The following is a 115,343-nucleotide window of genomic DNA, read 5'->3' on the forward strand; positions in this document are numbered from 1 at the left end:
CGGCGCGGGCAGCGCGGCCATCACCTTGCGCAGCGCGGAGCCGAGCGCGTCGTCCAGCCCGAGCGCGTGGTGCGCCCCCTCGGCGGCCAGCACGAACAGCGCCCGCGCCTCGTCGGTGGTCAGCCCGGTCACGTCCGTACGGAATCCCGGCAGCAGCGCGATGCCGCCGTGCCGCCCCCGCTCCGCGTACACGGGCACGCCGGCCGCCGACAGGGACTCGACGTCGCGGTAGATCGTCCGTACGGACACCTCCAGCCGCGTCGCGAGCTCGGTGGCCGGGACCCGGCCGCGGGTCTGGAGGAGCAGGAGGATCGAGAGGAGGCGGTCGGATTTCACGCGGTTCAGTCTTCCGGAGGAGGGGAGGGTGAGCGTGGCGGGTGAGCTGGCGGGGGCCTGGTGGAAAACCTGACGGCCGGTGTCAGGTTATGGCGGGACCGTGGCGGTATGAAGACCACGCACAGCGATGCCGCATCCGCCTCTGTATCCGCCTCCGTCTCCGCGTCCGCCTCCTCTGGCGTGCCCGCTCCGTACACGCTCTCCGAGCTGGCCGACCGCGTCACCGGCGTCGTCCTCGTCCCCGGTGACGACGGGTACGCAGCGGAACGGGCCGGGTTCCAGACCGGGCATGTCCACCGTCCTTCGGTGATCGTCGGGGCGGACACGGCGGCGGACGTCGTGGCGGCGGTGCGGTACGCCGGGGCCAACGGGCTGCCGGTGTCCGTGCAGTCGACCGGGCACGGGCTGTCGGCGGCCTCCGACGGGGGTGTGCTGGTCAGCATGCGCCGGATGGACGAGGTGCGGGTCGACGCCGAGGCGCGCACCGTGTGGGCCGGGGCGGGCGCGCTCTGGGCCGATGTCATCGAGGAGGCCGCGCCGCACGGGCTGGCGCCGGTGAACGGGTCGTCGCCCGGCGTGGGGGTGGTGGGCTACACGCTCGGGGGCGGGCTCGGCATCCTGGGCCGGGAGTTCGGTTACGCGTCGGACCGGGTGCGGCTGGTGGAAGTGGTCACCGCGGACGGCGTACTGCGCTGGGTCACGCCGGAGCGCGACGCCGGACTGTTCCGGGCGCTGCTCGGCGGCGGGCGCGGGCTGGGGGTGGTGACCGGCCTGGAGTTCGGGCTGGTGCCGGTGGAGCGGGTGTACGGCGGCCAACTGGTCTTCGGCGCCGACCTGATGGACGAGGCGCTGGCCGCGTACCTGGCCTGGACCGAGGACCTGCCCGACGCGCTGACCTCGTCGGTCGGCCTGATCGCGTACCCGGACGTCCCGGCGGTGCCCGGCCATCTGCGCGGCCGCCACCTCGCGCAGATCCGGATCGCTTGCACGGGACCGGAGGCCGAGGGCGAGCGGCTGGTCGCGCCGCTGTGCGCGGTCGGGCCGCGGGTGGCCGACACGCTGCGCGACATGCCGTACGCCGAGTCGCACACCATCCACCAGGACCCGGAGACGCCGCACGCCTACGACGGCGACAGCATTCTGCTCAGCGGGCTGGACGCGGCGGAACTGCGCGAGGTGACCGCGCTGACCGGGCCGGACGCCCCGATGATGACCGTGGTGCAGCTCAACCACCTCGGTGGCGCGCTCGCCACCGGCGGCGGCTCGGTCGGCCACCGGGACGCGCGGTACCTGCTGCGCCTGCTGTCGCCGCTGGACGGCACGGACGTCGCGGCCGTACGGGCCCTGCACGCGCGGGTGCGGGCGGTGCTGGCGCCCAGGGCGGTCGGCCGCAGCGTCAACTTCCTGTTCGGTGATCACGGTGACGCGGTGGCCGACGCGTACGAGGAGGACGTGTACCGGCGGCTGACCGCCGCCAAGGCGGCGTACGACCCGGAGAACCTGTTCCGCGCGTAACCGGGCGGCACCCGGACACAGGACGGGAAAACGGAAGGGCGCGCCCCCGGCGGAGTGGGCAGGCTGGGGGCATGGCTGATCTTACGAAGACACCCGGGACACCGGACGGTACGCGGGAACTGGCCCGGGAGTTGGCGGACGCCGTACGCGGCGAGGTCTCGTTCGCCGCCGGGGACCGGGCGCTGATGACGATGGACGCCTCCAACTACCGCCGGGTGCCGCGGGCGGTGGTCGCGCCACGGGACGCGGAGGACGTCGCCGCCGCCCTGCGGGTGTGCCGGGAGCACGGCGTGCCGGTGGTGCCGCGCGGCGGCGGGACGAGCATCGCCGGGCAGGCCACCGGCGTCGGCGTGGTGCTGGACTTCACCCGGCACCTGCGGCGCATCGTGTCGCTGGACGCCGAGGCGGCTACGGCGGTCGTCCAGCCGGGCGTGGTCCTGGACGACCTGCGGGCGGCGGCCGGCGCGCACGGCCTGACCTTCGGGCCCGACCCGTCCACCCACAGCCGCTGCACCCTCGGCGGCATGATCGGCAACAACTCCTGCGGCTCGCACTCGGTGGCGTGGGGCACCACCGCCGACAGCGTGCGCGAGCTGGAGGTGCTGACGTACGGGGGCGAGCGGCTGCGTGCCGGGCGGGGCGCGGCGGCACTTGACGCGCTCCCGCAGCGGCTGCGGGACGGCGTACGGTCCCTGGTCAACGGCGATCTCGCGCTGCTGCGCACCGGCTACCCCGAACTCCCGCGCCGCATCTCCGGTTACGCGCTGGACGCCCTGCTGCCCGAGAAGGGCAGCGACCTGGCACGGGCGCTCACCGGCAGCGAGGGCACGCTCGGAGTCCTGACCGAGGCCACCGTCAGCCTGGTCAGGCCGCCCGCCGCCAAGGCACTGGCGGTCCTCGGATACGCGGACGAGAGCGACGCCGCCGAGGCGGCGCACACGCTGCTCCCATGGGGGTCCCCCCGGTCGAGCGAAGCCGAGAGTGGGGGAGGCCCCTTGACCGTCGAGGGCATGGCGGCCGACCTGGTGGGGGACGCGACCGGCCTGCCCAAGGGCGGGGCCTGGCTGTTCGTCGAGATGGGCGGCGCGACGCCCGCCGAGGCGCTCGCCCGCGCCGAGGAACTGTGCCGGAGCGCGGGCGCGGCCACCACCGATCACACGGTGGTGACCGACCCGGCACGGCAGCGCGCCCTGTGGCGGGTGCGCGAGGACGCGGCCGGGACCGCGACCCGCATGCCGGACGGCTCCGAGGCGTGGCCCGGCTGGGAGGACTGCGCGGTGCCGCCCGCGCGGCTCGGTGCCTACCTGCGGGACTTCCGGGCCCTGCTGGCCCAGCACGGCCTGCGCGGCACGCCGTACGGGCACTTCGGGGACGGCTGCATCCACGTCCGTATCGATTTCGACCTGCTCAGCGCGCCCGGGATCCGCCGGTTCCGCGAGTTCTCCTGCGACCTGGGCGACCTGGTCGTGGCGCACGGCGGCTCGCTCTCCGGCGAGCACGGCGACGGGCAGGCGCGCGCCGAACTGCTGCCCAAGATGTACGGCGGCGAACTGGTCGGCCTCTTCGAACGCTTCAAGGACCTGTGGGACCCGGCGGGCGGCCTCAACCCCGGCATGCTGGTCCGGCCGGACCGGATGGACGAGAACCTGCGCTTCGCGCCACTGCCGCGGAAGCCGGTGGACGTCGAGTTCGGCTACCCGCACGACAGCGGGGACTTCTCGGCGGCCGTCCGGCGCTGCGTCGGCGTTGCCAAGTGCCGTAACAGCGTCCCCGGCGGATCGGCCGTCATGTGCCCGTCGTACCGCGCCACCGGCGAGGAACAGCACTCCACCCGGGGCCGCGCCCGGCTGCTGCACGAGATGCTCGCGGGCGAGGTGATCACCGACGGCTGGCGCTCCGAGGAGGTACGGGACGCGCTGGACCTGTGCCTGTCCTGCAAGGGCTGCCGCAGCGACTGCCCGGTGGGCGTGGACATGGCCACGTACAAGGCCGAGTTCCTGCACCACCACTACGCGGGACGGCTGCGGCCCGCCGCGCACTACTCGATGGGCCGCCTGCCGCGCTGGCTGCGCGCGGCGGCTCCCGTCGCGCCGCTGCTCAACGCGCTGGCCAGGACACCGCTGGCCGGAGCGGGCAAACGCCTCGGCGGGATCGCACCGCAGCGGGCGATCCCGGAACTGGCCGGTGAGCCGTTCGTACGGTGGTGGTCGAAGCGGAGGGCCCCGGAGGGGCCGGTGGGCGTGGGCATGGCCCCGGAACGGCCGGCGCTCCTGTTGTGGCCGGACACCTTCACCAACTACCTCGTCCCCGAGGTGGGCCGCGCCGCCGTCCACGTCCTGGAGGCCGCCGGACTCGACGTCCGCCTGCCCGCGGCGGGCCGCCGCCGGGCGTCGCTGTGCTGCGGCCTCACGTACGTCTCCACCGGGCAGCTCGATCAGGCGCGCGCGGTCATGCGCCGGACGGTGGACGCCCTCGACCCGCTGCTGGCGGACGGCACCCCGCTGACCGTCCTCGAACCGAGCTGTGCGGCCGCGCTCCGCACCGACCTGCCCGAACTCCTCTCCGACGACCCGCGGGCCGCGCGGGTGGCCGCGTCCGTACGGACCTTCGCGCAGACCCTGGAGGAACAGGCACCCGCCTGGGAGCCGCCGCGCGTGGACCGCCCGGCCGTCGGCCAGACCCACTGCCACCAGCACGCCGTACTCGGCGAGGCGGCCGAACAGCGCTTGCGCGCCCGTGCCGGGCTGGACGGCGGGCTGAGCGGCGGCTGCTGCGGACTGGCCGGGAACTTCGGCTTCGAGCGCGGCCACTACGACGTGTCCGTGGCCTGCGCGGAAGAACAGCTCCTGCCGTCCGTACGGGAAGCGGAACCGGGGGCGGAGGTGCTCGCGGACGGCTTCTCCTGCCGCACCCAGATCGGCCAGCTCACCGGGCGGCGTGCGCGGCACCTGGCGGAGGTGCTGGCGGAGGGGCTGGCCGGCGAGCCGGCGGAGGAGCCGCCGTCGCGGCCCTGACGGTACGGAACGTCATGGTCCGAGGTGACTGCCCGCCCGGTACATCGGCAGGTGGACATCACATTTCACGGCGCGGGAGACGGGCCTTAGCGTGTGCGTGTGAACGAGTCGCGCCACGAGTCCAGCAGCCTCCCGCCCATACCTCCGGTCCCGGAGCCGGTGCCGGTCACGGTCCCGGCCTCCGAGGCGGTCCCGGCCTCCGCCGAGGTCCGGGCCGCCGAGCAGGACGCGGCGGCGGGCGGGCGCCTGACGTCCGTGGCGCTGGTCATCGGCGGCATCATCTCGCTCCAGTTCGGCGCCTCGGTCGCGGTCCTGCTCTTCCCGCGGGCCGGCGCGCTCGGCGTGGTCACCCTCCGGCTGGTCGTCGCCGCGCTCGTCCTGTTGATCGCCTGCCGCCCGCGGCTGCGCGGTTACTCGCGGGGCGACTGGGCCACGGTCCTCGCCTTCGGCGTCGCGCTGGTCGGCATGAACTCCCTCTTCTACGAGGCGATCGACCGCATCCCGCTGGGCGCCGCCGTCACCCTGGAGTTCATGGGCCCCCTGATCCTGTCGGTGGTCACCTCGCGCCGGGCGCTGAGCCTGGTGTGGGCAGCGCTCGCGCTGGGCGGAGTGGTCCTGCTCGGCCGGGAGGGCTTCGACGGACTCGACCCGCTCGGCGCCGGACTGGCCCTCACGGCCGGTGCCCTGTGGGCCGCGTACATCCTGCTGTCCTCCCGTACCGGACAGCGCTTCCCGCAGGCGGACGGGCTGGCCCTGGCGATGACGGTGGCGGCGCTGCTGAGCCTGCCGCTCGGCATCTACACCGCCGGTACGGCCCTGCTGGACCCGGCCACGATCGGCCTGGGCGCCGCCGTCGCCCTGCTCTCCTCGGTCACGCCGTACACCCTCGAACTGCTCGCCCTGCGCAAACTCCCGGCCTCCGGCTTCGCGGTGATGATGAGCTTGGAACCGGCCGCCGGTGCGCTCGCGGGGTTCCTGGTGCTGCACCAGTCGCTGGGCTGGGCTGAGGTGGTGGCTATCGGGCTGGTGGTGCTGGCGAGTGTGGGGGCTGTGCGGAGTGCGGGTGGGGCGGGGGAGGGGTGAGGTTTTCGCGCTTCGCGCGGGGGTTGCGCCGACGCGCGGCTTGCACGGGTTTCGTCGGGCGGCGGCCAGGGGAGCTGCCACATCGGAGTGCGTGGGCGCGTGATGCCGATGCTGTACAGGTCTCCGTCTCTGGACGCCGATGATCACCGTGTCCTCGCGGGCGAACACCAGCGTGGACACAGAACGGGACATGCGTCCGTTACCGTCCTTCCACGGGTGGATGTTGACCAAGTTCAAGTGGGCCATCGAGGCACGCACGTGCACCGGGGCGTCGAGGTCACCGTGGTTGAGCCAGTCGCGTCGTCCACGGTCGCGGCGTAGCCCTCGATGGTGTTCGATCCGGCGATCGCCCGCGCGGTCAGGTTCCGCCGCAGCTGTCCCGACCAGGGAGGCGAGCGGTCCGGGCTGGACGAGCGCATGGTCTTCGCGCTGCTGTCGGCGTTCTGGGGATCGAAGGTGCGCCGCACCGTCTACCAGCGGGACGCCGCTCTCCGATCAGCAGGCCATTCGCGACATCCGTGAACTGGTCCGCTTGGGGTGGCTGGTGCCGTATGGCAAGGCCCGGGCCTGTTTCTATGGTTCCGGGCCTCGGATGGACGTCGCCCAGCGGGAGATTCGCCAGTCTGTGGCCCCCCACGCGGAGCCGTATGGGGGCGGTAGGGGTGTCTGGCGCGTCCCGGTGTCGGGGGGCTTACGCGCTGCGCGCTGCGCGCGCGGGTTTGTGGTTGACGTTTGGCTCGCATGGGTTCGTTGTGGTGGCGGGGGCGCGCAGGGGGCCAACTCCTCGGCACCGTGTACGTCGCCCAGGGTGTGTTGGTGAACGAGGGCTCCCGGCTGCCTGCGGGGATGGCCCCCTACACGCCCCCTCCGGCCGGATTGGCGAGCCGGGGTCGGTGGGGGGAGTTCTTCGATCACCCTGGTGTCCGCCCTCCTGGTGGAGAGGCGCACGGGGTGGATGGCGGTAAGGCGGCTGTGCTGGCCTGGCCGTATGCCATGGGCTCGGGATTGGCCTGGCCTGGCTTGGTTGGTGATGTACCCGGCCCGATCGCGCGGGATCGTCGCCCTCCGGCCAGGGCTCGGGGTCACGTAGGGGGCTCCCCGCAGGCAGCCGGGAGCCCCCGGTTCACCGAGAGATCCTGGGTGACGTACACGGTGCCGTGGGGGCACCCCCGGCCGGAGGCTGGGGGAGAGTGACCCCTGCGGGGCCCCGAGCCCCCACCCACCGGCCCTACCGCGCACGACGCGAGCCCCCACCAACCCCCAAGCTCAGAAAATCATGCAGGCGTGCTTGATTGTTTCTGGCCGCACTGTCACGCTCGGACCCGCAACGCGTACCGCATGAGTCAACGTGCCCTGCCCGCACGGCAGATGGCCGACGAGGGGAGTGCCGCGTGTCCGACGCCGAGGCCGTACTGGCCGATCTGAGGGACGAAGGGGACGCGCTCGACGCGTTGGTCGGCGGGCTCGCGCCGGAGCGGTGGGCGGTGCCGACCCCGGCCGAGGGGTGGACCGTCGCCCACCAGATCGGGCATCTGGCCTGGACCGATCGGCAGGCGCTGTTGTCCGCGACGGATCCTGCGGCCTTTCAGGACGCCGTTCAGCGGGCCCTGGCCGCTCCCGCGACCTTTGTCGACGAGGGGGCGGCGGAGGAAGCGCAGGCGCCGCCCGATCGCCTGCTGGCCCGTTGGCGGGCGGGGCGGGGTGAGTTGCGAGAGGTGCTTGCCGCGCGGCCCCCGGGGGAGAAACTTCCCTGGTACGGGCCGCCCATGAGCGTCGCTTCGGTGGCCACCGGGCGGCTGATGGAGACCTGGGCGCACGGCCAGGACGTCGCCGACGCACTCGGGGTGACGCGTGAACCCACGGCGCGGCTGCGGCACGTGGCCCGCATCGGAGTGCGGGCGCGGAACTTCGCGTACGCGGCGCATGGGCTGACCGCTCCGGAGGAGGAGTTCCGGGTCGAGTTGCGTGCGCCCGGGGGTGGTGTCTGGGCGTACGGGCCGGAGGACGCGGCTCAGCGGGTGAGTGGGGACGCGCTCGGGTTCTGTTTGCTGGTGACTCAGCGCGCCCACCGTGACGATGTGGACGTACGGGCGGACGGGGCGGATGCCGACCGCTGGCTGGGTATCGCCCAGGCGTTCGCCGGTCCGCCGGGTAAGGGGCGGGAGCCGGGCGGCAGGGGGAGTGGGCGGTGAACGCCGGTGGGGAGGTGTTGCGGGTCGGCAATGCCTCCGGCTTCTACGGGGATCGCTTCGACGCCGTACGGGAGATGCTCACCGGCGGGCCGTTGGATGTGCTGACCGGCGACTACCTCGCTGAGCTGACCATGCTGATCCTGGGCCGCGACCGGCTCAAGGACCCCGCGCGCGGCTATGCGAGGACGTTCCTGCGGCAGTTGGAGGAGAGCCTGGGGCTGGCTGTCGAGCGTGGGGTGCGGATCGTCACCAATGCCGGAGGGCTCAATCCTGCCGGGCTGGCCGATGGTGTCCGGGAGTTGGCGGACCGGCTGGGTGTGACGGTCCGGGTGGCTCATGTGGAGGGTGACGATCTCATGGCCCGGTACGCCGGGCGTGCGGGTGTGGTCACGGCCCATGCCTATCTGGGCGGCGAGGGCATCGCCGCGTGTCTGCGGGCCGGTGCCGATGTGGTCGTGACCGGCCGGGTCACGGATGCCGCGCTGGTCAGCGGGGTGGCAGCGGCGCATTTCGGCTGGGCGCCCACTGATCACGACCGGTTGGCCGGCGCGGTCGTGGCGGGGCATGTGCTGGAGTGCGGTACCCAGGCCACCGGCGGCAACTACGCGTTCTTCGCCGCCCACGACCTTCGCCGGCCCGGCTTTCCGGTCGCCGAGATCGCCGCCGACGGGTCCTCGGTGATCACCAAGCATGCCGGTACGGGCGGGGCGGTGACCGTCGGCACCGTTACTGCGCAGTTGCTCTATGAGACGGCCGGCGCGCGCTACGCGGGGCCGGATGTGACGGCGCGACTGGACACGGTGTGTCTGACGGAGGTCGGGCCGGACCGGGTGCGGATCGACGGGGTGCGGGGTGAGGCGCCGCCGCCGACGGTGAAGGTGGGGCTGACCCGGCTCGGTGGGTGGCGCAACGCGGTCACGTTCGTGCTGACGGGCTTGGCCATCGAGGCCAAGGCCGCCTTGGTCAAGGGGCAGATGGAAGCGGCTTTCGCAGCTGCTGGGCACCGTCCGGCTTCCGTGGAGTGGACGTTGGCCCGGACCGATCATGTGGATGCCGCCGTTCAGGAGGAGGCGAGCGCGCTGCTGCGGCTGGTGGTGCGGGACGCCGATCAGGGCGCCGTGGGGCGGGTGGTCAGCGGGGCGGCGATCGAGCTGGCGCTCGGCAGCATTCCTGGGTTCCATGTGACGGCGCCGCCGGGCAAGGGGGAGCCGTACGGTGTGTTCGAGGCGGAGTACGTGGACGCGGCTGGTGTGCCGCATGTCGCCGTGCTGCCTGATGGTGGTCGTGTCGAGGTGCCGCCGCCTGCGCAGACGTGTGGGCTGGTGCCGCTGCCCGGCCCCGCTCTGCCCGAGCCCCTCGTCCACGGCGGCCGGACGCGCCGGGCGCCGCTCGGTCTGGTGGCCGGTGCTCGCAGTGGGGACAAGGGCGGTTCGGCGAACGTCGGGGTGTGGGTCCGTACGGACGCGGCGTGGCGTTGGCTGGTGCATGAGCTGACCGTTGAGCGGCTCCGGGAACTGCTGCCGGAGACGGCCGGCTTGCCGGTCACGCGTCACGTGTTGGCCAACTTGCTCTCGCTCAATTTCGTGATCGACGGCCTGCTCGGCGCGGGCGTCGCCGCGCAGGCCCGCTTCGACCCGCAGGCCAAGGCCGTGGGGGAGTGGCTGCGCGCCCGCCACCTGGACATACCGGAGGTGTTGTGGTGACCGTGCTCGGCAGCCGGCTGGACCCGTCAGGGCCGGAGTACGTGGCGAACCGGGAGGCGATGCTCGACAAACTGAGGGGAGTCGAGGCCGAGCATGCCAAGGCCATCGGCGGGGGTGGCGCGAAGTACGTCGAGCGGCATCGCAAGCGCGGCAAGCTGCTCGCCCGTGAGCGTATCGAGCTGCTGCTCGACCCGGACACGCCGTTTCTGGAGCTGTCGCCGCTGGCCGCCTGGGGCAGCGACTATCCGGTGGGCGCGTCGCTGGTCACCGGCATCGGGGTGATCGAGGGGGTGGAGTGCCTGGTCACGGCCAACGATCCGACCGTACGGGGCGGGGCCAGCAACCCCTGGACGCTGAAGAAGGCGCTGCGCGCCAACGAGATCGCGTTCGCCAACCGGCTGCCCGTCGTGTCGCTGGTGGAGTCCGGGGGTGCGGATCTGCCCAGTCAGAAGGAGATCTTCATTCCGGGGGGTGCGCTGTTCAAGGACATCACCCGGTTGTCCGCGGCCGGTGTCCCGACCGTGGCCGTGGTGTTCGGCAATTCGACGGCGGGCGGCGCGTACATCCCGGGCATGTCCGACCACGTGATCATGGTCAAGGAGCGGGCGAAGGTCTTCCTCGGCGGGCCGCCGCTGGTCAAGATGGCCACCGGTGAGGAGAGCGACGACGAGTCGCTGGGCGGCGCCGAGATGCACGCCCGTACCTCCGGGCTCGCGGACTACTTCGCCGTGGACGAGCCGGACGCGCTGCGCCAGGCGCGTCGCGTCGTCGCCCGGTTGAACTGGCGGAAGGCGCATGCCGATCCGGGGGTCGTCGAGCCGCCCAAGTACGACGAGGAGGAACTGCTGGGCATCGTGCCCGGTGACCTCAAGGCGCCCTTCGATCCCCGCGAGGTCGTCGCCCGTGTGGTGGACGGGTCGGACTTCGACGAGTTCAAGCCGCTGTACGGGCCGAGCCTGGTCACCGGCTGGGCCGAGCTGCACGGCTACCCGGTCGGCGTCCTCGCCAACGCGCAGGGCGTGCTGTTCAGCGAAGAGTCGCAGAAGGCCGCGCAGTTCATCCAGCTCGCCAACCAGCGTGACATCCCGCTGGTCTTCCTGCACAACACCACCGGCTACATGGTCGGCAAGGAGTACGAGCAGGGCGGCATCATCAAGCACGGCGCGATGATGATCAACGCGGTCAGCAACTCGCGGGTGCCGCATCTGTCCGTGCTCATGGGGGCGAGCTACGGCGCCGGGCACTACGGCATGTGCGGCCGCGCCTACGACCCGCGCTTCCTGTTCGCCTGGCCCAGCGCCAAGTCCGCCGTGATGGGGCCGCAGCAGCTGGCCGGGGTGCTGTCGATCGTGGCGCGTGCTTCCGCCGCCGCCAAGGGGCAGCCGTACGACGACGAGGCGGACGCCGGGCTGCGCGCCATGGTGGAGCAGCAGATCGAGTCCGAGTCGCTGCCGATGTTCCTGTCCGGGCGGCTGTACGACGACGGCGTCATCGACCCGCGCGACACCCGCACCGTCCTCGGCCTGTGCCTGTCCGCCCTGCACACCGCCCCTGTCGAGGGCGCGCGCGGCGGCTTCGGCGTCTTCCGGATGTGAGGAACCAGTGATCTCTTCCCTCCTCGTCGCCAACCGTGGCGAGATCGCCCGCCGCATCTTCCGCACCTGCCGGGAGCTGGGCATCGCGACGGTGGCCGTCTACTCCGACGCGGACGCCGACGCGCCGCACGTCCGCGAGGCCGACACCGCCGTACGCCTCCCGGGCAGCGCCCCGGCCGACACGTACCTGCGCGGCGACCTGATCGTGAAGGCCGCGCTCGCCGCCGGTGCCGACGCCGTCCATCCCGGTTACGGCTTCCTCTCCGAGAGCGCCGGGTTCGCCGCGGACGTCGCCGACGCGGGCCTGGTCTGGGTCGGTCCGCCGCCCGCCGCCATCGAGGCCATGGCCTCGAAGACGCGCGCCAAGGAACTGATGGCGGCGGCCGGGGTGCCGCTGCTCGCTCCCGTCGATCCGGAGCGGGCGACCGCTGCCGACTTGCCGTTGCTGGTCAAGGCGGCGGCTGGTGGCGGTGGGCGCGGTATGCGGGTCGTACGGGAACTGGCCGAGCTGCCGGGAGCGATGGCGGCGGCGCGGGCCGAGGCCGCGTCGGCGTTCGGGGACGGTGAGGTGTTCGCCGAGCCGTACGTCGTCGGCGGGCGGCACGTCGAGGTGCAGGTCCTTGCGGATGCCTACGGGGTCGTCTGGACGCTCGGTACGCGGGACTGTTCTCTTCAGCGTCGGCATCAGAAAGTCGTCGAGGAGGCCCCCGCTCCCGGCCTCTCCGACGAGCTGCGCGCCACCCTGCACGCGGCGGCCGCCGATGCCGCCAGGACCATCGGCTACCGGGGCGCGGGCACGGTCGAATTCCTCGTTTCCGGTACTGGCCACGCTCACTTTCTGGAGATGAACACCCGCCTCCAGGTGGAGCATCCGGTCACCGAGGCCGTGTACGGCGTCGATCTGGTCGCCCTGCAAGTACGGGTGGCCGAGGGGGAGGCGCTGCCGGAGGCGCCGCCCGCGCCGCGCGGGCACGCCGTCGAGGCCCGGCTGTACGCCGAGGACCCGGCGGCGGACTGGCAGCCGCAGACCGGCACGCTGCACCACTTGTCCGTGCCCGGCGGCGTGCGGCTCGACTCGGGCGTGGCCGACGGCTGCGTCATCGGCGTCCATTACGATCCGATGCTCGCCAAGGTCATCGCCTGGGCGCCGAGCCGCGCCGAGGCCGTACGGAAGCTGGCGGGCGCGCTGGAACGGGCCCGTGTGCACGGCCCGGTCACCAACCGCGACCTGCTCGTACGGTCCCTGCGGCACCCCGAGTTCGCCACCGCGACCGGCCTGGACACCGGGTTCTACGACCGCAACCTGGGCGGGCTGACGGAGGCCCCGGACGCCACGGTCACCGGCCTGTGCGCGCTGGCCGCCGCCCTCGCCGACGCGCACGGCCGGTCCCGCTTCGGCGGCTTCCGCAACGTACCGTCGCAGCCGCAGACCAGGACGTACGCCTGCGGCGGCAGCGAGCACGAAATCCGCTATGCGGTGGAGCGTGACGGGCTGCACGCCGAGGACTTCCCTGGCGTACGGCTGCTGTCGGCTGCGCCCGGGCGGGTCGTGCTGGAAGTGGGCGGCGTGCGTCGCGAGTTCACGGTCGGCCGTTACGGCGACCAGGTCTTCGTGGACTCCGCCGCGGGCTCCCGCGCCCTCACCGCCCGGCCCCGCTTCCCCGACCCCACCGCCCGTACGGAACCGGGGTCGCTGCTCGCCCCGATGCCCGGCACGGTCGTCCGGGTGGCCGACGGCCTGGCCGAGGGCGACCGCGTCGAAGCCGGGGCGCCGCTGCTCTGGCTGGAGGCGATGAAGATGGAACACAAGATCACCGCGCCCGTCTCCGGCACGCTGACCGCCCTGCACGTCAAGGCCGGCCAGCAGGTCGAGGTCGGCACGCCGCTGGCCGTCGTCACCGAGTGAGAGCCGCGGTCCGCGATCTGAGATCCGGGCGCCGAAGTCCCCGCGTGACGTCCTCCTCCCCCTCCGAAGGAGTCCCCGTGAGCAACCCCGTGATCGAGACCGAGGAACACCGCGCCCTCCGCGCGTCCGTCGCCGCGCTCGGCAGGCGCTACGGACGTGAGTACTTCGCGCGCGTCGTCGCCGAGGGCAAGCACACCGACGAGCTGTGGACCGAGGCCGCGAAGCTCGGCTACCTGGGCGTGAACCTGCCCGAGGAGTACGGCGGCGGGGGCGGCGGCATCGCCGAACTCTCCATCGTGCTGGAGGAGCTGGGCGCGGCCGGCTGCCCGCTGCTCATGCTCGTCGTCTCACCCGCCATCTGCGGCACGGTCATCGCCCGCTTCGGCACCGAGGAACAGCAGCGGGCCTGGCTGCCCGGCCTCGCCGACGGCTCCCGCAAGATGGCCTTCGGCATCACCGAACCGGACGCCGGCTCCAACTCGCACCGCATCACCACCACCGCCCGCCGGGACCCGGACACCGGGGAGTGGGTCCTCAACGGGCGCAAGGTCTTCATATCGGGGGTGGACATCGCCGACGCCACCCTGATCGTCGGCCGCACCGAGGACGCCCGTACCGGCAAGCTCAAGGCGTGCCTGTTCATCGTCCCGCGCGACGCCCCCGGGTTCGGGCGCAGCCGGATCGCGATGGAACTGGCTGCTCCGGAGAAGCAGTTCGAGCTGACGCTGGACGACGTACGGCTGCCTGCGGACGCCCTGGTGGGCGACGAGGACGCCGGGCTGCTCCAGCTCTTCGCCGGGCTCAACCCGGAGCGCATCATGACCGCCGCGTTCGCGCTCGGCATGGGCCGGTACGCGGTCGAGCGGGCCGTGGACTACGCCCGTACCCGGCAGGTCTGGAAGGAGCCCATCGGTGCCCACCAGGCCGTCGCCCACCCCCTCGCCCAGGTCCACATCGAACTGGAACTGGCCAGGCTGATGATGCAGAAGGCCGCCCACCTGTACGACGCGGGCGACGACATCGGCGCGGGCGAGGCCGCCAACATGGCCAAGTACGCGGCGGCGGAGGCGGCCGTGCGGGCCGTGGACCAGGCCGTGCACACCCTCGGCGGCAACGGCCTCACCCACGAGTACGGCCTCGCCACACTGATCACCGCGGCCCGGGTGGCGCGGATCGCGCCGGTCAGCCGGGAGATGATCCTCAATTACGTCTCCCACCAGAGCCTCGGACTGCCGAAGTCCTACTGACCGGGCCGGGCGCGGCATCGCGGTCGCCGTACTGACAACCGCACCGGCAACCGCGATGCTGCACGCACACGGACAGGCGCCCGCCCGCGACCCGTACCGGCCCGGACGCGCGCCGCTGCTGAGGGGATGGCCATGGTCTTTCACAGTGAGTACGCCGATGTCGCGCCCGTGGACCTGCCGATCCACGAAGCCGTACTGGGGCGGTCGGCCGCCGAGCACGCCGCGCTGCCCGCCCTGATCGACGGCCAGGACGGCACCACGGTCAGCTACGCCGAACTCGACGGCGCCACGCGACGGATCGCCGCCGCCCTGGCCGACGCCGGAGTACGCGCCGGTGACGTGCTCGCCCTGCACAGCCCCAACACGATCGCCTACCCGGCCGTCTTCTACGCCGCCTCACGCTGCGGCGCGGCCGTCACCACCGTCCACCCCCTGGCCACCTCCGGCGAGTTCGCCCAGCAGCTGCGCGACTCCGGCGCCAACTGGATCGTCACCGTGTCCCCGCTGCTGGAGACGGCCCGCAGCGCCGCCGAACAGGCGGGCGGCATCACCGAGGTGTTCGTCTGCGACGGCGCCGTGGGGCACCGCTCCGTACGCGACATGCTCGCCTCCACCGCCCCCGAACCCGCCGTGCCCATCGACCCGGCGCGCGACGTGGCCGTCCTGCCGTACTCCTCCGGCACCACCGGAACGCCCAAAGGCGTCATGCTCACCCACCGCTCCATCGCCACCAACCTCGCCCAGCTCGACCGGCTGGTCAGCAGCGGCCCGGGTGAGCGTGTGCTGGCGGTGTTGCCGTTCTTTCACATCTACGGTTTGACGTCCCTGATGAACGCCCCGCTGCGCAACGGCTCCACCGTCGTCGTGCTGCCCCGCTTCGACCTCGAACACTTCCTGCGCACGATCGAGAAGTACCGGGTCAACGCGGTGTACGTGGCTCCGCCCATCGTCCTGGCCCTGGCCAAGCACCCGTCCGTCGTCCAGTACGACCTGTCCTCGCTCGACTACGTCGTCAGCGCGGCCGCCCCGCTGGACGCCCGGCTGGCCGAGGCCTGCGCCCGCCGCCTGGGTATCCCGCCCGTCATGCAGGCGTACGGGATGACCGAGCTGTCGCCCGGTACTCATGTCGTGCCGCTCGGTGCCGTGGACGTGCCGCCCGGCACGGTCGGCAAGCTGCTGCCGGGCACCGAGATGCGCATCCGCTGCCTGGACGCCGACAAGGATCTCGGCACCGGTGAGAGCGGCGAGATCCTCATCCGTGGCCCGCAGGTCATGAAGGGCTACCTCGGGCGTCCGGCGGAGACCGACGCGCTGATCGACGCGGACGGCTGGCTGCACACCGGCGACATCGGGCAGGTGGACGCGGACGGCTGGCTGTACGTCGTCGACCGCGTCAAAGAGCTGATCAAGTACAAGGGCTACCAGGTCGCCCCGGCCGACCTCGAAGCGGTGCTGCTCGCCCACGAGGGCATCGCGGACGCCGCGGTGATCGGCGTCACCGACGCGGACGGCAACGAGATCCCCAAGGCGTACGTCGTACGGCGGCACGGTGAGCCGGGGGCCCGGCTCACCGAGGACGACGTCATCACGTACGTTGCCGGGCAGGTCGCCCCGTACAAGAAAGTACGGCGGGTGGAGTTCACGGACACCGTGCCCCGCGCCGCCACCGGCAAGATCCTGCGGCGCGAACTGCGCGCCAGGGAAAGGAGTTCCACGGCCTCATGACCGACGCCACACCGGACGCCTCACCGGACGCCCCGCCCGTTGCCGCACCGCTGGTACGGCGCACCCACGAGCGGGGCGTCACCACCCTCACCCTCGACTCCCCGCACAACCGCAACGCGCTCTCCCGGCGCCTGGTGGCCGAACTCCACGCGGCGCTGGCGGCCGCGGCGGCCAGTGACGACATCCGGGCCGTGCTGCTCACGCACACCGGGACGACGTTCTGCGCGGGCGCCGACCTCTCGGAGGCGACGGAGGAGGCGGCCACCGGCACCGACGCGACCGCCTCCGGGCCCCTCGGCCTCGTCCGTCTCCTGCGTACCGTCATCGAACTCCCCAAGCCCGTCGTCGCCAAGGTCACCGGCCACGTACGGGCCGGCGGCCTCGGCCTTCTGGGCGCCTGCGACCTGTCCGTGGCGGGCCCCGGCGCCACCTTCGCCTTCACCGAGGCCCGCCTCGGCCTCGCACCGGCCGTCATCTCCATGCCGCTGCTGCCCCGTATGGACCCGCGGGCCGCCGCCCGCTACTACCTCACCGGCGAGCGGTTCGACGCCGCCGAGGCGGCCCGTACCGGCCTGGTGACGCTGGCCGCCGACGATCCGGAGGCCGCGCTGGAACCGGTCCTGGCCGGGTTGCGCAAGGGCTCCCCGCAGGGCCTGGCGGAGTCCAAAGCCCTGGTCACGGCCGAGGTGCTGCGCGTCTTCGACCGTGACACCGCGGCCCTCGCGGACACCTCGGCCCGTCTCTTCGCCTCCGACGAGGCCCGGGAGGGCATGACCGCCTTCCTCCAGCGCAGGGAACCGTCATGGGCACGGTGACCCGCGCGCGCGACCCCAAGGAACCGCAGCAGGAACGCAGCCGCGCCACCCGCCGCGCGCTTCTGGAGGCGGCCGTCTCCTGCCTCGCCGAACGGGGCTGGAGCGGCAGCACGGTCTCCGTCGTCGCGGAACGGGCGGGCGTCTCGCGGGGGGCCGCCCAGCATCACTTCCGTACGCGGGAAGACCTGTTCACGGCGGCCGTCGAACACGTCGCGGAGAAGCGCCAGGGCGCGCTCAAGGCCGTCGCGCACGACCTGCCGCCCGCCGGGTCCGCCGCCCGTACACGCATCGTCGTCGAGGAGATCGTCAATCTCTACACGGGCCCTCTCTTCCGCGCCGCCCTGCACCTGTGGGTGGCCGCCTCCGACGAGGAGCCGCTACGGGACCGGGTCACCGCCCTGGAGGCCCGCGTCGGCCGGGAGGCGCACCGTACGGCGGTCGGGCTCCTGGGCGCGGACGAGTCGGTCTCCGGCGTCCGTGAGACCGTGCAGGGACTTCTCGACATGTCCCGGGGGCTCGGTCTGGCCACGCTCCTCACGGACGACAAGGCGCGCCGGGACCGTGTGGTGACGCAGTGGGCGCGCATTCTGGACACGGTGTTGAACGGGGGCGGTCAGCCGCCGTCGTAGGGCTGCCCGTCGGGGGCGGGGTCGGCATCGGCGTACGCGGTGAGGCGGCGGGCCAGCGCGCGTACGAGATCCCGCAGCTCATCGGGGCGCTCGATGACGAACGGGCGGTCCAGCGCGGCCAGTACGGGCGGGAGCCAGTCCAGCCGCTCGGCCCGGACACGGACGCGCACCCAACCGGTTCCGTCCTCGGACAGTGCGGCGATCCCGGCCGGGAGCCGGTCGCGAAGGTGCTCGACGCCGGCGCGGACGCGCACCGACACGTCATGGGTCCAGGGCGTGCGGGCGAGATGGTCGAGAACGGTCGCCGCCGGGTCGAAACCGTCCGGGACATCGAACGAACCGGACAGCGGGCGGACCCAGGCGATCCGGTCCAGCCGGAAGATCCGCATCTCCCCGCCGTCCCGGCCGGCCCCGGTCAGGTACCACCGCCCGGAGTGCGCCACGAGCCCGTACGGCAGGACCGTACGGGCGCTGTCGCCGCCCTTGCGGTCGGTGTACGCGAACGCCACCGGCCGCCGCCCGCGTACGGCCTCGGCGAGTTCGAGCAGCACCGCCGCCTGCGGAGGGGTGGCGGGACGGGGCCGGTCGGTGAAGTCCGCCGTCTCCAGCAGCGCCTCCAGCCGCTGTCGCAGCGCCACGGGCAGCACCCGCCGCACCTTCGCCGCGGCGCTCTCGCCGGCCGCCGCGGAGGCCCCCGGGACGGCCCCCGGCCCGCCGCGCCGCCCCGAGAGCAGGCCGAGCAGGACGGCCAGGGCCTCCTCGTCGGTGAGCATCAGCGGGGGCATGCGGTAGCCGGGGGCGAGCCGGTAGCCGCCGTAGCGGCCGCGCACCGCGTCGACGGGGATGTCGAGATTCAGCAGATGGGCGACGTAGCGGCGGACGGTGCGCTCGTCGACGCCGAGGCGGGCGGCGAGGTCGGGGACGGTACGGGTGCCGCCGCCCTGAAGGATCTCCAGCAGGGCGAGCACCCGGGCGGTGGTCGAAGTGGTCACACCCGAAAGTCTGGCGCCTATACCGGGCGGAACCTGTCCGGTATTGCTCCTAGCGTGGGCGATGCCCGGCGACACCCGTCGATCCGGGCCCCTCTCCCGCCCAGCCAGGAAGCCGCACCATGAACTTCGTCTCCCTCCGCGTGATCACCGACGACGTCGCCCGCCTCGTCGCCTTCTACGAGCGCGTCACCGGCACCCCGGCGGCCTGGTCGGCCCCCGAGTTCGCCGAACTCCGTACGGAGTCGGGCACGCTGGCGATCGCCGGCAGCCGCACGGTGGCCCTGTTCGGCGAGGGCACCGCGCGGGCCGCCGCCAACCACTCGGTGATCACCGAGTTCCGCGTCGGCGACGTCGACGCGGAACACCGGCGACTGGCGGCCCACGGCTGCACGTTCGTCCAGGAGCCGACGACCATGCCGTGGGGCAACCGCTCCCTGCTCCTCCGGGACCCCGACGGCAACCTGGTCAACCTCTTCACCCCGGTCACCGAGGACGCCGTACGGCGCCAGGAGCGCCCGGCCCCTCAGGCGGGCAGCGTGTAGCCCTCCACGGCCTCCGGCCCGCGCGGCCCGGGGCCCACGTACTTGGCCGACGGCCGGACCAGGCGGCCCGTGCGCTTCTGCTCCAGGATGTGCGCGCTCCAGCCCGCCGTGCGGGCGCACGTGAACATCGACGTGAACATGTGCGCCGGGACCTCCGCGAAGTCCAGCACGATCGCGGCCCAGAACTCCACGTTCGTCGCCAGGACCCGGTCCGGACGCCGGTTGTGCAGCTCCTCCAGGGCGGCCTTCTCCAGCGCCTCCGCCACCTCGAAGCGCGGCGCGCCCAGCTCACGGGCGGTGCGCCGCAGCACTCGGGCGCGCGGGTCCTCGGCCCGGTACACCCGGTGGCCGAAGCCCATCAGCCGCTCGCCGCGGTCCAGCGCCTGCTTCACGTACGCCGTCGCGTCCCCGGTCCGCTCGATCTCCTCGATCATGCCGAGGACCCGGGACGGCGCGCCGCCGTGCAGCGGCCCGGACATCGCGCCGACCGCGCCGGACAGCGCGGCCGCCACGTCGGCGCCGGTCGAGGCGATGACGCGGGCCGTGAAGGTGGACGCGTTCATGCCGTGCTCGGCCGCCGACGTCCAGTACGCGTCGACCGCCGCGACGTGCTTGGGGTCCGGCTCGCCGCGCCAGCGCTTCATGAAGCGCTCGACGATCGTGCCGGCCTTGTCGATCTCCTTCTGCGGCACCATCGGCAGGCCCTGCCCGCGCGCCGACTGCGCGACGTACGACAGCGCCATGACCGCGGCCCGCGCCAGCTCGTCGCGGGCGGTCTCCACGTCCGTGTCCAGCAGCGGTTTCAGGCCCCAGACGGGCGCGAGCATGGCCAGCGCGGACTGGACGTCCACCCGGATGTCACCCGAGTGGACCGGGATCGGGAACGGCTCGGCCGGGGGCAGTCCCGGGTTGAACGACCCGTCGACCAGCAGTCCCCACACGTTCCCGAAGGAGACCTTGCCGACCAGGTCCTCGATGTCGACGCCCCGGTAGCGCAGCGCGCCGCCTTCCTTGTCCGGTTCGGCGATCTCCGTCTCGAACGCGACGACTCCTTCGAGTCCGGGTACGAAGTCGGACATCAGGCGGCTCCTCAAGATGTGGACGACATGCGGCTCATGACCAAGATGCCGTGCGGGCGAGAACTGTCAGGTCAGGCTGGTCGGGTCGGGCGTTTCGGGCGGGTCGGGCCGGCGGTGCGGTGGACGCCGTCCGGAAGTCCGCCGCGGTGGCCGGCCGGCGGACGGCGCCGGTGGGATCACCGGTTCCGCGGGCCGCTCCGGGCGTCGGACGACGGGTCCGGGCGCCGGTCCGGTTACGCGGCCGTCCCTGCGGCTCGCGGTCCGTACCGGTCACTCCCGTCATGCCCCGCGCGGGCGTTGGTCACCCGACCGGCACCCGTGGCTTCCCGCCCGGAGCACGTCACTTCGATCACTTCAGGGCGGACACGATATCCCGCGCCGCCCGTGCGCCACAGTGGTGCGCGGCACGATTTTGGCCGGTCCGGTACGTACCGGGAAGGGTGAGATCCGGCACACCGGACGATTCGCTGAAGGAAGGGTTACGGCACGGCGGCCAAGGGCAGACTTCCCTGCCACCCGGCTGCCCCAACAGGCCCGCATGCTGCAAGATGTGGCCGTGCACTCCGCCGACACGCCCACCCCGGACCCGCTCGATCCCTCCGCCATGCGGGCGCAGTACCGCGCCGAGGGACTCACCGAGACAGAACTCGCCCCCAGCCCCTACGACCAGTTCGCGCGCTGGTTCAAGGAGGCGGCCACCAGCGGACTGCACGAGCCGAACGCGATGGTCGTCTCGACCGCCGACGCCGCGGGCCGCCCCAGCTCAAGGACCGTGCTGCTCAAGCGGTTCGACGAGCGCGGCTTTGTCTTCTTCACCAACTACGGCAGCCGCAAGGGCCGCGACCTGGCGGAGAACCCGTACGTCGCGCTGCTCTTCCCCTGGCACCCGCTGGCCCGGCAGGTCATCGTGACCGGGACGGCCGCCCGGATCGGCCGCGACGAGACCGCCGCGTACTTCCGTACCCGCCCGCACGGCTCCCAGCTCGGCGCCTGGGCCAGCGACCAGTCCACACCGGTCGCCTCCCGCGCCGAACTGGGACGCGCCTACGACGACCTGGCGGCCCGCTACCCCGAAGGCGAGCAGGTACCGGCGCCGCCGCACTGGGGCGGCGTACGGGTCGCCGCGGAGACCGTCGAGTTCTGGCAGGGCCGGGAGAACCGCCTGCACGACCGGCTGCGGTACGAGCGGGAGGGCGCGGGGGAGGGCTGGTCCGTCGTACGGCTCGCGCCCTGAGGAGCCGTACGGCTCGCGCCTGAGGAGCGGCGGGTACGGGGGCGCGTCCGTGCCCGCGCCCTGAGGAGCGGCGGGAACGGGCCCGCGCGTCCGTGCCCGGAGACGCAGACGACCCGCGGGCTGCTTCCCCCGCGCCTGGGGCGCGAAGGGGCCGGTCGGACGAACCGGCAGCCCGCGGGTCGGGTGACTGCTGGGAATTGGCCGGCTGCACAGCTGGTTCCTGTGCTGGTCCGGCGCTGCACACTGAGTGCGACGACGGGCCGCTAGCCCGCAGTCACCTCACGCGTCCGGTGCGAAATCATCTGCCGAACCACCTCCCTTCTCGTGTGCCTCACACCCTAGGAACCGGTCCGGCGGCCGCACAACCGAATTTCGGCGGCAGGGATTTGAGGGATTTCCCCGAATGGGGTGTGGTCCGCGTCACGTTCCAGTTGAATGATCCGGCGTGCAGCACGTACGGCCGCGTTCGTAGGGGGTGCCAGTGGCTGCTTCGTCTTCGTCGTCCTCCTCCTCGTCCTCATCGTCGTCATCGTCTTCGTCGTCGTCCTCGTCGCGCGGCTTCGAGCCCGTACCGCCCGGCGGGCCGGGCGGGGGAGCGGACCGGGGCGGCCCGCCGCCGGACGGCGGGTGCGCGGACGGGTGCTCCGACGCGGACCAGGACCCGCAGCCGGACAGTGACGACTCCGGCCTGCTCGCCGCCCTGCTCGACGGGATGGACGCCGCGCTGTGCGCCTTCGGCGCGGACGGCTCGGTCACGCACTGGAACCGCGAGGCGGAACGCATCCTCGGCTGGACGGCGGACGAGGCGGTCGGCCGCCCGGGACTGGCCGGCTGGGCGGTCCGCAAGGAGGACGCCGACGAGGTGGAGGCCCGCCTGCTGGCGGCGTCCCGCTCGCCCGGGCGCCAGGTCCACGAGTTCGCGCTGCTGACCAAGGACGGGCGCCGCGTCCTGGTCCGCACCCAGTCCTCCGCGGTGCTCGGGCCCGACGGCCGGGCGGCCGGCGTGTACTGCGCGTTCAGCGAGGTGCACACCCAGATCGACCTGGAACGCTCCATCGCGCTGAGCGAGGCGCTCTTCGTGGACGCCTCCTGGGCCGTGGTGCTGGTCGACGCCGACCTGCGGCCCGCGGTCGTCAACGCGCACGCCGCACGCGCCCTGGGCATGGGCCGTACGGCCGTGCTCGGGCGCCCGCTGGGCGATCTGCTGACCCAGGGCGTGGAGGAGCTGGAGAGCGCCCTGACGCACGTCCTCGCCGAAGGCACCCCGCCTGCCGCCGCCGAACTGTGGGTGACCCTCCGGTCCGACGAGGCCGAAGCGACCCGCCGGTGCTGGCGCAGCGGCTTCGTACGGCTGGCCTCGCCCCTGGCGGAGGAGCCCGTACCGCTCGGCGTGGGCTGGCTCTTCCAGGACGTCACCGACGCCAAGCGCACGGAACAGGAGAGCGCCCTGCTGCGCTTCCGCGCCCAGCAGCTGCACCGGGCGGGCCGGGCCGCGGGCGAGTGCGAGGACGCGGCGGAGGCGGCGGCGGTCCACCTGGACTTCGCCCTGGCGGGGTTCGCCGATCACGGGCTGGTCGACGTGGTGCGGGGCGGGACCGGCGAGGACGGCGGAGCCGGGGAGGGGAGCGGGCTCGGCGCCCCTCCGGACAGCGCGACCGCCCTCGTACGGGCCATCGCCTCACCCGCCGGCGCGCCCGGCCCCTCCGAGGCGGTCCCGCCGACCGGCATCCCGGTGGCCTACGGGGCGGGCCACCCGGCCGCGCAGGCGCTGGAACGGTGCGGCTCGGTACGGGCCGGCGCGGGCCCGGCGGTCGCGGAGGGCTGGGCCGCGGCCCGCAAGTGGCCGGACGGCACCGTGAACGGCCTGTGCGTGGTGCTGCGCAGCCGGGGGCGGACGCTGGGCGTGGTGACGTTCCTGCGCGGGCCCTCACGGCGCCCCTTCGACCGCGCGGACGCGGCGTACGCGGAGGACGTCGCCTCCCGGATCGCCGCGGCGCTGGATCTGGCGGGCGGGGTGGCCGGGCGCTGACGCGGGCGGAGGGGCCGGCGGGACTGGGGGCTGGCGGTCTTGGGGGGCCTGGCGGCCTCGGGGGGGCCTGGCGGGGCCTGAGGGACTGGTGGGGGCCGGTGGCGACCGCCGCGCCCGTGCCCCGTCCCCGCCTCCGCAGCCCGCCCCCTACTGCCGGTAGTAGATCCGGTCCGCGTACTCCCGCATCACCCGGCCGTTCCAGTCGTGGCCGCCGTCCACGTTCCCGGAGCGCAGCAGCGGCGGGTCGATGCCGCGGTCGGCCAGTACACCCGCGGCCGTCGCGACGACGGCCTGCATGACCGCGCTGGTGACGACCGTCGAGGCCGGGGCGAACGGCGCCTCGATGCCCGGCAGCGTCAACTCCGCGTCGCCCACCCGGATCTTGCTGTCCAGGACGATGTCGCAGTGGTCCCGCAGGTAGGTGCCGGAGACGTGCCGCGACCTGGTCTCCTCCGCGTACGCCACCGAGGTCAGCCCGATGACCTTGAGGCCCAGCGCCCGCGCGTTCACGGCCATCTCGACCGGCAGCGAGTTGCGCCCGGAGAGCGAGATGACGATCAGTACGTCGCCGGCCTCCAGGGGGCTGGTGTCCAGGACCGCCCCGGCCAGCCCGTCCACCCGCTCCAGCGCGCTGCCGAGCGTCGCGGGCCGTACGTCGACGCCGACGACGCCCGGGACGGTCAGCAGGTTCATGAGGGCGAGGCCGCCGGCCCGGTAGACGGTGTCCTGCGCGGGCAGGGAGGAGTGCCCGGCGCCGAAGACGAAGATCCGGCCGCCGGCCTCGACGGTGTCGGCGATCAGCGTCCCGGCGGCGCCGATCCGCTCGTCCTCCTCGTCGCGCACCCGGCGCAGCAGGTCGATCGCGGCGTCGAAGTACTGCCCGGCCAACCGGTTGCTCTCGCCCATCGCCGCGGGGCCCCTCTCGTCGGTACTCATCGGTCTTGTACGTTGGTCCTCGTACGTTTGTCCTACGTTCTGACGCATCCGGCAGTACGAGCCGGCCGGGGTGCCGCGTGCCTGCCCCTGGCGGGACGGCCGTGGCGCGGATCACGTTGCGGTCTGGACCAGTGCCCTGTCAATACGGTGTGCGCCACCGCTCGCGACCGGACGGACACCTTCCGGCCGCCCGGGCGTCGCCCGGTTGCCGTCCCGCCGCAGGACGGGCGCCGCCGTACCGGGGTCTCGGGAGGGTCCGGCCGGAGCGGACGCGGATCCGTTGTCAGTGGGATGCGTCAGAATTGAGTTCAGGGCCACCGCACGACACATCAAGGGGCACGCATGTCCGGACTGATCGACACCACGGAGATGTATCTCCGCACCATCCTTGAGCTGGAAGAGGAAGGTGTGGTCCCGATGCGCGCCCGGATCGCCGAGCGGCTCGAACAGAGCGGTCCGACGGTCAGCCAGACCGTGGCGCGCATGGAGCGGGACGGCCTGCTCACGGTCGCGGGCGACCGCCATCTGGAGCTGACCGAGGAGGGCCGCCGGCTGGCGACCCGCGTCATGCGCAAGCACCGGCTCGCCGAGTGTCTGCTCGTCGACGTCATCGGGCTGGAGTGGGAGCAGGTGCACGCCGAGGCGTGCCGCTGGGAGCACGTGATGAGCGAGGCGGTCGAGCGCCGCGTCGTGGAACTGCTGCGGCATCCGACGGAGTCGCCGTACGGCAACCCGATCCCGGGCCTGGAGGAGCTGGGCGAGAAGGCCGAGGCCGACCCGTTCCTGGACGCCGGGCTGGTGAGCCTGATGGACCTGGAGGCCGGCACGGACGGCAAGACGGTCGTGGTGCGCCGGATCGGCGAGCCCATCCAGGCGGACGCCCAGCTCATGTACACGCTGCGGCGGGCCGGTGTGCAGCCGGGCGCGGTGGTCAGCGTGACCGAGTCCTCCACGGGCGTCCTGGTCGGCAGCAGCGGCGAGGCGGCGGAGCTGGAGTCCGAGATCGCCGCGCACGTCTTCGTCGCCAAGCGCTGACCTCCGTCCGCCCCGCTCCGCCTGCCTGACCTGGCCCGACGTCCGCTCCGTAGGGGCGCTCAACCGCTGTACGACCGGACGGAGTTGGCGGAACGCGAGCGGAGCGGCCGGTGGCGTGTCACGCTGACGCTGAGCGTGAGCGCGGGGGCTTGCCGAGGGCCGCGCGGCGATGCCGTACGGGCCCCGGCAGGCGTGCGCGCACGCGACGACAGCGGGCTCAGGACACGACAGCGGGCTCATGACGTGTGGCGCCGGAGACCCGGAACGAGGCGGCCGAACGACGGACGGCACGACCGCACCTGCCGCCGCGGGCCCGGGTCGGGGAGGGGGCTCGGGTGAGGAGCAGTCCGCCGCGACCCCCGGCCCGGTTGCGGGGGCAGTCGTCCCCGGCCTCGGAGCGGTGGACCCCGAAGCGTTCGGTCCCGCAGCGCTTGGTCACGGGGCGCCCGGTTTTGGGACGCCCAGTCTCGAAGCGCCCGGTCTCGGGGCGCCCGGTCTCGGGGCGCCCGGTCTCGAAGCGCCCGGTCTCGAAGCGCCCGGTTTTGGGGTGCCCGGCCTCGGGGCGCCCGGTCTCGGGGTGCCCGGCCTTGAAGTGTCTCGTCCGGGAGTGCCGGGCGTCGGGGTGCCGGGTCTCGGGGTGCCGGGTCTCGGAGTGCCGGATCCCGGATTGCCGGGCGCCGGAGTGTTCGGTCGCCGAGTGCGCGAAAAGATCGATGAGCGGGGCGACTTCGGGAAGTCGCGGGTGCGGAATGGGCGCTTCCGGGCGCCGTGAGCCGGCCCGGAGGCGGTCCGGTGGTGACCGGCGGCCCGTCCGGCGACGCCGCGGCGGCCGTGGCCCGGTGCACGACCAGGGCCCCGGCGCTGCGAGCAGCCGGGGCCCCGCCTCCCCACGTCCCCCCGCCAAGACCCGGAGCCCCGAGCTCTCAGGGTCTTTCCCCGTGGGCCCCCTTCCCGGTGGGGCCCGCCTCCCGCTACGTGTCTCCCCTCGGCGAGGACCGGCAATCCTTGGGTGTGGTCACCCGAACGAGGGTTATTGGGCGCAGAAACAGCTTATTCGAATAGGGGTTCGATAGTGTGGGGCTGCTCAAGGACCGAATGGGGGTGCCAGGGCCCATGGTGCGGCGTATCGACGTGACGGGGACCGGCGGTGTCCGGCTCGCCGCCTGGGAGTTCACCGACCCGCCGAAGGCCGGCCGGGGCGGCGAGGAGGGGCAGCGCGGCCCCGGTGTGCTGCTCCTGCACGGCCTCATGGGCCGGGCGTCGCACTGGGCCGAGACCGCCCGCTGGCTCGGCTCCCGCTGCCGCCCCGTCGGCCTGGACCAGCGCGGTCACGGCCGCAGCGAGAAGCCCCAGGACGGTCCGTACGACCGCGAGACCTACATCGCCGACGCCATCGCCGCCATCGAGCAGCTCGGCCTGGCCCCCGCCGTCCTGATCGGCCACTCCATGGGCGCCCTGACGGCCTGGCAGGTGGCCGCCCGCCGGCCCGACCTCGTCCGCGCGCTGGTCGTCTGCGACATGCGGGCCTCCGCCCTGGGCGCGGCCTCGCAGCAGGAGTGGGCGGACTGGTTCCGCTCCTGGCCGGTCCCGTTCGCCACCCTCGCGGACGTACGCAAGTGGTTCGGCGAGGACGACCCCACCCTGGAGCGGTCCAAGCCGGCCCGCGGCGAGTTCTTCGCCGAGATCATGGCCGAGCGCGCGGACGGCTGGCGCCCGGTCTTCTCCCGCCACCAGATGCTCACCGCACGCGAGACCTGGGTCCACGACGCCCATTGGGAGGACCTGGCGCTGGTGCGGTGTCCCACGCTCGTGGTCCGCGGTCTGGACGGCGAACTGGGCCGCGCCGAGGCCCAGGAGATGGTCCGCGTCCTCCCGCACGGCGTCTACGCCGAGATACCGGACGCCGGGCACTGGCTCCCCTGGGAAGCCCCCGAGGAGTGGCGCGGCGTCCTGGGCCCTTTCCTGGAATCCGTCCTCCCGGCCTGACCCCCCACCGCCACCCGCCCCACTCCCGCACCCGCACCCGCATCACATCCACACCCGCCTCCGCACCCACCTCCACTCCCCCTCCCTCACCCACTTCCTCCCCTGCCGTCACTCCCGCCCCGTAACCCGTGCCGAGCCTGCCCCTGCCTGGGTAGTCTCGGCGACCATGCGCCTTCTCGTTCTTGGTGGAACGTCCTTCGTGGGCCGCGCGATCGTCGAGGACGCCCTGCGCACCGGTGCCGAGGTGACCCTCTTCGGCCGGGGCCGCACCAACCCGGAGCTGTTCCCCGGACTGCCCCGGCTCATCGGCGACCGCGACACCGGCGACTACAGCGCGCTGCGCGGCGGCGGTTGGGACACGGTCGTCGACGTCAGCGGCTACGTACCGCGGCACGTCGGACAGGCGATGGACACCCTGGGCGACCGCGTCGGCCGGTACCTGTTCATCTCCAGCCACGCGGTGTACGAACGTACGGGCGTGGCCCCGGGCAGCGACGAGGACACCCCGCGCCGCCCGCCCGTCCGCGACACCGAAGAGCTGAGCGAAGCCACGTACGGCCCGCTCAAAGTGGCCTGCGAGGACGATGTGATCGCCCGGTACGGCACGCGGTCGACGATCGTACGGCCGGGCACGGTGGCCGGACCGCACGACTCGATGAACACCTTCACGTACTGGGTACGCCGCGCCGCGCGAGGCGGCCGGGTGGCGCTGCCGGGCGACCCCGCGCAGCCGGTGCAGGTCGTCGATTCGCGCGACCTGGCGCGCCTGGTGGTGCAGTTGTGCACCGACGACCGCCCCGGCGTCTTCCACGCGGTGGGCCCGGCCGAGCCGACGACACTCGGTCAACTGATCCAGACCTGCGCGCGAGCGGCGGGCACGCGTGTCGACGTCGTGCCGGTACCTCCCGAAGGCGCGCCGATGATGTTCCCGCTGGTTCGCGCGAGTTGGACGACCCAGCAGCGCAGCGCGGCGCGCGCCCGGCAGGCAGGCTTGCCCGCGACACCGCTGGAGGTGACGGCGGCCGACGTCCTGGCCTGGGACCGCGCCCGGGGCGCGCCCCCGCTCCCCCTCGGCTACACCCCCGAAGAGGAACAGGCCGCCCTCGCTGCCCTGTCTCCGGCCCCGCCCCCACCCACCCCAGCCTGAACGAACGCTCGCTCGCCTCTCATGCACCGGTCAGCCGGCGGTTCTTCGATTTCACCAGCCCTCAGGGGGTACCCGCACCGGCATGGTGACCCTCGCCCGTTCGTCATCCCGGTGGGCGTGCCCCTCGCCCTCGGAGCAGTCGCTGCTCACGTCCAGCACGATGGAGCCCCCTCCGGCGCCACCACCGCGATCTGTGGACCCAGATGTCAGGTAGGCACCCGGCTCGATCCGTCAGTGCATCTCTCCGGCCGGCCGCCCGGCGTCTGCCGTCGCCCCCGGGCCCCAGCCACGCGGCTCCCACGGCCGCCCCCACCAACAGCACAACACAGAACCCCCAGCACACGGCCCGGCTCAGCCGGTACCGAACCGGGCCGTCCGCTCCCGTTACGTCGCCCCCTCCCGTTCCGCCGATCGCGCGGTGCCATCGGCGACCATCACGCCGCACACCAGCCAGGCGCCTGCGCGGCGCAGGCCCCTTGGGTGAAAGCGGTCGCGTACGTGGCGGCGACCCACCGTGCCCACACCGGCAGTGCGGCCCAGCGGTGTCTGAGCCGGGGACGAGTCATCGTGAGGGGTCGAGTTCGCGTTGGACGTGGGTGGCCAGCGAGGTGCCGGTCAGCAGGGAGCCGTAGCCGGTGGCTGACCACAGGCTGTGGCCGGGTGGGACGTCGAAGTACGGGACGGGGCGGCCGTCCTGCTGGTCGGTGAGGGTGTCCGGCTTCCGGTGAGCCCGGAGGGCCCGTATGCAGGTCGCGCAGGCGCTGACCTGGAAGCGCTCGCCGTCCTCGGACCGGCGCCAGGGTATGCGCCGGGCCGCGGGGCCGTGCAGCGGGTGGAAGAAGCACAGGGGGAGCGGCGCCTTCGACCGGTCGAGGGCGGCGCAGCCCTCGTGGAGGAGGGCGAACACGCCGGCCAGGTCGGGGACTCCGCGCGCTCGCTGCAAGAGGGTTTCGGCCGTGGCCCAGGCCTCGCGGGCTCGCCCCGCGGCCGCCGGGGCAGCTCCGGCGTTCTGCGCGTGTCCGGCCAGGCGGACGGCCTCCTCAGCGGCACGCTCCCGCAGATCGGCCTCGTCGGCGCGGCGCGCGGCGGCGAAGACCGCCCGGGGTATCGCCAACGGCTGCGCGAAGTCGCGCAGTCGGGAGCGGCGCCGGAGCAAGAGGCCGGCCGCCGCGACGAGCAGGAGCGGCCCTGCGGCGAGGAAGAGAAAACGGAGAGGGGAAGGATCGGTGGCGGTGGCTGCGGAGGGGGAGGACAGGGCTGTGTGGAGGGCTGCTGTCGTGGTCGCGGTCGTTCCGCCGGTCAGCCACATGCTTCCCCACCCCCGTTCACCGGCTGCGCCGGTGGCTGCGTTGACGGCTGCGCCGACGGCCGTGGCGATGTCCGTGCCGACGCGTGTGTCGTCGCGGCGATCATCTCGTCGCCGCGTTCCACGAAGGTACCGGCCCGGCGAGTGCCGTGGGGGAGCCTGTGGATAACTCCGTTCGCGGCGGGGGCCCGTAGCCCCCGCCGCGACCGTCACCCCTTGCTGACCGCGCTCAGGATCTCCGGCAGCCGGCGCGCCACCAGCGGTGCCGCCACCCGCATGCCCAGAACCGCGATGCCGACCCCGTACGCCGCTCCCACCGGCAGCAGCAGCCACAGCAGGCCGTGCAGGTCGGCCACGTGCAGCCAGATCAGCAGCCCGGCCATCGGTGCGGCCAGGACGCCGCTCACCAGCATGCCGCCGAACAGGCTGAACCAGGCGATGGCGCCCTGTCCGGCGGCGATGTTCTTGTTGCTCTCGGCGGGGATCGAGTACGGGAACAGCGCCGAGGCCATCGCGCCCGTCGCCACCAGGCAGCCGAGCAGGGCCAGGGCCAGTCCGTAGACGTCGAAGAAGGCGGACCACGGCCCGAGGAAGGCGGCCGAGCCGATCACGACCAGCGTCACGAACGGCACGCCGACCAGGGCCAGTCCCAGCCCGCGGGCGCGCAGTTCCAGATAGGCGTCGCGGGGCGAGGAGATCGTCGAGGCGACCATCCAGAACGCCGAGGTGTCCTGCCCGAACTGGTTGTACATCTGCATGCCCAGCAGGGCCGGCGCCGAGAACGCCGTGTAGATGCTGCCGCCACCCTGGAGGGCGGAGATGACCGGGACGAGCAGGCCCACGGCGAACGCCATCGCCCACGACATCTTGGACTTCGGGTCGCGCCACGCGTAGCGCATCATCCGCAGGATGACGGTGCCCGTACGGCTCTCGGGCAGCAGCCGTTGCAGGCCGCCGCCGGAGGAGCGCTGCTTGCGCGCGCTGTCCTTCTCGACGGCCTGGAGGGTCGAGGAGTCGGGCGAGGTCATCAGCGTGGTCAGGGTGCGCTGCCACCACCACAGCAGCAGGCCGAGCGCCACGGCGGCCAGCGCCAGGCCCAGGACGGCACGCCCGTACGAGCCTTCGCTCGCCGCGCGGACCGCGTCCACGGCCGAGGCGGGCGGCACCCAGCGCAGAATGTCGGAGATGGGCTCCAGGGCGGACAGCCCCGCACCCGAACCGAACAGTTTCTGCGCGCCGATGTTCACGCCTTGCGCTCCGATGGCGACGAACAGGCCGCTCAGTACGGCGAGATCACGGCCCCGGCGGCTGGTCAGCAGCCGTACGTTGGCGGTGGCCACGGCTCGCGCCAGCGCCACGCACACCAGGACGACCAGGACGACGGCGAGGACGCCGACGACCGCGGCGCCCGCGGTGTGCGCCAGCATGATCGCCGAGCCGACGGCCAGCGCCAGGGTGAAGACCGGGCCGATGCCGACCAGCGACGTGATCAGCAGCGAGACGATCAGCGGCCGGGGCCGCAGCGGCAGCATGACCAGCCGGGTCGGGTCGAGGGTCTCGTCGCCCGAGGGGAAGAACAGCGGCATCGCCGCCCAGCCCAGCGTCAGTACGGCGGCGAGCAGGACGCCGAGCGAGCCCGCGTGGTCGACGCCGCGCAGGGCGATCAGGCCGAGCAGTACGGCTGCCGCGAACAGCAGGGACAGGACCAGCGACGCCACATAGGCGATCGTCCGTCCGGACGACTGGCGCAGCCCGTTGCGCAACAGGGACAGCTTGAGGCGTACGAAGACCGGCGTCAGCGACGTCGCCGGGGCCGCCTGCGGAGCGCCGGACGGCGCCCCGGCGGACGCCGTGGAGGTGGCGGAGGCGCTCATCGGGCGGCCCCGCCGCCCAGCCAGTCCAGGTCCTGCCCGGCCGCGCGGCCGTTGGCGCCGACCAGTTCGAGGAAGGCGTCCTGAAGGGACGGCGCGTCGCCGCGCACCTCGGCGGTCGGGCCGTCCGCCCGGATACGCCCGCCGGCCATCACCGCCACCCAGTCGCACAGCGACTCCACCAGCTCCATGACATGGCTGGAGAAGACGACGGTGGCCCCGGACGAGGTGTAGCGCTCCAGTACGCCGCGGATGGTCTGCGCGGACACCGGGTCGACGCCCTCGAACGGCTCGTCCAGGAAGAGGACCTCCGGGTTGTGCAGCAGCGCGGCCGCCAGCCCGATCTTCTTGCGCATACCGGTCGAGTAGTCGACGACGAGCTTGTTCTGCGCGCCGGCCAGGTCCAGGACCTGAAGCAGCTGGTCGGCGCGCTTGTCGACCTCCGCACCGGGCAGCCCCCGCAGCCGCCCGATGTAGGCCAGGAGTTCGCGGCCGGACAGCCGCTCGAACAGGCGCAGCCCTTCGGGCAGTACGCCGATACGGGACTTCACCGCGACCGGGTCGTGCCACACGTCGTGGCCGCCGATCTCCACCTGCCCGGCGTCCGGGCGCAGCAGGCCGGTCACCATCGAGAGGGTGGTGGTCTTCCCCGCGCCGTTCGGGCCGACCAGGCCGATGAACCGGCCCGCCGGCAGCGTGAGGTCGATCCCCGCCACGGCGATCTGTTCGCCGTACTTCTTCCACAGCCCCTGGATGCGCACGGCGGGCGGAACCGTGCCGTCTGCCCGGGCGGACGGACCGTCCGGTGGAGTGAGCGTTCTTGCCGTCTGGTCGATGTTTTCCGGTTCGTTGGCCACCGGGCCTGCCCTTCAACGTCCCCGCGGGGGCTGGTCCTGCCCCCGTCCGTTCATCACACGATACGTGCGGGTGTGTGACGGGACGGGCAGGTCCGACAGCTGCGGGTGCAGTAGGGAGGGCGGGGCGCACGGACCTGTGAAGGGGCGTGCGCGGCGCGGCGAGCGCCCGGCGCACACGCGCGGGGCACGGGGGCGGGACGACGGAGCGGCGGGGGCGGCAGGTGCGCCCCGTACGGCCCCGCCGCCCCGTCCTCACCGTTCGCGTGCCGCCGCGGCCTCCCGCCCGCAGGCGTACGCCAAAGGGCTGATCAGTTCGTCCGCGTCCGGCAGCCACCGGTTGGCGGCGGTGGGCTCGCGCACCCACTGCACCGCACCGTGCGCCCCCACGCGCGTCGGGGGCGCGGCGACGTAGTCGCCCTCGCCCCGCGCGACCAGGTCCAGCGACGCGGGCGGCCAGCCCAGGTGCCGTACCAGGTCGGGCACCTTGACCGCGGCGCCGGGCAGGACGAAGAAGAGCATCCGGCGGCCCGGGGTGCGGGTCACCGGCCCGAGCGGCAGGTCCATCCGCTCCATCCGGGCCAGGGCCAGGCAGCCGGCCGTCTCGGGCACGTCGAGCGCCTCGAACGTGCGGCCCGTCGGCAGCAGGATCGAGGCGCGCGGATTCCTGCTCCACAGGCGGCGGGCGGCCGTCGCGCTGCCCGTGGCGTGGCCGGTCCAGCCCGGGACGGCGGGGTGCGCGCCGGGCGCGGCGCAGTCGGCCGCGCCGCACGAGCAGCGCGGCACCTCGCCCTCGTCCTCCAGCCATGCGCCGGGCAAGACGTCCCAATGCCGTTCTTCCGCGTAACGCACCGCAGTTTCGATCAACAGCTCGCCACGCTGCGCGGGGACCTGAGAGGCTCCTGTGACTCCGATGGTGTCTTCCACGTGGTGGACAACTTTCCCCGTCACCAAGGGTTACGGCCGACACGTGCACCACCCCGGCGCATCGTTCCCGCACGTGGGGCGCATGGATGCATGGTCGGGGGCGCGTGCGGGGCAGCGCCGGGAGAACGGGTAGCCACCTGCGTGACGGGCGGAGAGGCCGCCCGGCGGCAGGCCGCGGCACAGCCGGCACGGCCCCGGAGCGAACGCCGGGTCCGTACGGCGCGGCGGCACCGCGAGCAGGACGCGGGTACCGCACGGCGTACCCCGGTTCGGCCGATTCCCCGGCACACCGTTTTCCACCGAAGACCGGCACACCGTTCCACCGAAGACCGGCGCAGCAGGAGCCGAGCCCGTACGGCAGGGCCCGGGAGCACAGCGGCAGGAGCTGCCGGAACACCGCGATCCGGCGGAGCGATCCGCCGGCCGGCCGGTCCGACCGCCACTACTCGGGAATGTCAAGGCTTCGGCGGACATGACGCACATCCGAGATATCCCGGATATCCGGCATATGCGTGGGGAATTGGTCCACGGGTACGGCGTTCGCTGGTGAACGCGCAGCAGTAATCAGGGGGTGCAGCATGGCCGCCAGGCCACTCGTCGCGCGGCAGCCGAACGAACGGCTGCAGGCGCTCATCCAGGAAGCCGCCTGTTCCAACGCCGGACTCGCCCGCCGCGTCAACATGTGCGGCGCCGAACACGGCCTCGACCTGCGCTACGACAAGACCTCCGTCGCCCGCTGGCTGCGCGGCCAGCAGCCGCGCGGCCGGGCCCCCGCCATCATCGCGGAGGCGCTGGGCCGCAAACTCGGGCGGACGGTCACCATCGACGAGATCGGAATGGCCGACGGCAAGAACCTCGCGTCCGGTGTGGGACTGCAGTTCTCACCCACCGTCCTCGGCGCCATCGAACAGGTTTGCGAGCTGTGGCGCAGCGACGTCGGCCGGCGCGACTTCCTCAGCGGCTCCACCGTGGCCGCCTCCGCGCTGGTCGAACCGAGCCGGGACTGGCTCATCACCAGCGCCGACCCGCAGGTCGCGCGGAACGCCGGGGCGCGGGTGGGCATCTCGGACGTCGAAGCCGTACGGGCCATGACCACGGCCCTGGGCGAGCTGGACCACCGCTACGGCAGCGGCCACGTCCGGCCGGTCGTCGTCCACTACCTCAACAGCGTCGTCTCCGGGCTGCTGGCCGGCTCGTACCGCGAATCGGTCGGGCGCGAACTGTTCGCCTCGGTCGCCCGGCTGACGGAACTGGGTGGTTACATGGCCGTCGACACCGGCCAGCCGGGCCTGGCGCAGCGCTACTACATCCAGGCGCTGCGGCTGGCGCAGGCGGCCGGCGACCGCGGTTACGGCGGGTACGTGCTCGCCGCCAGCATGAGCCATCTCGCCGCCTCGCTCGGCAACCCACGGGAGATCGCGCAGCTCGCGAAGGCCGCGCAGGAAGGAGCGCGGGGGCACGTCACGCCGCGCGCGGAGGCGATGTTCTTCGCGGCGGAGGCGCGCGGGCACGCGCTGATGGGCGACGCGCGCGCCTTCCAGGTCGTGGCGGGCCGGGCGGTGGGCGCCATGGAGCGTGCCGCCGGCTCGTCCGGTACCGGCGACGACCCGGTGTGGATCTCGCACTTCGACGAGGCGTACCTGGCCGACGAACTCGCACACTGCCATCGCGACTTGGGGCAGGCGGGCGCGGCGCGCCAGCGCGCGCAGGAAGCGGTGGACGGGCACCCCGAAGGGCGGGCGCGGCGCCGTGCCATCGGGCTGGTGCTGCTGGCCAGCGCGCAGGTGCAGCAGCGCGAGATCGAGCAGGCCTGCCACACGGGCACCCAGGCCATGGAGTTGCTGAGCGGGCTGCGGTCGAACCGCGGCGCCGAGTATCTGGAGGACTTCCAGCTGAGGCTGGAGCCGTACCGGGACGAGCCGGTGGTGCGGGAGTTCGGTGCCCGGCTGGAATTGCGGGCAGCCGCGTAGCGGATTCGCGGCCCGTGGCAGCCGGGGGAGGGCTGGTCGGCGCCCGGGCCGCCTCGTCCTTGTCCGCCGGGCGGGCCGCGCAGGGCCCGCCCGGCGGGACCTTCCGCGCGCCCACAAGGGTCCCAGAAGGGCCTGGAAGGCCCTTGTGGGGCGTTGCGGGTGGGTGGTGACCAGGGGACATGGTCGAACGTGACGGCGACCCGGTAGCGTGAGCCGACGCTTCCGTAAGTCAGCAGATCGTAGGAGTCCCGGTGACGCAGAGCGGACAGGGCAACGACCCGCACTATCCTGCGGGCGAGCCCGCGCGAGAGGGCGTTGTGCTGCCCGCTCACGGCGATCCGTGGGTCCCCGGCCAGCAGGCCGCACCGCCCGCGGGCCAGCCCTGGGGACAGCCTTGGGGGCCGGGGCAGCAGCAGGCACCGGGCGGGCAGCCGGTCCAAGGGCAGCCGCTTCCAGGCCAGCAGGCCCAGGGGCAGCAGGTACAGGGTCAACAGGTGCAGGGGCAGCAGGTGCAGGGCCAGCCGGTGCAGGGACAGTCGATTCCGGGACAGCCTGCCCAGGGGCAGCCGGTTCCCGGGCAGCCGGTCCCGGGGCAAGCGGGGCAGGGGCAGTCGTACGGCGGCCAGCAGATGCCCGGTCAGATGCCCGGTCAGGTGCCCGGACAGCCGCACGGCCAACAGCCGCTGCCTTACGGTCAGCAGCCGCACGCCCAGCAGCAACCGCACGCCCCTCAGCAGCCACCGCACGCCCAGCAGCAGCCGTACGGCCAGGAGTCCTTCGCCCAGTACCCCCCTGCCCAGCCGATGCCCCAGGCGCCCCAGACTCCTCCCGGCATGCCGCCGACGCCGCCCGCGCAGCCGCCGCAGCAGCCGCCGTTCCAGCAGCACCAGCCCCCGGCCCCCATGCCTCCGCAGGCGCAGCCCCCGCAGAACCCCGGGCAGCAGCCCGGCCAGGGCCCTGCCCCGGACATGGAAGCGACCGCGCTGATATCTCCGATACCCCCGTCCGACCCGCAGCCCGGTGGCCAGCAGGGCCAGCCCGGTGGCCAGCAGGGCCAGCCCAGCCAGCCCCCTCACCCCGGCCACCCGAGCCGGCCCGGCCAACTCGTCCCCGCGACGCCGCAGACCGGTGCGCCGATGCCGCCCGCCGCCGGCGACCCGGAGTCGACCGCACTGCTCCGCCCCATCGGCGCCCAGCAGAACCAGCAGAACCAGCAGAACCAGCGGTCCCAGACGCCTGGCGGCACACAGGGCGGCCGGCCCGGCCCCATGCCCGGCGCCGCGCCGATGCCCCCGGAGGCCGGCGGGCCCGCGGGCGGCGGCCCCGCGGAGGTACGTCCCGAGACACCCGGCGAATCCACCCGTACCCTGCGCGCGATCAAGCCGAACGGCCCGCAGCACGGCTCGCCGAACGGCCCCCGGCCCGACACCTCCCGCCCCGCGCAGCCCGGCGCCGACTCCGAGGCCACCCAGTTCATACCGCCGATCGGCGCAGGCACCCCCGCGCCGCCCGGTGCGCCCTTCGGTGTGCCGCCCGGCGCGCCCGGCGACCGCGCGACACCGGCCGAGTTCGAAGGCCTGTTCCGTTCCGGCCCTGCCGGGGCCGCACCGGTGGGGTCGCAGGGCGGTGTCCCCGACGCCACCGCCCAGCTGCCCCGCTTCGACGAGCCGGGGCAGCAGCCGCAGGGCCCGTACGGCCAGCCGCCCCATGGGCACCAGCAGCCCTACGGGCACCAGCGGTACGACCAGTACGCACCGGACCACGAGCCGGACGGCGGCGGCCGGCGCCGTCGCTTCGCGCCCGCCGTGATCATCGGCGTGGCGGTGGTGGCCCTGGCGGGCGCCGGGCTCGGCGTCGGCTGGGCGCTCAGCGGGGGCGGTGACGACGGTTCCGCGAAGAAGAAGCAGGAGTCCGGCGGGACGTCCGGCGCCGCGAAGGACGACACGGACGGCAAGGACGCCAAGCAGCCGTCCCCGTCCGCCGACCCGGTGGCGGCGCAGGCGAAGGGTCTCGACGCGCTCCTGAAGGACAGCAACAACAGCCGGGCCGCCGTGATCGGCGCGGTCAAGAGCATCAAGTCGTGCGACAACCTGGACGCGGCGGCCAAGGACCTCCGGGACGCCGCGAAGCAGCGCAACGACCTGGTGAGCCGGCTGGCCGGGCTCCCGGTCGACAAGCTGCCCGGCAGCGGCGAGCTGACCGCGTCGCTCAACGAGGCGTGGAAGTCCTCCGCCTCCGCCGACAACCACTACGCGGCATGGGCGGACCAGGTCAAGGACAAGAAGGGCTGCCCCAAGGGCAAGGCCCGCGGTGGCAAGGAGCCCGCCCAGGGCAACGCGGACAGCGGCCGCGCCACGAAGGCCAAGCAGCAGGCGGCGAAGCTGTGGAACCCGATCGCGCAGAAGTACGGCCTGACCGAACGCCGTCCGGAGCAGCTCTGAACGGCGTACGGCTCCGAACCGCTCGGCCCCCGGCCGCTCAAGCCCGCCCGCCGCGGAACACCTCCGACACGAGCCTGTCCTGCGCCTTGAGGAACGCTCCGGTCAGGGACAGCGCGGCGTCGTCCACGTAGTTCAGCGCGGCGGTCAGGGTCGTGCCGCCGTCGAGCGTGCTGTACATCAACGCCGCGTGGCCGCCCGCGCCGCCGTTGTGGAAGAGGACGGTGCCGCCGTCGGGGCCCGTGTCCTGCACGCGCAGGCCCAGGCCGAAGCCGCTCTTGGGGTGCGGCTTGCGCATCTCGGCCAGCAGCGGGGCCGGCAGGAGTTCGCCGCGCGCGAGGGCGGAGATGAACGTGTGGAGGTCCTGGGGGGTGGAGATCATGTCGCCCCCGGCGGAGATCCAGGAGGGGTTGAGGCGGGTGACGTCGGCCGTCTCCTGCCGGCCGGCGTCCTCGTACCGGTAGTAGGCGTGGGCGTGCGGTGCGGGGATCTCCGGTGAGGTGCCCGGCACCACGGTGTCCGTCAGGCCGAGCGGCTCCAGGATCCGTGCGTGCGTCTCCTCGGCGCACGAGCGGCCGGTGACCTCCTCGACCAGCAGTCTGGCCAGTACGTAATTGGTGTTGGAGTAGCTCCAGTCCGTCCCCGGCTCGAACCGGGCCGGCCTGGACAGCGCGAGCCGTACCAGGTCCTCGGGCCGGTAGGACGTGAACTGGTTGTCCACCCACTCCTTGCCCGTGATGTTGCAGGGAATGCCCGGTACGACCGTTCCGTCCTCGTAGTACTCGCCGGTGAAGTTGAAGACCCCGCTGGTGTGCTGGAGCAGCGTCCGTACCGTGATCCGCGGGTCCAGTCCGAACCCGGGCAGGCAGGCGTCGGCCGGGGTGTCGAGTCCGATCTTTCCTTCGGCCACCAGTTGCAGCACCAGGGTCGCGGTGAAGGTCTTGGTGTTGCTGCCGATCCGGACGTGCCCGTTCACCGGCGGAGCGACGGTTCCGCCCAGCTCGGCCAGCCCGGCGCTGCCGGACCACTGGCCCCGCTCGTCGTGGACGCGCAGCGACAGTCCGGTGATCCCGGAGTCGACGATCTCCTGGATGGCCTTCCGCAGTTCCGGGCGGTCCGGCCCGGCGGCGGTGGTGTTCGTGGTGCGGAGGGTCTCACCCATGGTCGTTCCTCATTCCGTGGAAGCAGATGCCCGGCACAACTCGGATGCGCGGTGGTGACCGTGGTGGTCACCGGTCCCTCCGAGGCGGCGATGTGCCGAGCGTGCACCCTGACCCAAGGTCAAGGTCAACCTTCGCCGTACGGGCGCGAGATGACCGGAGGCGACCGCGAGTGCCCGGGCCCTGAACAGGCGTTGGCCGCGGCCCGGCTCCGGAGGAATGGCGGACGCGCGCTACCCTCGCCCCTGTGATCGCCCGCACGCCGTACCCCGGAGTGAGCGCGCGGTCCGCCGGCGGACCGGCCGCCCACGACGCGGAGGTGTGCTGAACCGATGGCGGGCGGACTCACGATCGGTCAGGCGGCGGCGTTCGTCGGCGTCACGGTCAAGACCGTGCGGCACTACCACCGGCTCGGCCTGGTCGCCGAGCCGGAGCGGGACGGTTCCGGCTACCGGCGCTACGGGTCGGCCGACCTGCTCCGGCTGATCCAGGTGCGGACCCTGGCCGGGGCCGGCGTGCCGCTGGCGGAGATCGGTGACCTGCTCGACGCCGGGCCCGAGCGGTTCTCCGCCGCCCTGGACGACGTCCGTCACCGGCTCACCGAACAGATCGACGACCTGACCGCGCGCCGCGACACCCTGCACCGGCTCACCCATGGTGACCGCGCCCTCTTGCCCGACCGGGCCTGCGCCGTCCTGGAGCGGCTCGCCGGTCTCGGTTTCCGTCCCGATTACGTGGCCGCCCAGCGGGAGGCCCTGGTGCTGACCCGGGCGCTGGTCCCGGAGATCCTCGACAGCTTCCTGACCCGTCTCGAACTTCTCATGGACGATCCCGAGCACGTCGAGCTGACCCAGCGCGGCTGGGCGGCGCGCTCCTGGGACCCGGACGACCCGCGGATCGCGGAACTGGCGTCCGCCCTGGCCGGCAAGCTGCTGGCCGACCGTGCGACGCTGACGATGCCGGACGGCTTCCGGAACCGGTCCGACGCCGCCTCCCGCTACGGGATGGTCAACCACCACCGGGAGGCCGGGGGACCGGCCGTCGCCCGGCTGAACACGCTGGTCGAGGCGGAGCTGCGTGCGGCCGGCATCGACGTCCCGCGGCAGTGAGGAACCGTTTCCTGCGGGGGACATGGCCGCTCACAGCTTGCCCGACCTCCGCTCCAGGAACAGCAGCCACGCCAGGTACACGCCGCCGCCCACGCCAGTGATCACGCCGACCGGCAGGATGCCCGTACCGGACACGCGCTGCGCCGACCAGTCGGCGAGGGTGACCAGGACGGCGCCCATCCAGGCGGCGGGCAGGACGTTGGGGCCGGGGGAGCGGGTGAGGCGGCGGGCCAGCTGGGGCGCGGCGAGCGCGACGAAGGGGATCGGTCCGGCGGCGGCGACGGCGAGCGCCGTCAGGCCGGTGCCGGTGGCGAGGAGGGCCAGGCGGCTGCGTTCGGGGGCGACGCCGAGGGCGGCCGCCGTGTCGTCGCCCATCTCCAGCAGGGACAGCCGCCGGGCCAGCGCCAGGACGGCGGGTGCCAGGGCGACGACCCCGAGTGCGGCCACGCTCACGTCGGGCCAGCCGCGGCCGTTGAGGCTGCCGATCATCCAGGTGGCGGCTTCGGCGGCCTTGCCGATGTCGGCCCGTACGTACAGGTAGCTGGTGAGCGAGCCGAGGACCGCCGAGCCGCCGATGCCGACGAGCACCAGGCGGTAGCCGTGCACACCGCGCCGCCAGGCCAGCAGGTAGACGGCGGCGGCGGTGGCCAGACCGCCGGCCACCGCGCCGAGGGCGATCTGCGCGGTCCCGGCCTCCAGCAGGATGACGGAGACGAGCGCGCCGGCCGAAGCGCCGCTGCCGAAGCCGATGACGTCGGGGCTGCCGAGCGGGTTGCGGGCCAGCGACTGGAAGACCGCGCCGCTCATGCCCATCGCGAAGCCGGCCAGCAGCCCGTCCAGCACCCGGGGCAGCCGCAGGTCGACCACGACGAAGTCCGCGCCGGGCGGCCCGTCCCCGAAGAGGGTGGCGACGACTTCGGCGGGGCTGAGGCGGTAGCTGCCCATGCCGAGCGACAGGACGGCCACCAGGATGCCGGTCAGCGCCAGTGCCGCGCAGACCAGCAGGGCGCGCCGGCCCAGCCGCAGGGACAGTCCGCCGCGGGTGCGCAGGACGGTGGGGCGGGGCGCCGTGCGGCGCGCGGGGGAGGTGCGTACGGCGGTCACAGCTGGGCCACCTTCCGGCGGCGGACGAGGTGGATGAAGAGCAGGCCGCCGAAGAACGCGGTGACGACCCCGACCTCGATCTCGGACGGCGGTACCAGCACCCGGCCGATGATGTCCGACCCCAGGAGCAGGACCGGCGCGAAGACGGCGCAGTACGGGAACAGCCACCGGTTGTCGGGGCCGCAGAACGCCCGTACGGCGTGCGGGATCATCAGCCCGATGAAGCCGATCGGCCCGCACACGGCGGTCGCGGCGCCGGACAGCAGGGTGATGGCGACGATGGACAGCACCCGGGTGCGGCCCAGCCGGGCGCCGAGGGAGCGGGCGGTGTCCTCGCCCAGGGCGACCGCGTTCAGCGGGCGGGCCACCGCCATGGCGAGGACGGCGCCGGCCAGCAGGAACGGCAGCGCGGTCAGCAGCAGGTCGCCGCGGCGGCCGGTGAGGGTGCCGATCGACCAGTGCCGCATGGTCTCCAGGGCGCCCAGGTCCGTCAGTTGCAGGCCGTTGACGTAGCCGAAGAGGGCGGCGTTGACGGCGGTGCCCGCCAGGGCCAGCCGTACGGGGGTGGCCGCCCGGCTGCCGCCGAGGGCGTTGACCAGGACGGCCGCCACCCCGGCGCCGGCCAGCGCGAACCACAGGTAGCCGGTGAAGGAGGTGATGCCCAGCACGCTGATCGCGGTGACCACGGCGGCCGAGGCGCCCGCGTTGACGCCGAGGAGGCCGGGGTCGGCCAGCGGGTTGCGGGTGAGGGACTGCATCACGGCACCGGCCAGGCCGAGGGCGGCGCCCGCCGCGACACCCAGTGCGGTACGGGGCAGCCGCAGCTCGCGCACGATCCGGTCGTCGGCGGTGCCGGTCGACCCGAACAGACCGTGCCACACCTGGTCGAGGGGGATGGCCTTGGCGCCCACGGCGATGCTCACCAGGACGACGACGGCCAGCAGCGCCAAACCCAGCAGCAGCCCGCCGGCCCGCATCACGCGGCGCCCGGCGGGCGGTGCGGGCTTGGCTTCCGGGGCGGGTGCGACGGCGGTCGCCGTAGTCGTCACGCCGCGCTGCCTTCCCGAGCGGCGGCGCGGTCAGCGGTCCGGTCAGTGGCCCGATCAACGGCCCGCTCAGCAGTCCGCTCGATACCCCCAGCAGCGCCCCGATCGGCGCCCCGGACAGCCGCCCGATGCCGTACGCACTCCTCGTACGACGGCAGCAGCCCCCGCCGCTCGGCCTCCTCCAGGGTGGGCGCGGCGGCGTCCTTGGCGGACAGCAGCGGGGTGACCCCGGCGGGCCAGTCGATGCCCAGGGCCGGGTCCAGCGGGTGGACGCCGTGTTCGCGCCGCGGCTGGTAGCCGGTGGAGCAGAGGTAGACCACGGTGGCGTCGTCGGACAGGGCCATGAAGGCGTGGCCGAGCCCTTCGGAGAGGTAGACCGCGCTCAGCCCGTCCTCGTCCAGCGGTACGGCCTCCCACGCGCGGTAGGTGGGGGAGCCGGTCCGCAGGTCCACCACCACGTCCAGGACGGCACCGCGTACACAGGTGACGTACTTGGCCTGGCCGGGCGGCACCTCGCTGAAGTGCACGCCGCGCAGCACGCCGCGGCGGGAGACGGAGCAGTTGGCCTGCGCCAGTATCGGGGCGCGCCCGGTGGCGCCGGTGAACTCCGGCTGGGTGAACCATTCGTGGAAGGAACCCCGGTCGTCCCGGTGGACGAGCGGTTCGCGTACCCAGGCTCCTTCGATGCTCAGCGGGCGCATGAGACGGCTCCTTCCAGTGCGGCGGTCACCCGGGTGTACTCGGCGGCGAGTGCGTCGCGCCAGTGCCGGGGTGCGGGCAGCCCGGCGGCGGCCCAGCGGTCGTGGCCCAGCACGCTCCAGGCGGGGCGGCGGGCGGGCCGGTCCAGGGTGGTGCTGTCGGTGGGCCGGACGTGGTCCGGGTCGGCGCCGGCCAGCCGGAAGACTTCGCGGGCCAGTCCGTACCAGGTGGTCGTGCCGCGGGTGGTGGCGTGGAAGACGCCGGGGCGGGCGGGCCCGCGCCCGAGGGCGAGCAGCTGGCCGGCGACGTCGCGGGCCGGAGTGGGCTGGCCGGTCTGGTCGTCGACGACGTCCACGGTGGCGCCACGCGTGGCGCGTTCGGCCATGGTGCGCACGAAGTTGCGGCCGTGGGCGCCGTAGAGCCAGGCGGTGCGGACGACGGTGCCGGTGTGCGGCAGTTCGGCCAGGACGGCCTGTTCACCGGCGAGCTTGCTGCGGCCGTAGGCGGTACGGGGCCCGGTCGGCGCGCCTTCGGTGTACGGGGTGGTGGCGTCACCCGAGAAGACGTAGTCGGTGGACACGTGCAGCAGCCGGGCGCCGGTTCCGGCGCAGGCGCGGGCCAGGCCGCGCACCGCGTCGGCGTTGACGCGGTGCGCCTGCTCCTCGTCGGACTCGGCGCCGTCCACGTCCGTGTAAGCGGCGCAGTTGACGACCACGGCCGGGCGGACGCGGCGCAGCGCGGACTCCACGGCGCGGGGGTCGGTGAGGTCCAGGGTCCGGCGGTCCAGGGGGAGCGCGCAGACGCCCTCGGCGGCCAGCAGACGGGACACCTCGCGGCCGAGCATCCCGCTCGCGCCGGTGATCAGCCAGCGGTTCACCGGGCGGCACCCCCGAGGGCCGGTGCGGCGCCGTCGGCGGCCGGGGTGCCGGTGGCCGGTGCGGCGGTACGGCCGTCGGCCGGGGGCGCCCACCGTCCGGGTCGGTCGCGGTACCAGGCGACGGTCTCGGCGAGCCCGTCGTCGAAGGAGTGCCGCGGTACGTAGCCGAGTTCGGTACGGATCTTCGTCCAGTCCACGGAGTAGCGCCGGTCGTGGCCCTTGCGGTCGGTGACGTGGTCGACCCGGTCCCAGTCGGCGCCGCAGGCGGCGAGGAGGCGTTCGGTGAGGTCCTTGTTGGTGAGTTCGGTGCCGCCGCCGATGTTGTAGACCTCGCCGGGCCGGCCGCCCTCCAGGACCAGGCGCAGGGCCCGGCAGTGGTCGTCGACGTGCAGCCAGTCGCGGACGTTGAGCCCGTCGCCGTACAGCGGGACGCGTCCGCCGGACAGCAGGCGGCTGACGAACAGCGGGACGACCTTCTCGGGGTGCTGGTACGGCCCGTAGTTGTTGGAGCAGCGGGTCACCGACACGTCCAGGCCGTGGGTGCGGTGGTGGGCCAGGGCGAGCAGGTCGGAGCCGGCCTTGCTGGCGGAGTAGGGCGAGTTGGGCGCCAGGGGCTCGTCCTCGGTCCAGGAGCCTTCCGCGATCGAGCCGTACACCTCGTCGGTGGAGACGTGCACGAAGCGGGCGATGCGGTGGCGTACCGCGGACTCCAGGAGGACCTGGGTGCCCAGGACGTTGGTGGACGCGAAGTCGGTGCCGCCCGCGATGGAGCGGTCCACGTGCGACTCGGCGGCGAAGTGCACCACCGCGTCGTGGTCGGCCAGCAGGTCGTCCACCAGCGGCTGGTCGCGGATGTCGCCGTGCACGAAGGTGTACCGGGGGTCGCTCGCGACGGGCCGGAGGTTGGCGCGGTCCCCCGCGTAGGTCAGGGCGTCCAGCACGGTGACGACGTGCGGCCCGGTGCTCTCGCCGGGGCCTTCGGGGGTGAGCAGGGTACGGACGAAGTGGGAGCCGATGAAGCCGGCTCCGCCGGTGACGAGGATTCTCAAGGCGTCAGTCCAGGGAGGAAGGGGTGCGGTCGGGCGAAGGACGCGGTCAGGGCGCTATCTGCACCTGGCTGTGGTCGCCGAGGACCAGGCGGTGCGCGCGGGGCGCGCGGGCGGCGCCGCTCATACGGACCATGCGCCCGATGAGCGAGCCCTCGATCCGTCCGGCGTTCTCGATGCGGGAGTCGCCCAGCACGATGGAGAACTCCACCTCGCTGCCGCTGATCAGGCAGCCGTCGGCGACGGAGGTGGAGGGGCCGATGTAGGAGTCGCGGACGACGCTGCCCGCGCCGATGACGGCCGGTCCCACGATCCGGGACCGTACGACGCTGGCCCCGGCCTCGATACGGACCCGGCCCACCAGTTCGCTGGCGTCGTCCACGTCGCCGAGGACGGCGGGCGGCAGGCCCTCCAGCACGGTGCGGTTGACCTCCAGCATGTCGGTGGCGTTGCCGGTGTCCTTCCAGTAGCCGGAGATGACGGTGGACTGGACGGTGCGTCCGGCGTCGACCAGCCACTGGAGCGCGTCGGTGATCTCCAGTTCGCCGCGCGCGGAGGGCTCGATGGCCCGTACGGCGTCGTGCACGCCCGGCGTGAAGAGGTAGACGCCGACCAGCGCGAGGTCGCTGCGCGGGTCGCTCGGCTTCTCCTCCAGGCGCACGACGCGCCCTTCGGGGCTGAGTTCGGCGACACCGAAGGAGCTGGGGTCGGGGACCTTGGTGAGCAGGATGCGGGCGTCGGGGCGGGTCTCCCGGAACTCGTCGACGAGTTCGGCGATGCCGCCGACGACGAAATTGTCGCCCAGGTACATCACGAAGTCGTCGTCGCCGAGCCATTCGCGGGCGATCAGGACGGCGTGCGCCAGGCCGAGGGGCTGTTCCTGGGGGAGGTAGGTGACACGGGCGCCGAAGCGCGAGCCGTCGCCCACGGCCGTACGGATCTCCGCGGCGGTGTCCCCGACGATGATGCCGATGTCGGTGACGCCCGCCGCGACCAGGGATTCGATGCCGTAGAAGAGCACCGGCTTGTTGGCGACGGGGACGAGCTGCTTGGCGGCGGTGTGGGTGATGGGCCGCAGCCTGCTGCCGGTGCCTCCGGAGAGGACAAGTGCCTTCATGAGCGGGTCATCCTTGGGTGAGGGGGGCGGGTTCGGCGGCGGTCGGGGTGTGGTGGTGCCACAGCCGGGCGTACGGGCCGTCGGCGTCGAGGAGCTGCTGGTGGGAGCCCTGCTCGGCGATCCGCCCGGCGTCCAGGACGACGATTCGGTCGGCCCGCGCGGCGGTGGCCAGGCGGTGCGCGACCAGGACGGTGGTGCGGCCGTCGGCCAGCCGGTCCCCGGCGTCCAGCACGGTGCGTTCGGTGGCCGGGTCGAGGGCGGCGGTGGCCTCGTCCAGAAGCAGCAGGCCGGGGTCGACGAGGTGGGCGCGGGCCAGGGCGACGAGCTGGCGCTGGCCCGCGGACAGGCGCTGGCCGCGTTCGCCGACGGGCTGGCGGAATCCGTACGGCTGGGCGGCGACCGCGGGCAGCGCGCCGACGGCGCGCACGGCCGCCTCGACCTCCTGGTCGGTGGCGTCGGGCCGTCCGTAGCGGACGTTGTCGGCGATGTCGCCGGTGAACAGGTGGGCTTCCTGGGGGACGACGCCCAGCAGCCGCCGGTACCCGGGCGGGTCGTAGGCGCGCACGTCCACGCCGTCCACCAGCACCTTTCCCTCGGTCGCGTCGTGGAAGCGGGCGAGCAGCTTGACGACGGTGGACTTGCCGGCGCCGGTCGTGCCGACGAGCGCGACCGTCTCGCCGGGCTCGATGCGCAGGCTGACCCGGTCCAGCGACGGCTGCTCGGTGCCTGGGTAGCGGAGGGTGACGTCGCGCAGTTCGATCGGGCCGCGCAGCCGGTCCGGTACGGGCGCGGGGTCGGCGGCGGGCCGTACGGACGGCTCGACGCGCAGCAGCTGCATCGTGCGGCGCAGGCCGACGGACGCCTGCTGGTAGCTGTCGAAGGCGAGCGAGAGCTGCTGGATCGGCGAGAAGAACATGCCGAGGAAGAGGGTGAAGGCGACCAGCACGCCGGGGCTGAGGCCGCCGTCCGCGACCCGGTAGGCGCCGGACAGCAGGACGGTGGCCTTGGCGAGTTCGGCGGTGAGGTTGACGCACGGGAAGTACACGGCGGCGTAGCGCTGGGCGCGCAGCCGGGCGGCGCGGTAACTCTCCGAGAGCTTGCCGAACGCCTCGGCGGTCGTACCCTCGCGGCTCTGGGACTGGGCGACGCGCAGGCCCGAAACGTTCTCCTGGAGACTGGAGTTGACCTCGCCGACCCGCTTGCGCGCATCGGTGTACGCGGCGGAGGACAGCCGCCAGAAGACGGCGGTGGCGACGGCGATCAGAGGCACGAGGGCGAGCGCGGTCAGGGCCAGCGGCAGATCGACGGCGAGCATCGCGATCACGGCGCCGCACAGCGTGGCCAGCGCGGCGACCGAGGTCAGCAGGTGTGTCTGGAGGAAGGCGGAGAGCGCGTCGATGTCGTTGACCATGGCGGTCATGATCTGGCCGCCGCGTTCGCGTTCGTAGAAGTCCAGGCCGAGCCGCTGGAGGTGGGCGAAGGTTTTCACCCGTAGCCCGTACAGCACCCGTTCCCCGGCGCGCCGGGTGATGCGTGCCTGGAGGGTGAGCACGCCCCAGGCGAGGACGACGACGAGCAGGGCGGTCAGGACGGTCCTGGCGAGCGCGCCGCCGTCGCCCGCGCCGACCCCGGCGTCCAGACCGTGCCGGACGAGGAGGGGCAGCGCGAGGGAGGCGAGGGAGTCGGCGGCGACGAGCAGCAGGCCGAGCAGCAGGGCGGCGCGTACGGGGGCGAGCAGCCGCCGGAAGCGCGCGTCGGGGTCGGGGGCGCGCAGCCGGGCTTCGTCCAGGCGCGGGTCCTCGGCGGTCTCCTCGGCCGTGCTCCGGTCCGCTTCGGCGGGGGGCTCGGGCCAGAGGTCGGGGGTGACGCCCCGGTCGGTGGTGTGCGGGTCGGCGGTGACGCGTACGTCGAGGGAGTCGCCGGGCCCGGCCAGGAGTTCGCGGAACAGCGCGCAGCGCTCGGTCAGTTCCTCCTGGGTGCCGGTGTCCACCACCCGGCCCTCGTCGAGGACGGCGATGCGGTCGGCGAGCTGGAGGGTGGAGCGGCGGTGCGCGATCAGCAGGGTCGTACGGTCTCCGGTGACGGCGCTCAGCGTGCGGTGGATGGCCGCTTCGGTGGCCGCGTCCACGGCGGAGGTCGCGTCGTCCAGGACGAGCACGCGCGGGTCGGCCAGCAAGGCGCGGGCCAGCACCACGCGCTGCCGCTGCCCGCCGGAGAGCGTCAGTCCGCGTTCGCCGACCTCGGTGGCGTAGCCGTCCGGCAGCGCGGCGATGAACCCGTGCGCCTCGGCGGCCTCGGCGGCGGCCCTGACCTGCTCGTCCGTGGCGTCCGGACGCCCGTAGGCGATGTTGTCACGGACCGAGCAGGAGAACAGGAAGGGTTCTTCGAAGACCACGCCGATGGTGGCGCGGAGGTCGGCGAGCGACATGTCGCGGACGTCGGGGGCCGCACCGGGCGGGCCGACGTGCACGGAGCCGGCCTGCGGGTCGTAGAAGCGGGGGAGCAGCAGCGCGACGGTGGACTTCCCGGAGCCCGACGGGCCGACCAGGGCGACCGTCTCGCCGGGCCGTACGGTCAGGGACGCGCCGTCGAGCACCGGGTCGCTGGGCGCGTACCCGAAGCGGACGTCGCGCAGTTCCAGGCCGACCGGACCGGCGGGCAGGGCCACCGGATCGGCCGGGTCGGTGATCTCGGGCCGGGCGTCGATGAGTTCGTTGACGCGTTCGGCGGCGGCGCGCGCCTGCTGGGCGGTGACCAGGAAGCTGGCGAACAGCCTGGCGGGTCCGGCCAGCAGCGCCATGTAGGCGGCGAAGGCGAGGAAGGTGCCTAGCCCGATGGTGCCGCGCAGCGCCAGCCAGCCGCCGAGGGCGAGTACGCCGACCTGGCCGAGCGCGGGCAGCGCCGCGAGGGTGGCGGTGGCGCCCGCCTGGATGCGTGCCACGCGCATGCGCCGTCCGAACAGGCCGCGGGCGGCGCGCGCCAGCCGGTCGGTCTCGCGGTCCTCCTGGCCGAAGCCCTTGACCACCCGTACGCCGGTGACGGCCTCCTCGACCTGCTCGGCGACCTGGGCGGCGCCTGCCTGGGCCGCGCGGGTGGCGGGGACGAGCCGGGCGCGGCTGCGGGCGGCGGCCCACGCGGTGAGGGGCACCACGGTCAGCGCGACCAGGGCGAGCGGGGCGCACAGCCACAGCATCGCGCCGACGGCGACGAGGAAGAGGGCCGAGGTGCCGAGCGGGATCGGCAGCATCCCGAGCATGATCTGCACCTGGGTCAGGTCGCTGTTGGCGCGGGAGACCACCTGGCCGGTGCGGAGCGCGTCCTGTTTGACGCCGTCCAGGCGTTGCAGGGAGTCGAACACCTGGGTGCGCAGCCGGTGCTGGACGCCGAGGGCGAGTTTTCCGGCGGCGTAGCGGCGGGTGAACTCGGCGCCGAACTGGACGAGCGCGAGGCCCGCCAGCGCGGCGGCGAGCCAGCCGATGCGGCCGGTGTGACCTGCGACGGCGTCGTCGACGCCGAGCCGGGCCAGCAGCGGCCCGACCGCTTCAAGTCCCGTGCCGAACACGGAACTCACGGCGACCGCGAGGAGGAGTCGGGGATGGTGCCGGCACGCGGCACCGAGCCTGCGTATCCAGCCGGGGGACGTTGTTGACCTGCTGAGCACGTGGTTAGCTTAGGCTTGCCTAAGTGCCTGGTCGTCACTCGGGGTGTGTGACCTGGCACACATGTACGCATGTCCCACCCGTTTCAGCCGTCCCGCCGTACCACCCGTGACCCGAAAGCGTCTTGACGGACCGTCGGGAAAGAAAGCAGGTAGTTCGATGCGTGTCCTGTTCGCCGGGCCTCCCTTCTTCGGGCTGCTCTACCCGATGGTCCCGCTGGCCCAGGCGTTCCGCGCCGCGGGCCACGACGTCCTCGTCGCCACCTGCGGACGGGCCGTCGGCCACACCGTCTCCGCCGGACTGCCGGCCGTCGACTGCGCGCCCGGCATCGACCCCGACGCCCTTTACACGGCCATGGAGAAGGGCCGCCAGGGCAAGCCTCCGGCCCCGGGCGAGCAGCGCACCGCACCCAAGGGCAAGGGCTTCTCCTTCTTCAGCGAGGAGATGGCGGACACCATGGTCGACGTCGCCCGCCACTGGCGGCCCGACCTCGTCGTGCACACCCCCAACGGCGTCGTCGGCCAGCTCGTGGCCGCCGCGCTCGGCATTCCCTCGGTCGTGCACGCGGTCGGATTCGGCCACACCGGACGGCACGTCGCGATGATGAACGACGCCCTCGCCGACGGGTACGCCCGCCACGGCCTCACCGGCCCAGGACCGGTCGCCGCCTGGCTCGACGTCACCCCGCCCGCCATGAGCGTCACCGCCGAACCGCACCGCCGCTACCTGCGCCACGTCCCGTACAACGGCGGCGGCGCGCTCCCGCACTGGCTCTTCGAGGACCGCAAGCGCCCCCGGATCGCGGTCACTCTGGGCACGGTCCGGCCGGTCGTGGACGGTGTCTCGCCCGTCGAGTGGGTCGTGGACGCCGCCCGCGTCACCGACGCCGAGTTCGTCCTCGCCCTCGGCGGCGCCGACCTGTCCGCGCTCGGCACGCTCCCCGACAACGTCCGCCCCGTGGAGTGGACGCCCCTGGGCGCGCTGCTCGCGGGCAGCGACGCCACCATCCACCACGGCGGCGCGGGCACCACCCTGACCGCCCTGGACGCCGGCCTGCCGCAGCTCGTCCTCGGCGAGGGTGCCGACCGTCCGGCCAACGCGGCGGCGGTCCGGAGGCGCGGCTGCGGGCTGGTGCCGGAGGACCCGGCCGCCCTCGCGGGACCCGACCGCCCCGGGCGCGAACTGGTCCGCCGGCTCCTGGAGGACGAAGCGCTGGCCACCGCCGCCCGCGAGACGGCCGAGGAGATGGCCGTCATGCCCAGCCCCGCCGACGCCGTGCCCCGGCTCGTCGAACTGGCCCTCTCCCAAGGAGTGAACAGATGACCCACGCGGACGGCACCACAGCGGTCGGCGCCCGCACCGCCACCGCCCTGGCAGCTCCCGTCGGGCCGCCCCGCACCCCCCGGCCCCACCCGGCCGAGACCACGGACAGCCCGCGGGTGCGGCGCCTGGCCGCCGAACGGGCCGCGGCCGGCTCGGCGGAGGCGCGCGCCGCGGTGCTGGACCGGTTCTGGGACGAGGTGAAGGCCTGCGGCACGCCGCTGGTCGAACCGCTCGACGCCGACCCCGACCACCGAGGCGTCACTTTCCTGTGGCGCGGCGACACCGCGACCCGCCAGGTGCTGCTGATGGTCAACCGGCTGATGGACCGCTCCGACCTGCCCGCCGGCCTGATGCGCCACCTGCCCGGTACGGACGTGTGGCACCTGACCTACCGCCTGCGAGGCGATCACCGCGGTTCGTACCGCATCGCCCCCGACACGGAGGGCCGGGCGCCGGACGACCTCGGCGCGCTGGCCGCCACCGGTGTAGGCGACCCTCTCAACCCCCGCACGATCGCCACCCGCTGGCACGGCCCGCCCGGCTCCGTCTTCGAACTCCCGCACGCCCCGGCCCACCCGTGGACCCACCCCACGGGACCCGGCGCCCCGCGCGGCACGGTACGGCGCCACCAGGTGGCCAGCGCCGCGCTCGGCGCGGAACGCGAGGTGTGGGTGTACGAGCCGCCGGTGCCCGCCACGGGCCCCGGCGGGCGCACCGACACCCTCGTCCTGCTCGACGGCGACATGTGGTTCGGCCAGCTGCACCTGGAGGACGCGCTCGACGGCCTCGTCGCCGACGGCGCGATCCCGCCGCTGACCGTGCTCGCGCCGCACGCCGTCGACAACGCCACCCGCGCCAGGGAACTCGGCGGCCACCCCGAGTACGCCGCCTTCCTCGCCGAGGAGCTGCTGCCCTGGGCCGCCGGCCGGCTGCCGGCCGGCACGGACCCGGCGCGTACGGTCGTCGCCGGGCAGAGCCTGGGCGGACTCACCGCCCTGTACGCGGGCCACACAGCGCCGCATCGTTTCGGCAACGTCCTGGCCCAGTCCCCCTCCATGTGGTGGCGGCCCCCGGGCGAACCGGCCGAGGAGACCGCCTGGATCACCCGCCGTTACGCCGAAGGCGCACCGCGCGGCTTGCGGCTGCACCTGGATGTCGGGCTGCACGAGTGGGGCATGCTCGAACAGACCCGTGACCTGCGCCGGACGCTCCGCGCCGGCGGCCACACCGTCACCGGCACCGACTTCAACGGCGGTCACGACTACGCCTGTTGGTCCGTCGGCCTGGCCCAGGGCCTGATCACCCTGCTCGGCCCCGGCACGCCACCCGGCCAACGGGACACCACCGCGCCCCCGGCCACCGGCACCCGCTGACCTTCCCCGTACCTTTCCGCACCCCCGAGGAGCACCTCCGATGCGTTACCGCCGACCCGCCGCCCTGCTCACCGTCGCCCTGGCCGGCGCCCTGACCCTCACCGGCTGCGGGGACGGCGACTCCGGCGGCAAGGACGGCGCCGATGCCAAGGCGGCCGGTTCCGGCACCCGTACCGTCACCGACGCCAACGGCAAGAAGGTGGACGTACCCGCCGCCCCGAAGAAGGTGGTCACGCTCAGCGAGCCCACCCTCGACGCCGCCCTCGCCCTCGGTGCCCACCCTGTCGGTGCCACCAGCGGCCGCGGCCAGAACGGCGTGGCCGGCTATCTCGCGCCGAAGGCGAAGGACGCGCAGATCGTCGCCAACGTCGCCGAGCCCGACCTGGACAAGCTCGCCGCCCTGCGCCCCGACCTGATCCTGCTCGACGAGACGGTGGGCGCCAAGCGCGTCCAGGACAAGCTCGGCCGGATCGCGCCCACCGTGCTCACCGCCAAGCTCAACGCCCCCTGGCGGGACGCCTTCACCGCGACCGCCGACGCCCTCGGCAAGAAGGCCGACGGCCAGAAGTGGCTGGACACCTTCGACGCGCGCCTGAAGACCGTGAAGAACGAGCTGGGGGACAACGCCGGGGCCGTCACCAGCGTCATCCGCTGGCAGAACGGCGCGCCCTCGGTCGTCGGCAAGGGCAAGGGCCACGTCGGCGACACCCTCACCGCGCTCGGCCTGAAGCGGCCCCAGGGCCAGCAGGGCGAGAGCTCGGGACACAGCGAGCCGGTGAGCCTGGAGCGTCTGGAGACCATCGACGGCGACTGGCTGTTCCTCGGCGCGCTCGGTGACAAGGCCGCGGGGGAGAAGGGGCTGAAGGAGGCCACGGCCGTACCGAACTTCGGCAAGCTCAAGGCCGTCGAGAAGCGCCATGTCGTGGTGATCGACGGTTCGGCGTGGAACAGCTCGGGCGGTCCGCTCGCCGCGGAGGCGGTCCTGACGGACGTCGAGAAGGCCCTCGCCAAGAAGAGCTGAGGGGACGGCCGTACGGGCGGGCGGCGGGGACGCGACGGGGACGCGACGGGCGGTACCCCTTAGCGGGGCGCGACGGGTATCCCTAAAGGGACGGCTACGGACGTCCTTGAGGGACGGGCTACGGGCGTCCCCTCAGGGCGCGGCTACGGACGCTCCTCAGCTGTCCGCCCGCGGCCTCTCCAGTGTCCCCGCGACGTTCACGAAGCCCTCCTTCGCCGCCACGAGCTGCCCTTCCCGTACGGCCTGGTAGGTCACCAGCGCGTTCACCGTGCGCGGGAAGTCCTGCACCGCGAGCATGTCCTCGGAGCGCCAGCGCAGCTTCGGCGTCAGGCCGCCGGTGTCCACGGCCTCTTCGCCGCGGTCCAGCGCCTGCTGCACGGTGTGGGCCGTGATGTCCTGGACACCCTGCTTCCCCAGCCGCTCGACGACCGCGCGCAGCACCGTGTAGGCGATCCACGTCGTCTGGACGCCAGGGTCGGCCGGGTCAATGCGGTTGTCGCCGAAAGCGTGGTCGTTGATGACCTTGCGCATCGGGTTCCAGCGCGGATCGCTCGCGACCGGGTACCAGCCCGTGAGGTACGCCCCCTCCAGCGGCCCGGCCCGGCCACCCGTACGGTCCACCAGCGCCTGGCCGGCGCTGCCCAGCACCGAGGCGATCCGCACCTTGGAACCGTCGGGCTGGAGCCGGCGGAAGGAGTCGAAGAACGTGTCGGTGCGCTCGCCGAGCGTGGCCGTCACACAGCCGCTGGCCCCCTTGGTGCCGCCCGCCGGGCCCGTTCCGCCCGAGGCGGCGTCCACGCCGTCCAGGGCGCGCCGCGCCGCGTCGGCGTAGTCGGTGCCGTCCTCGGGCGCGCGGACGTCCTTCGCGGCGGCGCGGCTGCCGTCGGCCAGGCCCGCGCTGAGCAGGGCCGGCATCTGGTCGCCCTGGATGGTGTCCGGGCGCACCAGCGAGACCCGGTCGCAGACGCTCGCCAGCTGGCGCCCGTTGCCCGCCAGGAGGGCCGCCTGGCCGCCGTTGACCGGATACGACAGCGGACTGGCGAACTCCTCGTCGGAGACGCCGTAGCCGCCGAGGTAGGGGATGCCGTTCCGCTCCAGGGGCGAGATGAACGAGCGGCCGAACTGGCTGTACGAGCCGACGACCGCGACCGCCTTGACGTCGACCGCGCGCTGCGCGCAGCGCGCGGCGGCGACCGAGTCGTTGTGCTCGTTGCAGGTGACGACCTTCAGCGGGTGGCCGTCGAGGCCGCCCCGGGAGTTGACCCAGCGGGCGTACGCCTCGGCCATGGCGGGCATGCCCGGCATGTTGGTCGCCTTGGTGTCCACCGGCGCCCAGGTCATGACCGTGAGCGGCTCCTTCTCCCCGGAGCCTTCCGGGGCGCCGGGGAGGGAGCCGCAGGCCGAGAGCAGTGACGCCAGGACCGCCGTGCAGGCCGTCGCGGCGGTGGCTGCCGCGAGGACGCGGGGGAAGGGGCGGGGGGAGGAGGGGCGTCGCCGTCCGGTCATGTGCACGGAGCATTCCGCTTCGCCCGGAACGCGTGAGTGACGCCGGTGCAACGAGCGGTGACAGCGGGGTGAACTCCGGGGGGCCGCCGGTGATCATCGGCGGAGAACGTACGATCGAATACTGTGCAAGGTTCGGAGAAGTCTTCCCGTCGCGGCCGTCGCTCGACCACCATGGGCGCCATGCCGCTGACCGACATGCCGTGGTGGCGCTGGCGCAGCAATGTGCGCTCCGCGCTGCACATGCTTTCCGACCCCGTCTTCCAGCGGGAGACCTGGCTGGCCGGTCTCCCGGGCTACGGGGACGTCACCGACGCCGTCTACCGGCTCGTCGAGGACACCTGGCTGGACAACTGGTCCGCCGAGAAGTACGTCGGCACGATCTTCCGCGACTCCCAGGAGGCGTCCCTGGTCGACGTCGCCGTCCTGCGGGTGCTGCGCATCATGCACCAGGTCGGCCCGGACGCCCCGGTGACCGCCTACCTGGAGCACCACGGCTGGCCGGAGGCGGTACGGGCCGCGCGCGACGCACACGTACGGATGGCGACGGCGGACGGCGAGGACCCGGACGTGGCGCCGCACTCGCTCGAAGTCCTGGCGATCATGACGCGGGGCCAGGGCGCCGGCGTCTGAGGTCGCCGGTCCCGGTCCGGGCGCGCGGGCGCGGGACGGACCACGGCCGGGAATGTGCGACCCTATGAGGTCATGAGCGACTCGCAGCCCAGTAGCCCCGACCAGTACGTCCTCACCCTCTCCTGCCCGGACAAGCAGGGCATCGTGCACGCGGTGTCCAGCTACCTGTTCATGACCGGTTGCAACATCGAGGACAGTCAGCAGTTCGGGGATCACGACACCGGGCTCTTCTTCATGCGGGTCCACTTCAGCGCGGACGCCACGGTCAGCGTGGAGAAGCTGCGCGCCAGCTTCGCCGCGGTCGGCGACTCCTTCCAGATGGACTGGCAGATCCACCGCGCCGACGAGAAGATGCGCATCGTGCTGATGGTGTCCAAGTTCGGGCACTGCCTCAACGACCTGCTCTTCCGCTCCCGGATCGGCGCGCTGCCGGTCGAGATCGCGGCCGTGGTCTCCAACCACACCGACTTCGCCGAGCTGGCCGGCTCCTACGGCATCCCCTTCCACCACATCCCGGTGACGAAGGACACCAAGGCGGCCGCCGAGGCGCGGCTGCTGGAGCTGGTGCGCGAGGAGAACGTCGAGCTGGTCGTACTGGCCCGCTACATGCAGGTGCTCTCCGACGACCTCTGCAAGGCGCTGTCCGGGCGGATCATCAACATCCACCACTCCTTCCTGCCGAGCTTCAAGGGCGCCAAGCCCTACCACCAGGCGCACGCGCGCGGTGTGAAGCTCATCGGGGCCACCGCGCACTACGTGACGGCGGACCTCGACGAGGGCCCGATCATCGAGCAGGAGGTCGAGCGCGTCGGCCACGGCGTCACCCCGGACCAGCTCGTGGCGGTCGGCCGGGACGTGGAGTGCCGGGCCCTGGCGCGCGCCGTGCAGTGGCACAGCGAGCGCCGCGTCCTGCTCAACGGCTCGCGCACGGTCGTCTTCGCGTAACGAGCGGCCGCTGCCCGTGCCCCCGGCGGGGCACGGGCACGCTCACGCTCAGAGCCGGGAGAGCGACGCCGTGGCGAACAGGACGTCGCGGATCGCCTCCGGCTCGCCGTGCTGTCCGGCGGCCGTCTCCTCCGGAGGGACGTGCCCGGCCGCGAGCTGGCAGAACTCCATGCTGTCCAGCGCGATGTGCGCGACCGTACGGTCCGGTGTGCCGACCGCTCCCGGCGAGTCCAGGGGTATGTACCAGTGCCCGCCGCCGCAGCCCTCGACCTCCAGGTGCAGCGTACGGCCGGGCGCGCCCGCCTCGACCAGGTGCTGCGGCGGCGGTGCCAGCCCGGCCCGGCGCCGGGAGGCCAGCGCGCGGGGCAGCAGCCGGGCCGCCAGATCGACCATGAGGTGCAGATGCCCGGCGGCCGGGGCCTCGTACGGATAGTCCACCGCCTCGGCGATGTCGCCCGCGTGCACCCAGAACTCGAAGGCGCGGTCCAGGAAGGCGTCGCGCAGCGGCAGCCGGGCGCCGCCCCCGTACGGCACGGCCAGTTCGGTGACGCCGTGGCCGGCGAAGGAGACCGTCCGGATCAGGGTGTGGCTCTGGTCGCGCCACGGCATGCGGGTGGCGTGCGGGGCGCGGCCGTCCGCGATCGCCTGCCAGCAGGCCTCCGTACGGTCGTCGGGCCCGGCCGGTCCGTGCGGGGCGGCGGCGCCCAGCGGGTCGCCGAGGCCGAGCGCGGTGGCGACCAGGCCGTCCACCGCCATCAGATGCCCGATGACCCCGGCCACGGTGGTGCGCCGCTCGGCGGCCCGCTCGTCCTCGAACCAGCGCAGCCGCACCGGAGCCTGCCACTCCGCCTCGCCCATGTCGCTGAGCAGCGCGTCCAGCTTGGCCGTCTCGGCGTCGTACGGAGCCGCCCACTCCGGAACCGGGATACGGGCCGGACGCCGCCCCAGGCAGCCCTCCAGTACCCGCGAGCGCAGCAGTGGGTCGAGGTCCAGCGGGTCGGCCGGATGCAGCAGGCCGACCGCGTCCCGCAGGCGAAGCGCCTCGTCCGCGCAGGGCGCGCAGTCCGTGAGGTGGTCCTCCACGGCGGCCGTCTCCTCGGCGGAACAGGCGGCCAGGGCCCAGGCGCCCAGCAGGGACTTCAGGACCCGGTGGGGAGGCGGCGCGGGCGCGGGGGCGGGGGTGCTCCCGGCGTTCGCGGGGGCGGTCGCCGGTTCCGGTGCCGACGGTTCCGGTTTCGCTTCCGGTTCCGACGGTTCCGGTTCCGGTTCCGATTCCGGCGTCGGCGGTTCCGAGGGGGACGGTTCCGCCGCGGGCGGGGTCGCGTCGGGCAGCGGTCCGTCGTCCTCGGCCGCGGTGCGCGGGGACGGTATACGGGGCGGGCCGCCGGAGCGGGACGCGCCGCCGGTGCCCGGCCCGTGCGGCACACCGGGGTCGTGCGGGTCCTTCGGGGCGCGCCGGGCGGCCGGGTCGTGCGGATCGTCCGCGTCGCGCCGGTCGTTCGGGGCGGCCGGGTCGTGCGGATCGTCCGGGTCGCGCCGGTCCCACTCCTCCGGGCCGTTCACGGCTGCCGTCCGGGTCCGGGGCCGCTCGGCGGGGACTCCGCCGGCCGCGCGGGCGGCAGGGCCTGGTGGTTGTGCGCGGTGGACAGCAGCTGCAGGCCCAGCCGCAGCCGCCGCCGGGCCTCGTCCTCGGTGACGCCGAGGTCGGCGGCGGTCTGGCGGTAGTCACGGCGCTGGAAGTAGGCCAGCTCCAGGGCGGCGCGCAGCGGGGCGGGCATGGACGTGACGATGTAGTCGGCGCGGGCGGCGGTGGAGGCGGCGCGGATCTGGCGTTCCAGCTCGGCGGGCTCGGGGGCGTCCTCGCCGCGGTCCCGGGCCGAGGCGGCCCCGGCCTGCCGGAGCCGGTGCACGGACTGGCGGTGGGCGAGCTGGGCCACCCAGGAGCGCAGCGACCCCTGCTTGGGGTCGTAGGAGTCGGGGTTCTCCCAGATGTAGCCGAAGACCTCACGGGTGATGCGGTCGGCGGCGGTCTCGCTGCCGAGGACCCGGCGGGCAAGGCTGTGCACAAGCGAAGCGAACCGGTCGTACAGCTCGCCGAGCGCGGCCGCCTCGCCGCGCGCCAGCCGCTGCTGCATCCGCCTGTCCCAGCGCGGTGGTGCGTCATGTCCCATCCGGCCCCCATCCCTCGCCGCCGCCGTGCCCCGCGGTCCCGCACTCCACCGTGCCATCGAATGTAGTGGTCCGGTCCGACATTGTTGCCCCTTTGCGGCAAACCCGCCCTGCCGGTGGTCCACGGATGGTATGGAGACGGTCACTTTTGGTGGTATTGCCCGCTCACAGTGGATCGAAGCGCAACCGTTCACGTCCGTATCTGCCGATGTGTTACCCGTGTGTGACCGGTTCCGGGGGAAAGTTCCCCGCTCACTGGGCATAGCCTTGGAGAGGAACGGCCCGTTGCGCACAGAATTCTGAAGAGTTTCAGGGGAGAACGGCCGGGCAGTCGAGGCGGGAAGGGCGCATTCCGGTGGGTATCGGGAAGTGTCCCGTCCGCAAGCGAGCGAAAGGCTTCGAGCGCGTGTCGTTGAAGGTGGCAGAAGGCGAGCAGGGCCGCTGGGCCGTGTTGCAGGTCTCCGGCGAGATGGACCTGGTCACGTCGCCGGCGGTGCGCCAGCACGTGCACGACGCGGTCGCGGAGGGCCGTCGCAGCGTGGTGCTCGACCTCTCGGAGGTCCAGTTCTGCGACTCCAGCGGCGTGGGTGTACTGATCGCCGCCCGCCGGTTGATGCGGTCCTGCCAGGGGCGGCTGCGGCTGATCCTGCCCGCGCAGGGCGCGGTGGACGGCTCGCACGTCAACCGGGTGCTCGCGGCGCTCGGCGTGCGCCGTCTCTTCGAGGTCTACCCGGACCTGGACACGGCGGTCGACGAGGCGGCGGCCCCGCTGTCCGCGTAACTCCGCGAGGCCCGCCGGGGGCGGGGCGCCTGACGGCGGGACCCGCCGATCGCCCATGGCGCAGAGTTACGCATGAATTACCCAGCGTGATGAAAAGTGGATCGGGAACCGCCTTTCCTCCTCCTGATCAATTCAACTCGCCATAAACATGGTGAAATCCTCACCCCGCATCCTCACCCCGCATCCTCTCCCCACGCCTCTTCCCGAGCCCTCACCCCTCACCCCGCATCCCGGGGGAATTCCGCCCGCACGAGAAATCCCCCGTCCGCCGTGTGCCCGGCCTCCAGCAGCCCGCCCAGGCTCTGGGCGCGCTCGCGCAGGCCGACCAGGCCGTGGCCCCCGCCCGGCAGCGCCGGGGCCGGCGCGGAGGCGTCCGGCGGCCCGTTGCGCACCTCCACCCGCAGTCCTTGCGGGGTCACCGGCTCCCCGTCGCGGGCGTCCGGCTCCGCCCCCACCGCCGCGACCCGCACCCGTACCCGCGCGCCCGGCGCGTGCTTGCGTACGTTGGTCAGCGCCTCCTGGACGGTACGGAAGGCCGCCCGTTCCACGGCCTTGGCCCCGGCCGCCCCGTCCGGCACCTCGTGCTCGTACACGACGTCCAGGGCGCTCATCTCGATCAGCCGCGGCAGTTCGGCCAGATCCGGCTGCGGTGCCGGTTCCCGCGCGTCCGCGCTGCCGCCGCCGGCCGCCCGCAGGATGCCGACCATGTGCCGCAGCTCCTCCAGGGTCCGTACGGACAGCTCGCGGATCGTCCGGGCCGACTCCCGTACGGCGTCCTCCCCGGCGCTCACCTGCACTGCCCCGGCCTGGAGGCTGATCAGGCTCACCTGGTGCGCGACCACGTCGTGCATCTCGCGGGCCAGCCGCGCCCGCTCGGTGGCCAGCACCCGGTCCGCGTTCAGCCGGTCCTCGCGGCGCAGGCTGCGGGTCAGGTCGTCCACTCGGGCGGCGAGTTCGCGGCGGGTGCGCACCAGCAGGCCCAGCGCGATGGGCGCGGCCGAGGTCACCGTCGCGTCGATCAGCACCTGGATGTTCTCGCGGTACGCGCCCGGGTCCAGGTCGGAGAGCGGGTACGGGAGGCAGTGCGCGGCGATCAGCAGCGCGGCGCAGACGCCGAGCCGGGCGCGGCCGGGGCGCAGCGCGGCGAGGGTGTAGAGGGCGATCATCGGCGCGAACCAGATGTAGCCGATGTAGAGGCCGGGGAGGGTGCCGAGGAAGACGGCGAGCGGCAGCCGGCGCCGCAGCAGCAGCGCGGCGGCGGCGACCAGGGAGACGCCCAACTCCAGGCCCAGGTCCAGACCGTTGACGAGGAACGCGTCCACCATGGACAGCAGCATCGGCACGGCCAGGGGCACGACCGCGGGTACGGCCCGGCGTATGCCGCCGGAGAGGCCGCCGCCCGCGGTCACCGGGGGCCGCCCGCGACGAGGCCCGCGCGGTCCGCGAGGATCGCCGCCTGGACCCGGTTGAGTCCGCCCAGCTTGCCGAGCAGCGCCCGCACATGGTCCTTGACGGTGCTCGGCGCCAGGCCCATCCGCTCCGCGATCTGCGCGTTGCCCAGGCCCTCGCCGAGCAGCGCCAGCACCTCGGACTCCCGCGGCGTCAGCGCCCCTACGGCGCGGACCGCCGCGGCCTGGTCCTCGGCGGTGAGGAAGCCGCCGATCACGGCCCGGGTGACGCCCGGGTCGAGCACGCTGCCGCCCTCGGCCAGGGTCCGCACGGCCCGCACGAGTTGTCCGGGGTCGGAGTCCTTGAGCAGGAAACCGGCCGCGCCTTCGCGCAGCGCCGCGGTCAGGTACTCCTGTGCGTCGAAGGTCGTCAGCATGGCCACGGCGGGCGGTTCGGGGGCGGCGCGCAGACCGCGCAGGACGGTCAGCCCGTCCACGTCCGGCATCCGGATGTCGAGCAGTACGACGTCCGCCGCGCTCTCCAGCACGGTGTCCACGGCCTCGCCGCCGCCGCAGTCCGCGACCGTCTCGATGTCCGGGGCGGTGCCCAGGATCATCCGCAGCCCGGATCTGACCAGCCGCTCGTCGTCCACCACCGCGACACGGATCACCGGCCGCCCCTCTCTGCATCGCGTCCATGGGCCTGCCCGCCGCACACCGTGGCCCACCCCCGCCGGACGGCGGGGGTCGGTGCACGACCTGCGGAGGATGCCGTGAGGTGGCGCCCGCGGGCAGAGTGCCTTTCATGCTGCACCACCGGGGAGGCCACGAGCCGCCGAGGCGGCGCAGCTCACAGTGACGGCCGCCGCGACCCCCACACGTGGCGGCCGTCGCCGTCGAGCCCGTAGGCCCGGTCCGCGCCGGTGACCGGCCCGGCTCCGCTCACCTCCGGACAACTTCCGCCCCGCCCGTTGCCTCCCGTCACTGCCGCCTCTAGGTTGGCCGCGATCCGCCGTACGCCTGCCTGTTGGGCGCCGCGCGGGCCACCACCCCCTCGGAGCACGGCCCCCCCGGGGCACGGCTCGGCATCGCTTCGGAGGCTTCTTCGTGCACAGACCCCGGCGTACCCCCACTCCGCCCGGCACCTCCATACGGACCCGCATACGGAACCGGGCGGCCACCCGACGCCGTGCGGGTGTCCGCGCGGCCGCCGCCGCGGCCGGACTCGCGCTCGTCGGCGGCATGGCGGCCACCGCCCCCGCCGCGTCGGCTTCCCCCGCCGCCGCTCCGGCGCCCCCGCCCGCGGCCGCCCGTACCCAGCAGGTCGAGTACTTCACCCCGCAGGGACACCCCCGGCACACCAGCGTCCCGGTCGCCACGCCCAAGAGCCTGCTGAGCGCCCACCGCGCGCGCTCCGCCACCGAGCTGGCCGCCGACGGCACCGTGACCTCGGTCGTCCGCAACGGCCCCACCGACAAGAAGGTCGACGTCGTCATCATCGGTGACGGCTACACGCTCGCCCAGCAGAAGGACTTCCACGCCGACGCGAAGGCCAAGTGGGCGCAGGTCTCCGCCGTCGAGCCGTACGCCTCGAACCGTTCGCTGTTCAACGTCTGGACCGTGGACGCCGTCTCCAACCAGTCCGGCGTCTCCGGCGACCCGGCCAAGGGCGTGGTCAAGGACACCGCGCTGGACGCCCGCTTCTGGTGCGACGACATCGAGCGCCTGCTGTGCGTGGACACCGGCAAGGTCGAGTCGTACGCCTCCAAGGCCCCGGACGCCGACCTCGTGCTCGTCCTCGGCAACTCCGCCAAGTACGGCGGCGCGGGCTACAACGGCATCACCTCCTCCGTCGGCTACGACGGCATCGCCACCGCCTCCTCCGACCACCGCGACTCCGCGCAGGTGGCGGTCCACGAGACGGGCCACTCCCTCGGGAAGCTGGCCGACGAGTACGTGTACGACACCAACGGCACGTACAGCGGCCCGGAGCCGGCCGCGCCCAACGTCACCAGGATGAGCGTCGCGGAGATGAAGGCCAAGAAGGCCAAGTGGTACCGCTACCTCGGCCAGAATTCGCCGGACGGCGGCAAGGTCGGCGCCTTCGAGGGCGGCGGCTACTACCCGCGCGGCCTCAACCGGCCCACCGAGAACTCGATCATGCGGACCCTGGGCCGGGAGTTCAACCTGCCCGGCCGTCAGGCGATGATCGACGGCTTCCACCGCCATACGGGCCGCTGACCCGGGTCTCGTACGCACCGTAGGCACTGAACGAGCGGCCGGTCGCCAGGACCACCACCGAGGTCGTGGCGGCCAGTTCGTACGCCGTGATCACCAGTGACGCCGCGCTCTCGCCGGTGACGAGCGGGCCGCCGAAGAACCCGGTGACGGTCAGCAGGACCACCGTCCGCACGGTCAGGTACAGCTCGACCGCGGCGAACACCAGGAGCGCGCCGCGCACGTCACGGTTGCTGCGGACGGCGAGCACGCCGAGCACCAGCAGGACGGTGACCGACGAGAGCGTGGTGAACTCGCCGGACTGCGAGAGCTGGACGACGTCGCCGGTCGCGGAGCCGTCCACCGCCCGGCGCAGATAGGTGGCCAGGCCGATGTGCTCCTCGGCCGTGCCCCACGCCGCCCAGACGAGCCGGGTCGCGCCCATGACGAGGAAGAGCACTCCGCAGATACGGGAGAGCCGGCGCCGCCACCAGGAGTCGGCGTCGGCGCACGACCGTTTTGCCGCCGCTGCCCGGGCGCCGTCCTCCCCGCCGTGCGCGGCGGCCCCGGCCGCCCCCGGCCGTTCGGTGGCCCGGAGCAGCGCCACGATCACGATCAGGGCGGTCGGCAGCCCCAGGGCCCGGGTCGCCAGCACCCAGCCGCCGAGCGGCTCCAGGGCGTACACGTGCCGGTACCCGGCGTGGCACAGGCCGACGATCTCGCGCGCGGACTGGGCGAGGATCACCCAGCCCAGCAGCAGAGCGCCCGTACGCGCCACCCGCCGCAGGGCCAGCGCCCCGGCCGCGACCGCCAGCAGCGCGACGACCAGGGCCCATTCGCCCGGCCCTAGCGTCCACATGAAGAAGGAGGCGCGCGGGTTGAAGAGCCCCTCGAAGAAGTCCCAGACACTCCCGTCGCCCTGGACGATGCCGTACACCGTCCACGCGGTCAGCGCGCCGCCGTAGACCGCGAGGGCGGCCCCCGCCGTGCGGTACGCGCGCTCGTGCCCGGCCGCCGCCCGTCCGGGGTCGGCACCGGGCCGGACGTCCGCCGCACCGCCGTCCTGCATCACCATGTCCGACCCCCGATCCGCCGCGCCGTGCTCAGAGCCCGGATGCTGCCGACTGCCTCGTTGCCGCTGGCCTGTTGCCACTGCTGTGTGCTGCTGCCGCCTCACTGTGTCAAGGACGGCGGCAGAGGCGGCGGAGGTTCCCCCGCGTGTGTCGTGCGGCACTGCCGTACACGGGGTCACCGCGCCCCACCGCACACCGTCCGGCCAGGCTTCCCACTCCCTGCCCGCGGGCGCGCGCCCCAATCGTGCGCAACCGACCCGTGCGCCTCTCGTCCACCCCGTGTCCCCCCGCCATCCACCGCCTGCGCCCGGCCGTTGGGGCAAGATGACCCCATGGGGAGCTTGCGGGGCGAGGGCCGGCTCATCGCCGGCCGCTACCGCCTGGGCGAACGGCTCGGCCGTGGCGGCATGGGAACGGTCTGGCGCGCCACCGACGAGATGCTGCGCCGCCAGGTCGCGGTCAAGGAACTGCACCTGGACGACGGCCCGGCCGGCGCGGACCCCGAAGCGGAACGGGCGCGCGCGATGCGCGAGGCCCGCTCCGTCGCGCGGATCAAGCACCCGAACGTGATCGTCCTGCACGACGTCGTCGAACAGGACGCGCGCCCCTGGATCGTCATGGAGCTGGTCGACGGCGCCTCCCTCGACGACCGGCTGTCCGGCGGCGGCCCGCTGGCACCCCGCGAGGTGGCGCGCATCGGCCTGGCCCTGCTCGGCGCGCTGCGCGTGGCGCACGCGCGCGGTGTCCTGCACCGCGACATCAAACCCGCCAACGTCCTGCTGGAGGAGGGCACCGGGCGCGTCGTCCTGACCGACTTCGGCGTCGCCCAGCTCCCCGGCAGCCCGACGCTGACCGAGGCCGGCGGCTTCGTCGGCTCACCCGAGTACACCGCGCCCGAGCGGATGGCCGGCCGGCACGCCGGGCCGGCGGCGGACCTGTGGTCGGTCGGAGTGCTGCTGTGCGCGGCGCTCAGCGGGCGGTCGCCGTTCCACCGCGACTCGCTGGGCGGCGTGCTGAGCGCGGTCGTGCACGACGAGATCGAGCTGCCGGAACCGGCCCGCCCCCTCCTGGCCGTGGTCCGCGGCCTGCTGGAACGCGACCCGGAGCGGCGGCTGGACATCCCGGGCACCGAACGGCTGTTGCGCGGCTACCTCCAGTCGGGCCGCGCGCCCGAGACCCCGCCGTCCCCGCCCGCCGCACCCGAGCGCCCGGCACCCGCGCCGGAGCCCGGCCGCGCGCACGGTGTCCCGATACCGGACGCCCTGGCGAACCGCGCGCTGGCCGCCGCGGCCCGCCCGCACACCGGACGCGCGCGCACCGTGTTTCTGGTGGGGCTGGCGGTGTGTGTGCTGGCGGGGGCGGGGGTGGGGCTCGCGGCGCTGTTTCTCAGGGACGGGGGTGAGGGCGGGGACGGCAAGGGCGGCGGGCAACGGGCGACGCAGTCGCCGCCGGCGCCATCAGCATCGCTGTCGCCATCAGCGTCGCTGTCGCCGTCGCAGGAACGTTCGGGCACCCCTGGTACGGCCACCACCGCCACCGCCCCACCGGGTTACGTCATGGTGCGCGACCCGCTCGGCTTCGCCCTCGCCGTCCCCGAAGGCTTTACCCGCTCGTACGAGAAACCCCGCGTCTTCTACTCCTCCGAGGGCAGGCGCTACCGGCTCGGCGTCCGCCTCCGGCAGGCGTCCCCCGCCGGGCCGCTCGACACTCTGCGCCGGGCCCACGCGGAAGGCCCGGACCAGTACCCCGGGTACCGCGACGGCACGGTCACGCGCGCCACGCACCGCGGCCTGCCCGCGGCCCGGTGGGAGTTCACCTGGGACGGCGGGCCGGAGGACGGCGGCCCCCGGCACACCTTCGGCCTCCTCTGGGAGGAGAGCGGCAGGACGTACGACGTCCTGGTCTCGGCGCCACTCGCCGAACGCGACCGGGCGAAACGGCACTTCACGGTCGCGCTGCGGACGTTCCACCCGGTAGGCGTCGGCTCCCCGGCGCGGTGACGGGGGCCCGTCCCTGCCGTACTCCGCCGCACCGCCCACATACCGCTCGGGGACCGCCCGCGTACTGTCCCGCACCCGCAACCCCCCAGCACAGCGCCCTTGTGGCCAGCAAACACTGGCGCGATGGTGCCCACCGCGGGAAAACTCGTTACCGGTGGGTACCCAAAGCGTCCGGCGCGTCATACGCTCGCCCGCATGACGGACTCGCAGGACACCGGAACCCGCTCCTCCGCACCCGTCGGCGCCGCGCCCGCCGCCGACCGGGACGCCCCCGCGGGCGGCAACCCCGTCGCCCGCGCCGCCGCCGGCACCCGTACCGCCGCCGACGTGGTCACCCCGCACCTGGTCACCCGCCTCACCCGCGGCGTGACCGGCAGCGGCCGGACCGCCAACCACACGCCGTTCACCGGAGAGAAGCTGGCGGATCTGCCCGAGTCCACGCCCGAGGACGTCGCCACCGCCTTCGAGCGGGCCCGCACCGCCCAGCGCGCCTGGGCCGAGGTGCCCGTACGGCAGCGCGCCGCCGTCCTGCTGCGCTTCCACGACCTGGTGCTCCGCCGCCAGGCCGAGGCGCTGGACCTGATCCAGCTGGAGACCGGCAAGGCCCGGCTGCACGCCCACGAGGAGATCCAGGCCGTCGCCGTCGCGGCCCGCCACTACGGCCGCAAGGCACCCGCGTATTTGCGTCCCCGGAGCCACACCGGTGTCGTGCCGACCCTCACCAAGGTCACCGAACTGCGGCAGCCGCGCGGGGTCGTGGGGCAGATCGCACCCTGGAACTACCCCTTCGAGCTGTCCGTCGGCGACGCGCTGCCCGCCTTCGCCGCCGGCAACGCCGTCGTCATGAAGCCCGACACGGAGACCGCCCTGACCGCCCTCTGGGCCCGCGAACAGCTCATCGAGGCCGGGCTGCCCCCGGAGGTCTGGCAGGTCGTCCTCGGTGACGGCCCGGTCGTCGGCCCCGAGGTCGTCAAGCACGCCGACTACGTCTCCTTCACCGGATCCACCCGCACCGGCCGCGAGGTGGCCCAGGGCGCCGCCGCCCGCCTGGTCGGCGTCTCCCTCGAACTCGGCGGCAAGAACGCCATGCTGGTGCTGGAGGACGCCGACGTGGACAAGGCCGCGGCGGGCGCCGTACGCGGCTGCTTCTCCTCCGCGGGCCAGCTGTGCATCTCCATAGAGCGGCTGTACGTCCACGCGTCCATAGCCGACGCCTTCGTCGAGCGCTTCGCCGCCCGCACGAAGGCGATGCGCCTGGGCAGTGCCCTCGCCTACGGCGCCGACATGGGCTCGCTGGTCGGCGAACGCCAGCTGGAGACCGTCACCCGGCACGTGGACGAGGCCGTCGCCAAAGGCGCCACCCTGGTCGCCGGCGGCCGCGCCCGCCCGGACATCGGCCCGCTGTTCTACGAGCCCACCATCCTGGACGGCGTCGAGTCCCCGATGGCCGTCTGCGAGGAGGAGACCTTCGGGCCGGTCGTCTCGGTCTACCGGTTCACCGACGAGGACGAGGCCGTGGCGCGCGCCAACGCCACGCCGTACGGCCTGAACTCCAGCGTCTGGACCAAGGACGGCCGCCGCGGCCGCGCCGTCGCCGCCCGCCTGCGTACCGGCACCGTCAACGTCAACGAGGCGTACGCCGCGGCCTACGGCAGTGTCCAGTCCCCGATGGGCGGCATGGGCGACTCCGGCCTCGGCCGCCGCCACGGCTCCGAGGGCATCCTGAAGTACACCGAGGCGCAGACCGTCGCCCACCAGCGCCTCATGCCGCTCGCCCCGTCGTTCGGCATGGACGACGAGAAGTACGCGGCGTTCATGACCCGCAGCCTGCGCGCGATGAAGGCGTTGCGCCTCCGCTGAGCCGCCGCCGTGACACGGGCCCGCGGGCCCGCCCGAGAAGCAAGGGAGTGCCAGTGCCCCAGGACCACCCTGCCCAGAAACAGCGCGTCACCTCCGACGACGGCCACGACGACGGCTACGACTACGACGTCCTCGTCATCGGTTCGGGCTTCGGCGGCTCCGTCTCCGCGCTCCGCCTGACCGAGAAGGGCTACCGCGTCGGCGTCCTGGAGGCCGGGCGCCGCTTCACCCGCGCCACGCTGCCCAGGAACTCGTGGGACCTGAAGAACTACCTGTGGGCGCCCGCCCTCGGCTGCTACGGCATCCAGCGCGTGCACCTGCTCGGCAACGTCATGGTCCTCGCGGGCGCCGGCGTCGGCGGCGGCTCGCTGAACTACGCCAACACCCTCTACGTACCGCCGAAACAGTTCTTCGAGGACCAGCAGTGGGGGCACCTCACCGACTGGCAGGACGAGCTGAAGCCGTACTACGACCAGGCGCGGCGGATGCTCGGCGTCCGCCTCAACCCGACCATGACCCCCTCGGACGTCCACCTCAAGGCCACCGCCGAGAAGATGGGCGTCGGCGACTCCTTCCACCTGGCGCCGGTCGGCGTCTTCTTCGGCGACGGCCGGGACGCCGACGGTACGGCGCGGACCGCCCCCGGTACCGAGGTCCCCGACCCGTACTTCGGCGGCGCGGGCCCCGCCCGTACGGCCTGCACCGAATGCGGCGAGTGCATGACCGGCTGCCGGCACGGCGCCAAGAACACCCTCAACGAGAACTACCTCCACCTCGCCGAGCGGGCCGGTGCCGTCATCCACCCGATGACCTCGGTGGTCACCGTCACCGAGGACTCCCGTGGCGGCTTCGCCGTCGGCACGCTGCCCACCGACGACAAGCGCAAGGGCAAGGGCCGCACGTTCACCGCCCGCCGGGTGGTCGTCGCGGCGGGCACGTACGGCACCCAGACGCTCCTGCACCGGATGAAGGACAGCGGCCTGCTGCCCCGGATCTCCGGCCGGCTCGGCGAGCTGACCCGCACCAACTCCGAGGCCCTGGTCGGCGCGCAGACCGACGACCGCCGCTACCGCAAGGCGCACGGCGCGCCGAAGGCCGACTTCACCCGCGGCGTCGCGATCACCTCCTCCATCCACCCGAACGACAGCACCCACATCGAGCCGGTCCGTTACGGTAAGGGCTCCAACGCGATGGGCAGCCTCTCCATCCTTCAAGTCCCGATCGCGACCCGCGCGCCTCGCGCCCTCGCCTGGGCCGCCAACTGCGTACGCCACCCGCTCCTGCTGCTGCGCTCGCTGTCCAACCGCCGCTGGTCCGAGCGGACCATCATCGGCCTGGTCATGCAGTCCCTGGACAACTCCCTGACCACGTACCGCAAACCGGGCGGCCTCGGCAAAGGCCTGCTCACCGCCCGCCAGGGCCACGGCGCGCCCAACCCCCAGCAGATCCCCGAGGCCACCGCGGCGGCCACCCTGCTCGCCCAGGAGATCAACGGCTTCGCGGGCAGCAACGTCGGCGAACTGATGGGCACCCCGCTGACCGCGCACTTCCTGGGCGGCTGCCCGATCGGCGAGGACGCGGACCACGGCGTGATCGACCCGTACCACCGGCTGTACGGGCACCCCGGCATCTCGGTGGTCGACGGCTCGGCGGTCTCCGCGAACCTCGGCGTCAACCCGTCGCTGACCATCACCGCACAGGCCGAACGCGCCATGTCGTTGTGGCCGAACAAGGGCGAGGCGGACCCCCGTCCCGCGCCGGGCCGCGCCTACCAGCGGCTGTCCGCGGTGGCGCCGCACCGCCCGGCCGTGCCGGAGAAGGCGTTCGCGGCGCTGCGGCTGCCGCTGCTGCCCGTACCGGCCGTCCCGCCGAAGCCGCAGTTCACGGCCCCGGCGGAGAGCTGACCCACGTTTCGTGCCGTCCCCTTCCCCGGCTCAGGCCGCGTCGGCGCCCTTGCGTCGGCGAACGGTGAACACCGCGCCCGCACCGACGGCGACCGCCGCCGCACCCGACAGCGCGAGGGCCGGCAGCCCGGAGGACGCGCCGGTCTCGGCCAGCCTCCCGGTGACCGGCAGCTGCGCTTGCTGCTTCTTCGACCAGCCCTGCGGGGAGGGATGGTTGGGGCGGGTGCCGGGCCGCCCCTGGGCGTCCGGCACGTGTCCCGGCGGGGTGCTGCCGGCGGGCACGATGTCGAACGGGTAGTCGGCGGATTCGGAGAAGCCGCACTTCAAGTCCGCGTTCAGGTACCAGCCCACGCTGACCGCGCCGCCGTAGCCGGCGGGCGTCCCGGCGTCCGCCTTCAGCCGCAGCTTGGCCTCCGCGTACTCTCCGGGCCGCAGGCCGTCGGCGTCACCGATCGAGGCGAAGTAGCCGTCGCCCTCCTCCGGGCCCGCGACCGGCTTCCACTGCCCCGTCGCCGCGTCGAACCATTCGAGCGTCAGGTGCTGGGAGACATCGTCGCCGGTCTCGTCGTCCAGCGCGAAGACCTGCGCGAATGCCTGTACGGACAGGATGTGCCCGGTGGAGGTGTTGGTGGCGCGGTAGGTGAAGTCCACCCACCCGGACCCGGCGACGAGCTTGCTGGGCAGGCCGCGCAGTTCGGCCTTGACCGACCGCTCGCTCGACCAGTCCTTGCACTCCGGGGTGGCGGAAGGGGTGGCCGGCGTGCCCGGCTCCGCGTTCTTCCCCGGGCGCGCCCCCTCGGGCGGGGCCGGTGCGGCGGTCTTCGGCCCGCCCTCGCCCTGCGGCGGCTTGCCGCTCTCACCGGGCGCGGGGGAGCCGGAGGTCTCGGACGCGCCGGGCGTCGGCGTCGCGGTCGCGGTCGCGGTCGGTGTGGCGGTGGCGGTGGCGGTGGTCGCGCTGGCCGTCGGCGCCTGCCCGGGCGTCTCGGCGGCGTACGCGGCGGGGGCCGCCAGCAGGGCGGCAGGGGCGGTGGCGGCCGTCGCGGCGACGGCGGCCAGGGCACGGCGGAGCTTCATCGTGAAGACCTCTCGGAGCCGAAGTGCCGTGAGCACGGCACCGGTTCGGGACGGGCCGTCGCGGTGGGGCGCGGGATGGCCGGGCGGTTGCAGATACTGACCGGCCATGAGCGGAAAAGGTTGCACGCCCGGGCCCGAGTGCCGCGAGTGACGCCGGAATCCTCGCGCGGCGCCTGTCCCCGTACACAGCGAAGGGCCCCGGGACGCCGCCCGCGAGGGGGGTGCGGACGGCCGCGGGGCCCTTGGCTTTCGGCGCCGGCGTCAGGGCAGCGTCGGCGCCGAGGAAGCGGCGCCGGGGGGGGGGATGGCGCCGCTGGCTCTCAAGTTGTCCGGGGAGGGGAACCCCACGATCGCGGCCTCGGCCGCCTGCCGGCGCCGGTGGCTCCGGCGTCCGTACGCCGTACGGCGGTCCGGACCGCCGACGGCTGCCGTCTCCCGCTCGGGGCACGGCGTGCCGCTTTCACCGCCACGCTCCGGGCACGGTGTGCCGCTCTTCTGCATCGTGCTGGACGCGCCTCATCCGGCGCAACCGTTTCGACCGGATGCGGTCGGCCCCGGGCGTCCCCAGGACCGACCGCCCCATCGGATGTGACCGGGCTGCTGTCCCCTGCTGACCGGTCACGGCACCGTAGCGAGGTCCCACGACGCGGACCGCTCCAAGTCGGTCGGCGTCTCATCGCTCCGGTGGATCCGCCCACGGGCGGCGTCTACGCGTAGTCCTGCAGACCGCACCTGGCTGGCGTGGCATCCGGAACAACGAAGTGCGGCGGGGGCCGTCACGGCGCCGTACGGGTGAGTCGCCGCCCACGGGTCAGACCCGGCCGCGGCACAGCTCCAGCAGCGTCATGGCGAGGGCGGTGCCGGGCCGGCCGAGCTGCCCCCGGTAGTGCTCCAGCACCTCCATCTCGCGCGACAGGTTCACCCGGCGCCCGCCGGAGCCGATGCGCTCGCGCTGGATCACGGCCGAGACAGCCATCCGTTCCTGGACCAGGCCGATGATCCGGCCGTCGAGATCGTCGATCCGCCCGCGGGCGTCCGTGATCACCCCGGCCGCCGCCTCGGTGCGCGCGCCGGTGTCGGGCTTCACCGTGGCCCTGCCCGAGCCCGAGCCCGAGCCCGAGCCCATGGCCCTGTCCGCCGTGGCCTTGGCCACAGGAACCGCCGCCGGGTCCGTGACCGCCTGGATACCGCTCATGTCCGTCACTCCTACGGATCATGACCCCGCAGCCGCCGTCCGCACCGCCTACGGCCCGCCGCCCACGGAAAAAAACCGAGCGCCCCGGGCCTGTACCGGCCCGGGGCGCCTGGGAAGTCGCTCGTCAGTTGATCAAGCAGCACGACCATGGCAGCCGGACGGGCCGGTGCCATAGGTAAAGATGAAGGTCAGCTGCTTGTACATGGCGCTCAGTATGAGCCCGTTAGAATCGAAAGTCCAACCCCTGCACCACCACCGCCGGAAGGCCGCCGAAGTGCCATCAGCGTCACCTGCTGCCGCCCCCGACGTCGTCCTGGTAGTCGACTTCGGCGCGCAGTACGCCCAGCTCATCGCCCGCCGCGTACGCGAGGCCCGGGTCTACAGCGAGATCGTCCCGTCCACCATGCCGGTGTCCGAGATGCTCGCCAAGAACCCCAAGGCGATCATCCTCTCCGGCGGCCCGTCGTCGGTCTACGCCGAGGACGCGCCCAGCCTGGACCGTGCCCTGTTCGAGGCCGGGGTCCCGGTCTTCGGCATGTGCTACGGCTTCCAGCTCATGGCCACCACCCTCGGCGGCACGGTCGACAACACCGGCGCCCGGGAGTACGGCCGTACCGACCTGCACGTCTCCAAGAACGCCTCGACCCTCTTCGAGGGCACCCCGGCCGAGCAGCCCGTGTGGATGTCGCACGGCGACGCCTGCTCCGCCGCGCCCGAGGGCTTCACCGTCACGGCCTCCACCGACATGGTCCCGGTCGCCGCCTTCGAGAACGACGAGAAGAAGCTGTACGGCGTGCAGTACCACCCCGAGGTGATGCACTCCACGCACGGTCAGCAGGTCCTGGAGCACTTCCTCTACCGGGGAGCGGGCATCGAGCCGGTGTGGACCACCACCAACGTCGTCGACGAGCAGGTCGCGGCCATCCGTGAGCAGGTCGGCAGCGCGCGGGCGATCTGCGGCCTGTCCGGCGGCGTGGACTCCGCGGTGGCCGCCGCCCTCGTCCAGAAGGCCATCGGTGACCAGCTGACCTGCGTCTACGTTGACCACGGCCTGATGCGCAAGGGCGAGACCGAGCAGGTCGAGAAGGACTTCGTGGCCGCCACCGGCGTCCAGCTGAAGGTCGTCGACGCCTCGGAGCGCTTCCTGAAGGCGCTGGCCGGCGTCTCCGACCCGGAGCAGAAGCGGAAGATCATCGGCCGCGAGTTCATCCGGGTCTTCGAGCAGGCCCAGGCGGAGATCGTCGCCGAGTCCGGTGCGGCAGGCGAGCCCGTGAAGTTCCTGGTCCAGGGCACGCTCTACCCGGACATCGTGGAGTCCGGCGGCGGCACCGGCACCGCGAACATCAAGTCCCACCACAACGTCGGCGGCCTCCCCGAGGACCTGGAGTTCGAGCTCATCGAGCCGCTCCGCCAGCTCTTCAAGGACGAGGTCCGCGCGGTCGGCGCCGAGCTGGGCCTGCCGGACGAGATCGTCCAGCGCCAGCCCTTCCCCGGCCCCGGCCTGGGCATCCGCATCGTCGGCGAGGTCACCCGCGAGCGCCTGGACCTGCTGCGCGAGGCCGACGCCATCGCCCGCGAGGAACTGACCGCGGCCGGCCTGGACCGTGAGATCTGGCAGTGCCCGGTGGTCCTCCTCGCCGACGTCCGCTCCGTCGGCGTCCAGGGCGACGGCCGCTCCTACGGCCACCCGATCGTGCTGCGCCCGGTCTCCTCCGAGGACGCGATGACCGCGGACTGGACCCGTATGCCGTACGACGTCCTGGCCCGCATCTCCACCCGCATCACCAACGAGGTCGCCGACGTCAACCGCGTCGTCCTCGACGTGACCAGCAAGCCCCCGGGCACCATCGAGTGGGAGTGACCCCCTCGTAGGTCCCCCGCACCAGGTCAACGCCGCAGCCGTCGCTCATCAGTTTGAGCGGCGGCTGCGGCGTTGTCGGTGGGTACGCTGGCCGTACGCGCGAGACTCCGTCGCATGGGAGCAAGCATGATGAGTGCCGCATCCGAAGACGAGCAGGACTGGGACTACGAGCGGTACGCGCAGTGCACCTATCCCGTTCCGCCGCCCGGAGGCTGGACTGCGGACGCCCTTGACCAGCTCCCCCATCTGCCCAGGCACACTGAGCTGATCGACGGGAGTCTCGTCTTCGTGAGTCCGCAAACCCTTTTCCATTTGCGAGCCATGCGACTCCTGGAGTGGGCCTTGGTGGCCCAGGCGCCGGACGGTCTTGACGTCTTGCGTGAGTTCAGCGTGAAACTGGACGAGCGCAACCGTCCGGAGCCTGACGTCCTGGTGGTCCCGCTCGGCGCCGAGGTCGGGCCGCGACAGACTTACCTCAAGCGGCCGGAGGACGTCATCCTGGCGGTGGAGGTCGTCTCGCGAGACTCCGTCGCACGTGACCGGGACGCAAAGCCCCGCAAGTACGCCGCCCACGGCATCCGGCACTTCTGGCGGGTGGAGGAAGGCAGTGAGGGTTTCCCGGTGGTGTACGTCTACGAACTCGACCCCGCCACCCGGGCGTACGTCCCCACGGGAATCCACCACAACCGCCTCAAGCTCACCGAGCCCTTCGCCTTGGACATCGACCTCACCGCCATCGGCCCGCGCCGATGACCATGACCCCAGGCCCTCCCGGCCCTCGCCGGTACCGCCGCCGGACGGCTGCACCGTCCACGACCTGCTGTCGCCGCCCGACACCCCCGCACACATCGAACTGATCGACGGATGGCTGTGGTCCGACGGACCGCAGCAGCTCGTCCACAGCGTCATGACCGGCCTCCTGACCGCCGGGCTCCGCGGTACCGCGCCGCCCGCCCTGAGGGTGCGGCGTCAGATGACCGTGGTGATCGACGAGCACAACGCTCCCGAGCCGGACGTCACGGTCGTGCGGGCCGCGGCGGTGCGGGGCGCAGACCAGCTGCGTTTCCGCGTGCGGGATGTGCTGCTCGCCGTCCAGGTGGTCTCCCCGGTGTCCGGGGCGCGGCACCGTGACACCAAGCCGCGCACGTACGCCGAAGCGGCAATCCCTTACTTCTGGCGGGTCGAGACGGCGGGTGCTGACGATCACCTGGTGGCGTACGCCTTCGAGCTGGACCCCGAGGCGCGTGCGTACCACCCTGTCGGCACCTTTCGGGAGCGGGTGACGCTCGGTGCCCCCTTCGCCCTCGACATCGATCTCACCGCGATCGATCGCTGGTGAACGTTGACGCGTGCGTGCGGTGACGGCGAGCTGGATCACTCGGAGCTGTTGCGCGGCGTGCGGCGGCTCAGCGGTATGAGGAGTTCGCGTAGGACTCGTCTGCTCAGGACGGGGCCGACGTGCGCGCGCCGTAGCGGAGGCCGTCGACGAGGAGGGTGACCATCTGCTGGGCGGGGTCGTTGTCGTCCTCGGCGGCGGGCAGGGCCAGGTTGGCCACGGCGCGCAGCAGGTCTTCGGAGTCCAGGTCCAGGTCGGAGCGGATGTGCCCGGCGCTCGCCGCGGCGTCGAGGAGGGCGCTGAGGACGGGCACGAAGCGCTGCTGGAAGTAGCCGGGCAGGCTGTCGAAGGCCGGGTCGCCGGAGTGCAGTGCGGAGCTGAGGCCGCGCTTCGTGGCGATGAAGCCCGCGAAGCGCTGGAGCCAGCGGGCGAGCGCGTCGACCGGTCCGTACTCGGCCATGAGGGACGGGGCGGCGTCGGCGCAGGCGTCGACCTCGTGCCGGAAGACCGCGGCGATCAGGTCGGCGCGCTGCGGGAAGTGCCGGTAGAGGGTCCCGGCGCCCACGCCCGCCTTGGCGGTGATCTGCCGTACGGGGGCGTCGACCCCCGAGGTGGCGAAGACTTCCGCGGCGGCGGTGAGCAGGGCGTCCGTGCTGCGCTGGGCGTCGGCGCGTACGCGTTTGGCGGGGCGTGCGGGCGGGGCGTCCGCGTCAGGGGAGCCCGCAGCCGTGGCATCGGGGCCCAGGGGGCCCGCAGCCGTGGCATCGGGGCCCAGGGGGCCCGCAGCCGTGGCGTCCGTGTCCGCGGAGCCCACAGTCGTAGGGGCCGTGTCGGTCTTCTGCCGCGTGCTCTCGCTCACGATCCCGCCCCTCCGCTGCCATGGAACGCCGTTCCGTTTACGTCCGCGTCAGCGTAACGCGCGACGCCCGGCAGCGGCCACGAGCGGCCCCGCCGATCTCACCGGAGCCAGAACCGCGTCCGCTCCAGCCACACGTCGAGCAGTTCCCGGTCGCCGATGGTCTCCACGCCCCCGGCGACGGCGGGCCGGCCGTAGAGGAAGAGCACCAGGTCGGTGACGGTGCCGCGGACGGCGACCGCGGCCTTCTCGTGGGCGGGGCGCCAGACGGGGGCCTCGCCGGTGAGGTCGACGAACCACTCGGCCTCGGTGTCCGTGGCGTGGAAGTGCAGCGTACGGCCGGGCCCGAGCAGGACGGGCGCGCCGGGCTGCTCCTCGGCGATCTCCTCGACGGCGTGGAATCCCATCCACTCGTCGAGGGCGTCGCGCGCCACGTCCGCGTCGAGGACGTACTCCCGGCCGGCGGCGAGGGCGGCGTCGGCCCGGTGGAGGGCGGTCTCGTGGGTCATCCGGCGGGCCCAGAAGACCGGGGTCCCGCCGGGGGCCACGGTCCACACCGGCACATCGGGCCCGGCGGCCCGCAGGGTGTCCGACAGCCGGCCGGCGCCCTCCGCGAGCAGGGCGCCCAGCACGGCCGGGTCCTCGTCGGCGAGCTTCGGCGTCTCGTTGACCAGTTCGTCGGAGACGGGCTCCGTCGACCGGGTGCCGACGATCGTCTCGACCCAGCGGTGTGCGCCGTTGACGTGGCGGATCAGCTGGCCGAGGTCCCAGCCGGGGCAGGTCGGCACCGTACTGGCCGGGTCCGTGCCCTGGACGGTGGACCGCAGCTGGTCGGCCTGGTGGACGATTTCGGCGCAGTAGCGGTCATAACTCAGGGGAGTACCGGTCGTGGCAGCCATGGGGGCACGGTAGCGGCCGGTTCGCCGCTACCGCAGTGGATTTTCCTGGCCGGCCCGGGTCAGCCGATGGGGTTGACGAAGGTGGCGGGGTGGGTGGCGCCGCGCTGGTCGACGAGGGGGCCCCAGGGCCACTTGAGGGTCAGGGAGGTGGTCTCGTTGGGCGGGGTGACGGTTACGGTCCGGGGCAGCCAGGAGTCTTCGGCGTTCTCCTTGGCCATGCCGAGGTTGAGGGTGAAGTCGGTGCTTTCGCCGGGGGCGAGGGTGAGGGAGGAGTGCTGGGCGGAGGAGCGGGTCAGGGACCAGCCGGGGCCGCCGGCGTCGGGCTTGAGGTCGATGCCGGCGAAGCCGCCGATCTTGCAGGAGCGGTTGCTCTTGTTGGTGAGCACGATGCTGGTGGTGGTGGGTCCGTCGGTGTCCGGGTCGGGGACCGCGTCCTCGCCGGTGGCGAAGACGGCGGTGAGGCCGGAGGTGTGGCAGCGTTCGGTGCCTGCGGCGGCTTTGCCGCCGCCGGTGGCGTGCGAGCCGCCCGCCTGCTTGCCCGCGCCGCCCGTCTTGCCGCCGGTGCCGCTGCCGGCCTTCGCCTCGGAACCGGACTGACCCCCGGTCGGCGTTTGGGGCTCCGAGCCCTGCACCGACGCGGAGGAACCCGCGCCATCGGGCTCCGCGGCGGCCACACCCGAGTCCGCCCGGTTCGCGCCATCGGCGTCCGAGCCGGTGCAGGCGGTCAGCGTCAGTCCGGCGACGGCGGTCAGCGTCGCGGCGGCGATGCGCAGGGTACGGCGACGGGCGGTACGGGCACTGGTCTCGGCGGTCATCTCGGGTCCCCCCAGGGCGGTCGGTGTCGGTCTCTCCTCGGTACGTCCACCACTCTGTCCGGCGGCCTTGGCGCCGTACTGCCGCACCGCTAACACCCGGCTAACGCCCATGCGGACGGGCTCAGTCCGGGGAAAACGGCGGTACACCCCTGTTCACCACTACTACCGGCAGGTAGCTTCCGCTGGGAGCTGTACGCGCGTCAGGAGGAAGCCCCCATGCCCGGACCCACGCCGTCCACCCCGACCTCCCCGAACACCCCGACCACTCAGGCCTCCCCGATGAACCCGAAAACCCCGCCCGCCCCCGTACCCACCGACCAGCTGCACTTCGCCCTGCCGCCGCAGCACGCGACCGTCGAGGAGGAGCGCCGCCACCGCAAGGAACGCCTCGCGGCGGCGCTGCGGCTCTTCGGGCGGTTCGGCTTCGAGGAGGGGGTGGCGGGTCACATCACCGCCCGGGACCCGGAGTTCACCGACTGCTTCTGGGTGAATCCGTTCGGAATGTCGTTCAAGCACATCACGGTCGGTGACCTGATCCTGGTCAACCACGAGGGCAAGGTCGTCGAGGGGCGTCACCACGTCAACCAGGCGGCGTTCGCGATCCACGCGCAGGTCCACCGGGCCCGCCCGGACGTCGTCGCCGCCGCGCACAGCCACTCGGTGTACGGCCGCGCCCTGTCCACCCTCGGCGAGCTGCTGGACCCGATGACCCAGGACGTGTGCGCGTTCTACGAGGACCACGCGCTCTTCGACGATTACACCGGCGTCGTGGTGGACGAGGAGGAAGGCCGCCGGATCGCGGCCGCGCTGGGCCCGCACAAAGCCGTGATCCTGCGCAACCACGGCCTGTTGACGGTGGGCGACTCGGTGGACGCGGCGGCCTGGTGGTTCATCACGATGGAACGTTCCTGCCAGGTGCAGCTGACCGCCCGCGCCGCCGGCAGGCCCGTACTGATCGACCACGAGAACGCCGTGCACACGCGGGAGCAGCTGGGCAACGACCTGGTGGCGTGGATCAACTATCAGCCGCTGTACCAGCAGATCACCCGCAGTGAACCGGACCTGCTCGGCTGAGCCCGGACCGGCCGCCCGGACGCCGCCACCAGGGTGGCCGTACGGCCCCGCGTCAACATGCGGGACCGCCCGTCACCGTTCCACATCTCCCGTCACCGCCCGTTAAGCCGCCCGCCCGGCTTTTCGCCCTCGCCACTTACGGCACAATTTCCTCTCGGTACGGTGGAGTTGGCGGCGACTGGTGGCTGGGCGGAGCGGACGTGTCGGTGGAGACGGCGGGCGGGGCGACGGGGGCGTCCGGATCGCCCGCAGGGACTGAAGGGTTTCCGGCGCCTGGAGCGGCGGCGGGAGCGCCCGGGGCGGCCGGGACGGGTGGTTACGGCGGTGACTGCACCTGCGGGAAGTGCCCGCGCGGCGCACGCGAGGGACACCGCAGGGCGGTCGCCGCGTTCGTGGCGCTGCGCGAGGAGTACGCCGCGGGCCGCGGCGTGCCGGCCGCGCTGGCCCACTCGGCGGGCGCGGCGCGGCAGTGGGTGTCGGACGAACTGGCGCTGTCGGCCCGCGCGGTCGCCGAACGCGCCGCCGCCGAGGGCGCGGCCTGGCTGGACGCGGTGTGGCGGCGCACGCTGCTGGTGCTGTGGCCCGGGATCGCCGTGCTGGTGATCATGCAGGCCGTCACCGCGATCGGCACGGGCTGGACGGCGCCGCGTACGGCGGGGCTGGCCGCCGCGGTGATCATGGCGCTGGCCTTGACGGGCGCGGGGTGGCGCCACCGGGCGCGCGGCGGCCTGCTCGCGCCGCTGATCGGTGAGGACAACCGGCTCTCGACCTCGCGCACGGTCGCGGCGGGCTGGCTGCTGCTGGTGGCGTACGCCGTCCTCGTGCAGGCCGTCCACCTGACGCTGGTGACGGACGCGGACGCCCGCCAGGCGCTGGTGGACGGACTCGAACTGCCGCGCGGCGCCGGGCTGCTCACGGTCCTGGCGGTGACCTGCGCGGTGGCGGTGCTGGTGCGCCGGGTCGTCGCCGTACGCATCCAGGGGCGGCGCCTGCAGAAGGTGCGCGCGGAACGGCCGCGCGCCGCCGACCTGCTCACGGACGACGCGGGGCGCGGCAGCCTCACCGACACGCAGTTCCTGCTGCTGAACGTGGCCGCCGTCTCCTTCGCCGTGGTCCGGCTGGCCCGCGACCCGTCCCGGCTGCCGGACCTGCCGTGGGCGTTCGCCGTCGTCGTGGTGGTGGGCGCGGTGATGTACGTGGCGGGCAAGTACGCGGAAGGCGGCCGTCCGGTCGTCCTGTCGGTCGTCCGGGCCCGGGAGCCGGGCGATCTGGCCGCGCCCATCCGTATCGGCGACGACATCGAGATCCGCGGCACCGGCTTCGTACCGCCGGGTGCGCAGGGCGCGGACCTGCTGGCGCGTACCGTCGTACGGATCGGGGCGGTCCATGTGCACGTACCGCTGGTGCCGGTCGCCGGCGGGTTCGGCAATCCGACGGACGGCGTGCTCACCGTGCCCGTCCCGGCGGACGTCGAACCGGGCCGGGTGGAGGTCAGGGTCGTCACGGCGGCGGGCGCGGAGACGAACGCCTATACGATCGACGTCCAGGACTGAGGCCCGCGGCCGGTGTACGGGGCGGTGCACGGGCCGGCTTACGGGTCGGCGCCTGTACGGCACCGGCGCCTGTACGGCACCGGCGTACGGGGCCGGCGCGCCGCGTTGAACGCCGGGCGCGCCACGGTCCGTACCCCTTGTGGAACACCTGGCCGCGGGCACACCATCGTCCGCGTCCGGCGGCGACGGAGAGGCGGGACGCCATGGCTCATGCGGAGCGTGCGGTCGGCGGCAGCGGCCTGGGCGGGGCCGGGGCGGGCCGGGGCGGCGGCCCGCGTCAGGCGATGGCGCGCTACGCGCTGCTGCCGCTGCGGATCTTCCTCGGCGTGACCTTCGTCTACGCGGGCCTCGACAAGCTGACCGACCCGGCCTTCTTCGCCTCCGCAGGTACGGGCTCGGTCGGCGAGCTGATGCGGCAGGTACGGGGCACCTCGGCCGCGCCCGCCCTGGTGGACCTGGCGCTGAAGAACCCGGCGGGCTTCGGCTACGCCATCGCCGCCGGGGAGTTGGCCGTCGGCATCGGCACCCTCGCCGGGCTGTTCACCCGGGTCGCCGCGCTCGGCGGCGCGCTGATCTCGCTGAGCCTGTGGCTCACCGTGAGCTGGTCGGCCGAGCCCTACTACTACGGCAACGACCTGGCGTACCTGATGGCGTGGCTGCCGCTGGTGCTGGCCGGGGCGCCGATGCTGTCCCTGGACGCGGCCCTGGCGGCGCGGCGCAGCAGGCAGGGGAGGCAGCTGTTCGGGTGAACGGGCCCCCAGCAGCTGACCGTGGCCGCCCGTAGGCGCCCGTACATGGGATGTCGGCCGACGGAAAAGCTCCTGCCCCCGCTACTCCTGGCCGCCTCCCGCCGACGCCTCCCGATGGCGGCGCACCGCGGCCCAGACGGCCGCCGTGATGCCCGACAGACACAGACCCGCCGGCACGGCCAGCACCGGCAGCGCGCCGGGCAGGTCCCAGGCCCCGGCCGCCTCGCCCACGTAGGCGCCGCCCACGCCCGACGCGGTCAGGCCGGTGAGGAGCCGGGCGGGCTCGAAGCGGTGGCGTTTCACTGCTGTTCTCCCGTCTGCGGAGCGGCCCGCTGCACATCCACCTGTCCCGCGCCCACCTTGAGGTCGAGGTCCAGTGTGCCGTGCGGCTTCTCGCCCTTCTTCAGGCCCCTCGCGGGCAGCGTGACGGTCTGCTCCTGGTGGGCCTGGAGGTTGAAGTCCTCCGGTGTCTCGCCCGGCAGCCGGACGTCGCCGAGCCCCACGTCGATGTGCAGCCGCGCGGTGACGCCGTCGGGCACGGTCACGCTGAGCTGTCCGGCGCCGACGGTGGCCTCGGTCCGTACGGTCTGCCCGTCCTTGAACGGTACGTGGCGCAGGTCCAGCTCGCCGCGCCCCGCGCCCAGTTCGTAACTCGGCCGCACGGAGGCGACGTCCATCGGGAGCCAGACGCGGTCGCGCCAGTCGGCGGTGATGTTGTCCGGCAGGACCGTGGCGCCCGCCAGCAGCAGGGACGTCAGGATCACCATGAAGACCGTGCCGCCGCCGGTCCGCCCGAACCAGGCGCTGAGCACCAGGCCGAGGCCGAAGACGACGAGTGCGGCGGACAGCCCGGCGACGAGGGAGGTGTTCAGCGGGTGGGCGTCCGCGACGGCCCCGCCCGTCGCCAGGCCCGCGACGAGCGCCAGCAGAAACGTCCAGCCGCCGATCGGCCGGCCTGTCCGGCGGCGCCGGGCCGGCGGGGCGGGCGGTGGCGTGCCGCGTCCGGCCCAGGCGGTCGCGCCGGAGGGCCGTCCCGCCGCCCCGGCCGTCCCGGGGGCGGCGTGCGCCTGCTCGTGTCCGTACGGAGTGTCGCTCGGTCCCCAGAGGTAGCCCACGCCGGCTGTCCCTTCCTTGGACAGGGGATCCCGCCACCAGGACGGGGTGTTCCGTGTGGGCGGCGCCGTCGTCTCGGGCGGCGCGTCCACGACGGTCGGTGCGGCGGCCGGGCCGGTGGTCCCCGGGCCGTCCGTGCCCTCCGCGCGGCGCTGCCGCGACCAGTAGGCCGAACCGCCCACGGCCAGCGCGAGCATGACGGTGAAGGTCAGCACGCCGCGGTTGGCGAGGGAGGTCAGGAAGTAGCCGCAGCCGACCAGCGCGAACAGCAGCGCGGTCAGCGCCGTGCCCTCGACGCGGCCGGAGAGCAGCTTGCGGCCCTCGTTCTCGTCCTCGCCGTCCTGCGGGATGAGCAGCCAGGCGAAGCCGTACGCGATCAGGCCGATGCCGCCGGAGGCCGCCAGCACGGCCAGCACGATACGGAAGATCACCGGGTCCAGACCCCAGTGCCGGCCCAGCCCCGCGCACACACCGGCGACCACCTTGTGCCGCCGGCTGCGGCGCAGCGGGATCGGCGGCACCTGGCGGCCCGGTGCGTCGGCGGGCGGCGGGGTGCCTGCGGAGGCGGACGCGGCCCCGGCGGGGCCCGTCGTCTCCTCGGCGGGCGCGGCATCGTTCATGCGCCCATGGTGGCAAGCGGGCCGGGCGGGCGGCATCCGTGGGAACCCTGGTTGGTCCCTGAGATCACCCTGGTGCCCGGCCCGGTGCTTCCTGGTCCAGGCCCGGGGGCTTGTCCTGGGGCCGCTCCCAGGGCCGCTCCCGTGAGCGCAGGCGGTTACCCGGCCCCGCCCGCGGCCTCGGCGTAGCGGCGGGCCAGGCGCGCGCAGGCCTCCCTGAGCCGGTCCGGACCGACGATCTCCATGTCGGCGTCGAACCGGCCGAGGGAGGCGGCCAGGGCGGGCCACGACCAGGACCCCAGTACGAGCCGGCAGCGGTCGGGGCCCAACTCCTCGACGATGCCGTCCCGGGTGTACCGGGACACCGTGGCCGCGGGCAGGGCGAGGATCACCTCGCCCTGGCAGGGCAGGCGGCCCGAGCCGTCGGCCCCCTGGAACTTGTTCAGCACGAAGGTGCCGACATCGCCTCCGGGCAGCTCGCGCGGGGTGAAGCGGGGGCCGGTCGGGGTGCGCGGCGCGATCCGGTCGGCGCGGAACGTACGCCAGTCCGCGCGGTCGAGGTCCCAGGCGACGAGGTACCAGCGGCCCGCCCAGGTGACGAGGTGGTGCGGTTCCACCCGGCGCGGCGGGGCCGGGGCGCTCTGAGCGGTCTCCGGCGGCGGCACCGGTGTGTGGCCCGCAGGAGCGTGGCCCACCGGAGCGGGGCCCGTCGATGCGTGGTCCCCCGGCGCGTGATCCCCCGGCGCGTGAGACACCGATGCATGATCCACCGGCGCGTAGTCGAAGCGCAGCACCTCGCAGGCGTGCACCGCCGCGCCGAGCGCCATCAGGACGCCGCTGTCGACCTGCGGGTTCGGCCGGGCGGCCGGCGGTTCGACGGCGGTGACCCGGAGGGAGTCGATCCGGCGGCGCAGCCGTGCGGGCATCACCTGCCGGACGGTGTGCAGGGCGCGCGCCGCGGCGTCCGCGACACCGGCGCCGTTGGTGGTGGCGATCCGGAGCGCGACGGCGAGGGCGACGGCCTGTTCGTCGTCGAACAGCAGCGGGGGGAGTTCCGAGCCGGCGTCGAGCCGGTAGCCGCCGTCCGGGCCCTTGGTCGACGCGATCGGGTAACCGAGTTCGCGCAGGCGGTCGATGTCGCGGCGTACGGTGCGCTGGCTGACGTCCAGGCGTTCGGCAAGCAGCCCGCCCGGCCAGTCCCGGCGCGCCTGGAGGAGGGAGAGCAAGGACAGCAGGCGCGCCGATGTCTTCTGCATGGTGTCCATCCTGCCTCGGGTAGAGGACACACCCTGTCCTCTACTTACGGGAATGTGGTGTCCGCAGGGCCAAGAAGCCGTGCAGACATCGCAGCCCCGAAGGCTCGCACCGGCCGGGCAGGCCTGGACGTCGCGCGGCCCGGAAGGCAGTAGGCAAGGAAGCGGATGACCGTTCTCGACACCCGGGCGCTCAACCGCGCCACGCTCGCCCGGCAGTTGCTCCTCGACCGCGCTGAACTGCCGGTTCTCGACGCGGTGGCGCACCTGTGCGGCCTCCAGGCGCAGGAACCGCAGGAGCCGTTCGTCGGTCTCTGGTCGCGGTTGTCCGGGTTCGCCCCGGCGCAGCTCTCCGACCTGCTGACCGGACGCCACGTCGTGCGCACCCACCTCATGCGCCGCACGGTCCACCTGCTCACCGCCGACGACGTTCTGGCCTGGCGCGGCCGTCACGACGCGATGCTGCGGCAGCGGGTCCTCGGCACCTACCGCCGCGAGCTCGCAGGGGTGGACCTCGAAGAACTCGCCGCGGCGGGCCGCGCGGTCATGGCCGACGGCGAGCCCCGCTCGATGTCCGAGCTCGCCCGTGCCGTCGCCGGCCGCTGGCCCGAGCCGGGGCCGCGGCCGCTGGGGGAGATGCTGGTCGCGGCGCTCATTCCGATGGTGCAGCTGCCGCCGCGCGGGCTGTGGCGCACGAAGGCAGGCGTACGGAACGTACCGCTCGCCGTGTGGCTGGGCCGCAAGCCCGCCCTGCCGGCTCCGAACGGCGCGGGTACGGAGCGGCCCGTTCCGCCGGCTCCGAACGGCGCGGGCACGGAGCGGCCCGCCCCCGGTGTGCCCGACGCCTCCGACCCCGTGGGCCAAGCCCTCGTCCGCCGCTACCTGGCCGCCTTCGGCCCCGCCGCCTCCGCCGACCTGCGGGCCTGGTGCGGTCTCGCCGGGCTGCCGCGCGCGATCGCCGCCGTACGCGAGGAGCTGGTCAGCTTCCGCGACGAGCGCGGCCGGGAGCTGCTGGACCTGCCCGGCGCGCCGCGTCCCGACCCGGGAACGCCTGCTCCGGTACGGTTCCTGCCCGCGTTCGACAACGCGATCCTCGGCTACCAGGACCGCGGCCGGATCATCGACGACGCCCACCGCGGCCTGTCGGTCGCCGGTGCGCGGGTCGTCCTGGTGGACGGCCGGGCCGCCGCGACCTGGACGGCCAGGGAAGGCACCGTGACGGTCTCCCCGCTGCGCGGCTTCTCCCGGGCCGAGCGCGCGGCCGTGGGCGAGGAGGGGGAGGCGACGGCGGCTTTCCTGTCCGACGGTGAGAGCCGGCGTGTGGAGGTCGGCCCGGAGCCCGGCTGAGGTTCCGGCGTCGTGGGCCCCGCTGGATTCGCGGGTGAGTCCGGGCCGGTTCCGGCTCGGTACCGCCTGCGTTCCGGCTCGGTTTCCGCCCGGTACCGGCTCGGTTCCGGTTGGGTTCCGGTTGGGGGACGGATGTCCCGGTACGCGTCCGATGATCGCGCCCCGCCCCTCTGCGGACGGCCGCAGGACGACTATCGTTGCGCCGGACACGTGTACGGGGGGAACCGAAGGGGCGCGGCGCGGTGACGGAGGCGGCGGTGGACGACGGGCGACTGGTCGCCGGGCGGTACCGCCTGGTGGAGGAGATAGGCCGGGGCGGTATGGGCACCGTCTGGCGGGCCCACGACGAACTGCTCGGCCGGCAGGTGGCGGTCAAGCGGCTGCACGTCTCCCCGGAACTGGACGCCGACGAGCTGGCCCGCCGCAACGAGCGCACCCGCCGCGAGGCGCAGGCCGCCGCCCGTATCAACCACCCCAACGTGGTCAGCGTCCACGATGTCGTCGACGACGCCGGCCTGCCCTGCATCGTCATGGAGTACGTGCCGTCGGTGACGCTCGGCGACGTCATCAAGGAGGCCATGCTCGCGAACAGCGCGGTGCCGCCGGGCGAGGCGGCCCGGATCGGCCGTGGCATGGTCACCGCGCTGCGGGCCGCGCACTCCGCCGGTGTCCTGCACCGCGACGTGAAGCCCGGCAACGTCCTGCTCGGCGAGGACGGCCGGGTCGTCCTCACGGACTTCGGCATCGCGGTCGCCACCGGCACGTCCACCCTCACCAAGACCGGCGAACTGGTCGGTTCCATCGACTACCTCGCCCCCGAGCGGGTCCGCGGCCATACGCCGGGCCCGGCCGCCGACCTGTGGGCGCTGGGCGCCACGCTCTATCAGGCGCTGGAGGGCCGGCCCCCGTTCCGCAAGCTCACGGCGGTCGAGACGGCGTACTCGATCGCGGTGGACCCGCTGGACCCGCCGCGCAACGCCGGTCCGCTGACCGCGCTGATCGAGGCGCTGCTGGCGAAGGAGCCCGCCGACCGCCCCTCGGCCGAGGCCGTGGAACAGGCGCTGCGCACACCGACCGCGTACACGGACACCGCGTGGATGCGCATGTCGGGCACATCCGGCGTATCGGGAACACCCGGTATGTCGGGTGCGTCGGGCGGCAATCCGGGTGCGCAGGGCGCGGCGGGCGAATGGGACACCGCCGGGGACGGCGGCACCGCGGCGACGGGCGGCATGGCGTCACCGGCCCAGGGCCCCCGTTCGGCCACGGGCCCCTCGTCCGCGGTTCCGCACCTGGGCCCGGCCCCGCAGCCGGCCCCGAACAACCCGTACGCGGCTCCGGCCCCGGGCCCGGCCCGGACCCCGCCCTCCGGCGCGTACCCCCTGGCGTCTCCCGCCGCGGACGGTACGGCCGCCACCGGCAGCATGGCCACCACGGGCGGCGCGGCCGCCGCGGTCCCGGCGGAAGGCCCCACCTCCCCGGTCCACCGCACGTCGGCCGACCCGGCCGTTCCCGTCTCCGGCAAGAAGCGCAAGCGCGGCCGTACGCTGCTGCTGAGCGCCGTCGCCGTGGTCGCCGCACTGGTGGTCGCGGGCGGCACCCTGTACGCCCTCGGCTTCGGCCCGGGCGGCACGGACGCGCAGGCGTCCGACGGCGGTACCCCGCAGACCGAGGCGCCGTCGCCCGCCCCCTCGAAGCCCAGCGCGAAGCCCACCCCCCGGCCCCTGCCCGACGGCTACCACTGGGTCAAGGACCCGGCGGCCGACGTCACCTTCCCGCTGCCCGACGGGTGGACGCGCCAGCGGCAGGCGAACGGCAACGGCTCCACCTACCTCAACCCGAACCAGCTGGTGGGGCTGCGCATCGAGGTCCTCGACTTCGCGAGCTCGGATCCGCTCCAGCACTGGAAGGACAACGAGCGCAACGCCATCAGCGAGGGCAAGTTCCCCGGATACCAGCAGCTGCGGATGCAGGGCACGGTCTTCCGCGAGCGGCCCGCCGCGCTGTGGGAGTGGCGGTGGTCGGGGAGCAAGCGGGACTTCCGTGCCGTGGACCTGGGGTTCGGCCGGCCCGGCGAGAAGGAGTACGCGGTCTACCTCTCCGCGCCGGACGCCGAGTGGGAGCGGTACAAGAAGGTCTTCGACAACGTCCTGGCCGGGCTCCGGCTGCCCGAGGACGCCAAGCAGTAGACGGGGGCAGGCCGGGTACGGGGTGCCCTGCCACCGGCTCCCCGTATCGAAAGCTCCGGCCCGTCCACATCCAAAGTTGCGAACGGTTAGGGGTGCAGTCAGGGTCCACCCTGATGCCCCGCAGCCGTCCCACGTGTGACGATCGGTGTCATGACCACCGCGCCGACCCGGCCCGAGGCGAGCTACGCCCCGGTGCCCGACCCCGACGACCCGCCCCTGCGCAAGCTCTACCGCAGCGCCGACGGGCGGATGCTCGGCGGTGTCGCGCGCGGGCTGGCCGGGCATCTGGGGCTGCCGGTGTCCTGGGTCAGGGTCGTGTTCATCGCGCTCTTCATGGCCGAGGGCATGGGCGCGCTGTTGTATGCGGCCTTCTGGTTCATCGTGCCGCTGGGTGTAGGCGGTGTGGACGCGGCGCGCGCGAGTGCGTCCACCACCACAGCCGGACGCCTGGCGTGGGGCCGTAAGGGCCGGGCGGCGGGCGGCCGGAAGGCCGACAAGGGGCAGATATTCGCGCTGCTCACCCTGCTCGCCGGTGCGGCCGCCGTCGCGTCCCGCTTCCAGTTGGGCCGGGCGAACGCCTACGTGTGGCCGATCCTGTTGATCGCCGCGGGTGTCGCGCTGGTCTGGCGGCAGGCGGACAACGCCAGGCGCGCGCAGTGGCTGGAGATGGGCCGCCGCAAGGGGGTGCTGCCGGTCGTGCGCGGTGCGGCCGGTGTGGTCCTGGTCGGCGTCGGGGTGACCGGCATCGTCGTCCTCCAGGGCTCGGTCCGGCATCTCGGTTCGGTGCTCCAGGCGGCCCTGGCCGTCCTGGTCGGTATCGCGCTGCTCGCGGGCCCGTACCTGGTGCGCATGACGCAGGACCTCTCCGAGGAACGCCTGATGCGGATCCGCGCGCAGGAGCGCGCCGAAGTTGCCGCCCACGTCCACGACTCGGTCCTGCACACCCTCACCCTGATCCAGCGCAACGCGGAGGACCCGCGCGAGGTGGCCCGCCTCGCCCGCGCCCAGGAACGCGAACTGCGCGCCTGGCTCTACAAGCCGGAGGGCCGCGGCAAGGACGAGGAGCAGGAGCCGGACACCCTCGCCGAGGCGGTGCGCAAGTCCGCGGCCGAGGTCGAGGACCACCACGGCGTCCCGATCGAGGTCGTGGTGGTCGGCGACTGCCCGCTGGACGAGCGGCTGAGCGCGCAGCTGCAGGCCGCGCGCGAAGCGATGGTCAACGCGGCCAAGTACGGCGGCGAGGGCGGCGCCGTGCAGGTGTACGCCGAGGTGGAGGGCCGTACGGTCTTCGTCTCGGTGCGCGACCGGGGCCCCGGCTTCGACCTGGACGCGGTCCCCGGCGACCGCATGGGCGTACGGGAGTCGATCATCGGCCGGATGCAGCGCAACGGCGGCACGGCCCGGCTGCGCTCCGCGCCGGACGGCGGCACCGTGGTCGAGCTGGAGGCGGAGCGCCTGCCGGATGACGGATGATGAGAGGACGGCACGGCGTCCCCGGGCAACGGACGCCGGCCCCGACGCCACCGCCGCGCACGCCGGCGCCAACGCCAACGAGGGACGGACGGACGAGATGAACAGCGACGCCGCACAGGACGACCAGACCGGCGGCCCCGCCCGCACGGTGCGAGTCGTCCTCGTCGACGACCACCGGATGTTCCGTACGGGCGTCCAGGCCGAGATCGGCCGCACCGACGAGACCGGTGTGGAGGTCGTCGGCGAGGCCGCCGACGTCGACCAGGCCGTCACGGTCATCACCGCCACCCGCCCCGAGGTCGTCCTGCTGGACGTGCACCTGCCGGGCGGCGGCGGCGTCGAGGTGCTGCGCCGCTCCGCCTCGATGATGGCCGACCCCGAGCGCCCGGTGCGCTTCCTCGCGCTGTCCGTGTCCGACGCCGCCGAGGACGTCATCGGTGTCATCCGCGGCGGCGCCCGTGGCTACGTCACCAAGACCATCACCGGTACGGACCTGGTCGACGCGATCTTCCGGGTCTCCGACGGCGACGCGGTCTTCTCCCCGCGGCTGGCCGGCTTCGTACTGGACGCGTTCGCCTCCACGGACGCCCCGCCGGTGGACGAGGACATGGACCGGCTGACCCAGCGCGAGCGCGAGGTACTGCGCCTGATCGCCCGTGGCTACGCGTACAAGGAGATCGCCAAGCAGCTGTTCATCTCGGTCAAGACGGTCGAGTCGCACGTCTCGGCGGTCCTGCGCAAACTCCAGCTCTCCAACCGGCACGAGCTGACCCGGTGGGCTACGGCCCGGCGGCTGGTCTGACGCGGGCGGCTTCGGGGGCGGCCGGGGCAATCGGGGCGCCAGAGGCAGCCGAGGCAGCCGAGGCAGCCGAGACGGTCGAGACAGCCGAGGCCGTTGTGGCGCCCCCGGTGCCGCTCGCCCCCGCGACCACGCGGCTCGTGCGTCCCGTACGCCTCGTGCGTCCCGTACGCCTCGTACGCCTCGTACGGCGACGCTTCCACCGCCCGAACTCCGGCACGAGGGAGACGATCCCGAGCGCGGCCAGCCCGGCCCCCAGCCAGATCGGCGCCCGCAGCCCGTACGCGCTGATGGCCGGCCCGCCGACGAGTGACCCCACGATCACGCCCAGCGTGATGAACGACGCGTGCACGGTGTTCACCAGTGCCCGCGCGTTGCCGGCGCGCTGGACGCGGGTGACCATCGCCGGGTTCATCGTGACCCCGGCCAGCCCGATCCCCATCATGAACACCACCGCCGGGACGGCGAGATGGGTGCAGAGCGCGAAGCCCACGAGGAAGCCCAGGCTCAGCACCAGGCCGCAGAGCAGTACGGCGATGGTGTGCCGGTCGGCGAGCCGTCCGACGACGGTGTTCCCGACGACGGTGGCCGCCCCGTAGGCCACGAGCAGCAGCGGTACGGTCCCGGTCCCGAACCCGGTGACCTCGGTGAGGATCGGGTTGAAGTAGCTGAAGGCGGAGAACGTCGCCCCGATGATCAGCGTGCTGGTCGACAGGGCCGGCCACAGCCGGGGATTGCGGAACGTTGCCGACCAGGAACACCGCGAACAGCACTGCCAGCGCGCGCTTTTGCGGCAGCCGTATGGCACCGACCGTCAGGAGCGGCCCGCCGACGGCCATGGCCACCGCGAACGCGGTGATCAGACAGCCGACCTGCGGCACGCTCGCGCCCAGCCCCTCCGCCATCTGCGGCATCAGCCCGGCGACGACGAACTCGCTGGTCACCATGGAGAAGATGCCCAGGGCCAGGACGTACACGGCGCGTGGTGCGCGCATGATCCCCTTCTTTTCCCAACCGATCGTTCAAGAAAATGGGCGGAAGAAACCCCCTCCGTCATACAGCGGCGGGAGAGGGGGTGGGCCAGCGTGTCAGTACGGGGCCGCCGCCGTCAGCGCAGGACGGTCATCGCCTGTTCCACCGCGTCGTTGATCCGCCGCTCGTCGCCCGTCTTGCCGATGACGCGCAGCCCCTGGATGAAGGTCACCAGAAAACGGGCCTGCGCCCGCACGTCCGCCCCTTCCGCCAGCTCGCCCTGTGCCTTGGCTCGGATCAGCGCCCCGGTGACGGCCGACTCCACCTCGTGCAACGCCGTCTCGATGCGCCGCTCCGCCTTCGCGTCCCGCGGCAGCAGCTCCACGGCGGTGTTCGTCACCAGGCAGCCCTTGCGGTCCTGGTCCGCCAGGGCCTCGTCGGCGAACGCCCGCAGGAACGCGCGGACGGCGGGCAGTGCCGGGCCCGGCTGGTTCAGCCGCTCCAGCGCCACCGACCCTTCGTTCTCGCAGTAACGATCCAGCGCGCGCAGGTACAACTCGTGCTTGCTGCCGTACGTCGCGTAGATGCTCCCCCGGTTGATGCCGAGGTGTTCGACGAGGTCCTGCATCGAGGTGGCTTCGTACCCCTTGCGCCAGAACAGCTCCAGGGCGGCCTGAAGGGTGGCGCTCGGATCGAACTCCTTGGTTCTGCCCATGCGGGCACCCTAGGAGATAGCTGACCGATCGTTCAAGAATGGGCGGGTCCCGTCGGCTCCGCCCAATGGAGGCCGTCCTCGGTGGCCACCAGGCCGCCCGGGAATTGCGGGGCCGTCTCCCCGAAGCCGCCGCCGGCGGTGCCCTGCTCAGCGAGCAGGTCGCTCTGCGCGAAGGTCTCGCCGAGCATGGGGCTCTCGTCCCACGGATCGCCGTCCGTGGACGGCTGGTAGCCGCGGACGGACTTGTCCAGCACCTGTGCGGCGGTCCCGAGCAGGTCGGTGACCTGCCCGGCGTCGGTGAGCGCCCGGTCGCCGGAGGCCAGTCCGCCCACCAGGTTGATGAAGGAGGCCACCGCGCCCGCCTGCCCGCCGGTCAGCTCGCGGGCCTGCTGGAAGTAGGTGTCACTCGGGGCCTGCATGGTGTAGAAGGCGGCGAGGAAGTCGTGGAAGACGGTGTATTCGCGGCGGTAGCGGGCTTCGAACTCGTCGAAGGCCCGGCGTTCGTCCATCCCGGTGCCCAGTACGGTGTTGATCGAGCGGGCGGTGAGCATGGCGGCGTACGTCGCCAGGTGCACTCCGGAGGAGAAGACGGGGTCGATGAAGCACGCGGCGTCGCCGACCAGCGCGACTCCCGGCGCCCAGAACCGCGTGTCGCAGTAGGAGTAGTCCTTGCGGACCCGCACGGCTCCGTACGTCCCTTCGGTGACACGCCGGGCGTCGGCCAGGTGGTCCCGTACGAGAGGACACCGGTCCACCAGCTTGGCCAGCGCCTGCTCGGGATCTCCCTGCACCTGGCCGGCGTGTTCGCGGTGGACGACGGCGCCGACGCTGGTGAGGCGGTCGCTGAGCGGGATGTACCAGAACCAGCCGCCGTCGAAGGCGGCGCACAGGATGTTGCCCTGGTTCGGCGGGGGCAGCCGGCGTCCGTTCTCGAAGTAGCCGAAGACCGCGATGTTGCGGAAGAACGGGGAGTACACCCGCTCGCCCCCGGCCGCGCGGTGGAGGCGGCCGGTGTTGCCGGAGGCGTCCACGACGTAACGGGCGTGGACCTCGGATTCCGCGCCGTCCGGTGTGCGGTAGGCCAGGCCGTGAACACGGCCGTCGTCGCGGCCGTCCGCGCGGAGGACGCGCCGCACGGTACACCCTTCGCGTACGTCGGCCCCGACCTGCCGGGCGTGGTCCAGCAGCAGCTCGTCGAACCGCGTCCGCTCCACCTGGTAGGCGTAGCCCGTGGATTCACCGAGGCCGGGCGAGTCGGCGAAGGAGAACGTCCACGGTTCGGGGGACGAGCCCCAGCGGAAGGTGCCGCCGCGCTTGCGCGTGAAGCCGGCCTCGCGCAGGGCGTCGCCCACGCCCAGGAGGCGCCCGATGCCATGGACGGTCGAGGGCAGGAGGGACTCCCCGATCTGGTAGCGCGGGAAATGCTCCCGTTCCAGCAGCAGGACGCGGTGTCCGGCCATGGCGACCAGGGCGGCGGTGGTGGAGCCACCGGGCCCGCCACCGGCCACGACGACATCGAACTCCTCGGGACTCGCGGAATCCGGCATGAGGCGCACGCCCTTTCTGTCGGTGCGGTGGTGGTGTGTGGGGGGCGGGTGGGGCGTTACCAGGTCACCGGCAGGGTGAGCGGTGACCGGATGGGCGAGTCGTCCTCCCATGTGGGGGACTGCTCCGTGAGGCGGAGCCGGGGGAAGTGGTCGAGCAGAGCTTCCAGGCCGACACTCAACTGGGCGCGTGCCAGGTGAACGCCGATGCAGTTGTGCGGACCCCGCCCGAAGGCCAGGTGGGGGTTGGCCTGCCGGCCCAGCACCAGCCGGTCCGCCTCCGGGAACGCCCGCTCGTCGCGGTTGGCGGCTGCCAGCACGGGCAGTACGGCCTCTCCGGCGCGGATGGTGCGCCCGTGCACGGTGACGTCCTGCCGGGCCTGGAGGACGACGACGCCGTTCTGCACGGGGAGAAAGCGCAGCAGTTCATCGACCGCGGTGGGCAGCAACGCGCGGTCGTCCAGCAGCCGCCCGTACCGGTCCGGCTCGGTCAGCAGGGTCAGTACGGCGTTGGCCAGGAACATGGTGATGGCGCGGTAACCGGCCACGAGCATCGACAGCCCGAAGGCCAGCACGCTCTCCTCGTCCACCGTTCCGTGGTCACTCGCCTCGACCAGCGAGCTGAGGATGGTCCCGCCCGGCGCGCGACGGTGACGTTCCAGCAGTGAGGTCATGTAGGAACGCAGCTGGTGGGTGGCCTCCCGGCCTTCCTCCAGGGTGACCAGCGCGCCGAGCGCGGCGTCCGCCGCGGCGAGGAAGGACGCGCGTTCTTCGTAGGGAATGCCCACCAGTTCGCACATCACCAGCAGGGGGAAGGGCTCGAAGAAGCCGGTCACGAGGTCGCCGGGCGGCCCGTCGGCGGTGATCGGCTCCAACAGGCGGTCGGCGGTGGCGCGGAGGGCCGGCCGCCGTTGCCGCGTCGCGCGGACACTGAACGGTTCCGCCAGCGCCTGGCGCAGGGCCGCATGCCGTGGCCCTTCGAGTTCCATCATGGTGACCAGGCCGGGCCCACGGGCAGCGGCGTCCGCGTCCAGCGGCCAGTCGTTGATGGTCGGCCGGACGAACCGGCCGTCGGCGAGCAGCTCGCGTACGTCGTCGTAACGGGTGACGTACCACGCCGGAGCACCGAAAGGCGTGGTGACCTGGACGACCGGGCAACTGCGGCGCAGCGCCGCGTACTCCGGCGGCGGCCCCATACTGCCCGGTGGGGGCATGGGGAACGGGGACGGGCGCGGTTGGTGCGCGTCCCCGGGTTCAGCATCGGCCATGTCCGGCACCCTTCCCGGACACTGGCGACAGAAGCGGCAGCACGGGCAAAACCACCGGCGACGGTGAACGTGGCGTGCGCGGGCAGAAAACATCCACCGGTACCCGCCCCGGTACGCACGCCCCACGGCTCCGCCTTCGGGGGCGGCGAAGAACCGGCCCGCGCTTCGGCGCGGGCCGGACCGTGGTCATTCCCGGAGCAGCGAGCCGGGGCTGGGGCCGGGGCTGGGGCTGGGGTCGGGGGAGCTGATGCAGTGACTCAGCTCGAACCACACCACCTTCCCGATCCCATACGGGCGCGGGGACGCCCCCCACTCGTCCGCCAACGCCGCGACCAGCGCCAGGCCGCGCCCGTCCTCGTCGTAACAGCCCGCCACCCGGGGCTCGGGCATCGCGAAACCGGCGTCGGACACCTCGACACGCAGCCGCTCGCCGTGGAGCAGGCATCGCACCCGTACGTAGCGGCCGCGCGGAGCCCGTGAATGCACACAGGCGTTGGCCGTCAGCTCACTGAGCATGAGCACGGCGGTATCGGTCGCCTCGGACTGCAACTGCCATACCTCAGCGAGCTCACGCAGGTACTTACGCGCCCGCCGCGCGCTCCGGGGGTGGCGCGGCAGCCACCATTCATTCTGGAGGGGGGAATTTCCGTCGTTCACAACCCCGAGCCTGTCGGCGCGGGCGTACCGTCAGCAGCCGCGACAAGGGTACGCACCAGGCTGTACCGGTCGTGCCGAGGAAAGGGGGCGCGGTGCCCGAGGAATCCGTACAGCCGCCGGCGACATGGCGCTACTGCGGTAACCAGCTGAAATTGTGGCGGACCCAAGCGGGCCTGTCCCGCGAGGAACTCGCCGACGAGGCGAATTACGACGCCGAGTACGTCAAGTCCATGGAACAGGGCCGCCGGAGGCCGACCCTGCGCATGCTCCAGGTCGCGGACCAGATGTGTGGTACGCACGGCTTCCTGGAGGCGGCGCACGAGTACCTGAAGCCGGAGAAGTGCACCAGGCGCATCGCCGAGTACATGGACCTCGAAAAGACCGCCATCGGGCTGTACTGGTACGAACCGCTCTACATTCCGGGCTTGTTGCAGACGGAGGAGTATGTGTGTGACCTGATCAACCGCGGTCTCCCGCCGTTGAGCGACGAGACGGTGGAGGAGCGCATCACTTTTCGGCTCCAGAGGCAGCAGTTGTTGGACGGTAAGCCTGATGCGCACTACGCCTTTGTCATCTATGAGGCAGCGTTACGCGCGAGGGTGGGTAATGCCGAAGTGATGAGGCGACAACTCGAACACCTGCTGGAGATCCAGCGGATTCGCAACGTGTGCGTGCAGATTCTGCCGGTCGATCGCGCTCCCTATTGCGCGCTCGCCGGTCCGGTCGTGCTGATCGAAACCGTCGAGCACGAGACGTATGCCTACGTGACTGGGCAGGGGGTCAGCGTCTTGCAATCCGATCCGAGCGATGTGAGCCGCCATCGTCGCGCATTCGGCATGGTGCGCATGCAAGCGCTGAGTGTGGAGGACAGCGACGAGTTCATCCGGCAGGTGGCGAAGGAGTGGTAAGCGTCCCGGCAACGCGGAAGGCGCCGCTGGTCGCCTCCGGCGCCTGAGACCCGAGCTCCGGGCGTCGGGCGTCGAGTTCCTTATGTAAGGAACGGGTGGGTTGGGACAACCCACCCGCCCTCCCAACCCCCGCGCATACCAGCGCGAATGACTTCTCGTGACCGGCTTGCCACCGAGCGTCGCAAGGCTCTACCGTCGCGACAGCGAGCAGCGGTTGCGCGTTGCGAGCAATAAGCAACCCCGGCAGGTGCGCCAACACCGAACCGGGGTCTGACCTCCAAGATCGAAACGGCGATCCCGTGGCTGACGCCAAACTTACTACGGCACCCTGCGCGCCCGTACCCCCGCACCCCAACGCCGCCACCGGCTACGGCAAGCGAAGCGCCCCCGACCAGGCACGTCCCCGTAGGGACGACTTCGCCCACCTCCCCGAACGCGAGGCGTACCTCGGCGCCTTCATCGACCGGCTCCCGGACGGCGCCGCGATGGACGTCAAAACGCTCGCCGCCGCGCAACCCCGCTACGGCCAGCAAGCCGTCCGCTCCGCCCTCACCGGTCTCTCCACGGCAGGCCACCTGCGCCGCGTCCAGGAGACCGTCGGCAACGGCCGCTCCCAGTGGGTCTACCGCACGTACTTCACCCGCACCGCCCGCGACGACACCTGGTGGCGCGACTACCTGGCCGTCGACACACCCGCACCACCCCCCGCACCATCTCCCGCGCAGTCGCCCGCACCGTCACCCCCGCCCGCACCGTCAACGTCACCGCCGCCCCCGCCCCCGCCCCCACCTCCACCTGCGACCCCGCCCTCAGAACTGCCGCCGCCCCCGTCCCTTCCGCAGGTTCAACCGGACGAGCGACCGCAGCCTTCCCGTCGCGTGGTACCCGCCGACCCCCGCCCGGCCCCACCGGCCCCCTCCCCGGCGTACGCGGCCCTCGCCACCCTCGGCACCGCCGACCCCCGCATGATGCTCTCCGCCGCCGAATGCGCCGCACTCGAAGGCCGCGCCGCCGAGTGGCTGGCCCGGGGCGTGTCCAGCGTCCACCTCGTCACCGCCCTCACCGCCGGCCTGCCGCCCGAGGTGTACTCCGCAGGCGCCATCGCCCGTAGGCGCCTCACCGACAAACTCCCCCCGCCGCCGCCCCTCCCGCCGCAGGGCGGAACCACCCCCGCCTCAGGCTGCGCCCCGGCCCGCACCCGCTTCCTGGAATGCACCGAGTGCGGTGTGCCGGGCCGCCCGGAAGCCCTCCCCGGCGGTCTCTGCCGCCCCTGCCGAGGCGACTCACCGCCCCCCGACCCGGCCGCCGAACACCTCCGCGCCGAACGCACCCGTCACTTCGCCCACCTCGCCCGCTCCTTCTCGCGTCCGGGCTCGACCCACGACACGATGCAGCGCGTGGGCAGCGGCAAGAACGCGAAGGCGAAGACCACCTGAGCGGCGGGGAGGAAGAACCACGCGTATCCATAGCGGAGGCTGAACAGCAGGGGAGCCATCGGAATCATGAACAACAGGCACGTCAGCACCCGGAATTCGTCCTGCTCCCGCAGCGTCCTGCGAGCCGACAGGCCCACAAGGATGAGCAGCGAAGGCAGCCCGAAGAAGAGGAACGCCCAAACGCCGCCGATCGACATCCGCTCCAGCTGAACCCGCATCTCGGTCGCCTCTCCGACATGCATCGGAAGCGTCACCCATGTGGCCACCCACCCGGCGCAGAAGATCACCACGTACCGCAGCGTGCAGTCCAGCAGCCACCACTCCGCAAGCTCCCGCCGGGCCCCCGGCCGGATCGTTCTGACACTCACCCGGTCACCCCCGATTTGAACGCGTTCACATCGTGATCATCGCAGACGTTCCCCGGTCCCCCCGCCCGGCCCCGCACCGGCCCGCGCCCGGTGTCCTGTGCCGCCGAACCTTGACCCCCCTGGCCGGCCTGTGTGCGCCGCCGAGCGCTCTGGGCCGGCCTGGGAGCCCTAGCCCAGACACCAGGGGCAAGTAACCCGCCGGTAGGTTCAGGGGCGCTCGTTCGCCGCTTCGGGCAGGGCGTTGACGCGGTTCGCGTACTCGCGGCGGGCCTTGCGGGCGCCGGGATCGCTGTGGTGCCGTTGAGCGGCTGGCAACGGTCGAGCAGATCGCGGTGGACCGCGGGCATGGCGGTGATGCGGAGCGTGTAGCCCTGGCCGCGACGTACTTTCTCGCCCTGGTCGATGGCCGCACGCTCGGCGGTGTCCAGTTCGAGCTTGCGGAGGAAGTCGGCGACCTTGCCTGGCATGTCGAGGGTGACCGACGGCTCCGGCGCCAGGGCGGGCTCGTCGGCGGCGACGTGCTCGGGCAGGAGGTCGGCGACGGCCGTACGGATCGCGCCGCGGCTGACGGCGTGTTCGCGGGCCAGTGCGGCGATGGTTCGGCCGTCGAGGTAGGCGGCGCGTACGGCGGCGACGGCTTCGCCGGCGAGGGCCGGGCGGCGGCCGCCCTTGTTGCCCTTGGCCTCGGCGGCGCGCAGTCCGTCGTAGGTCAGTTCGCGCTGCAGGTCGCGCTGGAGCTCGCCGGCGGCGGCGAGGGTCTGGACCATGAACTTCACGGTGGACAGCAGCTCGCGGGTGCGCGGGTGGCGGGCGGTGAGGTCCATGGCGGAGAACGCGCCGTCGTGGATGCGCAGCGCGAGCCGGTCGCGGTGCAGGACGTCGAGCACGTCGAGGATGTGCTGGTTGCCGCGCACGAGACGGAACATCTCGGAGACGTGCACGACGTCGCCCGGCCGCGCGTACGTCAGCAGCTCGCCGAACTTCGGGCGCTGCAGCGGGTGGAGGCGGCTGGAGGTGCCGGCCTCCTCCTCGAAGATGACGGGGTCCTCGATGCCGGCCTCGGCCAGGACGAGGTCTTGCCGGGCGGTCGACTGCTGGTCTGTCGAGACCCGCTTGTAGCCCAGGTTTGCCACCGAAGGCCCCGTGCGTGATGAGGATCGGAGGCCTATCTGTCGCCAAAACCTGTCATCAATCACCAATGGATCTCATTGGGTCGGTACCGCCCCGAGGCCCGGAAATTCGGGGTTCATTGGACACACGCGGCAGGTGTCGTCGTTCGATCGTCTGCCGACACTTCGCCGACGCCGCGATCAGCGGCGCGACGGTGCGGGCATCGCCGCCAGCAGGGTGTCGAGTTCGGTCTGCATGGCGTGCGGGAAGCCGATGAAGAACTTGTTGACCAGGGGGACGGCCCAGCGTGCCTTGCCGGCGATGTTGTAGACCCGCAGGGTCACTCGGGTGCCCCGGCGCTCGGGCTGCAGCGCGTACTCCTGGCGGGCCCACCAGGAGCCCTGTGCGCCGACGTGTGTGTCCGACTCATCGACGGCGACGTAGCCGTCGGAGAACTTGGCCACCAACGTTCGTCGTACCTGTGCGGGCGGTAGTTCCACATATCCGGTGGCCTCGGCCAGCATCTTGCGGTTGTTCATGAGGCTTGTCCCTTCGGGTGTGCATGGATGTGCGTTACAGATGGTCATGTGCGCTCTGTCGCGTGAGGCGGCGGTGGCGTGCTGGAGGTGCGGCCGTTGCCGAGCATCCGCTGGAGCGGTCTGCGCGGCATGGTTCGGGTTACAGCGGCGAACACGGTGTTCTTCGTGCCGGAGATGACGGTGGGACGATGGCGGCGCTCCAGGGCTGCCACGGCGGTGGCCGCTACCTGCTCGGGGGTTTGCACCATGCCGGCCGGCACCTGATCGCCCGTATGTGGCTGGGACTTCGTGGCCGTCATGCCAGGACACAGCCCCATCACATAGACCCCGCGCGGCCGTTGCTCGGCCCACAGCGACTCGGAGAACGAGGCCACGAACGCCTTGGTGGCGCTGTAGACGCTCAGCTGCGGCATGGGCGCGAACGCGAGCGTGGAGGCCACATTGATCAAGGCATCGCCCGATCGGGCACCACCGAGGAAGGCGTGCGCCAAGGTCACCAGGGCATCGCAGTTCAGCCGGATCATGGATATGGCCTGCTCCGCCGACACTTCGGCGAACGGTCCGGCAGTGGCCGCGCCCGCGTTGTTGACCAGCAGGTCGTAGCGGGTGTTCTGCAGCGCCTGCCGTACGCGGTGGCATCCCGCTTCGGTAGCCAGGTCCGCGGCAAGTGCGTGGTGCCTCGGACCGAGCTCACCAGCCAGCGCGTCCAGGCGTTCCTGGCTGCGGGCCACCGCGGTGATGGTGTATCCGTTCGCGGCGAGCCGGCGTGCCAACGCCCTTCCGATGCCCTCGCTGGCGCCGGTCACCAGCGCCCTGCGCGGTCCGGTCATCGTTCGGCCTGCGGCTTGGTGTCGGGCGAGAAGATGAAGGAGATGCGTTCCATGACGGGCTTGCGCTGGGTGTTGTGGAAGGCTGCCACCCGCCACTGCTCGTCTGCGTCACGCACCAGCGTGTAGGTCTGGACCTTGGACAGCTCGTCCGGCTTGTCGCCGGTGTAGTCGTCGCCGCGGCCGGTGATCACGGCCGTGTCCGGGGTGAGGAAGCGGACGTCGAGGTAGGTGTCGGCGAGCTTGCTGCATTCGAGGAAGTCGTCGAAGAGGGCCGCGTGGGAGTCGGTGATGTCCTTGCGGCCTTCGTAATGGCTGCCGACGAAGGTGGTGTAGGTGGCGTCCTTGGTGAACTGCTTGCCGTAGGCGTCGGCGTCGTTGCGGTCCCATGCCTCGATGAGGGAGTCCATGACGGCGCAGACGGCGGCATGGTCTTGGTGCGTGGCGTGACTGCCGGTGGGCGTGACTTTCGTGCAGTCCGCCTGGCCGGTTTCGTGCACATCCGAGGTGGTCTTGGCCAGAGGTAGCCGCCTCCTGCGGCCACGGCCACGGTCAGCGCCGAGATGCCCAGCGCTCGCTTGAGGCGCCGTCGGCGCGGCCGGGATGAGGGCGTGGGGGAGATGGTGTCGTGGGCGGGCGTGGCTATGTGTTCAGTGGTCATGGGGGTGCTCGCTTAGCTTTCTGTGGGTTGGTTTTGCCTGGTCGACGGTGTATTCGGAACACCGCCGGGCCGCCTTGCGGCTGTCCGGCCGGTTCCTGTGCGCAGCCGGGATTACCTCTGCGCGGCCGGGATCAGGCCGGGCGCGGTCTTGAAGGAGATCGCCTCCATCAGCGGTTTGCGCTTGGTGTTCTGGAACGCCGCGATGCGCCACTGGCCGTCCGCCTGGCGGACCAGCGTGTAGGTCTGGACCTTGGAGAGCTTCTCCGGGTGCTTGCCCTTGTAGGTGTCGCCGCGGCCGGTCGCCACGGCGACACCCGGTGCCGGGAAGCGGACGTCGAGGATCTCGTCCGCCAGCCGGGTGCCCTTGAGGTACTTCGCGAAGAGGACGCGATGGCTGTCGGCTATGTCCTGGCGGCCCTGGTAGTAGGTGCCGACGAAGGTGACGTAGGTCGCGTCATCGGTGAAGGGCGCCGCGTAGGCGTCGGCGTCGTGGCGGCGCCAGGCGTCGATGAGCGAGTCGATGACGTCGGTGACGGCCTGTCGGTCCTGTGCGGTGGTCATGGCGTCTCCCTGGTAGGCTGAATTTATCTGCACGGAGTAAGTATCTGCATGTGTGCAGGTATGACTGTAAGAGATGGATGGGAAACGTGGCAAACCGCGAAAATCCTCGCGAAGGGGAGATCTATCGCGCCTACCTGGACGCGGTGGGCCTGCACAGCATCGCCGCAGCCACAGCCGCCGGACTGCAGGCCACGGAGTGGTACGCACTGAGCCAGCTGACGTTTGCCGACGGGCTCACCTCTGGGCAGCTGTCGGAGCGCACCGGCCTGACGACGGGAGCGACCACCCGCCTGATCGATCGCCTGGAACGCGCCGGCTATGTGCGCCGGACCCCCGACGCCGCAGATCGCCGCAAGGTCATCGTCAAGCCGGTAGCCGAGGCCCTGGGCGGCATCGCCCGCCTGGTCGCACCCGCCCGCCGCACCATCGCCGCGGTCCTCGACCGCTACACCCCGGAGCAGCGGGCAGTGCTGTTCGACTACTTCGAGCACGCCGCCCCGGCCTTCCGCGAAGCCACCGAGCAGATCCGAGCTGGGAACGTCACGCCATCCTGACACCGCCCATCAGTGCCATATCAGCGAGTTCCGCAGCGACGCCGCCCCGAGAGAATCCGTGGGCCTCGCGCTACGTGCGCGTCGGGGACGGCGGATCAGTCCACTGCCGACAATCTGCACCTCAAGACCGGTGATCGCCTGCTCGGTGAAGCAGCCTCGCTGCTCAACGCCTCGGTCATCGCGCCTTCGTGGGCGATCGGTCGGCGGCATCCGCCGGGGTGCGCGGACGGGGCACCGTGAGGCCCAGGTCGAGGCGCTTGTCCATATCGAGGTGGAAGGTGCCGTACGGATTGACGTTCGACCAGAACGGCGCGGTCAGGCCGCGCCGGTCCTCATCGCTCAGCTTCTTTGCCCAGGCCGGCTCGTCCAGGACCTGCTGCACCAGCAGCGTGTTGACGTGGACGAGCGCGGACTGCAGCAGGTGCAGGGCGAGCATCGAGGTCTCGGCGTGTTCCCGGTCCGGGCCGGTCAGCGCGCCGTCCTTGCCGTAATGGAACACGGTGTTCGCGCTGTTCCAGTTCTCCACGACCTGCAGCCCGCCGTGGATCTCGCGGCGCAGTTCGGGGCTGGCAAGGTAGTCGCAAGCGAAGATCGTGCGCACAGCGCGGCCCAGCTCTTCCAGGGCGGCATAGGTGGGGTGCTTGGGGCCGCCGCGGGTGAACCGTCGCAGGACCTGCTCGGCCTCCGCCGTGCCGAGGCGGAGCGCGGTGGCGTACTTGACCATTTGGTCGTACTGCTGGGCGATCAGCTCCCACTTGATGGGCCGGGTGAGCGAGGCGCCGAGGGCCGGCCAGCCCGGCGGGCAGTCGTCCGGGCGGTACAGGCGGATACTGCCGATGTTCTTCAACCGGGGCAGCAGCCGGAAGTTCAGCAGCTCCGTGAACGCGAAGCCGACCACGCTCGCGTCATGGGTGTCGACGTAGTTGGCTTCGATCTCGGCGTCCGTGCAGTGCCGTAGCAGGCCCTCGATCATCGCCGCGACCTCGGACGACGAACAGCTCTTGAGCTGGGAGTAGATGCAGACGTTCTTCTTCTCGACGTGCCAGTAGATCATCACGCCGTTGCCGCCGTAGCGGGCGTGGTACTCGGTCATGAAGTTCGAGGACCAGGACCCGAACTTCTTCGAGTCCGACGCGCATGCCGTGCCCTGCCCCCACCACGCCGCGTCGCGGGCGGCGAAGGTGGTGTTGACCAGCTTCGTCACCGCGGCGCGCAGGTTGCCGACGGTGATGAAGTAGCGGCGCACGTGCCGCAGCGCCGCCTCCGTTTCGCCGTGCTCGCCGGTCGCCACGATCGCGTGGATGCCCATGTTCGTGCCCAGCGCGAACAGCGCCAGCAGCAGCCGGCGCTGCAGCGTCGCGCGGTCGATGCGCTCGTACGCGGCGATAGAGGCGAACTCGTCGGTGAAGCCGGTCATGAAGTCGGCGTTCTTCAGCACGTCCAGCAGATCCAGGACGCCCCAGCGGCGGACGACCTCCTCTTTCAGCGCCTCCAGGCCGGTCGGCTCGGGCAGCTTGTCCAGCTTTGGCACGGTGATCCACGGCTCGCCCTTGCGGGTGGTGACCTTCATCCCGCCCGCGGAGCCGTCGGCGAGCGCGGTGGAGAGCCGGTCCAGGCCGGCGGTCATCCGCTGCTTGAGGTCGGCGATGAACTCCTCGGGGTCCAGCGGCTGGCGGATCGCCGCGTAGTGCACGGCGCGGGTGGCCTCGAAGTCGCCGGGCAGATCGTCCTCCGGATCGCCCCAGCGCTGCCCGCCCTGGACATAGATCTCCCGGCGGGGGATCGCGTCCCGCAGCGGCACCAGCACACACAGCTCGTACGGGATCCGCTCGACGCGGCCGCGCTCGTCCACCACGGCCTCGTGCCAGTCCCGCCGTACGACGCCGTCCATCGGCACCGTCTCGCCGGCTTCGTAGAAGCGGGTCTTGCCGTCGACCTCGGCGTACTTCGCCGGCAGCGCGAGCGCGTTCATCACCGGCCGGTAGGCGGTGTTGTGGCAGCGGAAGCCCAGTGTCGCGAGCAGCGGCGGCAGCATCTTGCGGTAGTACGAGCTGTAGGACGAGCGCAGCGTGGTGCGGACCTTGGCCTTGAACACCTTCTCGTTCGCCTTGGCCTCCGCGACCAGGTCGCGCAGCGTCTTCTCCCCGACCACCGGGAACAGCGCCCGTCGTACCACCTCGTCCGGCTTGCCGATCGCGGCGTCGGCGAGCTTGAACAGGATGCCTTCCTTGCCGCGGACCTTCTTCAGCTCCGCCGTCAGCTGCCGCTCCACCCGCCGCTCGGCACGGGCGTTGATCTTCTGCACCAGGGCGATCAGCAGCTCCACCAGCGCGTCGGTGATCTCCGCCTTGCGGGAGGAGCACAAGGCCGCGAGCAGCGTGATCCGTACGTCCTCCGCGGTGTCGCGGAAATCCGAGGGATACATCTTGATCGCCCGCGCCCGCCAGGCGGCCAGCAGCTTCTCCGAACAGTCCGCGAACAGCCCGTCCGGCAGCGCGAGCTCCCGAACGGCCGTCAGCTTGGTGATCTCCGTCAGCAGCGAGTCCAGCCCCACCGCACCCGGATCGCGCTTGAGCGCGGCCAACAGCGTGGCGCCCTCGTCGTTTTCCTGTGCCACCAGCGCCAGCAGGCGGCCGCCGCAGGTGGGCCCCAGGCGCTCGATCGTCCTGGTGCAGAACTCCTTCTCCCACCGGCCGCGCGCGGCGACCAGGATCTTCTCGACCCGGCTCGGGCCCGGCGGCTCAATCTTCCGGGACCGGTACTCCACCAGCAGCGCCTCCCGCTGCCGCTCCTCCATCAACTCACCGGGCACACATCCGCCGCCAGCCAGGCCGTCAGCGTCTCCTCGTCCGCCAAGGTCGCCGGCCGGAAGCCGAGCGCTTCACGGATCTGCTTGCGGTGCCGCTTCGCCCCCGCCAGGTCGTACTTCGCCAGCTCGCCCGCCGGCACCTTCACCAGCCCGGCGACGTACTCCACCGCCGCCTGCGGGAACTCCTCGACGAACTCCGGGAAGCGGCCCTCGACGTCGAAGAACTTCAGCATCAGGCCAAAGCCCAACCGAGTCGGGCCGGACTTGTTCGCCACCAAGTCCCAGTCGCCATCCACCAGGGTCCAGCACGCCACCACGTCTTCCGGCGACCACTCCTGTCGCACGCCCGCCCCTTCGCCGTCGACAATCCAGGCGTTCACCCAGACGGCCCAACGAGCCGCCCGGCGCCCGGCACCGGCGAATCCGAGCCGAAGAACCCTACCGGCGAGTTACTTGCCCCCTGGTGTCTGGGCTAGGACACCAGGGCCGATTTCTCAGCAGGAAGCGTCGATGTGCCGGACGGGGCATCCATCCGAGCTGTTTGAAGTCGGCCAGAAGATCGATGCCGAAGAGATCGGGCATTGGTGCGGAGGTCAGCTGCAACTCTCAGCCAGGGCGTGCGAGATACCGGCCTTGCGAGCGTTCCTCCTCACGCTCGAACGAGGGCAGGTCGTCACCGGAACGGTCTCCGGGGTGCACAACTTCGGGGTCTTCGTGCACGCCGACGGCGAACCGGACGGCCTGTGCACCGGCTTCGTCCGGGTGCCCGGGTGCCCGGGTGTCTGGGTGCCGGAACTGACGGGGGGCGGGATCGACCTCCCCTCCGAGGCAGTCGAAGCCGGCCAGCGGATCACCGCTGAGTGCTGATCACGGTGACGCGCGCCGGACAGGTCGCGCTCTCCTTGAAGGCTCCTCAGGAAGATCCGCTCAATCGGCTCGCGGATCAGGTCGGCCGGGTCCTCACCGGGCCGGTCGTCAAGATCGTTTCTTTTGGCGTGGCCGTGCGGCTCGCTCCCGACGTCGAGGGATTCCTTCCTCTCTTCGAGTTGACCGACCAGCCGGCCGAGACCCCGGATCAGCTGGCCGAGGAAGGCCAACTGATCACTGTGAAGGTCGCCGAGGCCGATCTCCAGCGTCACCGGGCGCGACTGGACCGGCCCCACTGACGGAGCGGACAGAACCTGGCGAACTGGTTCCGGGGAGGGAGAGCCCGCGCCCGGTCCTGTACGGGCCCCGCGCCCGGTCCTGTACGGGCCCCGCGGCCGGTCCTGTACCGGCCCGTCCGTCCCCGTACCGGCCCCCGCGCCCGTCCTCATACGGGCCCCGCGCCCGTCCCCGACCGGGGTGCTGGCCACACCCCGGTCGGGGTGTTGGCCCCATCGTCGGCGCGGTCTCCGTCCGGAAGAGTCGAAGCCGTACCGCCTCACCGTCACGCTCATCGCCACCGCCACGGAGGAACCCCCATGAAGGCCCTGCTCTGGCTGCTGCTCGCCGTCTGCCTGCTGGCCAACGTGTTCGTCAACATGATGGTCGAGGACGGTGTGAAACAGATCCTGCTGAGCGTGGCCTGCGGCGTCGGCGCGCTCAGCGCGGGCACCGGCCTGTGGCTGAGCCGCGAGCGCCGCGCCTGACCGGGCTCCCCGGCCCGTCACCCCGGCCCCAGCCCCTCGCCCCGGCCCCTTCGCCCCGGCCCCTGGCCCGAGCCCCTCGCCCCGGCCGATGTGCCTGCGGCGGCCCTTGGCCCTGCCTAGCCCTCCGTCCCCTTGGAGGGAGTGCCGCACAGGGCCTGGCCTATGTGCATGGCCTTGGCGTCGTCTATCGGGCCCAGTATCTCGGTGCCGTCCGCCTTTATGCCGTAGTAGCGCACCAGGTTCGTGCCGAGGGACACCTGCCGCCGGCCGTCCGGGCTGGAGAGGGAGTCGGTCGCTGCGCCCGAGACCAGGCCGTTGTGGCCCCAGAACCGGCCGCAGGTCGCATCCAGTGAGAAGATGCCGAGCCCGTACCGGAGCCGGGGACTCTCCGTCGGCACCGTGGTCTGCATCTCGCGCAGCTCCGCCGGGCCCAGCAGCTTGCCGGTCAGCAGGGCCCGGAAGAAGTGGTTGAGGTCGTCCATCGTCGAGACCAGCGAGCCGGCCGTACCGGCCCAGGACATGTCGTGGACGCTGAAGTCACGCGGCGGGTCGAACTCCCCGTTCAGGCCCTCGTACATCTTGGAGTGCGGTCCGGCGATCCAGGGTGAGGTCGGGAAGTAGGTGTTCTGGAGTCCGGCCCTGTGGATGACGTGGTCGGTGATGTATCTCTCCGGCGTCTGGCCGGTGACCTTGTGGAGCAGCAACCCGGCTATCACGTAGTTGGTGTTGGCGTAGTGATGGGTTTCGCCTGGCTTGCCGGTCGGTGTCGCTGCCAGGCCCAGCCTGGCCAGCTCGCGCGGGTCCCACCGGTGGAAACGCTGCCTCTCCAGGTCCTCCGGCTTCTGCCAGATGGCGTAGCCGTAATCGGCGATGCCGCTGGTGTGGTTGAGCAGCATCCGTACCGTGATCGCCTGGCCGCGTGCCCCGGGGACGAGGCCGGGCAGGTAGCGGCCGATCGGCGCGTCCAGGTCTATGCGGCCCTTCCCGGCCAGCTGGAGCACGGCGGTGGCGGTGAACGTCTTGGTGATACTGCCTATGCGGTGCTGGAGCTGCGGCGTCGTCGGGCGGCCGGTCCGTACGTCGGCGACGCCGGAGGCGCCCTGCCAGGACGCGTCACCGTCCCGGACGGCGGAGTAGGCGCCGTACATGCCTACGTCGTGCAGATTTCGTAAGGTGCGGTCCAGAGCCTCGCGGTCCAGAGCATTGCGGTCCAGCGTCGTGCGGTCCGAGCCGGTGTGGTGCGGCGGGGCCGGCACTGCGGGAGGAGTGGGCGCGGTGACGAGGGTGGGTAAGGCGGCCGCGGCGGGCGTGGGGCGTGGTGGGGTGGCCGTCCCGACGGCCGAGGCGGGGAGGGCCGGTGCGAGCAGGGCCAGTGCGGCGGCCGTGGTGGTGGCCGCCAGTCTCAACCGTCGGCGGCTGGGGCGGGCCGGAGGGTGCAGGGGCATGGTGATCTCCGTCTGGTCGTGACCGGGGGGCTCCGGCGAGCCCCTGCCGGTGTTCGGACCGCCGGGTTTCCGGCTTGTCTGCGATCTTCCCGGCCGCAACGCCCCCGCACATCTGTCTTTAGTACTGCATCGCCCACACGTTCGTATGACGGTTGTCAGGTTTATCCCGCGCGGACACCCGTCTGCCGAGGTGTGCAAAGAAGGTTCCAAGGGGGGCAACCGAGCGCTGTCGGATGACCATCTAATCTTGCGGAGAGGCTCGCTGCCGACGGCAGGGCCAGAACCATGCCCACGCCGCACCGTCCCCTGGAAGCGAGATCCCCGATGAGTCTGACGGGTACGCCCTTCTTCCTCACTGCGATCGCGCTGCTGGTCGTCGCCGTCGTGCTGCCGTTCGCGCTGTGGAGCCGCGTCCGTGGTCCCCAGTTCGTACGGGGTCTGGCGCGCCTGGGCATGCTGCTGTTCGCCCAGGCCACCGCGATCACGCTGGTGTTCGTCGCCGTCAACAACGCCAACAGCCTCTACGACAACTGGGACGACCTGCTCGGCACGTCCGACCACGTCGAAGCCGCCAAGGACCTCGGACCGGACGGACTGGGCGGGCTGAAGCTGAAGGACGAGCCCAAGCAGCGGGTGGCGTTCGGGCCGCCGAAGGACTCGGTGGTCGGCCCGGGCGTCCAGGAGGGCGAGTTCAAGGGGCGGATCTCGGGTGTGAGCGGCGAGGTGTACGTGTGGCTGCCGCCGCAGTACGACGACCCGGCGTACCGGGACAAGAAGTTCCCCGTCGTGCAGATGCTGCCCGGCTTCCCCGGCTCCGCCAAGTCCTGGATGGGCACGCTCAAGGCGCCCGAGCAGCTGAAGTCGCTGATGGAACGGGGCAAGATCAAGCCCTTCATCCTCGTCTCGCCGCGCACCACCCTCCTGGGCAGCGTGGACACCGGCTGCGTGAACATACCGGGCAAGGCGAACGCCGACAGCTGGCTCAGTGTCGACGTGCGCCAGATGGTGATCGACAACTTCCGGGCCGAGGACAAGGCCGAATCCTGGGCGCTGGCGGGCTACTCGGCGGGCGCGCACTGCGCCACCAAGCTCGCGCTGGCCCACCCCGACCGTTACCGCGCCGCCGTCAGCCTCTCCGGCTTCAACGACCCGAAGCTGGAGCCCGCCTCCCTGGCCGGCAAGGACCCCAAGCTCCGCGTCGAGAGCAACCCGGTCACCATCCTCAAGTCCGCCAACAAGGCGGGCAAGCCGCCGCGTACCGCGCTCTACGTCTCCGGCGCGTCCGGGGACGGCTACGAGGCCGGGCTCGCCCTCAAGCAGCTCGCCCAGAACCCGACCACGGTCAAGGTGAAGCTGATCCCGCCGGGCGCGGGCGGCCACGGCACGGCCGTGTGGAAGAACCAGATACCGGAGGTCTTCCGGTGGCTCAGCGGTGTGGTCACGTCCTGACGCAGGACGTGATCACGTCCCGGCGGGCGGCGGGGCGGCACCGGGCCCGCTGCCAGGCGGTGGCGGGATGCGGGCGGCCGTGACCGGGGCGTGCAGCCGCCAGCCCAGCGAGCGGTAGAGGGCCCGGCCTTCCGGGCTGGCCACCAGAAGGCCGTGGGCCGCGCCCAGTGCGACGGCGTGCGCGGAGAGCGCGTTCATGACGAGGCCGCCCAGACCGCGGCGGCGGTGCCCCGCACTGGTGTTGATCATGTCGTATATCGCGGCCGGAGGCGTCCCGGCGTCGGTGACCGCGGCCCGGCCCCGGGCTGCCAGGTCGCCGGTCGCGGTGTGCAGGACGCGGCAGTCGATGATGCCGTTGCCGTCCTTGTCGACCGTTTCGACCGTGTAGCCGCCCGGGGCGCGGGGGCGGCGGGCCGAGGGCTCGCCGGGGGCGGCCAGCGTGACGGACATCAGGAACTGCGGCTCGTCGAACTCCCAGCCCGACGGCAGTACGGGGGCGACCACCGCGCGCGGGGCGCAGACCTTGACCCACAGGTTGGGGGCGGTGATCGAGGCGGTGAGGCTCCGCAGGACGTCCGGGTCCGCGACGGGGAAGACGTAACGGCCCGGCTGGCCCGGGCGGCCGATCTCGACGTGGAAGCCGCCTCGCGTGGCGACGGGGGCGGCGGTGCCGCGGCAGCGCGTCCAGCCGTGCACCCAGACCCGGACGAGATCCGGGAGGTGGGGTGGGAGAGGCGCGGGGGAGGCGAGGGAGGGGAGGGGTGAACCGGTCGTATCTATAGGGGGGTTGTCTATAGGGAGGTTCATGCGGCCGATCTTAAGACGGGACGCTGCGCGGCGCCTGTACATCACCGTCCCGGCCGTTCGAACGCCGTACGTTCCGGCTGATCCGGCCGACTGCGCGCCGTACGTTCCGGCCCCGTACGCACATGGTGTCCCGGCTGGGTCAGGCGGCGGCCCGTAACAGGGGGAGCGGGCCGCCGCCCTTCCTCTCGGCGGGGACGGCCGACGACCGCCGGGGCGGAATCCGGCGGCGGTGGGGAGTCGGCCGCCTGATGAAGGACGCTAAACCTCGGGGCCCCGGAAAGGCGGCCGGTTGCCGGGTATTGCTCGTTTTCGGTCCGACGATGGGCGCCGGTGTCCGGGTCCGTACCGCCTCGGGGCGGGCTGAGTGCGGGCTGTGACCGGAACGTCAGATCGGAACGCCGGACCGGAACGCCGGACCGGAACGCCAGGAGAGGCGGACCTGAGTGAGGAGCGGCGCGAGGCCAGGGCTACGATCCACCACTATGGACGTAGTAACCAAGGTCTTCGTGGGTCTGCACATCATCGGCATCGCCTCGCTGCTCGGCGGCTTCCTGACCCAGATGAAGCCGATGAGCGCGGGCACCGCCCGCTTCACGCCGGCCATGCTGCACGGCGCGCTGACGATGCTGGTGACCGGCATCGCCCTGGTCGGCCTCAACCAGGCCCAGGACCACTCGCTCGACAACGTCAAGCTCGGCGTCAAGCTCGGCGTACTGATCGTGATCCTGGGCCTGGTCTACGTGAAGCGCGACGAGGAGAAGGTGGACAAGCCCCTCTTCCTGGCCGTCGGGCTGCTGACGATGGTCAACATCTTCATCGCCCTGCTGTGGACGTGAGCGACGGCTGACGAGGGCCTGCCAGGGGCCGTGGGGCGCGTGCCCCGCGGCCCTCTTCTCATGCCGGTCGGACGCTCCCGTAGATCGGCATGTAGTAGATCGACTCGACCCGTACGCTCGCGCCGGGCTTCGGCGCGTGGATCATCTTGCCGTCGCCGATGTACATCCCGACGTGGCTGATGTCGTCGTAGAAGAACACCAGGTCACCCGGCTTCAGGTCCTTGGTCGCCACCCGGTCGCCGGCCTTCACCTGGTCCCAGGTGGTGCGCGGCAGGGACACCCCCGCCGCCTTCCAGGCCGCCTGCGTCAGGCCGGAGCAGTCGTAGGAGTTCGGGCCGGTCGCGCCCCAGACGTACGGCTTGCCGGTCTGCGCGCGGGCGAACGCGAGCGCCTTGGCGGCCTTGGTCGCGTACGTACCGTCGTCCACCGAGCCACCCCCGGTCCCGCGGCCGGAGCCCTCGCCGGTACCGCTGCCCGGCGACCCGGAACCGGTGCCCTGACCAGGACCGTCGTGCCGCTCGCGGTCCGCCCGCTCCTTGCGCTCCTTCTCGGCCTGCTTGCGCGCCAGCTCTTCGGCCTTGCGCTTGGCCTCGGCCTCCTTCTTGCGCTCCAGCTCCGCCAGCCGCGCCTTCTCCTGGGCGGTCAGCCGCGACAGCAGCTGCCGGGCCTCGGCCAGCTTGTCCTGGACGTCCTTCTTGGACTCCTTCAGGGACGCCTGGGTCTCGGTCAGCCGCTCCAGGCTCCGCGTCGCCTCGGCGCGCTGCCGTACGGCGGCGGCCTGCTGCTCCTGGTAGTCGGTGACGGCCTGCTGCTGCCGGCCGGTCAGCCGGTCCATGAGGTGGCTGCGGTCGGCGAACTGCTGCGGGTTCTGCGCGAGGAGCAGCTGGGCGGTGGGGCTCAGGCCGCCGGTGCGGTACTGGGCCGAGGCGTAGACGCCCAGCTCACGCCGCGCGTCGTTCATCTTCTGGGTGCGCCGGGCGGACTCGTCCAGCAGCCGGTCGACGGTGCCGCGCTGCTGGTCGGCCTGCTCCTTGGCGCCGTTGTACTTCTGGGTCGCCACCTCGGCCTGGCGGTAGAGGTCGTCGACCTTCTGCCTGACCTCTTCGACGGACTGCCGGGGCTGACGCGGCGCGGCCTCGGCGGTCTGCGAGAGCAGGGTGACGGAGGCGAGGGCGGCGGTGGTGAGCCCGGCGGCCGTACGGCGGCTGCCGGGGGTGGTGAGTATGCGGGTGCGCGGCTTGCGGTGCGACGCCAAGGCCGGCGACTCCTTCCGTGGACCGCCTACCGGGTTAGCTGTCGGGTTCGGGCGCGTCGGAAGGTTTGCCCTACGGTCCGTACGGCTGCGGGAGCGGCTTCGGAGGTGCACTCCGCTCCGTCTCCCGCCGTGTGCCGTACCGGCCGATTCACCCCGGTGGTACGTGTGGGTCCCCGGCTCCGGGTGCCTGGCGGCAGGGCCGGACTCGGCGGGGGCGGCCCGTGCGGACGCTGTCGGCCGCGGGGACGCGGGCTGCCCGAGCGAGCACGGTAGCCAACCCGTGTGGCTCCTGTGAAGGCTGATGTTCGATATGCCCGAAACCTTTTCGTTATCTTGTCGAGTCCGGGGCGTGTTCTGAGTCACTTGTGACCGTACGGGGACGGTGGCTGTCGTACCCGTCCGGTACGGGGGCGGTGGCCGGCCGTGACCGTCCGCTGCGGGGCCGGGGCGGGGCGGGCCACCTCACACGGCCGGTTTTGCCGGTACGGGCCGGGCTGTCAGTGCGGCGGCCTAGACTCGGTGGGCGATGAGCAGCCTCTTTGACGACAGCTTCCTGGCGGACCTCGAACCCACGGGTGAAGGGCCCCCGCCGCCTCCCGAGGACGAGGACGGTCCGGCACCGGAGGAGATCCCGGCCGACCTGTTCGGCGGGCGCTTCGACGTGCCCGGCGGCATCCCGCACGCCGTCGGCCCGGGCCGCGACCCGTACTACCGCGACGGCGCCCCCCGCCCCGCGGTGGATCCGGCCGCCCTCCTGGAGGGGCTCAACGACCAGCAGAAGGCCGCCGTGACCCACACCGGCGGCCCGCTGCTCATCGTCGCCGGCGCCGGCTCCGGCAAGACCCGCGTCCTGACGCACCGCATCGCGCATCTGCTCGGCGCGCGCGGTGTGCACCCGGGCGAGATCCTCGCGATCACCTTCACCAACAAGGCCGCGGGCGAGATGAAGGAGCGCGTCGAGGAGCTGGTCGGCCCGCGGGCGAACGCCATGTGGGTCTCCACCTTCCACAGCGCGTGCGTGCGCATCCTGCGCCGCGAGTCCAAGAAGCTGGGCTTCACCTCGTCCTTCTCGATCTACGACGCGGCCGACTCCAAGCGCCTGATGGCCCTGGTCTGCCGGGACCTGGACCTCGACCCCAAGCGGTTCCCGCCCAAGTCCTTCAGCGCCAAGGTCTCCAACCTCAAGAACGAGCTCATCGACGAGGAGACCTTCGCCCAGCAGGCCGCCGACGGGTTCGAGAAGTCGGTCGCCGAGGCGTACGCGATGTACCAGGCCCGGCTGCGCGAGGCCAACGCCCTGGACTTCGACGACATCATCATGACCACGGTCAACCTCCTCCAGGCGTTCCCGGATGTCGCCGACCACTACCGCCGCCGCTTCCGGCACGTCCTCGTGGACGAGTACCAGGACACCAACCACGCCCAGTACACCCTGGTCCGGGAGCTGGTGGGACCGGCCGAGACCGCCGGTGAGCTGTGCGTGGTCGGTGACGCCGACCAGTCGATCTACGCCTTCCGCGGCGCCACGATCCGCAACATCCTCCAGTTCGAGGAGGACTATCCGGACGCCACGACGATCATGCTGGAGCAGAACTACCGCTCCTCGCAGACGATCCTCAGCGCCGCCAACGCCGTCATCGAGCGCAACGAGAACCGCCGCCCCAAGAACCTGTGGACGGACGCCGGCGAAGGCCCCCGCATCACCGGCTACGTCGCCGACACCGAGCACGACGAGGCCCAGTTCGTCGCCGACGAGATCGACCGGCTGACGGACGCGGGCGACGCCAAGGCGGGCGACGTCGCGGTGTTCTACCGCACCAACGCCCAGTCCCGTGTCTTCGAAGAGATCTTCATCCGGGTCGGCCTGCCCTACAAGGTCGTCGGCGGCGTGCGCTTCTACGAGCGCAAGGAGGTCCGCGACGTCCTCGCGTACCTGCGCGTCCTGAGCAACCCCGAGGACACCGTCCCGCTGCGCCGCATCCTGAACGTGCCCAAGCGCGGCATCGGCGACCGCGCCGAAGCCATGATCGACGCGCTCTCCGCCCGCGAGAAGATCACCTTCCCGCAGGCGCTGCGGCGCGTCGACGAGGCGTACGGCATGGCCGCGCGCTCCGCCAACGCCGTCAAGCGCTTCAACACGCTCATGGAAGAGCTGCGCACCATCGTCGAGTCCGGCGCGGGCCCCGCCACCGTCCTGGAAGCGGTCCTGGAGCGTACGGGCTACCTCGCCGAGCTGCAGGCCTCCACCGACCCGCAGGACGAGACCCGCATCGAGAACCTCCAGGAACTGGCCGCCGTCGCCCTGGAATTCGAGCAGGACCGCGGCGAGGAGAACCCGGGCACCCTCTCCGACTTCCTGGAGCAGGTCGCGCTGGTCGCCGACTCCGACCAGATCCCCGACGAGGACGAGGAAGGCTCCGGCGTCATCACCCTGATGACGCTGCACACCGCCAAGGGCCTGGAGTTCCCCACCGTCTTCCTGACCGGCATGGAGGACGGCGTCTTCCCGCACATGCGCGCCCTCGGCCAGACCAAGGAACTGGAGGAGGAGCGGCGCCTGGCGTACGTGGGCATCACCCGCGCCCGCGAGCGGCTCTACGTGACCCGCGCGACGATGCGCAGCGCCTGGGGCCAGCCGTCGTACAACCCGCAGTCCCGCTTCCTGGAGGAGGTCC

Annotated in this window: 95 protein-coding genes, 2 pseudogenes and 1 riboswitch (2 of these 98 only partly in view); of the genes and pseudogenes, 50 read left to right on the forward strand and 47 right to left on the reverse strand. The window is 72.8% G+C overall.

Going from position 1 to position 115,343, the window contains the following annotated elements; all coding sequences use genetic code 11:
- Positions 1-336, reverse strand: partial view of a helix-turn-helix transcriptional regulator gene (locus tag JXZ78_RS13930; RefSeq protein ID WP_078624589.1) — the start only. It extends 699 nt beyond the left edge of the window; the window shows 336 of its 1,035 coding nt (coding positions 1-336); it begins with the start codon at positions 334-336; the stop codon falls past the left edge of the window.
- A gap of 108 nt (positions 337-444) precedes the next feature.
- Here JXZ78_RS13930 and JXZ78_RS13935 point away from each other — a divergent pair, with 108 nt between their 5' ends.
- The 3 genes from JXZ78_RS13935 (at position 445) to JXZ78_RS13945 (ending at position 5,948) form a co-directional block, all read left to right on the forward strand.
- The gene (locus JXZ78_RS13935) at positions 445-1,851 is read left to right on the forward strand and encodes an FAD-binding oxidoreductase (RefSeq protein ID WP_030023620.1); all 1,407 of its coding nucleotides are present in this window, start codon (positions 445-447) and stop codon (positions 1,849-1,851) included.
- 71 nt (positions 1,852-1,922) lie between these two features.
- Entirely contained in the window at positions 1,923-4,865 is a 2,943-nt protein-coding gene (locus tag JXZ78_RS13940; RefSeq protein WP_030023621.1) for an FAD-binding and (Fe-S)-binding domain-containing protein, read from the forward strand.
- 99 nt (positions 4,866-4,964) lie between these two features.
- Complete coding sequence (locus JXZ78_RS13945; protein WP_372498421.1) at positions 4,965-5,948, forward strand: EamA family transporter; 984 nt, start codon at positions 4,965-4,967, stop codon at positions 5,946-5,948.
- 156 nt (positions 5,949-6,104) lie between these two features.
- On the opposite strand, the pseudogene JXZ78_RS41250 reads toward JXZ78_RS13945, so the two are convergent.
- A pseudogene (locus tag JXZ78_RS41250) lies at positions 6,105-6,245 on the reverse strand (Fic family protein); the annotation flags it as partial.
- A gap of 30 nt (positions 6,246-6,275) precedes the next feature.
- Here JXZ78_RS41250 and JXZ78_RS13955 point away from each other — a divergent pair.
- The 9 genes from JXZ78_RS13955 (at position 6,276) to JXZ78_RS13995 (ending at position 17,760) form a co-directional block, all read left to right on the forward strand.
- The gene (locus JXZ78_RS13955; RefSeq protein WP_030023623.1) at positions 6,276-6,470 is read left to right on the forward strand and encodes a hypothetical protein; all 195 of its coding nucleotides are present in this window, start codon (positions 6,276-6,278) and stop codon (positions 6,468-6,470) included.
- Between the two features lie 869 nt (positions 6,471-7,339).
- Positions 7,340-8,140 carry a TIGR03084 family metal-binding protein gene (locus JXZ78_RS13960; protein ID WP_030019923.1) on the forward strand — a complete coding sequence of 267 codons (801 nt, stop codon included), beginning with the start codon at positions 7,340-7,342 and terminating at the stop codon, positions 8,138-8,140.
- Positions 8,137-9,843 carry an acyclic terpene utilization AtuA family protein gene (locus JXZ78_RS13965; protein ID WP_030019922.1) on the forward strand — a complete coding sequence of 569 codons (1,707 nt, stop codon included), beginning with the start codon at positions 8,137-8,139 and terminating at the stop codon, positions 9,841-9,843. The genes JXZ78_RS13960 and JXZ78_RS13965 overlap by 4 nt, the downstream gene beginning before the upstream one ends.
- A complete protein-coding gene (locus JXZ78_RS13970) occupies positions 9,840-11,438 on the forward strand; it encodes an acyl-CoA carboxylase subunit beta (RefSeq protein WP_030019921.1) in 1,599 nt (532 codons plus the stop codon). The genes JXZ78_RS13965 and JXZ78_RS13970 overlap by 4 nt, the downstream gene beginning before the upstream one ends.
- Before the next feature lie 7 nt (positions 11,439-11,445).
- Positions 11,446-13,344 (forward strand): acetyl/propionyl/methylcrotonyl-CoA carboxylase subunit alpha, encoded by a 1,899-nt coding sequence (locus tag JXZ78_RS13975; protein ID WP_030019920.1) that lies wholly within the window; start codon positions 11,446-11,448, stop codon positions 13,342-13,344.
- Positions 13,345-13,421: 77 nt separating this feature from the next.
- Positions 13,422-14,591, forward strand: a complete 1,170-nt coding sequence (locus JXZ78_RS13980; protein WP_030019919.1) for an acyl-CoA dehydrogenase family protein — start codon at positions 13,422-13,424, stop codon at positions 14,589-14,591.
- Between the two features lie 132 nt (positions 14,592-14,723).
- Positions 14,724-16,316, forward strand: coding sequence for a 4-coumarate--CoA ligase family protein (locus tag JXZ78_RS13985; protein ID WP_030019918.1), 1,593 nt, complete (start codon positions 14,724-14,726; stop codon positions 16,314-16,316).
- A complete protein-coding gene (locus tag JXZ78_RS13990; protein ID WP_030019917.1) occupies positions 16,313-17,131 on the forward strand; it encodes an enoyl-CoA hydratase family protein in 819 nt (272 codons plus the stop codon). The genes JXZ78_RS13985 and JXZ78_RS13990 overlap by 4 nt, the downstream gene beginning before the upstream one ends.
- Entirely contained in the window at positions 17,119-17,760 is a 642-nt protein-coding gene (locus JXZ78_RS13995; protein WP_030019916.1) for a TetR/AcrR family transcriptional regulator, read from the forward strand. Before JXZ78_RS13990 ends, JXZ78_RS13995 begins: the two co-directional genes overlap by 13 nt.
- Here the strand turns inward: JXZ78_RS13995 and JXZ78_RS14000 are convergent.
- A complete protein-coding gene (locus tag JXZ78_RS14000; RefSeq protein WP_238783093.1) occupies positions 17,745-18,752 on the reverse strand; it encodes a helix-turn-helix transcriptional regulator in 1,008 nt (335 codons plus the stop codon). The two genes, JXZ78_RS13995 and JXZ78_RS14000, sit on opposite strands and share 16 nt — an antisense overlap.
- Positions 18,753-18,871: 119 nt before the next feature.
- Here JXZ78_RS14000 and JXZ78_RS14005 point away from each other — a divergent pair, with 119 nt between their 5' ends.
- Positions 18,872-19,294 carry a VOC family protein gene (locus JXZ78_RS14005; RefSeq protein ID WP_030019914.1) on the forward strand — a complete coding sequence of 141 codons (423 nt, stop codon included), beginning with the start codon at positions 18,872-18,874 and terminating at the stop codon, positions 19,292-19,294.
- Here the strand turns inward: JXZ78_RS14005 and JXZ78_RS14010 are convergent.
- The gene (locus JXZ78_RS14010; protein ID WP_030019913.1) at positions 19,276-20,373 is read right to left on the reverse strand and encodes a citrate synthase 2; all 1,098 of its coding nucleotides are present in this window, start codon (positions 20,371-20,373) and stop codon (positions 19,276-19,278) included. The genes JXZ78_RS14005 and JXZ78_RS14010 overlap by 19 nt on opposite strands.
- A gap of 604 nt (positions 20,374-20,977) precedes the next feature.
- On the opposite strand from JXZ78_RS14010, the gene pdxH reads away from it, so the two are divergent.
- Positions 20,978-21,607 (forward strand): pyridoxamine 5'-phosphate oxidase, encoded by a 630-nt coding sequence (gene pdxH / locus JXZ78_RS14015; RefSeq protein ID WP_033037646.1) that lies wholly within the window; start codon positions 20,978-20,980, stop codon positions 21,605-21,607.
- Between the two features lie 688 nt (positions 21,608-22,295).
- Positions 22,296-23,636: a PAS domain-containing protein gene (locus tag JXZ78_RS14020; RefSeq protein ID WP_078624221.1), complete on the forward strand. Its 1,341-nt coding sequence runs from the start codon at positions 22,296-22,298 to the stop codon at positions 23,634-23,636.
- A 147-nt stretch (positions 23,637-23,783) separates the two neighbouring features.
- Here JXZ78_RS14020 and JXZ78_RS14025 read toward each other — a convergent pair whose 3' ends face one another.
- Entirely contained in the window at positions 23,784-24,542 is a 759-nt protein-coding gene (locus JXZ78_RS14025) for an SIS domain-containing protein (protein ID WP_030019910.1), read from the reverse strand.
- Positions 24,543-24,914: 372 nt separating this feature from the next.
- Here JXZ78_RS14025 and JXZ78_RS14030 point away from each other — a divergent pair, with 372 nt between their 5' ends.
- The 3 genes from JXZ78_RS14030 (at position 24,915) to JXZ78_RS14045 (ending at position 28,740) form a co-directional block, all read left to right on the forward strand.
- Complete coding sequence (locus JXZ78_RS14030) at positions 24,915-25,607, forward strand: iron-dependent transcriptional repressor DtxR (protein WP_030019909.1); 693 nt, start codon at positions 24,915-24,917, stop codon at positions 25,605-25,607.
- Positions 25,608-26,720: 1,113 nt separating this feature from the next.
- Positions 26,721-27,593: an alpha/beta fold hydrolase gene (locus tag JXZ78_RS14040; RefSeq protein WP_030019908.1), complete on the forward strand. Its 873-nt coding sequence runs from the start codon at positions 26,721-26,723 to the stop codon at positions 27,591-27,593.
- 166 nt (positions 27,594-27,759) lie between these two features.
- On the forward strand, positions 27,760-28,740 hold the full coding sequence (locus JXZ78_RS14045; RefSeq protein WP_030019907.1) for an NAD-dependent epimerase/dehydratase family protein: 981 nt from the start codon (positions 27,760-27,762) through the stop codon (positions 28,738-28,740).
- A gap of 562 nt (positions 28,741-29,302) precedes the next feature.
- Here JXZ78_RS14045 and JXZ78_RS14050 read toward each other — a convergent pair.
- From JXZ78_RS14050 to JXZ78_RS14065, 4 genes are all read right to left on the reverse strand, one after another.
- Complete coding sequence (locus JXZ78_RS14050; protein ID WP_050502421.1) at positions 29,303-30,049, reverse strand: hypothetical protein; 747 nt, start codon at positions 30,047-30,049, stop codon at positions 29,303-29,305.
- A gap of 206 nt (positions 30,050-30,255) precedes the next feature.
- A complete protein-coding gene (locus tag JXZ78_RS14055) occupies positions 30,256-31,920 on the reverse strand; it encodes a hypothetical protein (protein ID WP_030019905.1) in 1,665 nt (554 codons plus the stop codon).
- A complete protein-coding gene (locus JXZ78_RS14060; RefSeq protein ID WP_030019904.1) occupies positions 31,917-32,774 on the reverse strand; it encodes an ABC transporter ATP-binding protein in 858 nt (285 codons plus the stop codon). Before JXZ78_RS14060 ends, JXZ78_RS14055 begins: the two co-directional genes overlap by 4 nt.
- Before the next feature lie 252 nt (positions 32,775-33,026).
- Positions 33,027-33,698, reverse strand: a complete 672-nt coding sequence (locus JXZ78_RS14065; protein WP_030019903.1) for a bifunctional DNA primase/polymerase — start codon at positions 33,696-33,698, stop codon at positions 33,027-33,029.
- Positions 33,699-34,276: 578 nt separating this feature from the next.
- Here JXZ78_RS14065 and JXZ78_RS14070 point away from each other — a divergent pair.
- Together JXZ78_RS14070 and JXZ78_RS14075 are read left to right on the forward strand one after the other, a co-directional pair.
- A complete protein-coding gene (locus JXZ78_RS14070) occupies positions 34,277-35,668 on the forward strand; it encodes an NsdA family TPR-like regulatory protein (RefSeq protein ID WP_030019902.1) in 1,392 nt (463 codons plus the stop codon).
- A 251-nt stretch (positions 35,669-35,919) separates the two neighbouring features.
- Positions 35,920-38,109, forward strand: a complete 2,190-nt coding sequence (locus tag JXZ78_RS14075; RefSeq protein WP_238783095.1) for a hypothetical protein — start codon at positions 35,920-35,922, stop codon at positions 38,107-38,109.
- 37 nt (positions 38,110-38,146) lie between these two features.
- Here JXZ78_RS14075 and JXZ78_RS14080 read toward each other — a convergent pair whose 3' ends face one another.
- Complete coding sequence (locus JXZ78_RS14080) at positions 38,147-39,268, reverse strand: serine hydrolase domain-containing protein (RefSeq protein ID WP_030019900.1); 1,122 nt, start codon at positions 39,266-39,268, stop codon at positions 38,147-38,149.
- 330 nt (positions 39,269-39,598) lie between these two features.
- On the opposite strand from JXZ78_RS14080, the gene JXZ78_RS14085 reads away from it, so the two are divergent.
- Entirely contained in the window at positions 39,599-40,375 is a 777-nt protein-coding gene (locus JXZ78_RS14085; RefSeq protein WP_030019899.1) for a MerR family transcriptional regulator, read from the forward strand.
- Between the two features lie 30 nt (positions 40,376-40,405).
- Here the strand turns inward: JXZ78_RS14085 and JXZ78_RS14090 are convergent, their stop codons facing one another.
- The 7 genes from JXZ78_RS14090 to JXZ78_RS14120 all read right to left on the reverse strand — a co-directional run bounded on the left by JXZ78_RS14090 (position 40,406) and on the right by JXZ78_RS14120 (position 49,925).
- The gene (locus JXZ78_RS14090; protein WP_030019898.1) at positions 40,406-41,479 is read right to left on the reverse strand and encodes a FecCD family ABC transporter permease; all 1,074 of its coding nucleotides are present in this window, start codon (positions 41,477-41,479) and stop codon (positions 40,406-40,408) included.
- Complete coding sequence (locus JXZ78_RS14095) at positions 41,476-42,456, reverse strand: FecCD family ABC transporter permease (protein WP_078624216.1); 981 nt, start codon at positions 42,454-42,456, stop codon at positions 41,476-41,478. The genes JXZ78_RS14090 and JXZ78_RS14095 overlap by 4 nt, the downstream gene beginning before the upstream one ends.
- Positions 42,457-42,524: 68 nt before the next feature.
- On the reverse strand, positions 42,525-43,226 hold the full coding sequence (locus JXZ78_RS14100; protein WP_238783096.1) for a dTDP-4-dehydrorhamnose 3,5-epimerase family protein: 702 nt from the start codon (positions 43,224-43,226) through the stop codon (positions 42,525-42,527).
- Positions 43,214-44,101 carry a dTDP-4-dehydrorhamnose reductase gene (rfbD, locus tag JXZ78_RS14105; protein ID WP_030019895.1) on the reverse strand — a complete coding sequence of 296 codons (888 nt, stop codon included), beginning with the start codon at positions 44,099-44,101 and terminating at the stop codon, positions 43,214-43,216. The genes JXZ78_RS14100 and rfbD overlap by 13 nt, the downstream gene beginning before the upstream one ends.
- Complete coding sequence (rfbB, locus tag JXZ78_RS14110; RefSeq protein ID WP_078624215.1) at positions 44,098-45,150, reverse strand: dTDP-glucose 4,6-dehydratase; 1,053 nt, start codon at positions 45,148-45,150, stop codon at positions 44,098-44,100. Before rfbB ends, rfbD begins: the two co-directional genes overlap by 4 nt.
- Positions 45,151-45,196: 46 nt before the next feature.
- Positions 45,197-46,264, reverse strand: a complete 1,068-nt coding sequence (locus JXZ78_RS14115) for a glucose-1-phosphate thymidylyltransferase (RefSeq protein ID WP_030019893.1) — start codon at positions 46,262-46,264, stop codon at positions 45,197-45,199.
- Between the two features lie 7 nt (positions 46,265-46,271).
- Positions 46,272-49,925 carry an ABC transporter ATP-binding protein gene (locus tag JXZ78_RS14120; RefSeq protein WP_050502420.1) on the reverse strand — a complete coding sequence of 1,218 codons (3,654 nt, stop codon included), beginning with the start codon at positions 49,923-49,925 and terminating at the stop codon, positions 46,272-46,274.
- 157 nt (positions 49,926-50,082) lie between these two features.
- Here JXZ78_RS14120 and JXZ78_RS14125 point away from each other — a divergent pair, with 157 nt between their 5' ends.
- From JXZ78_RS14125 to JXZ78_RS14135, 3 genes are read left to right on the forward strand one after another with little or no spacing between them, the layout of a single operon-like run.
- Positions 50,083-51,246: a nucleotide disphospho-sugar-binding domain-containing protein gene (locus tag JXZ78_RS14125; protein WP_030019891.1), complete on the forward strand. Its 1,164-nt coding sequence runs from the start codon at positions 50,083-50,085 to the stop codon at positions 51,244-51,246.
- Positions 51,243-52,619, forward strand: a complete 1,377-nt coding sequence (gene fes / locus JXZ78_RS14130) for an enterochelin esterase (RefSeq protein ID WP_050502419.1) — start codon at positions 51,243-51,245, stop codon at positions 52,617-52,619. Before JXZ78_RS14125 ends, fes begins: the two co-directional genes overlap by 4 nt.
- Before the next feature lie 40 nt (positions 52,620-52,659).
- Positions 52,660-53,640 carry an ABC transporter substrate-binding protein gene (locus JXZ78_RS14135; RefSeq protein ID WP_030019889.1) on the forward strand — a complete coding sequence of 327 codons (981 nt, stop codon included), beginning with the start codon at positions 52,660-52,662 and terminating at the stop codon, positions 53,638-53,640.
- 156 nt (positions 53,641-53,796) lie between these two features.
- Here JXZ78_RS14135 and JXZ78_RS14140 read toward each other — a convergent pair whose 3' ends face one another.
- The gene (locus tag JXZ78_RS14140) at positions 53,797-55,146 is read right to left on the reverse strand and encodes an ABC transporter substrate-binding protein (RefSeq protein ID WP_030019888.1); all 1,350 of its coding nucleotides are present in this window, start codon (positions 55,144-55,146) and stop codon (positions 53,797-53,799) included.
- 180 nt (positions 55,147-55,326) lie between these two features.
- On the opposite strand from JXZ78_RS14140, the gene JXZ78_RS14145 reads away from it, so the two are divergent.
- Positions 55,327-55,776: an SCO4402 family protein gene (locus JXZ78_RS14145; protein WP_238783097.1), complete on the forward strand. Its 450-nt coding sequence runs from the start codon at positions 55,327-55,329 to the stop codon at positions 55,774-55,776.
- Between the two features lie 72 nt (positions 55,777-55,848).
- A complete protein-coding gene (purU, locus tag JXZ78_RS14150) occupies positions 55,849-56,721 on the forward strand; it encodes a formyltetrahydrofolate deformylase (RefSeq protein ID WP_030019886.1) in 873 nt (290 codons plus the stop codon).
- A gap of 48 nt (positions 56,722-56,769) precedes the next feature.
- Here purU and JXZ78_RS14155 read toward each other — a convergent pair whose 3' ends face one another.
- Together JXZ78_RS14155 and JXZ78_RS14160 are read right to left on the reverse strand one after the other, a co-directional pair.
- Complete coding sequence (locus tag JXZ78_RS14155) at positions 56,770-58,284, reverse strand: zf-HC2 domain-containing protein (protein ID WP_372498422.1); 1,515 nt, start codon at positions 58,282-58,284, stop codon at positions 56,770-56,772.
- Complete coding sequence (locus JXZ78_RS14160; protein WP_030019884.1) at positions 58,281-58,892, reverse strand: sigma-70 family RNA polymerase sigma factor; 612 nt, start codon at positions 58,890-58,892, stop codon at positions 58,281-58,283. The genes JXZ78_RS14155 and JXZ78_RS14160 overlap by 4 nt, the downstream gene beginning before the upstream one ends.
- 404 nt (positions 58,893-59,296) lie before the next feature.
- On the opposite strand from JXZ78_RS14160, the gene JXZ78_RS14165 reads away from it, so the two are divergent.
- A complete protein-coding gene (locus JXZ78_RS14165; RefSeq protein WP_030019883.1) occupies positions 59,297-59,671 on the forward strand; it encodes an STAS domain-containing protein in 375 nt (124 codons plus the stop codon).
- 218 nt (positions 59,672-59,889) lie between these two features.
- Here the strand turns inward: JXZ78_RS14165 and JXZ78_RS14170 are convergent, their stop codons facing one another.
- Both JXZ78_RS14170 and JXZ78_RS14175 read right to left on the reverse strand, forming a co-directional pair.
- Positions 59,890-61,008 carry a sensor histidine kinase gene (locus tag JXZ78_RS14170; protein ID WP_050502423.1) on the reverse strand — a complete coding sequence of 373 codons (1,119 nt, stop codon included), beginning with the start codon at positions 61,006-61,008 and terminating at the stop codon, positions 59,890-59,892.
- Positions 61,009-61,076: 68 nt separating this feature from the next.
- Positions 61,077-61,730 (reverse strand): response regulator, encoded by a 654-nt coding sequence (locus JXZ78_RS14175; RefSeq protein WP_030019881.1) that lies wholly within the window; start codon positions 61,728-61,730, stop codon positions 61,077-61,079.
- 436 nt (positions 61,731-62,166) lie between these two features.
- Here JXZ78_RS14175 and JXZ78_RS14180 point away from each other — a divergent pair, with 436 nt between their 5' ends.
- On the forward strand, positions 62,167-63,300 hold the full coding sequence (locus JXZ78_RS14180) for a M64 family metallopeptidase (RefSeq protein ID WP_308281023.1): 1,134 nt from the start codon (positions 62,167-62,169) through the stop codon (positions 63,298-63,300).
- On the opposite strand, the gene JXZ78_RS14185 is transcribed toward JXZ78_RS14180, so the two are convergent.
- Positions 63,242-64,351 carry a hypothetical protein gene (locus JXZ78_RS14185; RefSeq protein WP_030019879.1) on the reverse strand — a complete coding sequence of 370 codons (1,110 nt, stop codon included), beginning with the start codon at positions 64,349-64,351 and terminating at the stop codon, positions 63,242-63,244. The genes JXZ78_RS14180 and JXZ78_RS14185 overlap by 59 nt on opposite strands.
- Before the next feature lie 330 nt (positions 64,352-64,681).
- On the opposite strand from JXZ78_RS14185, the gene JXZ78_RS14190 reads away from it, so the two are divergent.
- The 3 genes from JXZ78_RS14190 to JXZ78_RS14200 all read left to right on the forward strand — a co-directional run bounded on the left by JXZ78_RS14190 (position 64,682) and on the right by JXZ78_RS14200 (position 70,113).
- Positions 64,682-66,349, forward strand: a complete 1,668-nt coding sequence (locus tag JXZ78_RS14190) for a serine/threonine-protein kinase (RefSeq protein WP_030019878.1) — start codon at positions 64,682-64,684, stop codon at positions 66,347-66,349.
- 195 nt (positions 66,350-66,544) lie between these two features.
- Positions 66,545-68,209, forward strand: coding sequence for a succinic semialdehyde dehydrogenase (locus JXZ78_RS14195; protein ID WP_030019877.1), 1,665 nt, complete (start codon positions 66,545-66,547; stop codon positions 68,207-68,209).
- A gap of 53 nt (positions 68,210-68,262) precedes the next feature.
- Entirely contained in the window at positions 68,263-70,113 is a 1,851-nt protein-coding gene (locus JXZ78_RS14200) for a GMC family oxidoreductase N-terminal domain-containing protein (RefSeq protein ID WP_033037631.1), read from the forward strand.
- Positions 70,114-70,143: 30 nt separating this feature from the next.
- Here the strand turns inward: JXZ78_RS14200 and JXZ78_RS14205 are convergent, their stop codons facing one another.
- Both JXZ78_RS14205 and JXZ78_RS14210 read right to left on the reverse strand, forming a co-directional pair.
- Positions 70,144-71,187, reverse strand: a complete 1,044-nt coding sequence (locus JXZ78_RS14205) for an LPXTG cell wall anchor domain-containing protein (protein WP_063726075.1) — start codon at positions 71,185-71,187, stop codon at positions 70,144-70,146.
- An 811-nt stretch (positions 71,188-71,998) separates the two neighbouring features.
- A complete protein-coding gene (locus JXZ78_RS14210; protein ID WP_050502422.1) occupies positions 71,999-72,313 on the reverse strand; it encodes a chorismate mutase in 315 nt (104 codons plus the stop codon).
- A gap of 343 nt (positions 72,314-72,656) precedes the next feature.
- On the opposite strand from JXZ78_RS14210, the gene guaA reads away from it, so the two are divergent.
- The 3 genes from guaA (at position 72,657) to JXZ78_RS14225 (ending at position 75,582) form a co-directional block, all read left to right on the forward strand.
- Positions 72,657-74,243 carry a glutamine-hydrolyzing GMP synthase gene (gene guaA / locus JXZ78_RS14215; RefSeq protein WP_030019873.1) on the forward strand — a complete coding sequence of 529 codons (1,587 nt, stop codon included), beginning with the start codon at positions 72,657-72,659 and terminating at the stop codon, positions 74,241-74,243.
- A gap of 129 nt (positions 74,244-74,372) precedes the next feature.
- Entirely contained in the window at positions 74,373-74,996 is a 624-nt protein-coding gene (locus tag JXZ78_RS14220) for a Uma2 family endonuclease (RefSeq protein WP_030019872.1), read from the forward strand.
- Between the two features lie 67 nt (positions 74,997-75,063).
- Positions 75,064-75,582, forward strand: a complete 519-nt coding sequence (locus JXZ78_RS14225) for a Uma2 family endonuclease (protein ID WP_308281025.1) — start codon at positions 75,064-75,066, stop codon at positions 75,580-75,582.
- 103 nt (positions 75,583-75,685) lie between these two features.
- Here JXZ78_RS14225 and JXZ78_RS14230 read toward each other — a convergent pair whose 3' ends face one another.
- The 3 genes from JXZ78_RS14230 to JXZ78_RS14240 all read right to left on the reverse strand — a co-directional run bounded on the left by JXZ78_RS14230 (position 75,686) and on the right by JXZ78_RS14240 (position 78,149).
- Positions 75,686-76,324 carry an SbtR family transcriptional regulator gene (locus tag JXZ78_RS14230; RefSeq protein ID WP_030019870.1) on the reverse strand — a complete coding sequence of 213 codons (639 nt, stop codon included), beginning with the start codon at positions 76,322-76,324 and terminating at the stop codon, positions 75,686-75,688.
- Positions 76,325-76,536: 212 nt separating this feature from the next.
- Positions 76,537-77,334 carry a maleylpyruvate isomerase family mycothiol-dependent enzyme gene (locus JXZ78_RS14235; protein WP_030019869.1) on the reverse strand — a complete coding sequence of 266 codons (798 nt, stop codon included), beginning with the start codon at positions 77,332-77,334 and terminating at the stop codon, positions 76,537-76,539.
- Between the two features lie 59 nt (positions 77,335-77,393).
- Positions 77,394-78,149 (reverse strand): DUF4232 domain-containing protein, encoded by a 756-nt coding sequence (locus JXZ78_RS14240; protein ID WP_238783099.1) that lies wholly within the window; start codon positions 78,147-78,149, stop codon positions 77,394-77,396.
- Positions 78,150-78,428: 279 nt separating this feature from the next.
- On the opposite strand from JXZ78_RS14240, the gene JXZ78_RS14245 reads away from it, so the two are divergent.
- The 3 genes from JXZ78_RS14245 (at position 78,429) to JXZ78_RS14255 (ending at position 81,525) form a co-directional block, all read left to right on the forward strand.
- Positions 78,429-79,223: a class II aldolase/adducin family protein gene (locus JXZ78_RS14245; RefSeq protein ID WP_030024472.1), complete on the forward strand. Its 795-nt coding sequence runs from the start codon at positions 78,429-78,431 to the stop codon at positions 79,221-79,223.
- A 185-nt stretch (positions 79,224-79,408) separates the two neighbouring features.
- The gene (locus JXZ78_RS14250) at positions 79,409-80,776 is read left to right on the forward strand and encodes a hypothetical protein (protein WP_167745484.1); all 1,368 of its coding nucleotides are present in this window, start codon (positions 79,409-79,411) and stop codon (positions 80,774-80,776) included.
- Positions 80,777-80,979: 203 nt separating this feature from the next.
- Positions 80,980-81,525 (forward strand): DoxX family protein, encoded by a 546-nt coding sequence (locus JXZ78_RS14255; protein ID WP_050503020.1) that lies wholly within the window; start codon positions 80,980-80,982, stop codon positions 81,523-81,525.
- Positions 81,526-81,606: 81 nt separating this feature from the next.
- Here the strand turns inward: JXZ78_RS14255 and JXZ78_RS14260 are convergent, their stop codons facing one another.
- From JXZ78_RS14260 to JXZ78_RS14270, 3 genes are all read right to left on the reverse strand, one after another.
- Complete coding sequence (locus tag JXZ78_RS14260; RefSeq protein WP_030024475.1) at positions 81,607-81,828, reverse strand: hypothetical protein; 222 nt, start codon at positions 81,826-81,828, stop codon at positions 81,607-81,609.
- Positions 81,825-83,258 (reverse strand): PspC domain-containing protein, encoded by a 1,434-nt coding sequence (locus JXZ78_RS14265; protein ID WP_078624671.1) that lies wholly within the window; start codon positions 83,256-83,258, stop codon positions 81,825-81,827. Before JXZ78_RS14265 ends, JXZ78_RS14260 begins: the two co-directional genes overlap by 4 nt.
- Positions 83,259-83,413: 155 nt before the next feature.
- Positions 83,414-84,511 (reverse strand): helix-turn-helix transcriptional regulator, encoded by a 1,098-nt coding sequence (locus JXZ78_RS14270; protein WP_063726186.1) that lies wholly within the window; start codon positions 84,509-84,511, stop codon positions 83,414-83,416.
- A gap of 165 nt (positions 84,512-84,676) precedes the next feature.
- On the opposite strand from JXZ78_RS14270, the gene JXZ78_RS14275 reads away from it, so the two are divergent.
- The 4 genes from JXZ78_RS14275 to JXZ78_RS14290 all read left to right on the forward strand — a co-directional run bounded on the left by JXZ78_RS14275 (position 84,677) and on the right by JXZ78_RS14290 (position 90,319).
- Complete coding sequence (locus JXZ78_RS14275) at positions 84,677-85,855, forward strand: winged helix DNA-binding domain-containing protein (protein ID WP_030024479.1); 1,179 nt, start codon at positions 84,677-84,679, stop codon at positions 85,853-85,855.
- 242 nt (positions 85,856-86,097) lie between these two features.
- Positions 86,098-88,044 (forward strand): serine/threonine-protein kinase, encoded by a 1,947-nt coding sequence (locus tag JXZ78_RS14280; RefSeq protein ID WP_030024481.1) that lies wholly within the window; start codon positions 86,098-86,100, stop codon positions 88,042-88,044.
- A gap of 150 nt (positions 88,045-88,194) precedes the next feature.
- A complete protein-coding gene (locus JXZ78_RS14285) occupies positions 88,195-89,517 on the forward strand; it encodes an ATP-binding protein (protein WP_030024482.1) in 1,323 nt (440 codons plus the stop codon).
- A gap of 97 nt (positions 89,518-89,614) precedes the next feature.
- Complete coding sequence (locus tag JXZ78_RS14290) at positions 89,615-90,319, forward strand: LuxR C-terminal-related transcriptional regulator (RefSeq protein WP_030024483.1); 705 nt, start codon at positions 89,615-89,617, stop codon at positions 90,317-90,319.
- Between the two features lie 172 nt (positions 90,320-90,491).
- Here JXZ78_RS14290 and JXZ78_RS14295 read toward each other — a convergent pair.
- From JXZ78_RS14295 to JXZ78_RS14315, 5 genes and pseudogenes are all read right to left on the reverse strand, one after another.
- Positions 90,492-91,311, reverse strand: a pseudogene (locus tag JXZ78_RS14295) (MFS transporter); the annotation flags it as partial.
- A 113-nt stretch (positions 91,312-91,424) separates the two neighbouring features.
- On the reverse strand, positions 91,425-92,003 hold the full coding sequence (locus tag JXZ78_RS14300) for a TetR/AcrR family transcriptional regulator (protein WP_030024484.1): 579 nt from the start codon (positions 92,001-92,003) through the stop codon (positions 91,425-91,427).
- 32 nt (positions 92,004-92,035) lie between these two features.
- Entirely contained in the window at positions 92,036-93,550 is a 1,515-nt protein-coding gene (locus tag JXZ78_RS14305; protein WP_030024485.1) for a tryptophan 7-halogenase, read from the reverse strand.
- Positions 93,551-93,606: 56 nt separating this feature from the next.
- A complete protein-coding gene (locus JXZ78_RS14310; protein WP_078624672.1) occupies positions 93,607-94,815 on the reverse strand; it encodes a cytochrome P450 in 1,209 nt (402 codons plus the stop codon).
- 186 nt (positions 94,816-95,001) lie between these two features.
- Positions 95,002-95,472 carry an ATP-binding protein gene (locus tag JXZ78_RS14315; RefSeq protein WP_030024487.1) on the reverse strand — a complete coding sequence of 157 codons (471 nt, stop codon included), beginning with the start codon at positions 95,470-95,472 and terminating at the stop codon, positions 95,002-95,004.
- A 92-nt stretch (positions 95,473-95,564) separates the two neighbouring features.
- Here JXZ78_RS14315 and JXZ78_RS14320 point away from each other — a divergent pair, with 92 nt between their 5' ends.
- Positions 95,565-96,380, forward strand: a complete 816-nt coding sequence (locus JXZ78_RS14320) for a helix-turn-helix domain-containing protein (protein ID WP_030024488.1) — start codon at positions 95,565-95,567, stop codon at positions 96,378-96,380.
- Positions 96,381-96,865: 485 nt separating this feature from the next.
- Positions 96,866-97,816: a MarR family transcriptional regulator gene (locus tag JXZ78_RS14325; RefSeq protein ID WP_238783109.1), complete on the forward strand. Its 951-nt coding sequence runs from the start codon at positions 96,866-96,868 to the stop codon at positions 97,814-97,816.
- On the opposite strand, the gene JXZ78_RS14330 is transcribed toward JXZ78_RS14325, so the two are convergent.
- The 6 genes from JXZ78_RS14330 to JXZ78_RS14355 all read right to left on the reverse strand — a co-directional run bounded on the left by JXZ78_RS14330 (position 97,714) and on the right by JXZ78_RS14355 (position 101,882).
- Positions 97,714-98,184, reverse strand: a complete 471-nt coding sequence (locus JXZ78_RS14330; protein WP_030025115.1) for a hypothetical protein — start codon at positions 98,182-98,184, stop codon at positions 97,714-97,716. The genes JXZ78_RS14325 and JXZ78_RS14330 overlap by 103 nt on opposite strands.
- Positions 98,181-99,317 (reverse strand): recombinase family protein, encoded by a 1,137-nt coding sequence (locus JXZ78_RS14335; RefSeq protein WP_238783100.1) that lies wholly within the window; start codon positions 99,315-99,317, stop codon positions 98,181-98,183. The genes JXZ78_RS14330 and JXZ78_RS14335 overlap by 4 nt, the downstream gene beginning before the upstream one ends.
- Positions 99,318-99,494: 177 nt before the next feature.
- The gene (locus tag JXZ78_RS14340) at positions 99,495-99,833 is read right to left on the reverse strand and encodes a hypothetical protein (RefSeq protein WP_050503105.1); all 339 of its coding nucleotides are present in this window, start codon (positions 99,831-99,833) and stop codon (positions 99,495-99,497) included.
- A gap of 44 nt (positions 99,834-99,877) precedes the next feature.
- Entirely contained in the window at positions 99,878-100,663 is a 786-nt protein-coding gene (locus tag JXZ78_RS14345) for an SDR family NAD(P)-dependent oxidoreductase (protein WP_030025113.1), read from the reverse strand.
- Positions 100,660-101,160, reverse strand: coding sequence for an SgcJ/EcaC family oxidoreductase (locus JXZ78_RS14350; protein WP_238783101.1), 501 nt, complete (start codon positions 101,158-101,160; stop codon positions 100,660-100,662). Before JXZ78_RS14350 ends, JXZ78_RS14345 begins: the two co-directional genes overlap by 4 nt.
- Before the next feature lie 272 nt (positions 101,161-101,432).
- Positions 101,433-101,882: an SgcJ/EcaC family oxidoreductase gene (locus JXZ78_RS14355; protein ID WP_030025111.1), complete on the reverse strand. Its 450-nt coding sequence runs from the start codon at positions 101,880-101,882 to the stop codon at positions 101,433-101,435.
- An 86-nt stretch (positions 101,883-101,968) separates the two neighbouring features.
- Between JXZ78_RS14355 and JXZ78_RS14360 the strand changes: the two genes are divergently transcribed.
- Positions 101,969-102,436 carry a MarR family winged helix-turn-helix transcriptional regulator gene (locus tag JXZ78_RS14360; RefSeq protein ID WP_030025110.1) on the forward strand — a complete coding sequence of 156 codons (468 nt, stop codon included), beginning with the start codon at positions 101,969-101,971 and terminating at the stop codon, positions 102,434-102,436.
- Positions 102,437-102,611: 175 nt separating this feature from the next.
- Here JXZ78_RS14360 and JXZ78_RS14365 read toward each other — a convergent pair whose 3' ends face one another.
- Positions 102,612-105,248: a Tn3 family transposase gene (locus JXZ78_RS14365; protein ID WP_208870254.1), complete on the reverse strand. Its 2,637-nt coding sequence runs from the start codon at positions 105,246-105,248 to the stop codon at positions 102,612-102,614.
- Positions 105,233-105,589 (reverse strand): DUF4158 domain-containing protein, encoded by a 357-nt coding sequence (locus JXZ78_RS14370; RefSeq protein WP_208870253.1) that lies wholly within the window; start codon positions 105,587-105,589, stop codon positions 105,233-105,235. The genes JXZ78_RS14365 and JXZ78_RS14370 overlap by 16 nt, the downstream gene beginning before the upstream one ends.
- A gap of 289 nt (positions 105,590-105,878) precedes the next feature.
- On the opposite strand from JXZ78_RS14370, the gene JXZ78_RS14375 reads away from it, so the two are divergent.
- The 3 genes from JXZ78_RS14375 to JXZ78_RS14385 all read left to right on the forward strand — a co-directional run bounded on the left by JXZ78_RS14375 (position 105,879) and on the right by JXZ78_RS14385 (position 106,876).
- Positions 105,879-106,112 carry a S1 RNA-binding domain-containing protein gene (locus tag JXZ78_RS14375; RefSeq protein WP_238783102.1) on the forward strand — a complete coding sequence of 78 codons (234 nt, stop codon included), beginning with the start codon at positions 105,879-105,881 and terminating at the stop codon, positions 106,110-106,112.
- The gene (locus tag JXZ78_RS14380; RefSeq protein ID WP_050503103.1) at positions 106,106-106,411 is read left to right on the forward strand and encodes a S1 RNA-binding domain-containing protein; all 306 of its coding nucleotides are present in this window, start codon (positions 106,106-106,108) and stop codon (positions 106,409-106,411) included. The genes JXZ78_RS14375 and JXZ78_RS14380 overlap by 7 nt, the downstream gene beginning before the upstream one ends.
- A gap of 297 nt (positions 106,412-106,708) precedes the next feature.
- On the forward strand, positions 106,709-106,876 hold the full coding sequence (locus tag JXZ78_RS14385; RefSeq protein ID WP_167745497.1) for a hypothetical protein: 168 nt from the start codon (positions 106,709-106,711) through the stop codon (positions 106,874-106,876).
- Between the two features lie 116 nt (positions 106,877-106,992).
- Here JXZ78_RS14385 and JXZ78_RS14390 read toward each other — a convergent pair whose 3' ends face one another.
- Positions 106,993-108,321 (reverse strand): serine hydrolase domain-containing protein, encoded by a 1,329-nt coding sequence (locus JXZ78_RS14390; protein WP_078624739.1) that lies wholly within the window; start codon positions 108,319-108,321, stop codon positions 106,993-106,995.
- 324 nt (positions 108,322-108,645) lie between these two features.
- On the opposite strand from JXZ78_RS14390, the gene JXZ78_RS14395 reads away from it, so the two are divergent.
- Entirely contained in the window at positions 108,646-109,770 is a 1,125-nt protein-coding gene (locus JXZ78_RS14395; RefSeq protein WP_030025108.1) for an alpha/beta hydrolase, read from the forward strand.
- Between the two features lie 12 nt (positions 109,771-109,782).
- Here JXZ78_RS14395 and JXZ78_RS14400 read toward each other — a convergent pair whose 3' ends face one another.
- Positions 109,783-110,466: a GNAT family N-acetyltransferase gene (locus tag JXZ78_RS14400; protein ID WP_238783103.1), complete on the reverse strand. Its 684-nt coding sequence runs from the start codon at positions 110,464-110,466 to the stop codon at positions 109,783-109,785.
- A 593-nt stretch (positions 110,467-111,059) separates the two neighbouring features.
- On the opposite strand from JXZ78_RS14400, the gene JXZ78_RS14405 reads away from it, so the two are divergent.
- Positions 111,060-111,413, forward strand: a complete 354-nt coding sequence (locus tag JXZ78_RS14405) for a hypothetical protein (protein ID WP_030025106.1) — start codon at positions 111,060-111,062, stop codon at positions 111,411-111,413.
- Between the two features lie 58 nt (positions 111,414-111,471).
- Here the strand turns inward: JXZ78_RS14405 and JXZ78_RS14410 are convergent, their stop codons facing one another.
- Positions 111,472-112,668, reverse strand: a complete 1,197-nt coding sequence (locus JXZ78_RS14410; protein WP_030025105.1) for a C40 family peptidase — start codon at positions 112,666-112,668, stop codon at positions 111,472-111,474.
- A gap of 8 nt (positions 112,669-112,676) precedes the next feature.
- Positions 112,677-112,874: riboswitch (cyclic di-AMP (ydaO/yuaA leader) on the reverse strand.
- A gap of 320 nt (positions 112,875-113,194) precedes the next feature.
- Between JXZ78_RS14410 and pcrA the strand changes: the two genes are divergently transcribed.
- Positions 113,195-115,343: the 5' portion of a DNA helicase PcrA gene (gene pcrA, locus JXZ78_RS14415; protein WP_030025104.1), read on the forward strand. 329 nt of this gene lie beyond the right edge of the window; only the first 2,149 of its 2,478 coding nucleotides appear in the window; the start codon lies at positions 113,195-113,197; the stop codon falls past the right edge of the window.

This window comes from Streptomyces monomycini (assembly GCF_022271435.1).
Lineage (GTDB): Bacteria > Actinomycetota > Actinomycetes > Streptomycetales > Streptomycetaceae > Streptomyces > Streptomyces monomycini.

Coding starts and splice junctions, on each gene's coding strand:
- JXZ78_RS14285 (WP_030024482.1), top strand. CDS start 88,195: ATGACCACCGCGCCGACCCGGCCCGAGGCGAGCTACGCCCCGGTGCCC.
- JXZ78_RS14270 (WP_063726186.1), bottom strand. CDS start 84,511: ATGCAGAAGACATCGGCGCGCCTGCTGTCCTTGCTCTCCCTCCTCCAG.
- JXZ78_RS14080 (WP_030019900.1), bottom strand. CDS start 39,268: ATGGGTGAGACCCTCCGCACCACGAACACCACCGCCGCCGGGCCGGAC.
- pdxH (WP_033037646.1), top strand. CDS start 20,978: ATGCGGGCGCAGTACCGCGCCGAGGGACTCACCGAGACAGAACTCGCC.
- JXZ78_RS14300 (WP_030024484.1), bottom strand. CDS start 92,003: ATGGGCAGAACCAAGGAGTTCGATCCGAGCGCCACCCTTCAGGCCGCC.
- JXZ78_RS14145 (WP_238783097.1), top strand. CDS start 55,327: ATGCCGCTGACCGACATGCCGTGGTGGCGCTGGCGCAGCAATGTGCGC.
- JXZ78_RS14210 (WP_050502422.1), bottom strand. CDS start 72,313: ATGGGCTCGGGCTCGGGCTCGGGCTCGGGCAGGGCCACGGTGAAGCCC.
- JXZ78_RS14025 (WP_030019910.1), bottom strand. CDS start 24,542: ATGGGCGAGAGCAACCGGTTGGCCGGGCAGTACTTCGACGCCGCGATC.
- JXZ78_RS14140 (WP_030019888.1), bottom strand. CDS start 55,146: ATGACCGGACGGCGACGCCCCTCCTCCCCCCGCCCCTTCCCCCGCGTC.
- JXZ78_RS14235 (WP_030019869.1), bottom strand. CDS start 77,334: ATGGCTGCCACGACCGGTACTCCCCTGAGTTATGACCGCTACTGCGCC.
- JXZ78_RS14125 (WP_030019891.1), top strand. CDS start 50,083: ATGCGTGTCCTGTTCGCCGGGCCTCCCTTCTTCGGGCTGCTCTACCCG.
- JXZ78_RS14385 (WP_167745497.1), top strand. CDS start 106,709: ATGAAGGCCCTGCTCTGGCTGCTGCTCGCCGTCTGCCTGCTGGCCAAC.
- JXZ78_RS13940 (WP_030023621.1), top strand. CDS start 1,923: ATGGCTGATCTTACGAAGACACCCGGGACACCGGACGGTACGCGGGAA.
- JXZ78_RS14095 (WP_078624216.1), bottom strand. CDS start 42,456: ATGCGGGCCGGCGGGCTGCTGCTGGGTTTGGCGCTGCTGGCCGTCGTC.
- JXZ78_RS14050 (WP_050502421.1), bottom strand. CDS start 30,049: ATGTGGCTGACCGGCGGAACGACCGCGACCACGACAGCAGCCCTCCAC.
- JXZ78_RS14325 (WP_238783109.1), top strand. CDS start 96,866: ATGGACGTCAAAACGCTCGCCGCCGCGCAACCCCGCTACGGCCAGCAA.
- JXZ78_RS14205 (WP_063726075.1), bottom strand. CDS start 71,187: ATGAAGCTCCGCCGTGCCCTGGCCGCCGTCGCCGCGACGGCCGCCACC.
- JXZ78_RS14010 (WP_030019913.1), bottom strand. CDS start 20,373: ATGTCCGACTTCGTACCCGGACTCGAAGGAGTCGTCGCGTTCGAGACG.
- JXZ78_RS14195 (WP_030019877.1), top strand. CDS start 66,545: ATGACGGACTCGCAGGACACCGGAACCCGCTCCTCCGCACCCGTCGGC.
- JXZ78_RS14100 (WP_238783096.1), bottom strand. CDS start 43,226: ATGCGCCCGCTGAGCATCGAAGGAGCCTGGGTACGCGAACCGCTCGTC.
- JXZ78_RS14045 (WP_030019907.1), top strand. CDS start 27,760: ATGCGCCTTCTCGTTCTTGGTGGAACGTCCTTCGTGGGCCGCGCGATC.
- JXZ78_RS14245 (WP_030024472.1), top strand. CDS start 78,429: ATGAACCCGAAAACCCCGCCCGCCCCCGTACCCACCGACCAGCTGCAC.
- purU (WP_030019886.1), top strand. CDS start 55,849: ATGAGCGACTCGCAGCCCAGTAGCCCCGACCAGTACGTCCTCACCCTC.
- JXZ78_RS14070 (WP_030019902.1), top strand. CDS start 34,277: ATGGCCGCCAGGCCACTCGTCGCGCGGCAGCCGAACGAACGGCTGCAG.
- JXZ78_RS13990 (WP_030019917.1), top strand. CDS start 16,313: ATGACCGACGCCACACCGGACGCCTCACCGGACGCCCCGCCCGTTGCC.
- JXZ78_RS14275 (WP_030024479.1), top strand. CDS start 84,677: ATGACCGTTCTCGACACCCGGGCGCTCAACCGCGCCACGCTCGCCCGG.
- JXZ78_RS14395 (WP_030025108.1), top strand. CDS start 108,646: ATGAGTCTGACGGGTACGCCCTTCTTCCTCACTGCGATCGCGCTGCTG.
- JXZ78_RS14305 (WP_030024485.1), bottom strand. CDS start 93,550: ATGCCGGATTCCGCGAGTCCCGAGGAGTTCGATGTCGTCGTGGCCGGT.
- JXZ78_RS14355 (WP_030025111.1), bottom strand. CDS start 101,882: ATGACCACCGCACAGGACCGACAGGCCGTCACCGACGTCATCGACTCG.
- fes (WP_050502419.1), top strand. CDS start 51,243: ATGACCCACGCGGACGGCACCACAGCGGTCGGCGCCCGCACCGCCACC.
- JXZ78_RS14390 (WP_078624739.1), bottom strand. CDS start 108,321: ATGCCCCTGCACCCTCCGGCCCGCCCCAGCCGCCGACGGTTGAGACTG.
- JXZ78_RS14345 (WP_030025113.1), bottom strand. CDS start 100,663: ATGACCGGACCGCGCAGGGCGCTGGTGACCGGCGCCAGCGAGGGCATC.
- JXZ78_RS14340 (WP_050503105.1), bottom strand. CDS start 99,833: ATGAACAACCGCAAGATGCTGGCCGAGGCCACCGGATATGTGGAACTA.
- JXZ78_RS13935 (WP_030023620.1), top strand. CDS start 445: ATGAAGACCACGCACAGCGATGCCGCATCCGCCTCTGTATCCGCCTCC.
- JXZ78_RS14255 (WP_050503020.1), top strand. CDS start 80,980: ATGGCTCATGCGGAGCGTGCGGTCGGCGGCAGCGGCCTGGGCGGGGCC.
- JXZ78_RS13995 (WP_030019916.1), top strand. CDS start 17,119: ATGGGCACGGTGACCCGCGCGCGCGACCCCAAGGAACCGCAGCAGGAA.
- JXZ78_RS14005 (WP_030019914.1), top strand. CDS start 18,872: ATGAACTTCGTCTCCCTCCGCGTGATCACCGACGACGTCGCCCGCCTC.
- JXZ78_RS14310 (WP_078624672.1), bottom strand. CDS start 94,815: ATGGCCGATGCTGAACCCGGGGACGCGCACCAACCGCGCCCGTCCCCG.
- JXZ78_RS13985 (WP_030019918.1), top strand. CDS start 14,724: ATGGTCTTTCACAGTGAGTACGCCGATGTCGCGCCCGTGGACCTGCCG.
- JXZ78_RS14265 (WP_078624671.1), bottom strand. CDS start 83,258: ATGAACGATGCCGCGCCCGCCGAGGAGACGACGGGCCCCGCCGGGGCC.
- JXZ78_RS14240 (WP_238783099.1), bottom strand. CDS start 78,149: ATGACCGCCGAGACCAGTGCCCGTACCGCCCGTCGCCGTACCCTGCGC.
- JXZ78_RS14160 (WP_030019884.1), bottom strand. CDS start 58,892: ATGGGACATGACGCACCACCGCGCTGGGACAGGCGGATGCAGCAGCGG.
- JXZ78_RS14135 (WP_030019889.1), top strand. CDS start 52,660: ATGCGTTACCGCCGACCCGCCGCCCTGCTCACCGTCGCCCTGGCCGGC.
- JXZ78_RS14405 (WP_030025106.1), top strand. CDS start 111,060: ATGGACGTAGTAACCAAGGTCTTCGTGGGTCTGCACATCATCGGCATC.
- JXZ78_RS14085 (WP_030019899.1), top strand. CDS start 39,599: ATGGCGGGCGGACTCACGATCGGTCAGGCGGCGGCGTTCGTCGGCGTC.
- JXZ78_RS14220 (WP_030019872.1), top strand. CDS start 74,373: ATGAGTGCCGCATCCGAAGACGAGCAGGACTGGGACTACGAGCGGTAC.
- JXZ78_RS14040 (WP_030019908.1), top strand. CDS start 26,721: ATGGTGCGGCGTATCGACGTGACGGGGACCGGCGGTGTCCGGCTCGCC.
- JXZ78_RS14030 (WP_030019909.1), top strand. CDS start 24,915: ATGTCCGGACTGATCGACACCACGGAGATGTATCTCCGCACCATCCTT.
- JXZ78_RS14055 (WP_030019905.1), bottom strand. CDS start 31,920: ATGAGCGCCTCCGCCACCTCCACGGCGTCCGCCGGGGCGCCGTCCGGC.
- JXZ78_RS14185 (WP_030019879.1), bottom strand. CDS start 64,351: ATGGTGATGCAGGACGGCGGTGCGGCGGACGTCCGGCCCGGTGCCGAC.
- JXZ78_RS14115 (WP_030019893.1), bottom strand. CDS start 46,264: ATGAAGGCACTTGTCCTCTCCGGAGGCACCGGCAGCAGGCTGCGGCCC.
- JXZ78_RS14170 (WP_050502423.1), bottom strand. CDS start 61,008: ATGCTGCTGTCCATGGTGGACGCGTTCCTCGTCAACGGTCTGGACCTG.
- JXZ78_RS14190 (WP_030019878.1), top strand. CDS start 64,682: ATGGGGAGCTTGCGGGGCGAGGGCCGGCTCATCGCCGGCCGCTACCGC.
- JXZ78_RS13955 (WP_030023623.1), top strand. CDS start 6,276: ATGGTGTTCGATCCGGCGATCGCCCGCGCGGTCAGGTTCCGCCGCAGC.
- JXZ78_RS14290 (WP_030024483.1), top strand. CDS start 89,615: ATGAACAGCGACGCCGCACAGGACGACCAGACCGGCGGCCCCGCCCGC.